An 84,421-nucleotide genomic window follows, 5' to 3' on the forward strand; every position below is an offset into this window, starting at 1 on the left:
ATTAAAAGTGCAGCTTCAGAACAAGAGATTGATTTAGTTACTTCAGATGTAAAATCCACATGACCAGGAGTATCTATTAGATTCAGCTGGTAATTTTCGCCACCATATTTATACCAAAGTCTTACCGCAGAGGCTTTTATCGTTATACCCCTCTCTCTCTCTAGCTCCATATCGTCTAAGATCTGAGCTTTAAATTCACGCTCCGTTATAGCTCCGGTATGCAAGAGCATCCTGTCAGCCAAAGTAGACTTACCGTGATCAATATGCGCTATTATAGAAAAATTTCTTATTAGTCTTTTATCCATCAGGTTTTATTACTTTATCGATAGTGCAAACTTACTGCCGAAATCAAGTAACTCCTTAACTTTTTTAATTGATTTTGCCTCTGAATAAATTCTCAATATCGGCTCAGTACCTGAGAGTCTAAAGATAAGCCAGCTGCCGTCTTTAAGTGTAAACTTAACACCGTCATAATCCTCGCAACCCACAACATCATAACCCGCTATATTCTTAATCTTCTTACGCTTGAACTCTTGAAATAATTTTGGTTTCAAATTTTCCGGATAATGTATATCTATTCTCTGATAATGATATCTCCCAAATTGCTTCTCAACGCTTACGATAATCTCTTCAATGCTTTTATTTTCATAAGCCATCATCTCAATGAGCAGCAGTCCGCTTAAAATACCATCTCTTTCGGGTATATAGTTTTTAAATCCAATTCCGCCTGATTCTTCACCCCCTATAAGAACATCTTCCTTTTGCATTATCTCTGCAATATACTTAAATCCTACCGGAGTCTCATAGAGTTTAAGCTCGTAATGAGCAGCTATATTCTTTATCAGAGAACTATTGGAGAGGGTCTTGACTACTGCGCCGCTCTCTTTTCTATTTTTGACAAAATGTATCAAAAGAAGCGCCATTATCCAGCCTGGCGTTAAAAATTTACCCCCTGGCAAGATTGCTCCTATCCTATCTCCATCTCCATCGGTTACAACAGCAAGATCATGCCTTCTCTTTTTCATCTCTCTTATTGGCAAATCCAGATTCTTAGGTATCGGCTCAGGGCTTATTCCGCAAAAAGAAGGGTTTATCTCACCTCTAATTGTATCTACTGAGAGCTTAGTATTTTTGAACAATTCTTCTATTAAGTTTCCACCAGCCCCATGCATAGAATCATGCATAATTTTAAAAGACTTATTCTTTATCAAGCTAAAGTCTACATAAGACTTAAGATGCCTTAGGTAGTCCTGTTTAAATTCAATCTCTCTTATTTTCTTTACTTTCTTAGCCTCTTCAAAATCAAGCTCCCTTAAAGCTGAAGCTCCGACCAGTCTTTCCACTCTTTTTGTTTCCTCCCTCGAAGCAGGTGCGCCTTTTGCGGTCTTTATCTTTATACCATTGAAATTATAAGGGTTATGACTTGCGGTTATCATGAGTCCCCCTGACAATTTATTGCTTATTATTGCCAAGCAAAGCGAAGGAGAAGGAAGAGCTGTTTTAAACAGATCAACTTTTATTCCGTTTCCAGCCAATACTACTGCAGCTGCCTTTGCAAATTCAGGAGATAGAAACCTGGTGTCAAAACCAACCGCAACCCTTAAACTGCTGCTCTTTTTTGATTTCAAATTATCAGCATATGCCTGCGCCAACCTCTTTACATTTTGAAATGTATACTCATCTCCAATAATAGCACGCCATCCATCGGTACCAAACCTTATCATCTAACTCCTCCTCTATGATTAGATATATTATCCTTAAGTTTAGCTATAGCTTCTCTTCTGTCAACAGCCTTAAGTATATAGTTACCCGCAACTAAGATATTACACCCCGCCTCTAGCGCAAGAGCTGAAGTCTCTGCATTTATGCCGCCATCTATCTGAATATCGCCTTTAAAACCATACTCTTCTCTTAATGTTCTTACCTTATCTAAGACCTGGACTATAAAAGCTTGTCCACCGAAACCTGGATTAACCGACATGATAAGTATAAAATCTAAGTCTATATTAACTAATATCTCTTTAAAATAAGCAACATCTGTAGGCGGGTTAATTGTTAAGCCCTTGCGAACTTCTTTTATTCCACTATATACTTTTACAAGTTTTTTTAAATCCAGTCTATTTTCTTTTAAAAATGCTTCGACATGGAAGTTTATTATATCAGCTCCGGCATCTATAAACTTCGGAATAAAAAACTCAGGATCTTCAATCATAAGATGTACATCCAGTACTAGATCGGTAATATTTCTGATATCTTTAACTACTCCAGGTCCTATTGTTAAGTTTGGGACAAAATGACCATCCATAATATCTATATGAAAAAAATCTGCCCCTTTAGCTTCTAAATCCTTTAAATCCAGTTCTAAATTAGCATAGTCTGCAGACAATATTGAAGGTGCAATCTTAATATCTGGATAGTACAACATTATATTTTACCTCCTGTTCTCTTTTTAGAATAGAGCGTTATATTTTGTTTAAATTTATATTCTAAATCTTAAGTATCCTCAATATCCCTTTCACTTCTGAGCCTTTCCAAGTATGACTGTAAAATTATCTGAGCAGCCACTTTATCGATTTGAGATTTTATATTTCGGCTATTTAAACTCTTTAGAGTATTTTCAGCTTCTTTTGTAGAGTAGCGCTCATCCCAGAGAGTCACCTTTACTTCTCTATTCTCACTAAGAATTTTGGCAAACCTTTTTATCTCCTGAGATAATTTAGAATCCTCGCCTTGACTATTCAGAGGATTACCTATTATAACCTCATCTATCTCATAGCTGTTAAAATATCTGGAGAGCTTGCTTAAAAGGTCTGTCTTACCTCTAATGTAGAGAGTATCTAATCCCTGAGCAAATATTCCCAAAGGGTCAGATATAGCTACTCCGACTCTCTTAGCTCCAAAATCAAGCGCTAATATTCTACTCATCAAGAGCCTTCCTTATTTTTTTGGAAAACAATGCTATCTCTTTTATTGTCCTACTCCTCTCTCCTGTATTTTTATCAATTATTTTAATAATTGCACTACCTATAATAACTCCGTCGGCTATCTTTTTAATCTTTAACACCTGACTCTCTTTTGAGATGCCGAAACCAACGCAGAGCGGATTAGAGACCATTCTCTTTACCTTTCTTATCCTGCTAATGGTATTACTTGAGAATATATCCCTGGTACCGGTAACCCCAACTGAAGATATGTAGTAAATAAAACCGCTGCACTCTCTGTCTATCTTTTTGATTCTATCTATTGACGTAGTAGGTGATATAAAAGATGCTAGAGCAAGATTAGAGCTCTTTGCTTCCTGAGTAAACTGACCTGCTTCCTCTAGCGGAAGATCTGGTATCACAACTCCGCTTAACCCGCAATCCCAAGAAAGCTTAAAGAATCTATCTTTACCCAATGCCAAAATAGGATTATAGTAACTCATAAAGAGAACCGGAATATCTATACTGCTTTTTATCTTGCCTAACTCAAAAAATGCCTTCTGAAGTGAAGCCCCTTTTTTAAGAGATTTAGCAGAAGCATTCTGGATAGTAGGTCCATCTGCAACAGGATCAGAGAATGGTATTCCTATCTCAATTGCATCGGCACCGTTCTCTTGCAATATCTTTAAAAGATCATTAAACAGCGTTAGGTTCGGATAGGCAAATGTTATATAGGGTATAAACAGCTTCTCGCCTCGAGAAACTTTTCCTTTTAATTGCTTTTGAAGATCCGTCATGTTATATACTCCTTTACGATATCTATATCCTTATCTCCTCTTCCTGAGAGAGATATAATTACAATATCTCTAGATCTAAAACGAGCTTTGTTCTGAATAATATAGCCTATTGCATGAGCAGATTCCAAGGCAGGGATAATCCCCTCTAGTTCAGAGAGAGATTTAAATCCTAAGAGCGCTGCTTTGTCGGTTACCGCATGGTATTCTGCACGCTTTATCTCTTTATAGTAAGAATGCTCTGGACCAACACCTGGATAGTCAAGTCCGGCTGATATTGAATGGGCACTCTCTATCTGTCCATTTTTATCTTGGAGAAGATAGCTCTTAGAGCCTTGAAAGACCCCTATCTTCCCTTTACAGAGAGTAGCTCCATGTCTATGCGTATTCAATCCGTCTCCGGCTGCTTCAACACCAATAAACTTCACCTTCTTATTTTTAAAAAAAGGATGGAACAATCCGATGGCATTACTCCCCCCTCCTACACAAGCTATAAGGTAGTCAGGCAATCTCTTCTGGGCTCTCTCTATCTGCACTCTAGTCTCTTCTCCTATTACTGTCTGAAAATCCCTTACAATCATCGGATAAGGGTGGGGGCCCATAACTGAACCTATAACATAGTGGGTATTCTCTATATTGGTAACCCAATCTCTCATAGCTTCGTTTATTGCATCTTTTAAAGTACGGCTACCAGAGACTACCTCTGTGACTCTAGCCCCCAAAAGCTTCATCTTAAAGACATTTAAACTCTGCCTCTCTATGTCTTCCTTCCCCATATAGACAACACAGGGTAAACGGAACAATGCTGCTGTTGTTGCTGTAGCTACACCATGCTGACCTGCTCCTGTCTCTGCTATTATACGTTTTTTGCCCATCATCTTTGCCAAAAGTACCTGAGCAATCGTATTGTTTATCTTATGAGCACCTGTATGCGCAAGGTCTTCTCTCTTAAGGTAGATCTTAAAGCCTAATTTTTTAGAAAGGTTTTGGGCAAAATATAAAGGCGTCGGTCTTCCGGCATAATCTTTAAGATGGAGATCGAGCACACTCTTAAACTTCTTAGTCTTTTTAATTCTCCTGTAACTTTTCTCCAGCTCATCTAAAGCTGCTATTAAAGTCTCAGGGACAAATTTTCCTCCAAAATCCAAAAAGTATCCTCTTTTATCTGGTAGCATCTCTCACCTTCCTATCTGTTTGCGAAATAAAGCTCGTATCTCACCAAAAACACTCTTATATTCAAGGCTCTTATAGTCAGGATATGTCCAAACAAGATCCTGATACTCTCCGCCCTTAAGATATAGAGTAACCTCTCCATATATACCTCTACCCAAATAAAGTCTCTGAAGGCTATCTTTAGTAGAGACTAGAACCACTTTCCCTTCGTTAATATAACCGGGATCCAGATTGATATCCCTACTGTTATTATTTATAAATCTTTTTTCTAGCCTGTTTGTGTAGAGTTTAATCTCTCTTAGTCTAGATGGTGGAACCAACTGCTTAAAACTTATAAACTTTCGCAGCAAATTATCTCCCATCTCATCTCTGTAATAGTCAGTAACATTAAATTCCAGCACTCTGCTGTTATAATCTATTGCACCAAACTTTTTAGCTAAAAGTTCTTCTGCTGTTTCAAGCAAAGCTATCTTATTTGCAAGCATGGCTACTATTAATTTTACAGGTTGGACCTTCCTTACAAGCCCCATTCTTCTTCCCATATTGAAGCTATAAATCTTCCCATCAACTCTTGGTCTTTAACTCCGGGCGACTGCTCAATACCAGAGGAGACATCTACTGCGTAAGGATTCACTCCTCTTAGGGCATCTTTTATATTATCGGGATTAAGCCCGCCTGATAAGACAATAGGTACTCCAAAGCTTCTTGCATCTTTGGCTATCTCCCAATTAAAACTTTCGCCTGTTCCTCCAGCAGCTTTCTCACTAAAAGTGTCAAGCAGTATTGCATCTACAGCATTTTTATATTTCGGGATCTCTTTTAAAACAGCTCTGTTTTTTACTTTTAATGTCTTTATCACCCTGTATTTATCTTTAACTTGAGAACAGAAGAGGCTATCTTCTTCACCGTGCAGCTGAATGATGTCCAGCTTGCATTTAGCAGCTGTACTCTCTAACTCAGATATTTCCGGATTCATAAACACGCCTACTTTCATAATAAAAGGAGAAAGAATATTTGTAATCTCAGCCGCCTTATCAGGGCTAATATAGCGAGGGGTATCTTTTACAAAAATAAAACCTAAAGCATGTATTCCAAGCCTAGAGGCGGCCAATGCATCAGAGCCTCTTCTTATTCCGCAAAACTTAACCCTTACCATAACCCAGCAACTCCCTAATATACTTTGCTCTGTCATCGACCTTTAAAATTGATTCTCCAATTAAAAAACCGTCTACCCCAAGACTCTTAAGATAAAGAATATCGCTATGGCTCTTGATACCGCTCGCAGAGATTTTAAATACCTCTTTCGGTATCCACCCAATAAGCTCCTCTGAGCTGGCAAAACTAACTGCTAGACTCTCTAAGTCTCTGTTATTGACGCCAATAATATCCGGATTTAAACCCATAACTTTATCTAAATCTGAAACATCATGAACCTCAAAAAGCACGTCTAACCCCAAACTCTTAGCTATGTCCGAGAACCTGCTTAACTCCCCAGGTTCTAAAATCCTAGCAATCAATAATATTGCATCTGCCATAAAATATTTACTCTCATAGACTTGATACTCGTCTATTATAAAATCTTTTCTCAGAACAGGAAGGTTTATACTCTCTTTAATCAGCTTTAAATCCCAGAGAGAACCCTTAAAAAACTTCTCTTCACTCAGTACCGAAATACAGCTTACCCCGTTCATGCGGTAGAGTTTAGCCAGTTCAAGTATATCGGCATCAGAGCTTAAAATATCACCCGCTGAAGGAGAAGATCTTTTAATCTCAGCGATAATTTTAATCCCTGGGTCATCATTTTTAAGAGCTTTGAGAAAACGACTGCTAGAGGTAGCTTTATTCTCCACCTCTTCTCTCAGTTCAGCCAACGGCAGTCTTTTTTTAGATTCTCTTATCTGCTCTTTTTTAGCTAATAATATTTCATTCAGTAGAGACATTTCTGTAATAATCCTTTAATTGGTTTAATTTTTCTAAAACTTTCTTGCCCAGAAGCAGATCTTTTGCTTTTTTAAATCCTTCAATACTATCAGCAGCCTCTTCCAGCACATAGAGGGCCCATCCGGTATTTAATGCTACTATATCTAACTCTGGAGAATCCTCTCCACTTATAACCTTCCTTGCCTTGCTCAAGGATTCCTCTAAACTACTGACCTTAAGAACTTCTAAATCTGCCTTTTTAATCCCGTACCTTGATGGCTCAATAGATGATACCCCCTCTGAAATATCCCCCTTTTTTAATTGAGAATAATCACTATTTGCTGAAATTGATATCTCATCCATTCCATCTTGAGCATGAAAAACAAGCGCTCCCCTTAAGCCTAAGGTCTTAAGTGCTTTAATTACAATTGAGATCAGATCCTTACTGTATACTCCCAATATTTGATATTTTGGCTTTGCAGGGTTTGCCAGCGGGCCCAGGATATTAAATATCGTACGAATGCCAAGCTCTTTTCTAACTGGCATAGCAAATTTCATGGCAGGATGAAAGTAAGGCGCAAAAATATAGCCGAATCCTACCTCTTCTATGCCTCGCTCTATAATATTCTTATCTTTAAGGAGCGGGATACCTAGAGCCTCTATTAAATCAGCGCTACCGCAAGAGCTGGAGACAGAACGGTTGCCATGCTTTGCAACTGCTACGCCATAAGCTGAGATCGTAAGTGAAACCAGGGTTGAAATATTAAAAGTCTGTAAATTGTCCCCTCCTGTACCGCAAGTATCAATAAGCTTCTCTACCTTAGGGTTAAGCTGGACTGCCTTCTCTCTCATAACAGAAGCAGCAGAGGATATCTCTAGGTCAGTTTCACCCTTCATTTTTAAGGTTGTTAAAAACGCAGCAATCTGCACAGCAGATGCCTCTCCCTCCATAATCTCACGCAGCACAGCTTCTGTCTGCTTATCGTCCAGATTCTCTCTCTCTGATAGCAATTTTATAGCTTCTTTTATCATAGCTTCTAATTATATTATATATATTATTTCAATACAAGATGAATGCTAAAATCCTATGGTTAGGTTACTTATCAACCAAGGACCTATCTAACCAGTCAAGATAATCCTGACTTGAGGAAACAATGGCGGTAGCTATTATTTCAGGCAGTTCATAAGAATGAACCTCTTTAATAGCTTTTTCTAACTTCTTAAAGAGAGAGCTCTTTGTCTTAATGATGCAAAGATACTCTTTAGACTGTTCTATCTTGCCCTTAAAACGATAACTGCTTTTGATAGGCCCAACTATTTGAATACATCCAGCCAGTCTTTTGCTAAGCAACATCTTGGCTATCTTCTCCGCGTTACCCTTAACAGTTGTAGTGTAAACCTGAATATAGTCTTCCATTTATGCTGCCATCATTTTTAATTTATCAACTATATCTATCATACCTTTGGTATCTAAGCCACAGTATTCTTCTAATGCTGCATAAAGCTTGTCTCGTTCTCTAGTATCTAGGCTATCTTTTAGCGTAGCATTAAAGTACTTAATGCTTGCAACTGCACCATTGGAGATATCTAGATCCTGATAACCTTTACCGGTAATCGCAGGAAGAACGCTCTTAAGCGAGTTGCTTCCCTGCTGTGCTGGGTTGTAGTAGTGATAATTCTTAAACGGTTCATAGAGATCCAAGAAGTTCTCTTCAATACAATTAAACCAGCTTCTATATTCCGGATAAGCCTCAGTAGCTTTATTGAGCACCCTTTTCTCAAAGATTGCAAAATAAGCTACTATTGACCCTTCTGCTGTAATAATCTTACTCAAGTTTTGAAGTATCTCTTTACGGGGGTCTTTCTTAGACTTAGAGAGATAATCAAAGAGCTCAGGCTTGCTATTCTCATCTTTTAAAAGATAGAGTACATACTGAAATGGTATATCTTCATAAGACCTAGAGTTATCATAGATAGGAACCGCAGATTTTATTGTTTCAAAATCAAGAAAGTACGCAGGGTATTTCAAGCTGCCTAAAAAATCAGATAGAGCGTTCTTATCTACGTGGACACTGTTATCTATATGACTTTTAAGTTGGATTTTTTGCTTATCGTTTAATATCTCTTCATCATCTATATCTTTAAGCTCCAAAATTCCTCTTTCAAGAAGTTCAAACCCAAGAGTTCTACCTCTGTTAAAGATAAACACATTGTTTTTAGATGGGATAAACTTCCAGCAAAAACCTTTAAGGCTGCATTCATATGGCGCAAAGCACTGCGGACCTATCTTGATATCAGGCATGCTGCTCTTTGATGCCAATGCAATCATATCCTCTACCCTGCTCTTAATATCAGATAGAGATATCTTGTCTATCTCTTCCGTTACATCCTCAGAGAGCATGAACTTGTAAGGGTCTATCTCTCCCTGTTTTATAAAATCAGGATTGATATGCATTATATATGCCTTTCTGATCTTAAGACCCTTCTTAATAAGGCAATATCTCTGAAAAGCAACGTCTTCATAATGTTCATCTTTGACCTTCATGGAGCTCTTAACCTCTATGATATCCCAACTATCATCTTCGACTGGATTAAGAATATCTATTCTAGAATAGATATTATCAACCATTATCCCGGCTTCAAATATAGTTTGACGCTTCTTTATTGACTGTTGAGTGCGGTTGATATTTAAACTGAAATTAGAGTCACTCAAGTCTACGCCTTCGGGATATATTCTCTTTGCTACATCGCCCACCTCTTTACCTTGGTCAAATCTGAATTGAAGCTCAAGTTCAACAGCAGGTATCTCTTTAGGCATATGCTCTTTGACCCAAAGGTATTTAGGGCATTGTAAACCTGAGATATATTTTGATTTGGTAATCAACATCTTAGATGTGAAAAACTAAAAAATGTTTTAGATTTGAGTATCTCTTAACCCAATTAATCCATAGACTGGAGCGCTTCCTGCATTAAGGGCAGTATGTTCTCCAGTTCCTCTTTGGTTAAACGGCCCATCTTGGCATATCTAAATTCGCCTTGACTGGACATGTTTTCACGAGCAATCTGAAGCTTCTTTACACCTTTGTTGTAAGAATAGACGCTTACTGTCAAACGCTCTAACTCAGATTCCCAAGTTTTTGAAAAAAGACGCTCATCTAAATTCGGGTCATATCCTGGCATTTCATACCTCCTTTATGTTTATAATACTGATATTAATATTAATATTAATATATTCGGCTTAAGAGTTCAAGTTTTATTATTAGGAGGAGCCATAAACTCAGCTCCTATAGGATTAGGGATACACTCCTTAACTATTCTTTCAATGGCTAATCTTACCTCTTGATCTAATTTCCAACCCATCACTTCATTCACTATCTCAAGCTGTTCTGGCTTTCTTGCACCCCAAAGAGCTATGTCAACACCCTTATGATCAAGTACCCACTTAACAGCAATGGACAACACACCTTTGTCATATCTTTCCTGAGTTAGATCATCAAGCTCATTAACCGCCTCAAGATAATTCTCATAGTGAGGCTTCAGAAACTTAGGGTCAATCTTTCTTATATCATCTCCTTGAAACTCCGTATCTATCTTAATCTTGCCGCTCAATAACCCCCTGCAAATGGTACCATAGGTAAGAGTTGTAACACCATGAGTATGGCAATAAGGTAAGACATCCAATGCGGCAGATTGCTCAAACAAATTAAAAGGCGGCTGAGAAGTATGCAAAGGAGCATACTCTCTAAACTTATCCATTTGAAGAGGACTATAGTTACTCACGCCTATAGCTCTTATCTTCTTGCTGTTATAAAGCTCAAGCATTGCTTCTGCACTCTCTCCTATAGGAGTATCTTTATCCGGCCAATGTATTTGATATATATCTATATAATCTGTATTAAGCCTCTTTAGTGAATCGTCTAATTCTTTTAATATTCTTCTCTTAGATGAGTCTCTCTTAACATTATTCTCATCCCAATCAAGCCCAGCCTTAGTCGCAATCACCACATCTTCACGCCTGCCATATATTGAAATAGCTTTCCCTATTAACTCTTCAGATTTTCCATGTCCATAGATGGGGGCGGTATCGATGAGGTTTATACCGCGCTCCAGTGCTGCTAAGATTGTATTTATTGCATCATGTTCTTCTGTGCCGCCCCAAAGCCAACCGCCTATTGCCCAACTCCCCAAACCTATTCTAGAGACAGGTTTAATATCTGTATCTTTGATTTGAATATAATCCATGTTAAGCAATATTATACAAAGAAATTAAAACAAGTAAAAGACTTAAGGAGCATTGGTCACTTGAGCCACAGTCAAGTGCTCTAGGCTATTCTCACTGTGCCTGGAAGGCAAGTTTTTAACAGCTGCAAGCTTTATTCTAAAGAGCTTTCTTCTTGAGACTGTAAAGAAAATGACCTTATAACATCTTCTACCTTTCGCTCTAATCCTCTCTCGATAAAACCAGGGATGGATTCGCGAAGTCTAGCCTTGAACTCAGACTCAAGCCATTTAAAATTGACTGCATCTTTAAGTCCAGAGAGTTGAAAGTCAAACTCTAGATAATCAAGTTCATCTCCCAAGATCTTAAGAAGCGGTCTAAATTTAGCTGACTCTGCAATGACAGATTTAGAGAGCGAGAGCCTAACTTTACTAGATAAAAGATCATCAGAATTGATCTTAAAATAACCCTTTATTCTCACGTCTTCTGAATCAAGATTCATCTCTTTAAAATCAATTGAATTTTTAGTTATACTCATAGATGAATTAATGCTGTTAAACTCTATATCTCTTATTGAAGAGATTACAAAGAAATCTGACAACCAGATGAGGAAATCTAAATCCTCCGTTCTACCATCTTTTATTACCATATTACCTTCTAATTGTGATTCTGGATAATTACTATAATTGAAATTTCCGCTTAGTTTTCCAAAGATATTCGGAAAAAACAGGAAATCAAACCTATTTGAATCTATATCAGTAGGATTAAAATTGATATTGAATCTTAAGGGCAACTCTTCAATAGCCATAAATCCCTCTCCGTTAATAGTACCTCCAAAAAGATTGGATGAAAAATTGAAATGCTTCGCCTCTTTTGCATTATCTATAGCAATAATCATATCATCCAAACGGAGATTGTAATCCTGATCCGTCTTATAAGATATATCTAAATAATCGCTTTTAATTTGAGGATTTCCGTTTTGATCCGAACAACGGTTTAACCCCTTAAACTCCACCACAACACTCTCTCTTTTATCGTCTTTAGGGTCTTCTCTTATAAAATCAATACTACAATCTCCATTAATACCATTCACAGCTAAAGACGCAGTTAACTTCAAGTCTAAAGCCTTAGAATTGTTCACTCTACCAGCAGGCATCTGGTCAGGATAACTACGGAAATTAAAATCAAAAGAAGGTGGTTCTATCAACATTATATTACCATAAACAACTGAAGGAACATCGTTTAAGTTAAAAGTTGCTTTCTTAACCTGGATTAAAGGATAGGATATATCCATCAAGAGATCTATATTCTGAATATTAAGGCTAGACTTAGAAGAACCTACTATACGCATATAGGGTTTGCTTCTAAAAATAAGAGTCTTTAGCTTTATAAACAAATCTGTATAATCAGGATGGGTTTCAAGAAAATCTCCGGCAGTCATATAACCATTAAGATGGAGACTATTATCTAAAAACTCTCCCTGCAGTTTTAAGTAAAGGTTGTCTTTTTTAAGATTTAAATTCTCCACCAAAAAACCATTCTGAGTTAAAGAACCTTTTAAACCATAGCTCAATACTTCAGGATGAGATATCAGCTTACCTCCTTCATGAGAATAAACCTTTAAAAAACCAACAGAACCATTATTAGAAAAAGACATTCCATTAAACTTTAAAGAGCTGTCCAGGATTATACGTCTTTGGATTCCATCTTTACCAGGCATAATAATTGCAGCATTCTCTATACTGCATAGTGCAGGGCTCTGACTAAAAAATAATCTTAGTAATTTTGCGATGTCATGAATCTGGTCTTCTCTTATCTTGCCTCCTCCATAATAGTACACTTTAGACTCTTTTATTTTAATATTTTGAGGAATGATTTTATTTTTAAACAAAGCCTTCTTAATAGAGAAAGAGATTTTTAGCTGGTCTATATACTCTAGATGTAGAGATTTAGAGAGACCTAGAAACTCAACTCTATTTAAAACCAAGCTTGCAGGAGGCAAATAATATATTGAACCCAATTTTAAGTCCTCGCCAATATAATTGGCTAGCCTTAAAGTAATATTACCCAACGAAGACTGAAAGTATATATTCAGAGAAACTACCGCAATGGCTGTTAAAAAAATTAGCACGCCGATTAGAAGGAAGGAAGGCCTAATAATATATTTCTGAAAATAATTTTTCATCTATAAAAAATTCAATTTTATCTATGTAGTAGACTGCTTTATACTCTTTCTCTAAAACAGAGACATAGCTATACTCTTTGAAATCTCTAAATAAGAGGCTTAGCTGCTTAGAAGTAACTATCTCTTTCTTGAGTTTATTTACTTCATCTGAATCACCCCTCTTCTTGGTTATCTCCACAAGATATGCTTTTATGAATATTTTTGCTTTTGATTCCGAATTTATCTTCAAAATTTCGTTAAAGTTTTTTAAAGCATCATGATAAGCTTCAATATTGTAATAATATTCTCCAAGAGCAAAAAGCGAAGACTCATAATGTTTAGATTCCGGATACAAGGCAACCAAAAAGTGTAAGTCTGAAAAAGCAAAGTCTAACCACCCTTTTTTTATGGACTGCTTTGCGCGCATAAACACATCGTCTGCATTATCTGCAAAAACCTGTCCTAAAAACAGGAGGAAAAATAAAGTCAATAAATATAAGAAAGTGTTTCTTTTTTTTAAGAGATTGCTCATTTAAATATACTATCAAAATAACAACTGAAATTGCAACAGCCTCAAAAGAGCAAGGCTTAAAATTTAATCGACTATTAAGTCAGGATTAAGAAACCTAGAGATATCATCGGAAATTGCCTCACCATATCTAATCAGATAAAGCCTCATGCTACTCTCCAAGATTGAAGATACTCTTTATTGCTTGACCTGCTTTCTCTGTTATATCTTTTGCGCTACCACCCAGTGTCTCACCAATTCCAACCCCCTGCTTTACACCGCCCTCAAGCTCTCCTATTGTCATATTGAGCGTATTAGCAGTTAAACCTTGGAGGTTCTTGATTTTAAAACTGGCGATATTTGTATTGATAAGAGCTCTTACTAGAATTAATCTGGCTAATGCCTGCGGATCTGTTATATTATCGTAACTTTCATCAATATTAAGATTATACTCTTTAATGGATGGCTTCGATCCAGAGAAATAATCCTTATATACCACTCGTCCAATCTTTAGCTTAAGGTGATCAATTCTAAACCTTGTCTTCTTCTTTTCTCCAGGCCCATCTTCTTTTACTACAACCTGTTCTTCTTCTGCCGATTTAACAACTTTAAGAGAATCAAAATTTAACCCGCCATCTTTTGTTTTGACAATAATCATTTCACGTAAATTTATTCTCACCTCTTTAAGATGGATATCGTTTTTCAATATCGCAGCCAGATTATAATCAACATAAATCTCAGGCATATCAACCATAATCTTATCTACATATCCTGGAGGATTATAAAGCTGCATACCCTCTATGCTTATAATGGTCTCTGGAATACCTACGTTTAAATTTGCAATATCTAACTTTAAGCCAGTTATCTTCTTTACTCCAGTTGAAACAGCAAGTTTTACTATCCGATTTCTAAATATAAACACAGCTCCAATTAAGACCACAACTAAAATACAGATAACAACTAGTGCTTTAAATAACTTTGCCATATCCAACCTCCTTTTATCAATTTGTAGATTATATTGTATCTAAAGATAGTTTATCAAGCAATAGAAATGACCAATAAAAGGTTGACTAAGTTTAACTATATAGAGTATGTTGAAACAATAACCTTAAAGGAGGAGCCATGTATAGAATATCAAGCTATCTATGTATTACCTTTTTATTGTTATTAAATTTATCTTGCTCCAAAACAGAATCCGAATGGGGAAAATCTATTAAATACAAAGGGAGTGATCTTTACTACACATCGAAAGTAACTGAAAGTGAAACCAAGGAACTGGGAGACTATTTGCTTGAGGCAGGATTTTTCCAAGAAGAATCTAAAAGTAGCTCGCAGATAACAAAAGATAATGGCAAATACCAATTCCGCATAGTTGTTAAAAAAGAGTCTCTTAACGACGAGGATTTTATTAAAAATGCTGCGATGTTTGCTGCTACTATATCAAAAGGTGTTTTTAATGACAACCAGGTTGAAATTCACATCTGCGATAAAAGCTTTAAGACCGTTAATGTCGCTACCTATGTCTATAGCGATAATTAATTATTACTAACTTCTACAATTTGCATAAGTTTTACTGTATCCCATTTTGTAGAAAATACATCAATATTGTAGCTCTAAATCTGAGAGAAAATAAACTTGTAATAATCAATTACCACCTTAAGCGAATGAGCAAAGGCCTTGCCTAAAAAATAACTCAACACAAGAACTATAATTGTAACAATACTTTTACTTCTCCTACTAAATCTAGGATTTAACCATAGTAGAGGTAACGCAAAAGGCCCAACACAGACAAAAGCTACTATTAAATTAGAGGTCTTAAAAAACCAACTCTCTTTAGTTTTTTTACCTAAAAACTCACCACAAAACCGGCATTTTATAGCTTCATCCTGAATCTCTTCAAAACAATAAGGGCATCTCTTCATTGTTCAACCATATAAACCCTGTCATTCTCGTGCACTTTCTTTATAACTTTTATTCCAGCCTCTTCCCCTTTATTAGCCTTAGCAACGCTCTTATGGTCAATCTGCATCGATTTAACGGTCTGCTTAAAATCGTCATGAGCTCCTTTAATATGAATCTTAGCACCTACTTCAAGTGGGGTCTTAAGCTTGATAATTCCAACAGATATTTTACCAAAATAATGTGTTACCCTACCAACCTCTTTTGGTTTTACCTTTTTTACTGGTTTTACTATCTCAGATTTCTTCCTAACAGCTGCTTTTTTTGTCACCTTTTTAACATTAAGTCTAGCTTTTACTAGATCACTCTTTTGGGATACTGCTTTTTTATTGGAAACGATTTTCTTCTTCGTGGGTTTAGCCACTACCTTTTTTATTTTTTCAGATTTTGATTTAAAAATTCCAAATAACGCCACTCAGTCCTCCTCTGCCTATTTTAACTCTTAAGATATACGATATCTCCTTTAGCTGGAATCTGGGGGTTTATATTGAGTTTATTTCTTATATCTGCCCTCAAGCTATCTAGCTGTTCTGCTTCACCATGAACCAGAAAAACCCCTTTAACGTTTTTACTTACCCCTTTAACATAACTCAATAATCCATCTCTGTCTGCGTGAGAACTAAAAGCATTGACTGTTATAACTTCTGCATGAAGTTCATATATCCTGCCGAATATGCGCACTGTTTTAGCTTTTTCAACTATCCGTTTACCCAAGGTATTATTTGCCATAAAACCGATTACTATTATAGCGTTCTTAGGGTTTTCTATATTATTCTTTAAGTGGTGTAATATTCTTCCGTTTTCACACATCCCCGATGCTGAGATTAATATTATAGGTTTTGTTATATCATGAATCTGTTTTGACTTACTAACATCCTTAACATAGGTAACATTATCATAACCAAAAGGGTCACCGCTATTCAAAAACTCTTTAGCAGTCTTTATGTCAAAATAATCTGCGCTCTCTCTAAATACATCGGTCACATTGACAGCCAAAGGTCCATCAACATAGATAGGGATCTTTTTAATCTTCTTCTTTCTCATCAACTGACTTATAAAGAAGACTATCAGCTGAGTTCTCTCTAAAGCAAAAGATGGTATAATAATCTTGCCGCCCCTCTTTATAGTTTTATTTATAGCATTAGCAAGTTCAATCTCTGCATCCTCTATGCTACTATGTTTTCTATTTCCATAAGTACCTTCAATCATAAGATAATCCACTTCACTAGGAACCTCAGGGTTTTTAAGTAACGGCATATCGACCCTGCCCAAATCAACTGCATAGGCTATTCTTAAAGGCCTTCTTCTTGTTTTTACCTCAATCAAAGGTACGGCTGAGCCAAGAATATGACCTGCTTCATAAAAAGTAAGGTTAACATCTTTCGTTAAAGGAAAATTCCTGTGGTAATTAATGGCTCTTAAGTGCTTTAGTGCTTTTCTTGCCTCTCTCTGGGTATACAGCGGCTCCCTAGGAGGTAATCCGCGTCTTTTGTTTATCTTATTAACATACTTAATATCTTCTCCTTGGATATATCCAGAATCTAGGAGCATGAAATGACAGAGTTCCTTTGTAACCGGAGTACAGTAGACTGCCCCCCTATAGCCCTGCTTTATAAGATTTGGAATATTACCGCAATGATCTATATGAGCATGAGAGAGAACGCAGGCATCAATATTATTTAGGTTGAAAGCAAACTTAGAGTTTACCTTGTAATACTCATCTCTCTTTCCATGAAAAAGACCACAGTCAAGGAGTATCTTAGACTTAGAAGTCGATATGAGGTGCATTGAGCCTGTTACAGTCTGAGCTCCACCGCAAAACTTAATAGATACAGCCACTCGCTACCTCCTAAATTTAAAGCAACAAACTCTATATTTGAAATATTATATCAAGAAAAAATTAAATAAGGAAGCGATATGAGTAAAAAGTGGTATCAAAAATCAAGGGTAATAATTTACTGTTGCCTTATACCAAACACCTATACCTGGATATTTAGAATTGAAATTATTCTCTAGCATTACTTGAACATCTTCCATGGGAAAATTAGATGGACTATCGCCAACAGTAGTAATATTAGCATGAAATGCAATCTCGTAAGGAGTAACAACTACTCTTTGAGCCTGCAATGGATCAAAGAGGTCCATGTAATGAAAAGAAAAATCAATAACTTCTATCAATTCTGGAGCTATGCTAGCATAATTTCCATCAATACTATTATTAACCAAATATCGACTAAGTAGATACTCTCGGTATTCAAGAACATCTGCAGTCTCAGAACCTTCTTCCCACCCTGCTATATCTATCGGAACTTGCTCTCTGTTACCAAGAATATTCATAGCTTTTAATAGCATCCCCGAACTTATATCATATAAATCAACATTTATATCCCAGCTTTTTATCCAACTTTGTATCTCAATATCATCGTCAGATATATTCTCACTTGCATAACTATAAAGTCTATCATATATAGCCATTGCAACAGATAGCGCTTCTAATCCCCCTGAAGAACCTACACTTTTAACAGTTATTGTTAGGTCATCATTGGCTATTTTTTGCCTAATAAGACCATCCAAATAAATACTAACTTCGCCTAATCTGAATCTAAATAGTGCAGTTTTAGTAGACATCGTTATAATACAAAAACTAGAACTTCTTAAAACACTAAGCAAAACTCCCAACTCTTCTACGTTGTTTCTTAACGCCTGAGCATACCCTTCAAAACCTACTCCTGCAACCTCTGCCCTCTGCTTGAAATACCCAAGCATAATAATAGCCATATTATTCTTTTCTTCATCAGATTTAACCAACGAACCTCTGTCGTCAAAAGCAATAATTTGATCAAGGATTTGGCTAGAAAGATCCAATTCAGAATTTAAGAGTTCACCCTTTAAGCGCCTTGCAAATCCAGTGCTAGAAAAACAGACTAGTAGAGCAATAATCATACACCAATTGATCTTAAAAATTCTATATTTAAACATATCTACCATCCTTATTTTAAATATACCGTACTTTTTGACTATTTACAAATTTTAATCAAACTTTTTTATAATTTTTAAGAAGTTTATTAACAAACACTTAGCTCTAGGTATATTTTAAGACTTACATCAAAAATAAATTTAATATATAATAAATAAAAGGAGAAAATAATGAAAGAAATGACAGATAGTTTTAATCTTCAAAAATACCAACTCTTAAAAGATAAAAAACTTTCAAAGAGTATCTCTTTTTTACTTCTTTTCACTTTTCTAATAAGCTTTCTCTTTGCATTTAAGCTGACCTTATTTGTAAACAGAGAGCTTCCTGGGCTTGCCTACAAAGCAAAACAGGTCCTTGAGAAAGATCTAACAGGTATCCCTATAATAGAGATTAAAGACGGTGTAACAATAAAGCCGGAGCAGAGATATTATAAAAAATGGAAGGAGTTCTCGCTTGTAATCGCACCCAATGAGAACGACCCTTATAAAATACTTGAGGAATCAGAATCTCTCCTGGGGTTGACTAGAGAAAATTTGATTATAAAATCCAAAATAGAGGAAATTAAATCAGAGATCAAGGTCTATGATTTAAAAAATATCGAAGAACTCCTTATAGCCCCAATTGAAAAAGGAATCAATATCTCTTCTGGAGAATTTAGATTGGACTTGACGCCTGATTTTATAAACCGGCTAAATAAACGCCTTGCAATATTCGCTTTTCCGACACTATTAATACTGCTTTTAACAACTTTCTTCTTTTCTAAATTGATACATATTTTCTCTTTTAGTATCTTTAGTCTAATCTTTAACAGTAGGCTCAACGCAAATCTTAAATATAAACAATTACTAAACATAGGCATATATGCCTTAGTACCGCCTACTGTCCTAACTGTAATCTTGCAGACATTAAACTTAAGGACACCTTTAAGCTGGGCATTGCACAGCACTATTTATATCATGCTGATATATAAAGCAATTAAACTGAATGTTGGTGCTGGAGAAATGGGGTTAGAGGCTGAACCCCGCTTTAAAGAGAGCGGTGATTCTAATTCTGAAAACAGCAATCTTTAAATTAATCTATCGACAGCTATAAAGCTAGAAATTAAGCAAACAGGCTGTAATCAAACCTTACTTAAAAAGATAAACCATAATCCACTTTAACTACAGTGTCACTAATATTTTTGAATAACAAACAAAAAGTGCAGCACCGTTAACGATGCTGCACCTAACTTTAAAGTTTAGAATTTTTAATGCTGTTATTTGATCCAGGGCATCATTTCACGAAGCTTAAAGCCAACCTTCTCTATCTTTTCTCCTTCAGCTTTCTTTCTAGCTGCAAGAAATTTTTTTCTGCCATCTTTATTCTCTTTAATCCACTCTTTAGCAAAAGAGCCTGACTGAATCTCTTTTAAGATTTTTTTCATCTCAGAGCGAACTTTTGCATCTATAACACGCTTACCGCGGGTATAATCTCCATATTCAGCAGTATCTGATATAACATATCTCATCTTTTGGATACCATACTTGTACATCAAATCTACGATGAGTTTTAATTCATGCAGACATTCAAAATATGCAATCTCAGGCTGATAACCTGCAGCAGTCAAAGTATCAAACCCTGCTTTAACTAGCTCTGTTGCTCCACCACAGAGAACAGCTTGCTCGCCAAAGAGATCTGTCTCTGTCTCTTCCTTGAATGTTGTCTCAATAACTCCTGCACGCGTACCGCCTATAGCTTTAGAAAAAGCTAGAGCAAGATTCTTTGCTTTGCCTGTTGCATCCTGATATACCGCTATTAGGTTAGGTACACCCTTTTTCTCTAGATACATATCACGAACAAGAGTTCCAGGGCCTTTAGGTGCAACCATAAAGACATCGACATAATCAGGCGGGACAATCTGTGAGAAATGAATATTAAAACCATGTGAAAAGCTTAACGCATTGCCCTTCTTTAAATATGATTTAATATTATTATATACTGCAGCCTGAATATGATCTTGAGCAAGCATATGTATAATATCAGCTTCTTTCGCTGCTTCAACTGCAGTAACTGGTTTAAAACCATCTTTAACTGCAATCTTATAATTAGGGGATTTCTTTAGCTCTGCTATTATAACCTTAACCCCACTATCACGTAAGTTTAAGGCTTGAGCTCTACCTTGGGCACCATAACCTATAACAGCAACCTTCTTCCTTCTAATCAAAGCCAAGTTTGCATCTTTATCATAATATACTTTAGCCATTTTCAGCCTCCTTAATCTTTTCCTATAGCTACAACTCCTGTCCTCATAACCTCTTTTATACCGTAGGGCTTTAAAAGCTGCAAAGATGTTGCAACTTTCTCCTTATCTCCAACAACTTCAATGCAGATTACTTTAGTACCGACATGTAATATCTTACCTCCAAGCAACTCTATAATCTCTATGATCTGAGAACGGTTCTGAGATGTATACCGCAGCTTTATAAGCAATAGTTCTCTGTCAAAGAAATCTTTTTTTGTAAAATCTTGCACAGACACAACATCTATTAATTTATTGAGCTGTTTTTTTACTTGCTCAAATGTCTTCTCATCAGCATGAACGACCAAAGACATACGTGATACCGACGGAGAATCTGTCTCAGCTACTGCCAAAGAGCGAATATTAAAGCCTCTGGCACTAAAAAGACCTGCTACGCGCGCAAGAACTCCTGCCTTATTTTCAACCAAAACTGATAATACATAATTTTTCATGGTATTATCTCCTTATCCACTGCCCCGCTATTGACAGAATTAAGCCATCCCGCCTATCATTCTATCTATAGCCTCACCTGCAGGAACCATAGGAAAAACGTTTTCAAACCCATCTACCTTAAAATCGATAACTACGGGTTTCTTCTTACTCTTTAAAGCCTTCTTTATCGCAGGGCCAACCTCAGATTGCTTTTTAACTCTTATACCGATTGCTCCGTAAGCCTCGGCTATCTTTACAAAATCAAGGCTATCCAGGCAGGTATAAGAGTACCTCTTTTTGTAGAACAGTTCCTGCCATTGTCTGACCATACCAAGGCAACCATTGTTCAAAATAGCAATTATAACAGGGACCTCATAACTCACAGCTGTTGCAAGCTCCTGCATATTCATCTGGATACTACCATCCCCAGCTATATCTACTACAATTTTATCGGGATTACCTATTTTAGCTCCTATCGCAGCAGGAAAACCATAGCCCATAGTACCTAAACCGCCGGATGAGATATATGTTCTAGGTTTTGTATATTGATACCAATGGGCAGCCCACATCTGATTCTGACCCACCTCTGTTGTTATTATAGCATCGCCCTTTGTCAGCTTATAAATCTGTTCTATGACATATTGAGGCTTCAAGCCAGTTGCGGTCTTTTTGTATTTTAAAGGAGACTCTTTTTTCCAACTCTTGATCTGCTTAACCCAATCAGAAGAATCTGGCTTCTTAACTATTTTATTCAGCTCAATCAATATCTTCTTCGCATCACCGACAATTGGAATATCAACATCTACATTCTTACTTATAGCCGAAGGATCAATATCTATGTGAATAATCTTCGCTTTTGGTGCGAAGGCTTCAATTTTACCTGTGACCCTATCATCAAACCTTGATCCAACCGCAATAAGGAGATCTGAATTCTGTATTGCAAGGTTTGCATAGACAGTTCCATGCATTCCCGGCATACCTAAAGATAACTCTGTGTCTTCAGGGAAACCGCCTAACCCCATAAGTGTAGTTGTTACTGGTATCTGGCATTTATCAGCTAACTTTTTAAGCTCTCTATCTGCCCCAGATATAATAATACCACCGCCTGTATAGAGAACAGGGCGTTTCGATCCCTCTATCATCTCGGCTGCTTTTTTGATCTGCAAAGGATGACCTTTTAAAACAGGCTTATACCCTCTCATCGAAACTTTCTTCTGATACTTGTAATCATACTGCTTTAAGGTTATATCTACAGGTAAATCTATGACAACAGGCCCAGGCCGGCCGGTAGAAGCACAATGGAAAGCCTCTCTTATTATTCTACCAAGATCTTTTATATCTTTAACCAAATAATTATACTTTGTTATCGGTCGCGTTATGCCGGTTGTATCTGCTTCCTGAAAAGCATCGTTTCCTATCAAATAAGTATTAACTTGACCAGTTATGCAGACTATTGGAATAGAATCCATATAAGCAGTTGCTATTCCGGTAATCAGGTTGGTAGCTCCAGGGCCTGAGGTGGCAATGCAGACACCCACGCGGCCAGTGCTTCTTGCATACCCATCAGCAGCATGAACCGCACCCTGCTCGTGACGCGTCAAGACAAAGTTTAGGGGAGCATCATATAGAACATCAAAAAGGGGCAACACAGAACCTCCGGGATAACCAAAGATATCCTTTACACCCTCATGCTTCAAAGCCTCTATTACAATTTTTGCACCGGTCATCTTCATAATCTGATTAATATATCAAAATTATCATTTTAACGCAACCCTATTTAAGCGGATCAATATTCACCTATTATCTCTTCCATTACATCTTCTAATGTTACCATACCAACAACCTCATCTAATGAATTACGTATCCCAACCATATGGATATTCCTCCTAAGCATCTGAACCAAAAGATCATCCAGATATGTGTTGTCATCAACATAGAAGATATCATGAAGAAAATTGTTTAAATCTATCTCCTTATCAATATCCTGAATTAACAGATCCATATAGTTTATGACTCCCACGTACTCTTCTTTATCTTTATTGTAAACAGGTAAACGTGAAAATTCATATCTTTTAAACTCTTCTATGACAACACTTATATCTAAATCGCTTAAAACTGAAACAACTCTCTTCTTAGATATCATTATCTCTTTTACCTGCTTCTCTCCAAGATGAAAAACCCTGTGCAAGATTGTCTTCTCATGTTCCTGAATAACTCCTCTCTCCTCACCCTTAATTATCGCAACTTTAATCTGCTCTTTAGAACCGAGAGAACGTACTCTAGCAGGCGCCTTGCTAAACTTATTAATCAATTTTGAAGGAAAAAAATAAAACAGGTAAGAGAACGGAAAACTAATGTAGTATAGAATTTTAAATATTTTGACTGTTCTAAAAATCAGAGAAGGCTTTGCCCTAAAAATACTTTTTGGCACTATCTCTGAAAAGACAATACTTAGTGGCACAAGCAGAGTAATTGTAATCATCTCAGCTTGCAATTCAGTAAAAAACCTCACGATTGCAGAGAGCAGGACTATCGTGCTTGCGCTTAGAGCAAAGTTTGTCATAACAAGTGTTATAGAGACAAGTTTTTCAAGGTTCTGCATCTTATCTATTAACCAGAGATCCGATTTTCTGCTTAAACCTCGCTTCTTCTCGACCATAGAGACTGGGATAGATATCAATCCTGTCTCATAGCCAGAAGAGAATCCGGCAATCAACAGAAAAAAAGCAATTATTATAATCAATGTTAAAACGCTCATCTGCTTATTTTTATAGTTACCTTCTTAATTCTATTTCTACTTACCTCATCAATGAAGAACTTTAGATCCTTATATTCAATAGACTGCCCGCTGGAAGGAACTTTCTGAAAGAGATTGAGCAATAATCCTCCTAAAGAAGATATTCCAGGAGTTTTTAAATCTACATCTAATTCATCGCTAAGATCAGATAGCGATACATTTGCCATAACAGTGTAAGTGTCTAAGTCAATCTTCTTTATCTTGTTTTTATCTCTTTTATATTCATTCTCTATTTCTCCAACAAGCTCTTCTAAGATATCCTCTAAAGTAACTATTCCGGCTGTACCGCCATACTCATCAACAATTAAGGCAATCTCTTCATTCCTCTCTTTAAATTGAATTAAGAGCTCATCTATATCCATAGAGTCAGGTACAGTTAAAACGGGACGGACCAAGTCATTCCAAATACTAAATTTCGAAAAAAGAAAATCCCTGGAATATATGACACCTGCAACAGAATCCAAGCTCTCCCTGTAAATTATATACCTCGTATGTTTTGTCTCTCTTATTAATTCTTTTAATTCATCTAGTGAGCTTTTTTCTTCTAAGGCTTCCATATCAATTCTAGGTGTCATAATCTCTCTTGCCCAGCTCTTACCTAAATCAAGGACTCTTTCAGCTAGAACTCTCTCCTCTTTGTCTAGCAGCCCTCTCTCTTCTCCTGACTTTACCATCGCATATATTTCAGACAATGCAGGTTTATCTTCAAGAGCTCCAACGTTTTCTGAAAAAAATAACAGTGATACTTTTATAGCTGCTCTACTAAAAAAACTCTCTAAAGGAAATATTACCTTAGAGATTAAAGTAAGAAAATACACTGAGAAAAAGGAAAAGCTAGATGCAAACCTTAAAGCTAATAACTTTGGAACAACCTCGCCAAAAAAAAGTATTATCGAAGTTACGATAAAGATAGAAAGAATAACGGAGATCTGAGGAAAGAAATAATAGAGTAATACCCCCATAATACTTGTAGCTACAATATTTACTATTGTATTACCGGTTATAATCAAAGATATAGTCTTAGTGGAATCCTTTAAAAAAGAAGATAGTCTCTGATAAGCACTAAGATGTCTAGATTTAAACTTTGACCTCTCATATTCAGTAAGAGAAAAAATAGCGCTTTCTGAAGAAGAGAATAGCGCTGATAAAATTAAGAACAGCAACAAAAAAAAGAAGTGTATAGTAAGATTCATCTATAGAGCCTGAAGTTCACAATATAATCCCTAACCTTATCAGGCGTAAGATAACGTAATGAAAGACCGCTCTTTACTCTATCCCTGAGAGAAGATGAAGATATTGCTATCTGAGGAATTAGGAGCTTCTTATACTTAGCTCCTTTAATATTTTTAACTTTTGTCCCCGGTCTAACAGCTACTATAAAGCGTGCTATCCTGACTAAGCTCTTGTAATTCTTCCAGCTTTCAAGTTCAGAAAAAGCATCGGAACCTATCAAAAAATATATCTCATCTTGAGGTTCTTTCTTTTTTAAAGCTTTCAAAGTCTCATAACTAAAAGAGAGCCCTCCCCTCTTGATCTCTACGCTAGAGACAGATAGAGAAGGATTATCTATGGTTGCCAATCTAAGCATATTTAATCTATCCCGAGAAGATGCTTGAGGAGGTTCTTTAGAAGCAGATATATTATAAGGCAAGAATACCACCCTATCTAACCCAAGCTCACCTAGGGCACACTCCGCTAATAGAAGATGTCCCATATGTATAGGATCAAAGGCTCCGCCTAAGATGCCTATTTTTTTTGATTTTTTACGATTAAACTCTGATTTGACCATTACCAAAAACTATATATTTATATGTTGTTAATTCCTCAAGCGCCATAGGACCTCTAGCATGTATCTTATCTGTAGATATACCCATCTCAGCCCCCATTCCAAATTGAAAACCATCAGTAAAACGAGTAGAAGCATTAAGATAAACACATGCAGAATCAACCTCTCTCAAAAATCTATAAGCATTCTCATGGTCATCCGTTACGATTGCATCAGAGTGACTGCTGCCGTATTTATTTATATGAGAGACGGCTTCACTTAGGCTGTCAACTATTTTCAGATTAAGAATCAAATCGAGATACTCTTTATAATAATCTTTCTCTCTGACCTTCTTTACCCAAGGAAGAACAGTCTTACTCTTAGCGCAACCTCTAAGCTCAACCCCGGCATCTTTTAGTTTTTCTCCAAGAAGCGGAAGGAGCTTTTTAGCTATATCTTTATGGATTATGAGTGTCTCCATGGCATTGCATACGCCAGGTCTTTGCGCTTTGGCATTAAAGGCAATATCTATTGCCATATTTATCTTTGCAGATTTGTCAATAAATACATGGCAAACCCCTTTATAATGCTTTATTACAGGCATAGTAGCATGCTCTGTCACATACCTTATTAGCGATTCACCGCCTCTAGGTATTAGAAGGTCTATTTCATCGCTAAGTCTCAGAAGATAGTCCAATGCCTCTCTATCCTTCGTTGGAATTAGCTTTATGGTATTCTTAGGTATTATATGAGAGACTGCATCTGTTAAAACTTGATATATGGCGCGGTTAGAGTTGTAAGCCTCGCTCCCGCCTCTTAAAATCACAGAGTTGCCACTTTTAAGGCAGAGCCCTATGCAGTCACTTGTAACATTGGGACGCGATTCATATATAATCGCAATCACACCTATTGGAACACGAACCTTGCCTATTTTAAGTCCATTGGGTCTATCCCAAAGACTGGTAATCTCGCCCAAAGGATCCTTAAGCCTTGCAATCTCTCTTAACGATATTGACATCTCTTTCATTCTCTTAGAGCTAAGATAGAGCCTGTCAATCATCGCAGAGCTAAGCTTATCTCTTTTGGCTCTCTTTAGGTCTTTCTCATTCTCAGAACTAATATAGCTTGAGCTCTTACCTATAGCAGCTGCCATAGCTCTTAAAGCTTTGTTCTTGCTGCTGCTTGAGAGTGTTGCAAGCTTAAAAGAAGCATCTTTAGCCTCTATTGCTATTCTTTTAATTCTTTTATCTAGATTCATTTTTAACCTCAAAGAGCACCAGATTATCTCTATGCACAGCCTCATCTTGCCTCTTAAGCCCTAGGACCGCTGCTATCTCTTTACTCTTATGTCCTTTTATCTTTTCTATCTCTAGAGAAGAGTACCCGGAGATACCCTTTGCAATCTCTATTCCAATTTTATTTTTTACAGTGATCAAATCTCCGACACCAAAGTGACCATTTACGCTTAGGATACCCATAGGCAAAATACTCTTACCTTTCTCAACAACTGCCTTCTCTGCGCCAGCATCAACTGTAATCGCACCTTTAGACTTTGAAAGATAAGCAATCCAATGTTTTTTAGCAGAGAGCTTCTTCTCTGCCTCAATAAAAGTACCGCTCTCTAACGCGATACCCTTTTTAATCCCGTCCTTATCTTTACCGTTAGTTATAACAGAAGGTATGCCTAAAGATGCTGCAACTTCAACAGCCTCAAGCTTGGTAATCATACCGCCTACACAATGAGCTTTATCAGTATCAAAGCAGTATTTTTTTACATCTTTAACATTAGTTACTCTCTTTATAATTCTGCCTTCTCCATCATATATCCCATCTATATCTGAAAGAATTAACAGGAGGTCTGCAGATATAAGAGAGGCGACCATAGCTGAAAGCTTATCATTATCCCCAAATTTTATCTCTTCAACTGCTAAAGCATCGTTCTCATTTATTACAGGAACAATTTTTAGTTTAATCAGCTGTTCTATTGTATCTTTTGCGTTTAAATACCTCTTTCTATCTGAAAAATCATCCCAGCTAAGAAGAACCTGACCTATCTCTATTTTATGCTTAGAGAAAGAGTTTTGATAAGTCTTCATGAGTTCTATTTGACCTAAAGAAGCCAGAGCCTGGAGATATGATATCGCTTGAGGCCGAGACTTAAGGCCCAGCTTACCCATGCCGGATGCAATAGCACCTGATGAAACAAGAACAATATTCCTGTTTTTATCCATAAGAGAGGATACTTCTTTTGCAATATTTTTAAACTTGACTAGATCAAGAGAACCGTCGTTTTTACGTAGAATACTGGAACCAATTTTAATGACTATCTTCTTATACATTATTTATTATTGTAATATATTTTTTCTATTCTGCAATCAGTTAAAGTAGCTGCCTATCTTGGTTTCTACTTTATCGAGCCCTGCTTTATCTAAAAGCGAGATAGACAATATATCTTCGGTCTTTAGGCTTTTCTTTAAGTCTTTTAACTTAGAAGCTGCTTCAGGCAAATCCATCTTATTTGCAATTAAAATATACTCTCTTTCTAAGAGAGTAGGGTCAAACTCTCTTAGTTCAGTTCTTAGCTTCTCAAGAGCTTCTTTAGGGTTTATATCGGTGTCGGATAATCCTAGAATAAATATTAATACCTGTGTCCTCTGAATATGCTTTAAAAACAAATCTCCAAGGCCTCTGCCTTTATGTGCATCCTCTATCAAGCCTGGTATATCTGCTATCTTTATCGGTTTATCCTGATGCCAGATCACACCAAGATGAGGCTCTAAGGTTGTAAAAGGATACGGTGCAATCTTACCTCTTGTTTTACAGAGCGTATTGATAAAAGTAGTCTTACCTGCATTGGGAAAACCAACCAGACCAATATTAGCAAGCAACTTTAGCTCTAAGAGTAATGTCTTCTCTTCGCCTTCTTTATGTAGGATAAGTTCGGACTTAGTAAATGCATTACCTCGCCCTCCATCTCCACCGTTTGCAGCAATTACAGACTCATCCTTAGCTGTCATATCACGAATCAAAAACCCGCTCTCTAAGTCCCTAACAACTGTCCCTAGCGGAACAGATATCACTCTATCCTTACCTCTGCCGCCCTTTTTATTATTACTGCTGGCATGCTTCCCCTTGTCAGCTTTGTGGTGTTTTTGAAACTTAAGATGGGTCAGATCCCAGAGATTAGTATCTGTCTTTATAACAATATCTCCACCTCTACCGCCATCTCCACCATTAGGGATTCTTCTTGAACTGAGCTTGTGAAAATAGAAGCTGAGACAACCTTGGCCGCCGTCTCCTGCTTTAACGTAAATTTTAACTTTATCTACAAAACTCAACTTAAGGAAGGATTGTTAGGATTGTTCAGAAATAACATCAACCATTCTTTGAGAACGGAACTTTACAACGCCATCCTTCAAAGCAAAGAGCGTATCGTCTCTGCCTTTGCCTACGTTCCAGCCGGGCTTAAACTTAGTACCACGCTGCCTTATAATTATAGATCCAGCAGATACGCGTTCTCCGCCAAAATTCTTAATACCGAGGCGCTGAGAATTGGAATCACGACCATTTCTAGTACTTCCGCCACCTTTTTTATGTGCCATATTAAGCCTCCGGAATAGACCCTATCTTAACTTTAGATAAAATCTGTCTATGCCCTCTTTTAGATTGTGAACTCTTACGCCTTCTGTACTTCAAGATTGTAATCTTATCAGCCTTTTTATTCTCTATTAACTCTGCAGCAACTTTAGCATTTTCTACATAAGGCCTACCTACAGTTAATTTAGAACCGTCAGATAAAGCTAATACTTTATCAAATTCGACCTTATTATCCGTAGCTTCAACAAGCTCCACCTTAATGGTGTCGCCCTCTTTGACTTTATACTGTTTTCCGCCTGTCTCTATTATTGCGTATTTCATAGTCTTAAGAATATGCCATAAATGGATTAATTTGTCAAGGGGTATAGAAGAAAGTGTCTGGTTTAAAAACGGAGCGTGATAATATGTTTCAGTTATATGAGGTATAGAGCGAAGTGTAGAATAAAAAATATATAAAAAGCCCGCCAAATTTGGCGAGCTAAATATACTTACTTAACTTGTATTACTCGTCTAAATTCTAATTTTATATAGCTTCCGGAGGAACACTGGAGCTTAAGACAAAATCCAATGTTTGCAAACCAGTTACACTACTAATAAGCGAAGCAAGAGAAACTTCGACTTGAACAAAACGCCCAAAAGATCCTTGGACCTTATAACCATTACCTGCTAGAGCAGACAGATTCTCCTCGGTAACCAAATCTCTTGTAGTAAGGAGAAGCCTTACCATAGGTATTTCGTCACAAAGTAAAATATCTTTTGCTGTTGTAATGACTGCAGTTGGTACCTTGAAATAGGCAGCTACACCACCATCTAATACCTGAGGCAATACTTCTATGCCTTGCTCTAAATATCCTTCTCTAACAACCTCAGCGGCTGCGTCTAGTGCTCCTACAATACCCAACTTTTGAAAAGTTTCCATATGTTTGGATACTATCTCACCTGAAATTTTGATCATAATAGTCTCTGAGCCTGTTTGAACATTCGGGAGCATCGGAAGTAAGCTATCTGTGAATATAAGGTCTTTTGATTGGGCTACCGCCGTCAAGCTAGTCATTCCAATAACTACACATACTGCTACTACAAGCAATGCTAACTTCTTCATCTTGCTACCTCCTGCTTATTGTTACTGTTTCTATCTTCATCTATCTTAAGCTCCCCTTGGAGCTATATAATATTTATAACACGTATCTTGCATTTGTCAAATCTTATTAAAAGTTTTTATTATATAGTATAAAAAGTTATTTTTCTCTCATTCACTTATAACATATTGCATAATTACAACTCCTAAATCCATGCAACTTATACACCCATTAGACGAGTTTGAACTAATAAGCATAGTAAGCTTATTAGAGTCTGACTCTCTTTTCTGATACATTAATTTATCTTCTAACTTCATGAGGGCAAATCCTATATAGGCAACGCCTTTCTCATCTAATATCTCTATCTCTGTTATTTCGGCATCATAGAGAGCCTCACTAAAGAAAACCTCGGCTCCAGGATAATTAGCAACAATATCGTTAAAACTATCATAATCATCCTTAGAAGCGTCATCGAGAAAGTTGCGCATAATTTTAAAATCTCTGCTTTTTTCTACATCCTCTCTGCTAACCTTTTCGCTTATTACAGAATCTATATTAAAATCGCCACGGTAGACATAGTCAGCAGCATAAGAGTAGAGAGTTATTGATAAGTTGGATATCAGAAGCAGCCAAACAAATCTTCTCATAACATTATCTCCTTACAAGATAAGTAAAGTAAGCCGGAAACGTTTTAAGTAAAGCAAATTGAATATTACGGCTTTGCATAAAGTTCTCCCAGATAAACTCAGAGAAATAATTCTCAACCATCAGGGCTGGAAAGATCACATCCATTCCGACTATCCAGTTAGAGCTTACTTCCGGTACACCATTATGATCCAAGGAACCTGCATCCATTGATTCAACCAAAAGGCCCGACTTATCAAAGGCTTTATCGCGTATCTCGTAGAACATCAAGAATGCGGGGTTATCCAGAATAGCGTATTCCTGAAAAAATGGTATCGAACCTATCGCTGCATAAGGAGCAACCGGTTTAATTCCATTCTTTGAGTTATAGAATCTTTCAGCCTCCCCAGCTCCTGAGAGCGCTCCACCAACCCTATCTCTATATTCCATAGCACTTGAACCTTTAGAGACCTTAGACCAGCATGCACTTATGCCAAAGATATTTTCTGGATAGTTGTTGTCGGAACACCATCTAAGGTCAGCTAACACAGCATTTTTTGTATTTTTCCACCAGTCAACATTATGCAGAAGATCGTTATCTAGTCTTCTAAAATCAATAAAAGTATGGGCAAAGAGATAAGTAAAGAGCGAGCCGTACCAGGAATAGACATACTTGTAATCTTCATAGGCACCCTCTTTCACTGCAATATTTCCAAAAGAGTCCCTAATGTCTACCCTGTTATCTACAACAGGTGAACCCTGAGCGAGAATTAATATCAAAAGTATCTCATCGGTATAAAAATCCCAAAAACCAAAGAACCCGTTGTTCCAGCCCATATGAAACTGCTTCCTGCCGCCATTAAAAAACTCTCTCCATTCTATGTTAGAATAGAATTCATTCGCTTTGTCTCTGCACTCAGAATAACCCTGGGATGCTAAGTATTCAGATGCTGTTATCATACCTGCTAAAAGGATTGCTGTATCTATTATCGAAACCTCAACTCCAGACTTATGCACTAAGCTCTTTCCTGATACATCAGGAACATAAAAATGATAGAGAAAACCGGAAAAATTCTGGCCTTGATTATTCTGAAGATTTAAACAGCTTTCAACGGTCTCTAAAAACATCTCTCTTGCTCCTTCCTTAGAGATTAAACCTTTCTGAGCAGATAGAGCTAAGCCTGCAAGAGCAAAGCCTGAAGCAGCTATATCAACTTCTTTGACGTGGGGTGAGCTTTTATAAAGCCCGTTTATTCTAAAAAACTTTTGATAACAGTAGTTTAGCTGCTGAGCCTGGAAATCCTTTAACATATCTACTGCCTGATAAACCTCTAGATCTAAAGCTGAAACAACCTTAACCTGAACTGCTAACACTAGAACAACTGCTATCTTTTTCAATATCTTCATCTTAACCCATAGATAGCAATATACATGCCAAAAGATTAATAATAGAGATTGTTACCGCAAGTAGCTGCAAATAAAGGTTTTAAATAAAAAACAAGCTTAATACCACAAAAGATTTATCGCGTAATAATGTAATATTTTTTTACCTAACTTAATAAATATTTAATAAATGTACTTAAGACTAAATTCTTTAAAGCTTTAAAAACAAAAGAGTTAAGAGTAGCTTTTGTTGCAGATAATGAATAGAGGCAGGCCCGTAAGCCGAATTCTGTTTTAGACAGCCATTTGTCTACTATCTGAATTGCTTCAGATATTTAGCGGTTAACCCACCCGCTTAGCCGGGCCAGCTTTAAGCGCGGGCTATTTAACCTTAACTCGTGTAGAGATTGCCTCGTTTCACCTCTCCCAAATGGGAGAACTCGTCTCTGTGGCTCTTATCCTAACAGGTCTAAGAAACCTGCGTTCCGACGTTATCGGAATACACTCACCCTCTGAGTTCGGACTTTCCTCTCCTTCAAAAGAAAGAGCGGCTATCCAGCCTGCCTCTTTAAAATAAAACATCCTTGGATTCTGTGGCAGAATAAGCAAGCTTATCCGCCTCTTTATTCTTTTCCCGTAGAATATGATTAAACTCTATACTTTTAAAATTATTCAGTAAATACTTTATATTTACAAGAAGAGGCTTTAAGTGCTCTTTCTTTGTCTTGTACTCTCCCTTAACCTGTTTAACTAGTAATTCGCTATCTAAAAATACTTTTAAATCATCTATTCCTAGAAGCAATGCCTCGGTAAGACCGACGACAAGAGCCAAATATTCAGCAACATTATTAGTGCTGGGACCAATAGCCAGAGAGACTTCTTTTAAAATAACTCCATGAGGATCCTTGATAACAACACCAACCCCGGCTGGACCAGGATTACCTCTAGAAGAACCGTCTGAATAAAGCTTGAAGCTACTCATCTAGATAGAATATTCTAGAGCAACGCTCACAAGTAATAATGCCGTCTGCTCTCTTTATCTCATTGATAGTTTGAGGGCGAAGGCTTAAATGACAACCACCGCAGGCACCATCAATGACTGGAACAATAGCCAAACCATCCTTGCTTTCAATTAGTCTTTCATAGATAGAGAGAGTCTCGGGGTCTACTTTTTGAGCAATCTTACCTCTCTCTGTTTTTTGAGATTTAATCTCCTGTTCAACTACAGCCATATCCTGCTTGACTTTATCTTCTTCCTGCTGAAACTCTCCCTCAAGCTTCTTAAGCTCGTCTTTCTCTTTGTTAAGACTTAAGCCTATCTCATCCATGCTGTCCATTAGCTTCAATATCTCATCTTCAATACATGAATTATCAGCCTTCTTGCCTTCTATCTCGCTTAAAAGAGCCTTATATTCCTTATTTGTCTTTATCTGAAGAAGCTGTTGTTGAAACTTTTGAATTCCCCCTTCAGCAGTCTGGAGCTCTAACTCTTTATCTTTTATCTTAATCTGCAGATCTTTGACTTCCTCTTCAACTCTATCAATATCTTCTTTTTTTTGATCCAACCCAAACCTAAAATCCTGAAGTTTTTTAGGCATATCCTCTTTGCGAAAATTCAAATCACGGAGCTCCAAATCATACCCCTGGAGCTCTTTTAAAAGTTCTATCTGTTTTTTAAAATCTTCTACTTTCATATAAACTTATTAAATGGGCGATAGAGGACTTGAACCTCCGACATCCACGATGTGAACGTGGCGCTCTAGCCAACTGAGCTAACCGCCCGCTCAACTCTTTTTGACTATACTACTAAATGGTCCCGCCAGGACTTGAACCTGGAACCAACTGATTATGAGTCAGCTGCTCTGCCAATTGAGCTACGGGACCAATCAATCGGCGAATATCAATTTTAACATATCAAGTTAAAAAAGCAATACAACTTTATCAAGCTGTCAAGACTTCTCCTGCTTAAGAACAAAACCGCTTAAGTTTAACCCTTAACAAGCTTGTCTTTTAAAGATATTATTCTTAACATCTCTTGGTGCAACAATCCGTTAGAAGAGACTATGTTTGGATAGAAAGGACTGAAAACTTCTCCATCCATTTGCGTAACCTTACCTCCAGCTTCTTCAATAAGGAGAATGCCGGCTGCAGTATCCCAGGGGTTTAAACCCAGCTCCCAGAAGCCGTCTAATCTACCAGATGCAACATAAGCAAGGTCTAGAGCTGCAGCGCCGCAGCGCCGCACCCCTTGAGTGTGGTATATAAAATTAGAGCAGTGTTCTATGTTGGTATCTGCCTGATCTTTAAACTCATAATGGAATCCCGTTGCAACTAAGCTGCGGCTTATCTGGTCTATTTTTGAGACCGAAATTCTCTTACCATTTAGATAAGCACCGTCTTTTGATATCGCCGAAAAGACCTCTTTCCGCGTTGGGTCATAGATAACTCCAAGAACAGGTTTTTTGTCTTTTAATAATGCTATTGAAACACAAAAAACTGGAAAAGTATGAGAAAAATTGTTGGTACCATCTATGGGGTCAACCAGCCAGCAGTACTCACTATCAGCATCTCCTCCGGACTCTTCACCTACAAAATTAAAATCAGGATACTTCTTTAAGAGATAGCTCTTTATTATCTCCTCAGACTTCCTATCTACTTCGGTGACCAGGTTTCGCTCGCCTTTAAACTCAATATTTTTTACTCTGCCAAGATTAGATAGAACATAATCTCCTGCATTTAGAGCAACGCGCTGAGAAGACTTGAGTATCTTCTTTAGATTCAAACCTATTTTTCCTTCTTAACTTTATTGGGCTTGCCAGACATCCTCTTTCTTCTGCGTCTACCCTTAAGCCCTCTTGTCAGTTTCTTACTCATCACTGCCTCCTTTTCTTAAAAACATAGAACAATCTAACAACTAAAGGTTAAAAAATCAACAAGAGTTTTAAAAAAGACTACTATTAATCAATTGAAATCTAACTTAAGGGGCTCTTGCTTATATCCCTGGAAACCCTCTCTATCTTTAGTTCGCCTCTAGGCTTATTTATGTCATTTGGAATTACAATCTTATTATTTACAAGAGATGCTCCTATAACACTCTCCATCGATTGATGGAACAACCAGCCAGCAGCACCAGTATATCCATTCCAGATCATACGTCCAACTTCGAAATTAGTAAGAATATCGGCTGGCTGCTTATTAGGCTGACCACCATAGATCTCTATCTTCTCCCCTACAACATGACTAATAGGTGTTATCTTACGCCAGAGCCTATAGCTAATAGCTCTATACTTATCGGCTTTCTTGTGGTCACCCAATTTATCAAAACGCTCTACAAGAACTCTGGAAGCTCTTATAAGCCACTGCACACCATGACAATACATTCCATTTTCACGTACCCCTTCAGGATACCTAGAACTCCTCCCAAGGTAAGGCTTGGTATCCTCATGCAATGCCGGCCAACCAAGCAAAACAACATCTTCTTTCTCAAGCACTTCTAATGCAGTATGGAACACTATTAACGACCTTTCTAAATTTACGCCCGACTTAACAGCCCAGGCAGCCGTTAGAGCATCTATCTCCCATACACCGCTATCTTTTATTCCAATCTCTGTACCGTCATCATGAATAGCACGTAAATATCTATCCTCTCTCCAGGTACCTTCAAGAGCGTCCTCAAGTTTCTGCATTTTTTTAAGATAGTGTTCTTTGCGATCATGACCCTCTATTTTTTTAATTATAGGAAGCATGTGTCTTAGGATATAGTAGAGGAAAAACCCAAGCCATACACTCTCGCCCCGTCCTTCGCTTCCTATTTCATCCAGACCGTCATTCCAATCTCCAGTTCTTATTAACGGTATTCCATGTTCTCCCAATCGTTTTTCTAAAATAAGATCTATAGATCTTAAAGCATGCTTATAAACAGATTCTGCTTTTGTTGAACGATGATAGATGTGGCCCCAACCTGTTTTATTGTGCGGCAAATCGGCAAACGGAAACTCTGACCATACATATGATGCCGTCTCATCTAATAACGAGTAATCACCGGTAGTCCTAACATACTCCACGATAGCCCAAGAGAGCCAGAGCGGGTTGTCTGAAGCATGGGAACGACAAGCAAAAGCAGTCCTACCATCAAGCTGAGTAAAGAACCAGTGGTATACATCTCCTTCAAAGAATTGATGAGAAGCATGGATAATAATCTGCTTTCTAGCTAACGCAGGGTCTACCCAGATAAGATTCACAGAGTCTTGAAGCTGATCCCTAAAACCAAAGGCTCCGCTTGTCTGATAAAAACCTCTCCGAGCCCAGATTCTCTCTGCTAAGGCCTGATATTTAAGCCAGTTTTGGTAGTGATCAAACTCGGTTTGATTTGTCTTAACTTCTACCGTTCCTACAAAATTCAACCACCAGTTACGTGTATTATCAAGGCTCTTATTAACATAATCCAAGCTTTTGTATTTTTTGGCTAACCTAAGCGCCTCCTCTCTCTCATCTGTCTGACCAAGGACAAATGCAATCGTACAATCTCCGCCTGCAGGAATATCCAAGGTACTTAAAAAAGCGGCTATCTGCCTATCGTCGCAAAGCTGAGTATTATCAGCTGTACCCTTCTCTACCATAAATGGACGGGTTACACCTCTACCCGAACCAAAAAACCTTCCTCTCTTTGTCTCCACACTCTCAGAAGAGATTGAACTTGAAACAAAAGCCCAGCCTTTACGGAACATATTACGCGGGTTATGGAATAGGAGAACATTATTATCTTTATCATGATTTACCAATAACTCACCTGAGCGTTCAGGCATAAATTCAAGCACCATCTGGAAATAAGGAGCAATACGAAATCTCTTTCTACGGCCACTGTTGTTTTTTATTTTTAAAAGATATACACCTAGAGGGTCATCTGGCGGCACAAATACAGTAAGCTCGGTTGAAATATTCTTTCCTTTCATATGAAACACCGCGCTACCGTCAACGCTGAACTCAGATGTGTTCTTAACACTATTATCGTTAAGCGGAAAATAGGTTGGAGAGTACCAGCTGTCTTCATCTATATCATACAGGTATATTGCCTCTCCAGGAATCTCTCTTGTAACCGTATCAGGCCAGTCTGGAGTCAGGCGGTTCTGTTGAGAGTTGCCGTTACACGATGTATGAAGACCGCGATTTGTGACCATTACAGAATGCCCCACAGAGTTAGACATAGCATGATCATAAGGCCTGGGAGTATAAGGAGTGCGGACTAAAATTTTGTTTCCATTATCCACATATTCAGAATAAGGCTGTGGTGTTCCGGGAAGAATCTCGCCGTGACCGATAAGCAGCTTCTTCTCTCTCTTGGGTTCATAATTTACAGCAGTCTGCTTAGGTTTCAACAATCTCTTCACTAGATCAAGAGCGCCACTGCGGCTCTCCTCATATCCAATCATAAGATGTATAGTTTTAGAAGAGTTGGGATCAAGTTCCACATTAAGCATAAGGCTCCCAATTGGATCAAATGTCGGATAGCAGTCAGTATTCTCGGCTTTCATAAAATCTAAAGTCTCAAGCACTCTTGGATGCCAGATGCTCTGAGCACGACCGATAAAATCCATTCTGGAAAATAGAATACCTTCAGGAGAAACATCTGTTGCTAAAATACCCATAGAGTTAGTACATTTTTGCCAGGATAAAAGCGTGTTAAATCCGCTAATATACTCCATCTGAGGAAATAACCGCGCATACTGAGTATGAAACCTATCATGCAATCCTCCGTTAAGAACCCACTCTAAGTAGGGAACAACTTTCAAACTGCGCTTACTATCTTTAAGATTTTTAATATTTATCTTCCAGATTTCTGCCCTGCTCTCCTGATCAGGTAAAGTTATATCAACAGTTGTTTCAATACCATTTGAAGAATTGACAACTTTAAGAGAATCTAGGTTAGTTTTAATCTTAGAAGGCTTAAACTTATCTTCTGGGAAATTACCTACTACAGGCCAATAGCGCTGTGTGGCATCAGTAGAGTCATCAACTAAATACAGGATCCTACCGCAGGGATCTATGAGATCATAGGACCGCCTGGTAATATCATATTCCGGAGGATAGACGCTGCTCTTTTTGTGGTCAACCTGACTATATATCTCCCCATTCTCCTTAAGAAATGTCCTATATCCAATCTTATTAGCCAGATGATAAGTTTTTACAAATTTCTTTCTTGAACGCCGCCTGAAAGAACGAATTAAAAACGATATTCCGCTAAAAATAAAAATGGCAATAAAGAACATCAGCAGTACTTGAAACAAAGCAATATTTTCTAAGAAAGCAAAGAAATTACCTCCAGCAGAATCACGCATAGCTATTGATTTACTCCAAGCATAATTCCACTCCTGGCCTCTTGGAATATAAAACGGAATTAAAAGAGGCCCCCAAGTACAAAACCTTTTGACCGCTTCTGGGATATAGCGCTGAGCTGTATCCATTTTAATAAACCGCGCAACTTTATCATCGAGCTTATCTAACCCTATAAAACTTAAGTTGACCAACGTTGCAACACGCAGCCCCATATGATCCATCCAGATAAGAACTCGAAAGAAATCAAAAGCAAGTACATATACAAAAAGATTGAGACTCCACTGCCTAAACGCCTGATCTGACATCGTTAAATTGTGGTATATAGCAGAGAGTGTGCGTATAGCTCCATCTTGGTTATACCATGTTGGGTCCGGCATCATCCGCAAGAAGGTAAATATAATTGGCGACATCCATAAACCCCAACGCAGAACATATATCATATGCTCTACAAGCTGAGAGAGACCTTCTCTTGAGAAGAAAAACTTAATCGGCGCTTTATGTTTTTCAAAAAAAGCAAGGAGGAAGACCTTATTGATCGCAAACAACCAAGCGGCTACAGCCCAGTTTATAACTCCGGCAAGCGATTCATCAAACAGCAGCCTAACTCCGCCGCTATAGCTTCCCAAATCTATCCGCCCCCACTTATTGACTAAAGGATATGTAATATATTCAGCGGCTTTAAACCCTGAGCTTGTATATAACTTAAACTTCTCTATAACAACAGGGACCTGTAAAGCATCGAGATAAAAAGCTAACGCACTACCGATAAAAGCACCTAGGATAGCATCGACAAAATACCGTCTCCAGGATTGAATTCGCCCCTGAGATTTAAACTTATAGGAAACATCCCTTAAAATGCTTATCCCTGCAGAGCAGAAAACACCGAGAACTGCACCGAATAGAACCCTATTTGACATATCCCAGTCAATGAAATCATTGCTTAAAGCATAGGCAACTCCTGCTCCTAGAATAACTCCTCTGGCATAAAGCACATGGTCACGATAGTTATAGCGTGCTCTCTGGAAAAAAGGCAGGCTACCATCAAAGGTCTCTATAATGGTTTTAAATAGCGGTAGAGTCAGAGCCCCGATAAAAATCCCTAAAAGAAGAGGGATCTTTTCTGCCGCTAGTTGTAATAAATTAAAATCCAGGAGCAGATAAACTGAATATATAAACCCCATTAGAAGAGCGCTGTAAGCCATGCCCTTTTTTACGCCTGTCTTTACATGTTCAGTCACGCTTTCCCATGAAGGAGCTATCCTGCGTCCATAATCAAGAGCCATTCCCGTTAAGAAATAGATTACTCCCCAGAGTCCTGCAAAAGAAAACATACTAGTCAATATAATCACAGGGATCTTAACCGCTTCAGGTAGAGACCCGACTTTAGCAGTAGAGCCTAAGTTCGCAATTATAGGTGCAATAACAACGCCGATAGAGATAAACAAAATGAAAATATGGAGCTTACGTTTTTTAAGCAGCTCTCTCTTTATAACCAGACTAAAACCATTGGCAGCAGCCTCATTAAATCCAAACACAATAACGACCCTGCCTAAGTATTCTAAAAACACTTCAAATGAAGACAAAATACCCAAGGTGAAAATATCACCTAACTGCCTAAGAAGTATTGGTGTCTGCAAAACCATTAACCAGTTAAGAAGATAGGGCGTTAAGATGATAGAGAATCCTGTAAGAGCCCTGACATGCTTGCCATTAATCGTTAAAGAACGCGCATTGGATACCTGATAAATCAAAAAGATAATAACTGCAATATATTTATTCAGCATCAAAATCTGACCAAAATTAGAAGGGGCAAATAAAATACCGAGCCTGCTCGAAGAAGCAGCCAAAAGCCCAACAATTAAAACATTCTTAAATGCCTGGAGAGGAGTAAGATGCCTGCCTGTAATTGTAAATTTAAGTAGCCCTGCAATAACTGCACCCGCTAAACCCAGACAGAGAAACTCCCAGCTAAAACCCTTGTTCAATGGGCATATTGTACCAAGGTAACATATCCCAAAAGCAACAGCAGTTATTAATGTAAATGTTAATCCATAAAGCAAATCTCTTTTTAACCTAGTAAGAATAGAGACGCTTAAAAGATCGGCCTTAATCTTAGACCCTGCATGCTTCTCTTTAGACCTCCTCCTCAAAAGCTTAATTGCTAAATTAGTAAAAAAACCTATAAAGATACTTAGTAGGAGAACTAAAGCTAACCTAAAGAAAATATAATTTTTATGCAAAAAGCTCTGCTTATAAAACTCAACATCGAAGTATAAAAACCCTTCTAAGGCTTTATCCTCTGAAGCACCTTCGGAGAGAACAGCTTCTTCTGAACTAGAGATAGTGGTTATAACAAAACATACTTCCTTAAGATCGCCTATTGTATTCCAAGCAACCTCCGCCCGAAAACAGTTCCAATCATTCTCAAGATCAAGAGGTATCGACTGCATAGCCCTAGAGCCCTTAATCTCCATCTTTACAGAGACCTCTTCCAGCTGTTTTTTATTAGGCGCCTTAAGGGAGACTCTAACGGCATCTACACTATTCTTGTTTAAGCTGACAGGGTAATCTTTTGTCCATAATCCTACGATAGACCCTTGAGGTAGCCAGTATTTAAACCTTAAGATGTCTTTGCCTAAGGCTTCGTCAAATACTCTATCTGTTGAACCCAGAGCAATGCCGATATTGAACGTTCCTTTTTGATTCGAATCTAGAATACTAAAAGAGTTGTCAACGCTGGAAAATGCTGGCAGAGAGAAGAAGAGTGTTGTTAAAAAAACTGCGATTATTTTTGGACAATAATTACGTTTTCTAAAAATCATCTTTTTTACCATTATAACCCTAAATATCTCAAACAATTAAAACAATCGGATTCCCGGCAACCCTACGCCCCTATTTTAATCAAAGTTTTATGTAGAGTGCAAATTATATAATATGCTTTTAAAAAATGCAACTATAAATACCTGCTTGTCAAGCCAAAGTTAAAATATCCCTTTCTTAGGAAAATCGATTATATCTTTAAGAAGCAAAGGGTGGGAGAAAGTCTGACATTAACATCTGCTGTTTTAATTAAAGACGGGGACGACGGGAATCGAACCCGCGATCACCAGATCGACAGTCTGGGGTCTTAGGCCAGGCTAGACGACGTCCCCGTAAATGAGGTACGAATGCAAATAATAATAGATTTTTTTATATCTGTCAACATCTAACTATTTCAGATTATCCAATATCTGATCTAAGTTTTCAAGTTCCAGCGAAACTTCCTGACCTCTTTTTCTAAGCTCGAACTTGCCTTCTTTTATATAATTAGAACCTACTACTATTTGATATGGAATGCCTATTAAATCTGCATCATTAAATTTATTTCCTGCTCGAATGGTTCTATCATCAAAGATAACCTCTAAGCCAGATTCCTTGAGAAACTTATATATCTCTTTAGATTTCCGAAATATCTCCTCATCATCTATATTTGTAGCTATAATAATCACCTTATAAGGAGCTAGAGCAGAATTCCATATAATGCCTTTAGCATCATTGTTTTGCTCAATAAAAGAAGCTGCTATTCTGTTGATTCCTATCCCATAGCAACCCATGATAATTTCACTGCTCTTCCCTTTACCATCGACAAAGAGAGCCTCAAGAGGTTTACTATAACGATTCCCGAGTTTAAATATATGTCCTATCTCAATCGCGCTCTGAATCTTTAAGGCCTTACCGCATTCAGGACATAAGTCAGACTCTTTAACATTTCTGATATCACAAAATTCATCTATTTTAAAATCCTTACCTTCCGATAAGTTTATTAGATGATAATCTTTTTTGTTTGCTCCTGCAGCAGCACCCGAGATACCTCTAACATCAAAATCAGCAATAATTCTTAACTTTAAGCCTAAAGGACCTGAAAACCCCATATCTGCTCCGGTCTCACTCTTTATCTCAGAAGCTGTTGCCATTCTAAGCTCACTAGATTTAAGTTTTTTACGCAGTTTAGCCTCATTAACATCACTCTCACCTCTCACAACAACAGCAATGAAACCAGTGTCATATCTATATATTATGGTTTTTAACAGCTTTCCAATAGAAACTCCTAGAGCCCTAGAGACATCAGCAATAGAACTAATGCCCGGAGTATAGACCTCTTTAATGGAATCTTCTCGGATCTCTTCTTTTCTAACTACACCCTCTTTTCTCCTTGCAACATCCAGGCTTGCTGCATAATTACAGCCAGAGCACAGCACAACCCTATCCTCTCCGTATTCAGAAGGAGCCATAAATTCATGAGAGACATCTCCCCCCATTATGCCAGGGTCCGCTTCAACGCTAAGATAATTAAGGCCGCATCTTTCAAATATATTACAGTAGGCCTGATAGATCTTTTTATAACTATCATCTAAAGACTCCCAGCTAGCATTAAAACTGTAAGCATCTTTCATAATAAACTCACAAGTTCTTATTACACCGAATCTAGGCCTAGGTTCATCTCTGAATTTAGTTTGGATCTGGTAAAGTATTAAGGGCAGCTGTCTATAAGACTCAACCTCTCCTGAGACCAGCCAGGTTATAACCTCTTCATGAGTAGGACCCAGTATCATATTCTTTCCAGCCCTGTTTTTAAACTGAATCATATCTTCACCTAACGTAGAGAGTCTACCGGTTTTCTGCCAAAGTTCCTCAGGATGTATAGCCGGAAGCAGCAGCTCCTGAGCTCCGGATTTGTCCATCTCCTCTCTCACTATAGCTATAACCTTAAGTAAAGTTTTAAAACCTAAAGGAAGGTAAGAGTAGAGCCCTGAAGCTAAGCGTCTTATCATGCCTGACTTAAGCATCAGCTGATGCGATATAGCCTCCGCATCCTTAGGCACCTCTCTAATTGTCGGCAAAAAACATTCTGAAAATTTCATATCATTTCCCTTACTTCCTGAACCAGAACAGTTATCAAATCAGCTTTATCCAATCTTTTGATCTGCTTCCCTTTTTTAAATAGAATAGCACAGTTTACTCCTCCTGCAATACCTATATCAGCACCCTTAGCTTCGCCTGGGCCATTGACTTCACAGCCCATAACAGCAACTTTTAGCCCCTTCTCTGTCTTTATCTTGATCAGCTCTTCTTTTGCCTTATTAGCCAAATCCAATATATCAATTTGAGCCCTTCCGCACCCAGGACAAGATATAACTTCAATCCCAAACTTACGAAGCCCTAAAGCAGAGAGTATCTCTTTTGCGATTTCAACTTCACGAAAAGTTGAATCAGTAAGAGAGACCCTAATGGTGTCGCCTACTCCTTGCATAAGAAGAGCCCCGATGCCAATACTAGATTTAACAATCGCAGATACTCCCGCCCCTGTTGCAGTAACACCAATATGCAGCGGGTAATCAAACAGAGAGGCCGTCTTCAAATTAGCCAGGTAAGTCTCCATGGCAGTATCAGCTTTAAGGGATAGAAAGATGTCTTTAAAATTTAAACCTTCCATATATTCTAAATACTCCTTAAGCAGCTCTAGCATTGAGTCAACAGAATTATATTTTTTTCTATAAGCTTCTGGGACTGAACCGATATTAATTCCCACTCGAATTGGAATATTATTCCTTTTAGCCGACAATACAACTTCTTCTAAGCCCTCTTTTGAGATATTACCTGGATTAATCCTCACTGCATCTGCTCCCAGCTCTATAGCTGAAAGAGCAAGCTTAAAATCAAAATGGATATCCATCTCAACAGGAAGAAGGCTCCCCTTGATAATCTTCTCTATGAACCCAGCCTCGCCTTCTTCTCTGTATGCAACCCTTATAATCTCAGAGCCCGCTTCTTTTAATTGGGCTATCTCATCTATTATCTGAGAATACTTATCAGGACTCTTTTTGATCATGGTCTGTATAGAGACTGGATTATCTCCTCCAATCTCAATATTGCCAACCCTGACCACCCTTCTTTTTCTCATTTAAAAAATACTCGCATTAAATCAAAATAAGTAAGGTATAAAAAGAGAGAAAGCAATAAACCCATTCCTATCTGAGTAAACCTCTCTTGGACAATAATGGAGACCGGCTTACGGCGAATCTTCTCCATCAGGATAAAGAGAAGATGACCTCCATCTAAGACTGGGATGGGCAACAGGTTAAATATTGCAAGACTAACATTTATTAATGCCATCAGGGAAAGTAAGTAACTGATGCCCATATCGGCCATCTTAGAAGATATATGAACGATACCCACTGGACCTGTGACTGAATCTTTAAGAGATAGCCTGCCAATAACAATATTCAAAATAGCTCTTAGAGTATTAGCAGAGACATTAAAAACAGTTACCGCTGACTCTCTAAGTGACTCATAAGGCCCGTATTTCTTTATAAATACATCTCTATCGTCTGGTAATATACCTAATAATCCTATTACTTTTTTCTGACCGTTTAAATCTAATATCTCATTATCTTTAGTTTTAACTGTATAGCTAAATTCATACTGATCACGCTTTACAGTTATCTTTAGGTCCTGATTCGGCCTTGGATGCACTTCTGCTATTAAATCCTCCCAATTTTTAACCTCCTCACTATCAACAGATATTATCTTATCACCAATCTTTAAACCCGAACTTTGAGCAGGATAACCCTCTTTAAAATCACCTATAGTAGTGCCTGCTGTAGGAAGACCGCTGCTATAAAGTATGAAGAAGAGTATAAAGGCTAGAATATAATTACCGAGAGGTCCGCCTAATACGATCAAGCTTCTCCTGCCAGGAGGTTGAGAAAGAAATTCATTCTTCTCGCCTTTTAGATCCTCTCTAGGGTTTTCACCGGCCATCTTCACATAGCCTCCAAGAGGAATAAGTGAAATCTTATACTCTGTTCCAGATCTTTTAAAAGAGAAAATCTTAGGCCCAAACCCGATCGAAAAAACCTCAACAGTAACGCCCATTCTCTTAGCAACAATAAAATGTGATGCCTCATGCACAAATACAAGAAAACCAAAAGCAATAATAACTAGAATCATATCTTACCAACCTCCTTTATAATATTAGCGGATATCTCTTCTGCATCCCTAAAAACCTCTTCGATATCCCCAAGTGAGCCTAGGTCAAAAACATTATGCCTCTTTACAGCCTCTTCAATAGAAGGAATTATATCCTTGAAGGCTATCTTGGAGCTCAAAAACTCATTGACTATGATCTCATCGACCTTAACAATAAAAGCGGGCAAGCTTCCGCCTTGCTTTAACGCATCATAAGCTATTCTTAAGGCTGGATAACTATCTCTAGCTACCGCTTTAAAGCTCATCTTCTCTAAGCTTCCCCAATCAATTCTCAAGCCTGAATCAAGCCTGTTAGGATGACCCAAAGCATGCGCTATAGGGATTCTCATATCAGGTACAGCCATCTCAGCAAACGTTGTTCCGTCTTTTAGCTCTACCATGGCATGGATAATTGCTTCTGGATGAATTATCACATCTATAACGTCTAAGGAGAGACCGAAGAGATAGCAAGCCTCTATTATCTCAAAGCCTTTATTCATTAAGGTAGCTGAATCTATTGTAATCTTATTCCCCATCTCCCAGCGGGGATGTGAGAGAGCCATATCCAAAGATACGTTCTCTAGCTCTTTATCTGAAAAATCCAAAAACGGCCCCCCAGAACAAGTTAAAAAAACCTTAGATATTTCGCTTTTATCAACCCCCTTAAGAAGCTGATATATCGCATTATGCTCACTATCTAAAGGAATGATTTTAGAGCTGCTCTTTGCTCTTATACTGCTAATAACAGATCCTGCAGCTATTATCGCTTCTTTATTTGCAATGGCCAAATTAATATCGTTCTCCAGAGCGAACATTAACGGCCTTATTGCATCTGTACCGGAAAGAGCCAAAACTAAAAGATCTACCTTTTGATCTGCTGCAAAATTTAAAAAATCATTCTGAGATTTAAAAAACTTAAGAGGAGATCTGCCGATATTTTCAGCTCTGTTTAAAAAAACATTATCTACCTGGAACTCTCGTGCCTGCTGAGTAAGAAGCTCTATATTGCTGTCAGCGCCCAAAGCAACCACATTAAAAAACCCGCCGCTTTTAGCAACTATACTAAGAGTCTGCTTACCAACACTGCCTGTTGATCCTAAAATAGCAATCTTCTTCATTTAATTATAAAATTATGCATATAAATATAATAAAACGGTAGAGCTATCAGGATGCTATCTGCTAAATCCAGCACACCGCCTAGGCCTGGAATAGTCTTACCAGAGTCTTTAACTCCGGCATCGCGCTTAAGAACAGATTCTGATAGGTCACCAAATTGAGCGCATACACCTAGAATAAAACCTATGGCGAGAGCATGATAAAAAGACATTATCCCTAAATAAATAGAGGCTCCATAGGAAACCATCATTGCAAAAACAATGCCGCCAATAAAACCCTCTACAGATTTTTTAGGGCTTACCTTGGGAATTAAAGGATGTCTTCCAAACTTTACGCCAATCAGATAAGCACCTACATCCGTTGCTTTGATTACACAGATATAATATATCACCAGAGCAGTCCCGCTTTGGAGCATTCTAATCTTTATTAAAAATATTGCTGGTATCGTTATATATATTAACCCCAGCATAGTAAGCCCCAAACATAAAGCCGCATCTTTATTGGTCTTTCTTATCATCTGATAAAGGAAGAGCAGTATTAATGCAAAGGAAAGCGGATATATAAGATATTCAAGACCTAGGTTCTCTTTTAAGGATATCGCAAAGAGCAAATATGAGACTATAAAGCCAATGCCGGGATATATGCTGCCGTATTTCTTTGCAACAATTCTATAAAACTCCCAAAGTGCAACCGTAGCCAGCACTATAATTAAGGAGGCAAATATGAAAAATTTGGCAAACATTATAACCCAGAATATAAACAGGAGTATTACTATGCTGCTGATAATTCTTTTCACTAAATTACTATCAAAGAGATCCATATTTTCTCCTACGTTTGTTATAACTTTTTATAGCTCTTATTAAATCTGACTTTCTAAAATCAGGCCATAATCTTGTTGTGGTATAGAGCTCTGCATAGGCTATCTGCCAAAGCAAATAATTGCTAACACGATACTCTCCTGCAGTACGAATCAAGAAATCAGGATCGGGCAAATCAAAAGTATAAAGATAGCTGCTTAGTAAAGATTCGTTAAGCGCTGCAAGTTTAATCTTGTCAGATTTAAAATCACTGGCAACCCTGATTACTGCACTGACAATCTCTTCTCGAGCACCATAGTTGATAGCTAAAGTCAGATTGAGCCTGTTGAAACCCTCTGTATTGTGCATAATCTTCTCTATCTTATGAGGAAGCTCGCCAGGTAGAGCCTTCCAATTTCCGATAACACGCATTCTTATATTCTTCTCCTCTGTAAGTCTAGTTAAATCATTGTCTATTTTTTCCTCCAATAGCTTCATTAGCGCATCAACCTCTTTTTTAGGTCTCTTCCAATTTTCTGTTGAAAAAGTATAGAGAGTCAAATATTCTACCCCTAATTCCAGGCAGTAATCAATTGTTCTTCGAACAGACTTTACCCCCCTACTATGTCCATATCTGCGAGGAAGACCCTTCTTAACAGCCCAGCGACCATTTCCATCCATTATAATCGCTATATGTTTTGGAACATCAGTAATAGAAGTCATGAACGGTTATTAAAAAATCTTATCGCTGAACATCTGACACAGTTGGACCCTGAATACCAGCTAGCAACTCTTCTAGTTTGCCCAATTTGCCTCTAAGCTTATTTATGCTCTCTATGGCTTTATTAAGTTTTATTTCAAGTGAATCTATGTACTCTTCTTTTGATTTGTTAACCTCAAACAATTCATCTTTTCTGATAACAACGTTATCAAGTTTTTCCTGAAAACTCTGGATCTTATCCTCCAGATAAGTACTATTTGTAACAACTGCATGATAGCTTGATTCTAATTTATGGAACTGCCTTGCAATCTCAACCCTCTCTTTCCTCTCCAACAGAGCCCAAGCAAGAACAAGCACTAAAACAAGGATAAGACCGGTATAAACCTTTCTCATTTAAGACCCTCCTGTATTATTTTGCATACTCTTTAATTCTTCTCTGGCGATCCTCTAACGCTTTACCAAGTTCCTCTAAAAATTCGGCCCGAACCTTGGTAAGCTTTTTGGGGAGCACAACTATCTCAACACGTCTGTTCTTCTGTCGACCCTCTTTGGTTTCACTTGAATCAATAGATTGATACTCACCATAACCAGTAGCCTGCACGCGATCGGAGTCTAAACCTTTTTTATCAGTAAAGTAATGCAGCACACTCAACGCTCTGGCTGCGGATAACTCCCAGTTGGATTTCCAAGGTGAATATTTTATAGGAACATTGTCGGTATGACCTTCTATTGAAATCCTTCTATCGGGTACATCTTTTTCAAGGAATACCGCAACCTTATCAAGCATCGCATCTGCCTCAGGCCGCAATTCAGCCTTACCGGAATCAAAGAATACCTCAGCAACAAACCTTAAGACCAAACCTTTCTCTTCTAAAGACAGTTTTACGTCTCTATTGTCTATCTCTTCCCTAAACCTGCTCTCTAAGCTCTCTTTTGCCAACTCTAATTCTCTTATCTCTTGATTTTTTTCAGATTTTAACCTTTCAATCTCAATCCTCAGACGCTGTAGCTCTTTTCTCATAACCTGAACCTTTTCAATCTCACCTGGCGGTGTTTTCTTAAAGGTAAGAGCGCACCCTGAAATTAAAAAACTAACGGCCAATAAAACAACCCAACTCTTTTTAAACATATGACACCTCCTAAGGTTATCTTAAAATTATTACTTTTAAATATTAACACTACTGTTTTTGGTCGTCAAGGAAGTAAGGTTTTATTAAGAATAAGCGCAGCAAATACAATAGACGCCATAGACATTATTTTAATAAGAATATTTATAGACGGGCCGGCGGTATCCTTACAAGGGTCACCCACTGTATCGCCAGCTACAACTGCCTTATGGGCGTCAGAACCCTTGCCTCCAAGGTTGCCCTCTTCAATATATTTCTTTGCATTGTCCCAGCTAGCTCCAGAATTAGACAGCATAATAGCAAGAACAAAGCCGGATACAAGCGACGCGATAAGCAGCCCTATGTTGGCCTCGACTCCAAATAGTATTCCTACCAAAACAGGAGAGAGCAATGCTATGGCAGCTGGCAAGATCATCTGCTTCTGTGACGCTAGAGTCACAATCTCAACGCAACGCGCATAATCAGGCTTGGCTTCACCTTCCATCAAACCTTTTATCTCCCTAAACTGCCTTCTAACTTCAATAACTACTTTTGAAGCAGCACTGCCAACAGCCCTCATCATCAAAGACGAGAACAGAAAAGGAAGCATGCCTCCTATAAATAGGCCTACTATAATTTTGGGGTTTAGCAGTGAAAGATTTAGCTCTGCACCCAAAAACTCAAGTTTATCCTTATAAGTCACAATAAGAGCCAGTGCGGTTAAGGCAGCGGATCCTATCGCAAAACCCTTACCTGTTGCAGCAGTAGTATTACCTAAAGAGTCTAACACATCTGTTCTCTCTCTAACTTCCGGAGGAAGTCCAGCCATCTGAGCATTACCGCCAGCATTATCAGCAACAGGCCCATAAGCATCTGTTGCTAGAGTAATCCCCAGAGTGCTCAACATACCTACTGCAGATATTCCTATACCATATAGTCCAAGATTGAAGTTAGAAAAACCACCTGAAAAATAAAAACTCAAAAGTATAGCTACGGCAACAGTAATTATCGGAATAAGAGTGGAGACCATTCCAACAGAGAGTCCCGAAATTATAACAGTTGCTGGCCCAGTCAAAGCTGATTTAGCTACTGAACGTGTTGGAGAATACCTATGTGAGGTATAAAATTCGGTCGAAAGCCCTATCAAAATACCAGCCAAAAGCCCTGTGATCACCGAATAATAGATACCTAAATACTCAAGCCCTAAAACTCGGGTAATTAAAAAATACCCCATAATTGCAATTAAAATGGCTGAAAGAAAAGTGCTTTTTCTTAAAGCCCAAAGCAATGCAGACTGAGTAGAATTCTCCTTGCTTCTTACGGTGACTATTCCTACTATTGAGGCAATAACGCCCAAAGCAGCTATAGTCATCGGTATTGTAACCCCAGCTACACCCAGTCCAGCTGTAACAGCAAGAGCCATCGTAGCTACAATTGATCCCACATAAGACTCATATAGATCTGCCCCCATACCAGCAACGTCACCAACATTGTCACCTACATTATCTGCTATAACCGCTGGATTTCTAGGGTCATCCTCCGGAATCCCTACTTCTACCTTACCTACTAAATCCGCGCCCACATCTGCTGCCTTAGTATATATCCCCCCGCCAACTCTTGCAAATAACGCATAACAAGATGCACCCATTGCAGAACATAAGAGAGTAGAAGTAATTATCGAAAGCCTCTGTGCAGAATCTATAATAGCTGAAGAAGAAGAATAGAACCAGCTGAGTATAGAATACCAGGCAACCAAATAAAACAACCCTAAACCAACAACTGTAAGCCCCATTACAGAGCCCGATAAAAATGCTACTTTTAGTGCCGAATTTAAACTAGAGCGAGCTGCATTTGCCGTGCGAGCGCTAGAGTTTGTCGCTACTTTCATACCTATAAAGCCGGCCAAACCTGAAAAGAAACCTCCGCTTACAAATGCATAAGGCACAAAAATTCCTATATAACCTTGCTTGACCATCAGCATTAAAAAAGCAAAGGCCAAGAGAAAAAATATTGCTACCGTAGTATATTGCCTCTTTAAATAGGCTCTGGCTCCCTCTCGAACCGCACTAGCAATTTCAATCATCTTTTCGGTTCCTTCATCTTTTCTTAAAATCCAGATTACAATAGCTCCAGAGAAGAGAAGCGCTAAAATAGAACCGAGCGGAGCTAGCCAAAACAACTCTTTCATAATTCCCCCTTAATATTTGAAATAATAATAATTTTACCCCTATTTTTTAAGATAGAACGTCTGAGCTCTCTTAGAGCCCACAGATATAATGGATATTTCAGACTCTATAAGCTCTGATATCCTACCAATATATTTTACTGTATTGACAGGTAATTCGGATAGAGATCGAGCTGCGCTTGTATCCTCGCACCAACCTTCAACCTCTTCGTAAACAGGGATAGCCTCCTGCCAGAAATTAAAATCAGCAAGAGGGTATTGACACGTCTTACCGTTATATCTGTACCCAATACATATCTTTATCTTTTCCATGCTGTCTAAGACATCTAATTTTGTCAAAGCAATCTCATCTATTCCATTTATTTTGACTGCATAATGGACCATGCTAGCATCAAACCAGCCGCACCTTCTAGGCCTTCCAGTAGTAGCACCGAATTCATTGCCTTTAGACCTGATCTTTTCCATTAAATCATCCTCAAACTGAGATGGAAAAGGACCCTCTCCTACACGCGTAGTATAGGCCTTTGCAACCCCGACAACTCTGTCTATCTTGGTAGGACCAACACCGCTGCCTATACAAGCCCCGCCTGAAAGAGTCGAAGACGATGTAACAAAAGGGTAGGTGCCGAAGTCAATATCCAAAAAAGTTCCCTGAGCACCCTCAAAGAGCACGCTCTTACCAGACCTAAAAGCCTCATCAATATAGAGAGCACAGTCTCTTACAAACGGTGCTAATGTCTTTGCATAACCAAGATAATCCTGATAAATTTCATCCAGATCAAAATCTTGATAATTGAAGACTTTTGTCAAAATATTGTTTTTAATTTCAAGATTTATCTTTAATTTTTTACGCAGGGTACCCTCATTTAAAAGATCTATCATTCTGATGCCTAAACGATCAAACTTATCAACATAAGAAGGGCCTATCCCTTTACCAGTAGTACCTATCTTTAAATCACCAAGCTGATTCTCTTTAAGCTTATCCCAAACCCTATGATATGGGAAAACAACATGCGCCCTATCACTTATAATGAGATTTTCCGGTTCAACTTTATAACCTTTAGAGACTATTCCTTCCATCTCCTCTATTAAAACTTTGGGGTCTATAACCACTCCATTGCCTATAACGCAAACTTTATCCCGATGCAATATCCCTGAAGGAATAAGATGAAAGACATATTTATCATCTCCCACAACTACTGTATGACCAGCATTGTTTCCCCCTTGATACCTTACGATCAGATCAACATCCTCGCTTAGCCAGTCTATTATCTTGCCCTTCCCTTCATCTCCCCATTGCGTACCAATCAATATTTTATTCATAGCTCTCCTGTGGTTTAAAAATTTTTAAAGCTGGTAAAATAGGACCTAGAGTTTAATCCCTTTTACGGCACGTATATATTTAAAATCGAGCAGCTCTTTTACAACAGCAGCATCAACAGCTATATCAAGATTCAAAACCATTAAAGCATTACCGCCAAGCTCCTCTCTACCAAACGTCATTCCGGATATATTAACATTATTATTACCAAAGATATTACCTATATGACCTATGACACCAGGCTTATCTTCGTTATATATAACAAGTATATTTCCTACTGGAGGCGCCTCAAGGTAATAACCATCAATATTAACTATTTTGGGATTATTATCACTAAACAGCGTCCCGGCAACCTCTTTTATCTCTTTATTGGTCTGGACAATAACCTGAATTAAATTACTGAAATTATGAACTTTTGAAGATTTAACCTCTTCAATGCTGATCTGCCTCTCTTTTGCAATTATAAGAGCATTCACATAATTTACGGATTCAGCAAGCATTGGAGAAAAGAAACCTTTAAGTATTGCCGAAGAAAGAGAAGTAATATCATATTCCAAAATATCTCCGCTATATTTTATCTCAATCTTCTTAACGTTACCCTCTATGAGCTGACCAAGCAATGAGCCTAATTTTTCAGAAAGATTAAAATAAGGCTTTAAAATCTCAGCCGTCTCAGGCTCAATAAAAGGCATGTTTACAGCATTTCTGACAACATTGTTTATCAATACATCCCGAACCTGCTCTGCAACCTCAACAGCCACATTGAGCTGCGCCTCTTCAGTAGATGCCCCTAAATGAGGAGTGAGAACGACGTTGTCTAACTCAAAAAGCGGACTGCTTTCGGGAGGTTCATTCTCGTAAACATCCAAAGCAGCACCTGCAATATTTTTCTCTGAAAGAGCTTTACATAGAGCCTCTTCATCCACGATACCGCCGCGAGAACAGTTGATAATATATGCTGTATTTTTTACCATCTTCAGCTCTTTATCAGAAAGCATATGATAAGTATTATCAGATAAAGGAATATGAAACGTAATATAGTCCGATCTTTTCAGAAGCTCATCGTACTTAACTAACTCAACCTCAATCTTAGAGGCTATATCTTCAGAGATATAAGGATCAAATGTAAGAACTTTCATTCCAAACCCAATAGCTCGTTTGGCCACCTCTCTCCCTATTCTCCCTAAACCCACAACACCTATAATCTTACCGTGCAGCTCTTTACCCATAAACTTTTTACGTTCCCATTTATTCTCTCTCATCGATAAGCTGGCTTGAGAAATATTTCGAGCCAAAGCTAAGATAAGAGCCATGGTATGCTCTGCAGTCGATATGGTATTACCTAAAGGGGTATTCATCACAATGATTCCCTTTTTAGTCGCAGCATCAACGTCTACATTATCCAATCCAACTCCAGCGCGACCTATAACTTTAAGACTGTCTGCAGCCTCTATAATAGAAGATTTAATCTTTGTTCCGCTGCGGATTACAATACCATCATAACCTTTAATCTCTCTTATAAGTTCATCTTCGCTTAAACCTGTTTTCTTTATAACTTCAATACCTGATTCAGTTAAAATATCAATACCATCCTGAGCTATATTATCACTAACTAAAACCTTAACCACCTTAGGCCTCATCCTTGCAGCTTTTAAGAAACTCTTCTTCTAGTTTTAAAATTCCTGCACCAAGCTTAAACTTGTATCCAAAATGATGCAGCCCAAATTCAATAGCTGCAATACCTGATAGAACATCAAAAAGATTTATATAACCCAGGTGTGCAACCCTGATTATCTTACCCTTTAACTCTGCCTGACCGCCGGCTATACTTATGCCGAACTCTGCACGGATAAACTTGACCATCTCCTCAGAGTCTAAGCTCTCTGGAATTAAAACACTAGTGAGAGTACTGGAGGGACGCTGAGCAAAGACTTTAAGCCCTAAAGACGCAACTGCCTCACGTGTCATAGCAGCAAGATTAGCATGCCTCTTCCAGACATTCTCAATACCCTCATCAAGTATCATCTTAAGGGCTGTCCGTAAAGCTACGATCATATTCACAGCAGGAGTCCAAGGAGTATCAAACTTAGATGCTGACTTACCAGCTTTGATTAAGTCAAAATAATATTTAGGAGAGCTGGAACTCTCTATTAAAGATTGTGCGTCTTTAGATAAACTTATAAAGGCAAGTCCAGGAGGAAGCATCAGACCTTTCTGGGATCCACTAACCACAATATCTAAACCCCAATCATCCATTCTCAGCTCATCAGCCCCTAAACCACTTATAGCATCAACTACAATTAAAGCATTGAACTCTTTGGCTAAGCTAGCCATGCTCCTAATATCATAGTTTACACCTGTAGAGGTTTCACATAGTGTAGTCAAAATAACTTTACGGCTATCGCCTACTTTTAATTTCTCTCTTAGATCATCTAGGTTTAAGGTAACTCCCCATTCTAAATCTAAAACATCATACTCTGCGCCATAGGCCTTAGTTATCTCGGCCCATCTTTCACCAAACTTTCCTCCTACAACAGGTATAAACCTAACGCCGTCCTGCATTAGATTGGCTACTGCAGCCTCCATAACGCCGGTGCCCGAAGAAGAGACAATTAAAACCTGATTTTTGGTTTGAAATATAGTCTTTAAGTCCTCCGAAACCTCTTTAAGTATGGAACGAAATTCATCTGTTCTATGATGAATCGTAGACTCCGCCTGCGAAAGCAAAACTTCCTCGGGAACAGGAGTTGGTCCTGGAGTTAGAAGACTTTTTTTGTAAGGCCTAATCATCTCAAGACCTCTTCTTAGGATTTCTTCTTTTTAGTATAGATAACATTATCTATTATGCCGTAATCCTTTGCTTCTTCTGCGCTCATAAAATAATCTCTATCAGTATCTTTCTTAACTTTATCTATTGATTGAGAAGTATGGAGCGAAATTAACTTATTTATCTCATCTCTTAAGCGAAGTATCTCTTGAGCCTGAATATGAATATCTTCCGCAGCTCCCTGGACACCGCCCCAAGGCTGATGAATCATTATCCTGGAATGCGGCAAAGAGAACCTCTTTCCCTTAGCACCTGCCATAAGCAATAATGCCCCCATGCTGGCCGCCTGCCCTACGCAGTAAGTAGAGATATCGGGCTTTACAAATTGCATTGTATCATAGATTGCCAGTCCGCTCGTAACAGAGCCTCCAGGCGAGTTAATATAAACACTTATATCTTTATCTGCATCCTCAGACTGTAAAAAAAGAACCTGAGCAATGATAAGATTAGCTACATTATCATCGATAGGAGTACCTATAAAAATTATCCTATCTTTTAACAGTCGAGAGTAAATGTCAAATGCACGCTCACCTCTTCCAGTCTTCTCAACTACCATGGGAACAAGGGTCTGAAACTTAGCAGGCATTATTCACCTCCATTTTTAATATTAACTATCTCAGCATGCTGCTTTAAGAATTCTATAACTTTTTTCCTTAATAAGCTAGCTTTTATATTCTCCAACCCATCGTCTTTTTTAAGATTGGATTCCAATTCCTCCAGAGTACTATTTTGACGCTTAGCTAGGGCCTCTAAATGCTCCCTTAACTCTTGATCTGAGATCACTATGCCTTCTTTCTGAGCAATCTCCTTTAAAATAAAATAGACCTTCAGCTCTCTCTGAGCCTCCCTCTGAGCTTCTTTCAATATCATCTCTTTCTGGGTCTCTATATCTTTCTTAGGAAACCCTCTATAGAGCAATCTCATTGCTATATCTTCAGCCGAAACATCCACCTGACGGCTTAGAAGCTGAGGCGGCAACTCCATTTTGGAATTTTCGATAAGCTCAGATATAAGATTTTCCTCTAAGTCGACTTCAGCCTCTCTAGTGCGATGGTTTTGCAGCTCCTCTCTTATAACCTTCTTTAAATCATCGATATTACTATGATTACCGAACTCTTTTGCAAAATCATCATTAAGCTCTGGTTCTTTTTTCTCCTTAACCCCTTTTACATTGATCTTAAAATCGCACTCCTTTCCAGCAATCTTTTTATCTCTATAATCATCAGGCACATTGAGCTTAAACTCTTTGATCTCGCCAGAACTTAACCCTTTAAGATTATCCAGAAGCTCAGGAAAGAGATTCTCTTCATTAAGGTATAACGAAAGGGCCTCTTTTTTATCTAAATCACTATCTTTTGGCTTCATCTCTACGTCTGCTACGACAACATCTTCGAGAGCAGACGGCCTTTGAACATCCAGCCACTGAGTCTTCTCTCTCTTAATATCATCTAAAACCTTATTAATATCTTTGTCCTCTACGCTTGTATCTTTTTTATTCAATTTTATATTCTTATATTTCGACAACTTAACTTTTGGAGCCTCTTCTATCTTCAGCGTAAACTTATACTCACCCTTCTTTCCCTGTTCAACGCTAAGCAATGCTGGGGCCGATATTGGATTCACCCCTGAAGCCTCCATAGCCTTTCTATAAAAAAGAGAGACTACGCTCTCTTCGATATCTTTTTCAATCTCAACGCTATGCTTGGCCAGCACCATCTCTAGCGGAGCCTTACCTTTTCTATAACCAGGAATTGCAACTTTATTTTGCCAGTCAGATTCTACTCTCTTTCTTAAAGCCCCAACTTCTTTAGGATCCAAGTAGACCTCTAAATCGCTCTCAACCGTAGTAATTCTTTTAATCTTTATCTTCATTTTTAAAATCCTTATCCTTATGCCTATGCATTTTTATTCTATCTTCATACCTTAAGACCTGCTGTTTTAAAACATCAAACGATTCATCAACAGCTAAATACATGTCTTCATTTTTTTCCTTAACCTTAAAGTGGGCCTTCTTGAGATCCATATTGACCTCGACAGCAGAGAGATGCTTTTCAATCTCTAATACCACGTGGACATTTATTATATCATCAACATATTTATCTAAATAGTCGATCTTGCCCTCAATGTAAGACCTTAAAGCATCAGTTATATCAAAATGTCTACCTGTTATTGTTGTTTTCAAACTATACCCCCTTTAATTTTTTACATCTTAAACCTTTCTCCAAGGTAGACTTTTTTTGCTTTATCATCGTTAATCAAATGATCTGCATCACCTGAAAGGAGAACACTGCCTTCAGAGACTATGTAAGCCCTGTCCGTTATCGCTAAAGTCTCTCTTACATTGTGGTCGGTCAGTAATATTCCAATACCTTTACTCTTAAGATCTAAAATTATATCCTGACATTCAGCAACAGCTATAGGATCTATTCCGCTAAAAGGTTCGTCTAAGAGCAAGAACAATGGATTTATAGCCAAGGCTCTTGTAATCTCTAGCCGCCTCCTTTCACCGCCAGATAAAGTATAGGCCTTGCTCTTAGCTAAATATGATATCCTTAACTCTTCTAACAACATCTCAAGTCTCAGCTTTCTCTCCTGCGGATGGATGCTTAAAGTCTCCAGCACCGCCATTATATTATCCTTAACACTTAAGTTTCCAAATATAGCCGGCTCCTGTGAAAGATAACCTATCCCTAAGCTTGCTCTTTTATGCATAGGCAGCTTTGTTATATCAACATCTTTAAAGTATACGCTCCCCTTATTAGGAGCAATTAAACCTACGATCATATAAAAAGTTGTGGTCTTACCAGCTCCGTTAGGACCTAGCAGCCCGACTATCTCAGAGCCGGCTACATCAAGTGAGATACCATTTACCACTCTTCTGTTCTTGTACTCTTTTATTAAACCTTTGACCTTTAGCATGTTTTACTCAGGATATATCTCAAGCTTAGGGCGCCCAAGAAGATTAACCTTTCCCTCTTTTAAGTCATATATCGCCTCAGAAGAATAGGTTAGTGAATTGCCGCGTCTAAGTTTAACATTGCCTTTGGCATGAGCCCTGCTAATACCCTTCTCGTCTTTATTGAAATAGATGATCAGCTTATCGCAGAATAGCTCTCCTCTCCTATCTAAAACGTGAACGTTATCGCTGAAAACAGCTATATTTTCGGTGTAATCTATATCTAAAGGACCGTCAGATTTAATTATAATCTGAGGCACAGTTTTAAATTTAACATCTTTTTTAATAACCGCTTTAGTTAATTTTGTATCAACCTCACCGCCTTCACCTGATATCTCGCTATCGTTTTTCACTATTCTCAACCTATCTTCTGTCCAGATAACATCTCTATCCTGATCCCATCGTAATATATCTGTAAAAAGTGTATCTCCTTCTAAGTTTTTTACAACAACACTGCCTGTCAATACTACCTGCCTATTCACTTTATTCAAAAAACCTTTGTCTGCCCGCATATCTACGGGGCCGTTATCGCTATAAAGCCTTGCCTTAATCGACTCCAGAGCTACATCATCCTTGCTTAACTGTGCACTCTCTCCTTCCACTTCCCATTTTTTGTTATTCTGCTTGTCATAGCCTGCTAGAGTAAAATCATTTAAGCTCTCCTCTAACGCATAGGAGCTCCTAGTAAAAAATACCAACAATAAGACTGCAGTTTTTATTAACATTTTAAACCCGCCTATCCTAGCATGGCAACAGGGCCAAGTCAAGCTGGAGATAGATATCCAACATTAAACAATACAATAGAACCAACTAATCCAATATCAGATTGGTAATTGTCTTAGTAATACCATTTATTGCACGCAGCTCTGTTACAACGAACCTCATCAGCTCTTCGTAATTAGAAGCTTTGATCTGGGCTATAACATCCTGCTCGCCAGAGGTTAGGTCTACATCGACTACGTTTTCAAAAGACTTCATTTTTTGGATAACTTCTTTTTCTTCACCCGGCTCTACGTTAATTTTCAAATAAGCTCTGGCCATCTCTCTCTCCTTTTTTAGTTCAAGCTAATCTCTTCTCAATTTAAAGACCCTGTCATGCAAACGAACCCGCTCTTTAACTCCTAGGCCTACAATCTGCCCCGGCAAGATCTCACTGACAATCTGATGTTCAACCTGCATAGAGTTCACATCCATCTCAAAATCGGTTGTATGACCTTTTATTTTAATCCTATCACCAGACTTCAAGCTTTTAGCTGTAATCTCTATAATAGCAGCAGAAGGTTTTGCATAAAAATTTGTAATGATACCTATCTCGATCCATTCTTCAGGCATAAGCTCACCTCCTTAAAAGATACTTTTTCAAAGATAGCTAAGACCTTCACTAAGAGCAGAGGTTATTAAAGCTTTATCTACTAGAGAAGATACTGCCACCAAACCTATGGAACTTGGCAATACAAATCTTAAGGTTCCAAATTTAGCTTTTTTATCATAAAGAATGCTACTCAAAATTTTTTCCTGCTCCATCTTTCTGTTCATCTTGGGCAAAGTCTTAAACTTCAAGATTAAATTTATTATTCTCTTTAAATCATTTTCTTTCAAAACCCCAAGCTTATTAGCAATCAAACTCTCAACAACGAGACCAAAAGATACCGCCTCCCCATGAGATACTCTCTTATACTCAGAGACTGTCTCTATAGCATGGGCTATTGTATGGCCTAAGTTTAAGGCTATCCTTATATCCTCACTGTCATACTCGTCTCTTTCGACAAACGACGTCTTTATTCTGCTGCATCTTAAAACTATCTCACCCCATAAGCCCAGCGAGAAAGAAGATGGGTCTTCATTGCTAGACTCTAATAATTCAAAGAGCTCTACATCTCCCAAGATTCCATATTTTATAATCTCGGATAACCCATTGGAGAATTCTTTAAGAGGCAGGCTCTTTAAGAAATTCAAATCGGATACAACCAGTTTAGGCTGGTAGAAAGCTCCCAGCAGATTCTTACCCCATTTTAAATCTATCGCAACTTTCCCGCCAATACTCGAATCGACTTGAGCAAGAAGAGTAGTCGGGATCTGGATGAAAGGCACGCCTCTCTTGTAAATAGCCGCTAAAAATCCTACCAGGTCACCAACAACTCCTCCTCCAAAAGCTATAAAGAGTACGCTCTCAGCCTTAGAAAACTCAACCGTTGATCTTAGAAGGTCAAAAAGAACCTGCCAAGACTTACTCTTCTCAGAGTCCGCAACTTCCAAGAAAAGGCTCTCTTTGAATACCTCTAAATAAGGCTCTAAGTAACCCTTATAAAGAGAGTATATATTTCTATTGGATACCACAACTGCTAAGTGCTTCTCTAGGTTTAACCTTACAATTTCATCTTTCAGAGATGAGAGCGCTCCCTCTGAAATCAGAATATCATAAGACCTACCCTGTAAATCTAGGTTTATTCTCTCCATTAAAAATATAGACCCGTTTAAGACTTTTCTTTAACAGAACCATCTGCAGGATTATCAGTCTTGCCTTCTGCTGCCTGACCTGCACCCTCAAGTTCTTCTTTCTTAGGCTCTTTCTTAAGAGCCTTCAACCTCGTTCTTTTGTACTTAGGCAGCTTAAATACTTCTAACCCTTCTTCTCCGGACTTCTTTAAAAACATAGCTATCCTCTCAAACCTTTTGAGTACATTTCTATGCTGTAAATCCGAATCTTTAATCTTTAAGCTTGGATGTCTTGACATTACCTACCTCCTTTTAATCCTTTCATAAAAGCATCTTTATATGTTTTCCTTAATTCTACCAACACATTCTGAGCTTTACCCTGCTCGCTGTAATCCCCAACAAAGACAATCTTATACTTACCCTGTTCACGAATGTAAGAAGGAAAGCCCATCTTCTTAAGCTTATCTCTCTCAGCCTCAGCATAGGACATATTTTTGTATGTTACAACCTGTAAAGCAAATATCAGACCCGACAACTCTCTCTTCTTGTCCAACCCATTATCTCTAGGCTCGAAAACAACAGGGCTGGAGTCAGTAGAATCATTTTCGACTGCCTCCTCTTTATCTTCCACCGTTATACTGGAAAGAAGAACATCGGCTTCTTCCTTTGCGCTACTAACTGTTATACCTTTTTTATAACCACCGACATAACTGCCGACCATCAAAAAAAGAAAAACTATAACAGCTGCGCATATCTTCTCTTCGTTTATTCGAATATGCCTCTCCGTTATCAGCTTTAACCTTTTTCTTTTTTTCCGCCTGACAACATTCTTATCAATATCGGAAAATAGATTCTCTTTATAATTTTCCATAGACTAAACTATTCGTGCTTAAAATCGAATTTAAAATCGACCCTTCCTAAGGCCTCATCATTTACATCAAAAGAAGTCTTTATATTAGACATGATCAACTTTACATCTTCGGCTTTTGAGTTGGGCTTAAGAAAACAGAGGTAGCCATCATAGGTAACACCAGGATAGACATAGCCGCCGCTTAGCTCTATAGATTTAAGCAGGGCAAATCTTTTCTTCAAACCCCTGCCGGCCAAACTCTTAGCCATATCCAAAGGGGCTCCATATACCCCAGAAGCTAAAGATGATGTCGATTTCGTAAAATTATACACTGAGCTCTTAGCTTCATAGACCTCTCTGATTCTCTCTGGGCTTATATAGAGATACTGAGTGCCAAGCTCATCCAGCAATACAAAGTCATCGGGATTTATAAATATCCTGGATTCGGATTTATTTTCAATTCTTACTCTCACAACTATCATACCGTCCGGATATGGATTCTTTCCCGCGTAGGATCCATATATTTTTTTATCAAGAAATATATTTTTCAAGTTCTCCTCAGGCAGATACTCTACTGATATCCGTATACCATCCTCTTCCTGCTGCTGCTGAACAGGAGTGAGACCATAAGCCGCCTTCTCAATCTCTTCTACAGGCTCAAGCCTACCTTTAGTCTTCTTCCCGTAGACATAGCCGCCGGCACAGCCTGATATGGCTAAACATAAAAAAATAAGAATAAATCTTTTAATCACGCCCCTCTCCCTCCATAAACTCTTTAACTGCTGCAATAATATGCTTATCTTGCGTATAAGAGTAGACTACCATAGCATAGCTCTTATCTTTGTTTAAAATATTCTTTTCCATAAGATATTCCAGCTGCTTAGCAATGAGGCTCTCTTCCTCGCCTATCCATTTAGCAATACTCTCAGCTGTATCAATAGAGCCGGGGTTGTTGTAATAAAATTTTAGTACTTTTTTCAAGACTGAATCTCTATTGATTGTTTTAAAAAATTTCTTCATCTCTTTTTCTTGACCTCTTCCATCATACGCTGAGATATTCTTTTAATCTTTCCTTTATTAGCGCAAGCGATAAAAGCATCTACAACACCAGGGTCAAACTGCTTGCCTCTCTGTTTCAATATCTCATCCATAGCGGAGCTATAATTCTTAATCTTCTTATAAGGCCTGTGGCAGATCATTGCTTCAAAAGAATCAGCAACAGCTAATATCCTTGCCCCAAGTGGAATCTTATTACCCTTTAGACCTTTGGGGTAGCCCTTTCCATCAAACCTTTCATGGTGATGCAGTATTATAGGCACAGCAGGCTTCAAAGCCTTAACCTTCTTGATTATCTCAGCACCTTTAATTGGATGCTCCTGAACGGAACTATACTCTCTCTCCGTTAAAAGATCAGCCTTCTTAAGTATGTTCTCTGGAACAGCAATCTTTCCGGCATCCAAAAGCAAGGTTGCATATTTTATATACTCCCTCTCTTCTTGGGAAACTCCATATTCATCAGCAATAGCAAGCACTAAATCAATGAAACTCTTTGGGTGAGTGTGGATCTCAGGCGACTTTGCCTCCAAAACATTTGATAGAGACTGTAAACTCTCTATTAAAATCTTATTTTGAGTCTCATATAGTCTAGCATTTTTAATAGCAACAACAGCCTGCTCTGATAAAACAGATAGAATCTCTTTATCATTTAAGTCAAACGGCCTTCCGTTCTGCTTCGACTTTAATCCAATTGCTCCGATAAGATCTTCTTCAATAAGAGGCACCCAGAGCGCATTCTTGCTAAGAACAATGGTTCCAGCCTCTAAAGCTTTACCAATCTTAGAATTAAAAAGATCTATCTTATGAGGTTTCTCTGAAGAATCAACGGAAGCAGCAGTCTTAGGCTTCAAATAGTTTCCGAATCTCAAATATATAGCACAGCTTTTAGCCCGTGTTACCTGAAGACACAACCTTGCAAGACGAGGTAAAAGTTCATCCATATTAAGAGTTGAAGATATTAAGCGATGAACAGTGTGGACCGAAGAGAGAGCAATAGCACGAGGCCGCAGAGTACCATGAACCTTGATCAGCTCCAGCTCTTTTAAGGCTTTCTCTAGAGAGATGGCCAAATAATCCTCAATAAAATCAAGCACTTTCTTGGATAGCTTCCCATTCTCTATAATAAGACAAATATAACCATAATTAGCTCCCCCATGAACAAGGGGGTAGACCCAGATACTCTCCTTAAACTTAGATTTCACCTCTTCAAAACAGCCGCTTCTAGATGCCTGCTGCATCTTGTCTTTTATTCTCTCTACGACTATTTTTTCAATCTTAGTTTTTAGACCATATCCTTTTACTATCTTTTTAAGCTTCTTTAGCAGCTCCTGAATCGGACTCTTCGACTCCGATCTGGAAAAAAGGATCAATGCTGCATTAGAATCTGAAAACTTATCCAGATGGAATTTAAGTCTTTCCAGGTCCCCTCCCTTATCTAGGGCCTCAATAACATTTTTCTCTAAAACTATCTCGCTCATATGCAGTTATTCTACAACAAGAAGCGATCTTTTTCAACAATGGATAAAGCATTTAGAGCACTAAAGAATGGGATATATTTATTTAATAGCTGTATAGATTAAATCAAACCATTTCCAGAGGATCAAACAGCTTGCGATATTCATCTGCAGCAAAACTATCGGTCATAGAGGCTATATAGTCGGATATGGTGCGCTTAAGCCCTTCTTTTTTTATCCTACGCTGAATATCGTCGGGCAACTGAGCAGGTTTTTTATAATAAACATTGAATAACTCTGTTAGAATCCTCCTGGCTTTATCAGACATCCTAACAACCCGATAATGGTGATATAGGTTCTGATAGAGGAAATCTCTTAATGGTTTTCTTCTCTTCTGCATAGTAATGCTAAAAGCTATAAGTCTTTTAGCTGCCCCTCTCACATCTTCTACAGAACGGATTGATTCTAGATTCCTAAATGAATTTTTAATTAAATCCTTAACATCCATATCTATCAGGGACCTGATCACCTGATGCTTTTTAAATCTTGTAGATATATTTGAGTAACGCTTCTTAACTCTCTTCTCCGCCTCTCTCCATAACTCCAGCTTTTTCAAATCCGAAATAGCAATTAAACCTGAAGTTATCCCATCGTCTAAATCGTGACTATCATATGCAATTTCATCCGCAATATTTACAACTTGAGCTTCAAGTGTAGGCTGCTCCTGATTGCAAAACTCGCTTAGGTTTAACTTGTCATATTTTTTAAAGCTCTGAGGGTTTAAATTCTTATACCCGTTATCATAGCGCGTGCTATGTTTTAGAAACCCCTCTCTGACCTCCCAAGTAAGATTTAACCCGTTAAAATCCGGATACCTTAACTCCAAATAATCCACTATCCTCAACCCCTGAAGATTATGATCAAAGCCCCCGACGTCAGCAACTAAGCAATTCAAAGTCTCTTCTCCTGAATGTCCAAAAGGAGTATGGCCAATATCGTGACCTAAGGCGATCGCTTCGACAAGATCTGTATTTAATGATAGAACCCGGGCAACAGAACGTGCAATCTGAGCAACCTCAAGACTATGAGTCAGGCGAGTTCTATAGTAATCGCCTTCATGTATCAAGAAAACCTGAGTTTTATACTCTAAACGCCTAAAAGCAGTAGAATGTATAACCCTATCTCTATCCCTCTGAAAACAAGTTCTATAATCATCTTCGGCTTCGCTATGTTTTCTACCCCTACTAAGCGAGCTTTTAAAAGCATAGGATGCTAATATTTTATTCTCTAAGTTTTGGTACTCTTTTCTATTCATCTCATTTTAGCAGCTGGTATAAATCGTTTAAAGATTGAGATAAAACGTTGGTATCGGATAGAATTGACATAAAGCTTGTATCTCCAACCCAGCGAGGCACAATATGAAAATGGATATGATTTTTTATTCCAGCTCCTGCTGCTGCACCGATATTCAACCCGATATTAAAACCTTCAGGATTTAATCTTTCTTGCAGCCTCTCCTTAAAATCCTTGATCAACTTAAAAATCTCACTCAATTCAGAATCATCCAAATCGCTAAGATCTGAAACATGCCTACGAGGAGCAATCATCAGATGGCCGTTGTTGTAGGGATATATATTAAGCAAGACAAAGGAGTGCTTACCTCTTGATAAAACATAATTAACTTCATCGTCCCTGCTCTTTAATTTTTTGCAAAATATACAATCTTTATCCTTATCAGGATTTAAAATATATTCCATCCTCCATGGAGCCCAAATATTCTTCATAGTTAGAATATTATTATTAACGGAACTACCAATAAAAGCAACAGCATTAACTCGTAAGCTCTGTTCAGCTTTCTGAACCTAAGCAGGACAAATAGCACCACTGTTACTATCTCTACAGCTACAAGTGTATAGAGATGGGAGGATGACATCTTTGAAAAAATAGGTACCTTGAAAGAGACTATCTCCAAGATAGGTATGATGGCTATATCTAAAGCATTGCTTCCTATTATATTTCCTATAGCCATAGCATGAGACCTGTTCATGAGAGCTGAAACTGTTACAACAAGCTCTGGTAAAGATGTAATGACACCTAAAAAAAGTGTTCCAAAAAAAACATAGTTCAACATAGACCTCTCAACAATAATCTTAGATTGAATAACTGTAAGCTGAGCAAAAAACGCCATTGCAATCAAAGCAATTATAAATACAGCCCATTCTTTCAAACAACCTTTGTCATTACTGGGCTTAGAAGAAACAATATCAGCCTGGCCGTCTCTAATCTCACCTTTAAGAAAAATTAAGTATAGAATTACTATAAAAATATTTTCTAATCCAAAGCTGAAAATATCCAGATCAAAGCCTGCAAAACTCCTTAGGATGATCGAAACCGCAATCAAAGCCTGCAATATTAAGATTATAAATATTCCCTTAAAATTTTTACTTTTCCTTAAAAACCCGCCCTTAGACACGCAAAGATCCAGCAGTATTAAAATAAAAAGATTGCTCAGAAGAGACCCAAATATATTTCCTAAAGCTAAATCAAAAATCTTACTTTTAACAGCAATTACAGAAGTAAGCAGCTCTGGAGCAGATGTGGCCAAAGCAAGAAAGAAGACACCCATAAAACCTTCGGATATTCGACTCTTCTTTGCTATTAGAGACCCATACTTACAAGATATATAGCCAGACAGAAAGATGGCGATAGAGTATAGCGCGAACTTAAGCCAGGCTATCAACATTATTCTTCCCGGTTACAGAATAGAACTCACAGAGCTTAGTTAGAAATTCCATATCCCAAATCCAAAACCCCTTGGTCTTTAGTATCAAATTTACATTATTATCCTCTAGCTGATTAGGAACAATTGCTATCTTCTGATTAAATCTTACCTGACTATCTTTAAGTCTCTCTATAATGGCATAGCTATCCTGCTCCTTAAATCCTGGGGAAACTACAAGGAAGAGCCAGTGTCCAGCACCCTCCCTCTTTGCGCAAAAGAGAACATAGTTTTGACCTTGAGACTCTTTTTCAAGAGATAAGATTTTAGGCAACTGTTTCCTTTTCCCGGATAAGTCTATAAACTCATTGTCAAATTTCAAGATAAGCTCTTTTACGACAGCCTCTATCTCTAGCATCGGTTTATCGCTATGAAAGAGATTGGAGCCAAAGTTAACGCAGTCCAGTTCTTTCTCCAGCATCTCCATGCGAGCCTTAAAACCTATTCCCAGCCCCATGAGATCTGCACTATAAGCATAGAGAAGCCATATTCTAAAAAGCGGATCCTTTATCCGGAAAAAACTACCATTCTTCTCTAGGAAACCGTTCATAGAATAACCGGAATCTGCATAAGAGAGGTCCAGCTTCTTAAGGCTCTTTTTCTTTGTATTACCTCTTGCAATCTCAATAATAAAAGGCAAAAATTCCTGAAACTTCTCAACCCCGGGATAATTTTTCAATTTTTCACCAAAGAACCTATAAAGAAAACCTTTGTTATTGATCAGATTTTCTCTGATTACCAGAATGAGACTTTCAGAGTCAAATCTATCTACATTCTCTTGAACCCAAGATGTTAATATATCAAGATAGAGAGGTACGCCCGCGGTTAAAGTTATTAGTCTATCTATAGCAACATCATTCATCTCTCTTATTTTTCCCATTCTGGACTCTATAAACCCTCTAGACTCCTGATATGAGAATTTATCTAACTCCATAATCTCAAAATTGCCAAACAACAGAGAGAGCTCTGAATTTAAAACAGATTTAGACCTATCCTGATCTGAACTCATTAATATAAATAAAGCATGTTCATCCAGCATGATATGCTCTCTCAATATCTGCATCCAATAATTCAGCTTAAGCTTACTCAAGCCAAAAAATTCATCTATAACGAAGAGGGAGTTCTTCTTGAACTCTTTCTTGATCAGGAGCGGAAGGCGCAATATCGAGCTCATTAAAAGCTCATAATTGTTATTCTTAAGACCTAACTCTATGTTTCTTACAATAGAACTAAAAGCTGGATAATCCCTATCGATAACCCTCCCGCTCTCAGCTGCACTATCTATAAAAAAATTACTATCTACTAAGGAGAACCTACGCAGAGAATGGAGTAAAAACCCTAAAAAACTCTCTTTCAAAAACCCTTCTTCAAGATTGAGGTAGATAGGAAAAAGGTCTTCTCCTAAATCATCGTGTATAAATTTAAGAATGAGTGATGTCTTACCGATACTCCAAGGACCCAGAATAGCAAGATTTCTCCTATAGCCATCAAGATAATCATTCTTTATCTTCTTTAATCTTTCTACCTCTTTCTCTCTTGAGGAAAACTCTTCTTTTGCTACAGGGCCTATTTTTATCATTGAATAAAAATTATTTTAAAAATTTTAATGGATCTAAAGGATTGTTCTCTCTCCTTACCTCAAAGTGCAATACCCCGTTCTCTTTATCAACGCGGGATATGGAATCACCCTGCTTAACATAATCACCTTTTTTAACTAAAAGAACATCGTTGTAAGCATAGAGCGAATAGAGCCCTCCCCCGTGATCAATCATTACAACCTTATCATAGCCTTTTATATCTTCACCAGAATAGCAGACCTCACCCGAAGCCGCAGCAATTACTCTCTGAGATGAAGATAGTTTTATATCTATACCCTTATTAATCCCACTGGAAGTTGAATCTTTAAAGTAGGATATAACCTTGCCTTTAACAGGCCAAATAAAATCAGAGCTGGACAGACTCTGTTTTACAGCTCTACTTGGAATATACAATAATTGACCCTCCTTTATCCTGGAAGGGTCGTCTAAATTATTAGCAGCTATCAGATCTTTCAGCTCTACTTCGTAAGAAGAGCATATCTTATAGAGAGTCTCTCCGCTCCTAACCTTATGATATAGGCCTTTAGCTTTACTCCATGAAGGCTCCGCATAAACCTTAGATGCAGGTAAGTACTCAATGCTGCTTCTACTGTTGGTCGATCTACAACCCCACAATAACAGCATGGCAAGAAAAATTATCATCTTCATATTACAAACCCCAAAAGACTCCTATTGCTGGAGCGAGTGAGGGGACTCGAACCCCCGACATCCAGCTTGGGAAGCTGACGTTCTACCACTGAACTACACTCGCTTATTATTTGACTAAAGACCAAGCAGTAGCCAAAACAATTAAATTAAGCCGTAAGTTTTTTATTTAAATATTTCTCTACAATTTTCATAGAACAAAAATTACTGCACATAGAACAGGTGTCCTTTATCTCAGGCGGAATCTTATTGCGATACTCCAACGCTTTTTCACTATCTAAGAAAAACTTCATCTGCTCGTCCCAGTCTCTCTCTTTGCGTGCTCTATTAACCTTTAATTCTCTCTGGACGACTCTATTCTTACCACGGCAAAAGTTTACTGCCTGGGCGGCTATCTTAAAAGCCATAATACCATCTCTAACATCATCGATATCAGGAAGAGATAAGTGCTCTGCAGGTGTTAGGTAACATAAGAAATCGGCTCCAGCATGAGCCGCTATAGACGCTCCGATTGCAGCATTTATATGATCATATCCAGCAGCAGAATCTATTACTAAAGGTCCTAAGATATAGAGAGGAGCTCCTCCTATTATCTCCTTTATAGCCTTGATCTCATGTTCAATTTTATCTAACGGAACATGGCCGGGGCCCTCGACCATAGTCTGAACACCATAATCTTTGGCTCTCCTCACAAGGTCTGAGACTACAAATGTCTCGTGGTACTGCAATGAATCTCCGGCATCAAATATAGATCCTGGCCTTAATGCGTCTCCAAGACTTATAGTAACACCGTACTTTTTGGTAATCTCAAGCACTCTGTCAAAATGCTCATAAAAAGGATTCTCTCTCTCGTTTATTATCATCCATTCCAGCATTAAAGCCCCGCCCCTGCTTACTATATCCAGCATCCTGTCAGACCTTTTTAACTTACCAATACAGTCAGCTGTAATACCCGCATGGATTGTAAAAAAATCTACCCCTTCACGAGCCTGGCCTTCTAAAACTTCAAAAAAGTCTTCAGTTGAAGCAGTCGCAAAAGACCCCTCTTTATCAGAGCATCTTGCCGCAACTTCATAAAGAGGTACAGTGCCAAAAGGAAGCAGAGTCTTAGATATTAAATCTCTCCTTATCTTTACAATATCTCCCCCAACAGATAGATCCATAATTGTATCAGCCTCAAGGCGCTCTGAGAGTTCAATCTTTCTGATTTCAAGATCCAAATCAACCTTGTCTAGGGAAGTACCTATATTGACATTTATTTTGACATTCATCCCTTCACCAATAGCAACTCTACGCTTATTAGAATGGGCCTCGTTGTCAGGTATTACTACTCTGCCTTTTAATATTTTATCTAATAAAAAATCTTCGGTAACTTCTTCGAAGTCCGAAACTTCTTTAATAAAGATGGGTATATCGCCTTTCTTAATTTTATCTATAAGTGTCATCGGTTATCACCTTTCTTATTTCATTTACATATCTCTTCTTATCCCTTGCAGTCTTGAGCGAGGAGACAACAGCCACGTTAGAAAAACCATAACCTCTAACCTTGCTTATATTCTCCAAATTGATCCCTCCTATTGCCACCTGAGAAAACTTGATATTCTCCACTATCAATTCTATTTCATTCTCACCTATTGTTTCAAGATTTTTTTTAGTATTACTCTTAAAAATCGGACCGACACTGATGTAGTCTAAATCTAAATCTTTAACATCTAAAGCATCCTGATAACTATGGCAGCTATAACCTAAGACCTTATCTCTGCCTAATATAGACCTAACCTCTCTAGGCGGCAGATCCTCATCTCCTATATGAACACCGTCTGCATCTACAAGAAGAGCGATGTCAAGCCTATCATTAATTATGAACGGCTTTCTAAAGTCAGCTGCTGTTTTCTTAAGAGCAACCGCAACATTATAAAATTCCCTATCAGAAAGATCTTTATCTCTTAACTGAATAACATCTATACCGGAAATCAAAAGCTCTTTAAGGTACTCTGTATGGTCAAATCCCGTATCAGATACTCCGTAAATAATAGAGTCTTCAAATATTTTCATATAGCAGCAAAAGAGCTCTTCTCAATATCATAGACCTTAAAACGCAGCCTCATAAACTGCTGCTTTAACTCAGGTCTTAAAATCTGAGAAACCTCTTCTAATACTCTTAATGCTTCTGTAACTCTTTGAAAGTTAAATCGCAATATATCATCATACTTATATTTAGAACCCTTAGCATACCTAAACTTACCCTTATCCGCCTCTAAATCTCTTCTCTTTAGGAGCTCCTCCCTGCTTAATTGCGCCACTATAAGAGATAACGACTTCCTTGTCTTTTTCAATTTAAGGGCAGAATCAGACTCACTATAGATGAAGCGCATTATATCCTCACAGACTCTCAAGCCCTCCCTTGCCCTATTAAAATTAGCATCTACTATGCGGTAGGATTCTTTCTGCATATCTTCCTTAAAATAGATGTTGTACTATAGCCCTTAAGGTAAGATAGCAGCTTAACCTTTCCTCCGTATCCCCTTAGAATATCTCTTCCCACTACAATTTTATTCCTCCAGTCTGCACCCTTAAAAAGATAGTCCGGCTTTATCAGGGAGATAATATCATATGGTGTCGGCTCATCAAAGACGACTATATGATCAACATCCTCTAGGGCCGACAAGACTTTGGCTCTAGAATCCTGGTTATTTATCGGCCTACTCTTACCTTTAATAGCTCTAACTGAACTATCAGAGTTTAAGCCTAGCACCAAAAAATCGACATGCTTTTTAGCTTTGGATATAAAGTCAACATGGCCGGGATGGAGAATATCAAAGCAGCCATTAGTAAATCCTATCACTTTTCCATCTCCCTTGAGGCTTTTAATTTTTTTCAGTAAAAGAGTAGTTGAGAGAACTTTATTTTTCATATTTAAATTCAGAATATAAGCTAAAACAAACCTTCTTCTATTAAAAGACAGAGCAGGTGCGCCAAAGTTATATGGACCTCTTGAACAATTGAGGTTTTCGTGGACGGAACAATTAAATTTAGATCTGAAAGTTTTTTCATCTCACCGCCATCTCCACCCGTAAAAGATATCACATAACCATTATTATGTCTCAAAAACTCCAGGGCCTCTACCACATTAAGCGAGCTGCCGCTTGTTGAAATAGCGATTACTACATCACCCTGCTCATAAAAAGCTTCGAGCTGTCTCTTAAATACATATTTATAGCCGTAATCATTTGCCAGAGCTGTAAGGGAAGCAGTATTGCTGGCCAGCGAGATAACAGGGAGAGCCTTACGATCTTTTCTGAACCTTCCTATGAGCTCAGCAGTAATATGCTGACTATCAGAGGCACTGCCGCCATTGCCAAATATGATCAATTTTTTTCTGTCTTTAAAAGCATTGATTAATTTTTCGGCAGCCTCTTCTATTTTATCAATATTATCCCTAAAAAAACTCTCCTTAACCTCTATGCTCTCCTTAAAATAGCTCTCGATTAGATCTTTCATTAGCCAAAAAAGGTAGCTGCAATACTATAGATTTTTTCATCTACAGTCTTTAGCGTACCCAATACCTCTTCAATAGGTATATCAACTATCTCATTGCCTTTTAATGCTACAACGCGTCCAAACTTACTATCATTAATCAACTCAATGGCTTTGATTCCATACCTTGTACCTAGAACTCTATCATAAGCTGTCGGTGATCCGCCTCTCTGAATGTGGCCTAAAACAGTTACTCTAGTCTCATAACCTGTCTTCTCCTCCAACTTATCTGCTAACTGCTGTCCTATGCCTCCTAACTTAACATGACCAAAAGAGTCTAATTCATCATCTTGAATCACATCAGTCCCCTCTTTAAACTTCGCACCTTCGGCAACTACTACAACAGAGAAGTCTTTACCTCTTGAATGACGCTGTTTTATCAAAGAACATACATGATCCATATCTATCGGTTTTTCAGGTATCAAAATAGCATCGGCACCTCCAGCAAGACCAGCGTAAAGTGCAATCCAGCCCGCATGTCTACCCATAACCTCAACAACCATAACTCTATTATGAGATTCGGCTGTAGTGTGAAGTCTATCGATACATTCCATTGCAATATTAACAGCTGTATCAAAACCAAAAGTAAAATCTGTACCCGAGATATCATTATCTATCGTCTTTGGAACCCCGACTACAGGAAGCTTAAAATCGCGATATAGCTTTGCAGCTACGCCCAGAGTATCCTCACCGCCTATTGGTATTAAAGCATCAATCTCAAGAGATTTGAAGTTCTCCACAACCTTCTGAATATCCCCATCACTCTTATAGGGGTTTGTTCTAGAGGTCCTCAAAATAGTTCCGCCCCGATGCAAAATCCCCGATACAGAGTCTATATCAAGATTAATAACATCTTTGCCTAACAAGCCTTTCCATCCATTCCTTATGCCTAATATTTTATAATTTTCAATTAGACCTTTTCTCACAATAGCCCTGATCACCGGATTCAAACCGGGACAATCGCCCCCGCCGGTTAAGATACCAATACTTTTCATCTCTTACTCCTTTCTTTTTTTAAAACTCTCTGTAAGGAGGGACGACTTCCTGAGTCTCATCCCCCTGTTTAAGTTTCTTTTTTCTCTCTTTTTCACCTATTTTGGATATAAAGACTTTGATGATAACAGGCTCTTCCATGCCCAGCATCTCCTGAACTTTTCTTCTCAATTCAGACTGCATCTTCTCAGTTACAGAGGGGATGTTAATCTCAGATAACATCACAGCTCTAAGGGAGATAACCAACCCGCGTTTCCTGACCGTTACTTTACTGCGCAGGTCCCTCACGTCGGGGTCATCTCTCATTATTTTTCTAACATAATCCTCAACAGCAGAAAGAGAGACTAATACCTCTCCATATTCTGTTTTAAAAGCTATGTTTTTTTCTGCAGCCACACCTGACCATACAAAGTTAAGCAATGCAACGACAAGCACGATAAGCACTGCCCCAACAAGTCCTGCAAGAAGATCAAGTGGAATGAGCTGCTCAGATTCAGCCAAAATAAAACTTAAATCCTGCTGAGAAACAAAATCCAGAGCATAGAGAACCATGAAGACGCCTATCATAAGGTAGAATAATCCAAACACCAAAAGAACAAACTTAGCCCTCAACTTCATCTTTATCCTCCTTTGATAACTTTTTATCAACTTTTATCTTCTCTATTACTCCATGGATAGATCTGTCTTCGACTTTATCTACTTCAACATTTATTTTCTCGGGAATAATACCTGTCATCTGATCAAGCATCGCCTTAATGTTAGATTGGACCCTGTTTACAATGTCAGGAATATTAACACCTAAAGCAACAACTATTGCTATTGAAACCTTTAGCTCTCCATCTTTTGATTCATCAATAGTTACTCCGCGTGAAAACTTTTTGCGACCCAAAAAAGAGAGCAGACCCTTTTTAAAACCACTGGCAATATTCTCTACACCTTCAACTTCAAGCGCAGCCTTACGTACAATAACAGTTATAACCTCATTATGTATCTTTATATCTCCATCATTACTCTTCTTAAACTCCATATATCTAATTCTCCTCTTTCTGCAAGAACTTGTTTACAAAATCAGTATAGTAGTCACCTCGACAAAATCTCTCATCCTGAATTATCTCTCTCAAAAAAGGAGTCGTGGTCTTAATCGGTCTGACTAAAAGTTCATCTAAAGCACGTTTCATATTTATTAAAGCATCATCTCTAGTCTTCCCGTAGGCTATAACCTTGGCAATCAAAGAGTCATAAAAAGGCGGGATCTTGTAGCCCGAATAAACATGGGTATCAACCCTTAATCCAAACCCTCCAGGAAAATATAGCTCTTCTATCTTACCAGGAGAAGGCAGAAACCCATCGTAAGGATCCTCAGCATTTATCCTGCATTCAATAGCATGGCCCTCCATCTTAATCTTAGACTGCGAAAGTCCAAGCTTCTCACCTGCGGCACTCTTAATCTGTTCTTTAAGGATGTCGATTCCTGTTACAGCTTCAGTAACCGGGTGTTCAACTTGTATTCTTGTATTCATCTCAAGGAAATAGAACTTATCATTTTCATCAAGTACAAATTCAACCGTTCCGACATTATCATAATTAATAGCCTTCACAAGCTTGAGAGCTGTATCTCCGAGCTTCTTTCTGAGCTTGCTATTTACCCTAGGAGATGGACTCTCTTCAATCAGCTTCTGAAACCTTCTCTGAACCGTACAGTCTCTCTCTCCGAGATGAACCGCATTGCCGTGCTTATCAGCTAATACCTGCACCTCAACATGTCTAACATTTGAAACAAATTTCTCGATATATACATTTTTATTACCGAAAGCTCCCTCGGCCTCTCTCTGAGCAGTAATATAGGCTGAAACTAATCTGACATCATTATGACAGACACGCATTCCCTTGCCTCCGCCTCCAGCAACAGCTTTTATCACCACGGGGTAGCCGATACGGTTAGCAACTGCAACCGCCTCCTCTTCGTTGGTAACAGGACCATCAGACCCTGGTATAACCGGAACATTGGCTCTAATTGCAGTCTCTCTAGCTCTAAGCTTATCACCCATTAATTGCAAGTTCTTAGGGCTTGGACCTATAAAAGAGATCTTACAGGATTTACAGACTTCGGCAAAATGGTAATCTTCTGCTAGAAATCCATAGCCCGGATGTATTGCCTCAACATCTGTAATCTCTGCAGCGCTTATTATAGCTGGAATATTAAGGTAGCTATCTTTTGATGGGGCAGGACCGATACATAGAGCCTCATCGGCAAATTTAACATGGAGACACTCTTCGTCCGCCTCAGAGTAAACAGCGACTGTCTTAATCCCCAAATCCTTGCAAGCGCGTATTACGCGCAATGCTATCTCACCCCTGTTTGCTATTAATATCTTTTCAAACATATCTTTTATTCAGGTATAATCCTAAAGAGAGGCTGTCCAAAATCTACCGGATCACCATTCTCAACAAGGACCTCTACAACCTTACCTTTATATTCAGACTTAATCTCATTCATCAGCTTCATAGCTTCGACAATACATACGGTATCTCCCACCTCTACTTTCTTATTTGTATCGGTGTAAGGAGCAGCATCCGGAGTAGGGGTCCTGTAAAAAGTCCCAACCATAGGAGACTTGATGTAACATGAATCCTCTTCTATTCTGGCTGCATCCTTAACTTGCTCCTGAGGCTGAACTTGAACAGGTATAGGCTGAGTCTCTCTAATTATCTGCTCTTCTTTTTTACGCAGCTTTATACGCTTACCCTCTTCCTCTAGTTCAACTTCAGCAAGACCTTCTCTGTTCATAAGCTCAATTATCTCTTTAATCTTTTTTATATCCATATTTATACCCTCTCTACATATCCAGCGGTTCTTGTATCAATTTTTATAACATCGCCTTTATCTATAAAAAGAGGGACTTGCACTGTAGCGCCAGTCTCAAGCTTTGCCGGCTTTGTCCCTGTTTTGACTGTATCACCCTTAAAACCAGGGTCGGTCTCAACTACCTCTAACTCAACAAATAGAGGTAGAGATAAGGCGACTATCTTACCCTCATAGACCGTTGCATTAATATGAGAATTCTCCTTAAGAAAATCTTTCATGTCCTCAAGATCATCCGCTACTATAGTAGTATCCTCGTAAGTCTCATCGTCCATAAAATGATACCCTTGAGAATCCTTGTAAACATAGTTCATCCGTTTCTCTTCAACGTAAGCATTGTCAACCTTCTCATCTGTGGAGATAGTACGCTCTAACGTCTGTCCGCTTGATATATCTTTAAACCTTATCTTTAAATAAGCTCCGCCTTTACCAGGCTTTGTATGTGAAAAATTGACAACAGCAAAGAGTTTTCCTTCTAATTTAATAACCATGCCTGTCTTTATCTGATTAGCAGAAATCATTATAATACCTTAAGCCCTTTCTTTTTAACCACAACTACATCTTCTACTCTAACACCGCCAATCCCCGGAAAATATAGCCCCGGCTCAACAGTCAAGACCATATTCTCTCTAAATATCTCTTTTGAACTCTTATTAAAAAATGGCTTCTCATGCACTTCAATGCCTATCCCATGCCCTAAACTATGTTTTATGGCAGACTTAAACCCTCTTCTCTCAATTAACTTCTCAGCTCTAGCTGCAACATCTCCAACTACAGCACCTTCAAATATAGAAGAGAATACTAAATCCCTTACCTCTTCAATTACCCCATAAGACTTCTTAACTATCTTGGGAATTTTATCCCAAAAAATGACGCGTGTCAAGTCAGCACAGTAACCGTTAAAAACTGCCCCGCAATCAATGAGAACAAATCCGTCTTTTTTTCTTATCTTTTCAGCTATTGCTTTTGCATGCGGTGAAGCACTTCTAGCACCAGCAGCAACTATAGAAGGAAAGGCAGAACTTTCCGCACCTCTCTTTCTAAACTCAAGCTCAAGCAATCCTTGAACCTCAAGCTCAGTTATTCCGCTCTTAATACTCTCACTCAAAGAGCCCAGCGAATCTTCTGTTATTTCAACCGCCTTAGATATCTTCTCTATCTCACTTCTATCCTTGATCTCTCTCAATTCAGTTATTAAATCTGAGCCTATAAATTTATGCCTGGTCAGGCTATTCTTAAGCTTAATGTAATTTGAAAAAGGCATACTATTTTCAAGAGCAACTCTGCGGGATCTCTTCTTTGTTTTTAACGCTTTTATCAACTCATCTACATAGGAACCCTCTCTTATAATCTTTTTAAAACCCGGAGCTTTTATTCTGTTAAGCTCCTCTTTATATCTTGAGTCAGATATAATCAGATCATCAGATCCAGATTGAGATATAAAGAGAGCTGCCTCTATATCAGAATTTAAAAGATAGTACACATTGTTGCGATTTAATAAAAAAATAGAATCAAATCCAGACAATGAGATACTGCTTCTTAACTTTGAGATTCTTTTCTGATTTAAAGACATCTTTAGGAAAGGTTTAAGATCTTAAGAGCTGCCTCAAGTGCAAGTATATAACTATCCTTACCAAACCCTGAAATCTGCCCGCAGCAGACCGGAGCTATAAGCGATTTGCTTCTAAATTCCTCTCTGGCATAGATATTTGAAAGATGGACCTCGATAGCAGGTAAGCTGGATGCTTCTATTGCATCTCTTATTGCTACAGAAGTATGAGTATAGCCTGCAGGGTTTATGATTATAATATCAATAACATCTTTAGCTCTGCCTATCTTTGATACTATATCTCCCTCTGAGTCAGACTGAAAGAATTCAATATCAACATTATTGCCGCTGGCAATATATTTTAACTCCGAGTTTACCTCCTCTAGTGTAAAAGTCCCATAAATATCAGGCTCTCTCTCACCTAATAGACCTAAATTAGGACCATGAATAATTAATATCTTAGCCATCAGCATCCTCTCTCTGATTCTCATCATAAGGAAGAGCCTCATCAATAAGCATTACAGGTATGCCATCTTTTATAGGATAGAGCAGCGCACAAGACTTGCATAACAAACCACTCTCTCCAATAAGCCCTATGTCGCCCTTACACTTAGGGCAGGCTAAAATATCAAGCAGCTCCTTATTTATCATCTTCTCTCTCCGTTTTATCTTCTTCTGCTGCATCTGGACTACTACCATCTTCTACTTTACCTAAATCCTGTTCTTTATCTTTAGGCTCTTCTTTCTCTCTCTCTTTCTCTTTCTCTTTCTTGCCGATCTCACTTTGAATCTCTACGTAGACCATCTTAAGATAAGAAGAGAGCTCGTTTATCATCTTCTGTTCATCATCTTTAAGATTGCCCTCTGTCTTCTCTTTAAGCATATCCAGAGTATCTATTATGTAGCGAACCTGCTTAGGATTTACCTCTTTTTGCTTTGTAAGGGGATTTTCAATCTTGCCTAACCCCACCAAGCATTCTAGGCCTAAACCGTTTACAAAGTTGATAAAATTTACTTCCCAGGCCTTTTCTTTAGTATTTTCTTCCATGTTTTAAATTTTACACCTCTTTAAGTTTTTTTTCTACTCTTTTTCAATCTTGCCTACCCTAATAATAGCCGCTTTCATAGGGTCAATATAAATCTCTAAGAACTTAACGATGTCTTCTTTACTAACCGCCTCTATCTTCTCTAGATATTCATCTATCTCTTTATAGTCTATCCCTAAAATCTCATGCACGGCTATCCGAAAAGAGACTGAAGAGTTGGTAATTATATCTCTTAAATAACGGCTCCTTAACATCTCCTTGGCATCTACTATCTCATTAGCAGCTATATCTCCGCTCCTAATCTCATCTAATATCAAAAGCATCTTCTCTAAAACTTGACTCTCTTTATCCGGAGTTGTTGCAACATAGAAACTCATGATCCCAGGGTCAGGGCCTAAGAACAACATCCCGCCTAAAGCATAAGCACCGCCCAGATCTCTTCTAATCCTGTTAAAGAATAGCGAGCCCTGGCCTGTAACCATCATCTGTATTAAATCCATAACATACCTATCATTTGAAGATATCTCTGGAACCATAAAGCCGATCTCAACCAATACCTCTCTTTGAGGTATAAACTTATCTACTCTCTCTTGCTTCTCTGGATAGAGGTCTCTTACTTTTGAGAGCTCCGGTTTAGCACCTTTCCACTCTCCCAGCTCTCTCTTTAAAACCTTTTCAATGCTATCCTTATCCAGACCACCTGCAATCGATATCACACAGTTAGCAGGGGTAAATATCCTATCTTTGAAGCTGTATATATCCTCTATCTCTAATGCCCCTACTGACTCCGGGGTTCCATTAGACATCATCCTGTAAGGCTGTTCTTTAAATATAGCTTCACGCATAACCTTAGATGCCTGATAGAAAAGATCTATCTCAGAGTCTTTTATCTTTCCAATCTGAATATTTTTAATAACCTCTAAATCGTCTTTCTTGAATTCGGGGTTCTTAAGAAGCTCTGCCATTAGACTCAATGTTTCAGATATCTCCATCTCCGGCGTCTGAATCGAAAATCCAATGCTATTATTTCCGGATATCGGACTAATAACAGCACCTAAGTCAAGAAATTTATGCTCTAACTCAGATGTTATGAGCAGATTTGGCAAGATTTTAGAGATACCGTTTATATCTTTACTCTCAGCCCTTAAGCCGCCTTCAAAAATAACTGTGATTACAGTAATAGGTGAGACATCAGAATCAGAGAGAATAACCTTAAGCCCGTTATCATACTCTATCTTCTGAAAGCTCCTCTTCTTAAACTCAACCCCTTCTTGCTCTTCTTTTTCTACTTCAGGGAGAAGTCTTACCTCAACTGCTCTCTCTAGGTTTAAATATTCATCGGCTACCCTGCTTAGATTTTTCTTATCCACAGACAAGAACCTATTTAGATATTTTAATTCATACTTATAATCTGATGTTAAGCTCTCACTTCTTGATAAACTCTGTGCAATATCAATAGGAGTCTCCTGCTCTTTTAAGAACTCAAACGAGACTTTCTTTTTAAGGCGCTGAATCCTCTTCTCGTCAAAACCACCTTTTTTTATCTCAGAAAGAAACTCTTTAAACTCTTTCTTGAACTCCTCAATATTCTTATCTTCAAGAACCGCAAAGAACCCAAATAAACCTTGAGAGTAAGGCGTATAGCTAACTGCATCCATTGAATAGCATATTCCTTTTTCTAAGAAACGCTTGTAAATAGGGGCATCTTTACCCCAGCTTAGATACTCAGACAAGAAATCCAGCTCCTCAAGATCCGAATGAAACATGGAGACACCGGGAAAGGATATAAAGATATAACTGACCTTACCTGGGTAATGCTCCGTATATTCTAAAGGATGGCTTCTCTCCTCATCAGGGAAAGACTCTTTTCTAACACAGCCAGACCTAAGCCCGGATATTAAACCCTCTAAGTGCTTATCAACCTCTTTATAATCTAAATCGCCTGCAATAGATATAACGGCATTATTAGGGACATAATTTTTGCTGTGAAACTTTATTAAATCATCTAGGGTGACTTTTTTTATAAGTTGGGTCTCACCTATTATCGGATAACCATAAGGATGGTCTCTGTAGGATTTCTTAAAAGCAATCTTAGAGAGTCGGGATGCTGGGTTATCGTCTCTAAACTTAGCCTCTTTTAAGACAACCTCTTTCTCTCTAGAGAAAACCTCCTCAGTTATCTCAGGGCTGAATATAGCAGGAATAAAGATCTCAAGAGTCTTATTTAGATTCTTCTTAGGTACTTCAAAATAATATAGCGTATGATCAAATGTAGTATAGGCATTAGATGATGCCCCATACGCTCTCATCTTATCCTCTAAATCTTTCCTGCCTTCAAAGACAAGATGCTCTGTGATATGAGCTAATCCTGAGCCTAAGAACTCAGCCTCATCAGAACTTCCAGTAGCAAAACATATCGATACCGCAACTATATCAGATGGAAAATTCTTATAGAGAAACTTGAGGCCGTTGTCATACTCTTTTGAGCTAACGCTGCTATAAAAGCTGTCCATATTCTTCATAACCCACTCCTTGAAGTGATTTAGATTATCTTTAAACAACGGAATAGCAAAAAGAAAAAACAGAAGAGATAAAAACTTTATATATTTTCTGTAGATTCCGGTAAACACTTAAAGTATAAGAAAAGAGTCTATTTGCTCTTGCGCTTTTTCTTCACCATCTTTCTGCGCTTGATCTCAGAAGGCTTCTCGTAATGCCTAATAGCTCTTAAGACTTTCATTAGGCCTTCTTGCTCAACCTTTCTTTTAAAACGCCGTAATGCCTGATCCAGACTTTCGTTAGATCTAACTTCTACTTTTGCCACTAATTATCACATCCTTTTCGTTGAATTTTCTAAATTATAATTATTGCGTCAGGAAAAGTCAAGATGAAAGGCTTGATATAAAGGGTTTTAAGTTTTTAAAATTAAGCGGGGTATCAAAATGAAATTACTATAATATTGAAATCTATAGAGATTTAATCACAAAATATCATTTTTACTTCTAAGTCAAAGATTGCTCTATATTCTGCAAGTCTTGAAGAATAAGGTCTAACACCCCTATCACATTCTCTACTGACCATGAAGGAACCCCTGTCACATCATCTACTGACAATGGGGCAATCGAACCATTTAAAACAGCTCCTTTTATCATTAGAGATGCTTGCTCCTGAAGCTCTTCAAAATCACCTGCAATAGAGTTCAATGTTTTATCAAATTCCATATCATTAATGGCTTGGGTAATCACAGTCATTACCTCTCTTGTCTTCTTTAAATTAGCATTCATAATATAGTCAATTGTCCAGTCTGTAAATCCCATGCTTATAGTCGTTAAAAAATCCTCTAGCGACAATTCCACTATGTTTATAATCTCTTCTTCTGTAAATTCACCGTGTAAGCTTAAAAAATATCCCTGACCATCAGCTATGGTTATATTAAACACACCATCTAGCTGCTCATCACTCAACAAGCCTAAAGTAGCAAGGTACGCTCGGGCTACATCTTCTCCTCCAGCATCAAGCTCTGACTTATAAGCACTGATCTGATCTTCGCTTAATCCATAACTTGACAACTTACTTCCCCTATTTTGTAGAATTTGCAATCTATTGTCTGCAAGATATGTCTCATCTATAGCCCTATATTCTTCTGCATGCTCATTTGAAATTTTTCCTGCTTCTTCAGTCCAATCCATAACTGTATCAATTGCCGCAAATGCATATCGCTGCAATTCTCCTCTTACTTCATCCACTGTTGGAGGAATAGCACCAGGATGGGTTCCAGGATCTGAAAGGCCACCCGTACTATCCGTACTAGGTCGATTGTCGCTCGGGTTAGCTTGGGCGGCAGAATCGGTAGCAAGCAGATTTCCTTCTACATCGTAGTAATTTCTATCAATTAGGTCACCACTTGCAGGATCAAAAAATAGGTCTACGGAAGCAACGGTATCACCCGCCTTAGTTGCCGTAATATTATTCCATTCACCATCAAACCATCTTAATCCTATTCTAGACTCTAGCCTCCATGTTTGCTCTCCACTTACCTGTGTAACAAGAACATCTTTTTGAGTTTCTATAGTGGCAACCTCCAAACCATCAGCATCATCTGTCACATCAAAAAATTGCCCCTCTCTTGTAGTTTCGTTATAAGAATCCTCGGTAAATAGCCAATACTCGTATGTCCCTTTAACTAGAATTGGGACTTCCCCTTCTTCTTTTACCTTAGTGTCTTCTCCTGATCTTTTCATAAAAATCGGTTCTAAGCTACCATTGATTTCTCGTAAAACAGCATAAGTCTCATTAGTAGTTGTTACACCAGTATCAACATCAGTATCAACATGAGTAACAGTAATAAGAATATCTTCATCAGTGAAATCAGAGAGACTTTCCGATTTTATTCCACCAGCAATTAATGGTGGATACTCAGAAATCTGTTTTTTCCAACCATCACTACTAGTCTCTGCAAACGTAGTGCTGCTAAAACGCTCTACTGTGTTGGAAGTAGCATTAGCCATATCTATGCCATTTCGTTGAGCTGCAGCCAAAACAAGATTCATTATAGGATCATCTTCTGCCACATCGACAAATTCATCTTCTTCTGATGCCACTGCTGCAGCTGCTCTTTCTGCTTCAAATGCTGCTTGTACTTCAGCTGCTGTTGC

The 84,421-nt window shown here is 38.1% G+C and carries 89 protein-coding genes, 4 tRNA genes and 1 other RNA gene; 2 read left to right on the forward strand and 92 right to left on the reverse strand.

Annotated features, from left to right (window positions below; genetic code table 11):
• The 17 genes from P9X27_01250 to P9X27_01330 all read right to left on the reverse strand — a co-directional run.
• Positions 1-305, reverse strand: a 305-nt coding sequence (locus P9X27_01250) for a GTP-binding protein (protein ID MDP8253011.1), incomplete at its 3' end; no start/stop codon positions are given.
• Positions 306-314: 9 nt separating this feature from the next.
• Complete coding sequence (locus tag P9X27_01255) at positions 315-1,724, reverse strand: phosphoglucomutase/phosphomannomutase family protein (protein MDP8253012.1); 1,410 nt, start codon at positions 1,722-1,724, stop codon at positions 315-317.
• Positions 1,721-2,425, reverse strand: coding sequence for a ribulose-phosphate 3-epimerase (rpe, locus tag P9X27_01260; protein ID MDP8253013.1), 705 nt, complete (start codon positions 2,423-2,425; stop codon positions 1,721-1,723). Before rpe ends, P9X27_01255 begins: the two co-directional genes overlap by 4 nt.
• A gap of 68 nt (positions 2,426-2,493) precedes the next feature.
• Positions 2,494-2,925 carry a Holliday junction resolvase RuvX gene (gene ruvX / locus P9X27_01265; protein ID MDP8253014.1) on the reverse strand — a complete coding sequence of 144 codons (432 nt, stop codon included), beginning with the start codon at positions 2,923-2,925 and terminating at the stop codon, positions 2,494-2,496.
• Positions 2,918-3,718 (reverse strand): tryptophan synthase subunit alpha, encoded by an 801-nt coding sequence (gene trpA / locus P9X27_01270; GenBank protein ID MDP8253015.1) that lies wholly within the window; start codon positions 3,716-3,718, stop codon positions 2,918-2,920. Before trpA ends, ruvX begins: the two co-directional genes overlap by 8 nt.
• Positions 3,715-4,890: a tryptophan synthase subunit beta gene (gene trpB / locus P9X27_01275; protein MDP8253016.1), complete on the reverse strand. Its 1,176-nt coding sequence runs from the start codon at positions 4,888-4,890 to the stop codon at positions 3,715-3,717. The genes trpA and trpB overlap by 4 nt, the downstream gene beginning before the upstream one ends.
• A gap of 3 nt (positions 4,891-4,893) precedes the next feature.
• Complete coding sequence (locus P9X27_01280; GenBank protein MDP8253017.1) at positions 4,894-5,430, reverse strand: DUF4416 family protein; 537 nt, start codon at positions 5,428-5,430, stop codon at positions 4,894-4,896.
• Positions 5,406-6,044, reverse strand: coding sequence for a phosphoribosylanthranilate isomerase (locus P9X27_01285; GenBank protein ID MDP8253018.1), 639 nt, complete (start codon positions 6,042-6,044; stop codon positions 5,406-5,408). Before P9X27_01285 ends, P9X27_01280 begins: the two co-directional genes overlap by 25 nt.
• Positions 6,031-6,828, reverse strand: coding sequence for an indole-3-glycerol phosphate synthase TrpC (gene trpC, locus P9X27_01290; GenBank protein MDP8253019.1), 798 nt, complete (start codon positions 6,826-6,828; stop codon positions 6,031-6,033). The genes P9X27_01285 and trpC overlap by 14 nt, the downstream gene beginning before the upstream one ends.
• A complete protein-coding gene (trpD, locus tag P9X27_01295; protein MDP8253020.1) occupies positions 6,812-7,840 on the reverse strand; it encodes an anthranilate phosphoribosyltransferase in 1,029 nt (342 codons plus the stop codon). Before trpD ends, trpC begins: the two co-directional genes overlap by 17 nt.
• 64 nt (positions 7,841-7,904) lie before the next feature.
• A complete protein-coding gene (gene cutA, locus P9X27_01300; GenBank protein MDP8253021.1) occupies positions 7,905-8,225 on the reverse strand; it encodes a divalent-cation tolerance protein CutA in 321 nt (106 codons plus the stop codon).
• Complete coding sequence (locus P9X27_01305) at positions 8,226-9,695, reverse strand: DUF2779 domain-containing protein (GenBank protein MDP8253022.1); 1,470 nt, start codon at positions 9,693-9,695, stop codon at positions 8,226-8,228.
• Positions 9,696-9,748: 53 nt separating this feature from the next.
• Positions 9,749-9,988: a hypothetical protein gene (locus tag P9X27_01310; GenBank protein MDP8253023.1), complete on the reverse strand. Its 240-nt coding sequence runs from the start codon at positions 9,986-9,988 to the stop codon at positions 9,749-9,751.
• A gap of 66 nt (positions 9,989-10,054) precedes the next feature.
• Positions 10,055-11,050 carry an aldo/keto reductase gene (locus P9X27_01315; GenBank protein ID MDP8253024.1) on the reverse strand — a complete coding sequence of 332 codons (996 nt, stop codon included), beginning with the start codon at positions 11,048-11,050 and terminating at the stop codon, positions 10,055-10,057.
• Positions 11,051-11,181: 131 nt separating this feature from the next.
• Entirely contained in the window at positions 11,182-13,212 is a 2,031-nt protein-coding gene (locus tag P9X27_01320; GenBank protein MDP8253025.1) for a hypothetical protein, read from the reverse strand.
• The gene (locus tag P9X27_01325) at positions 13,181-13,618 is read right to left on the reverse strand and encodes a hypothetical protein (GenBank protein MDP8253026.1); all 438 of its coding nucleotides are present in this window, start codon (positions 13,616-13,618) and stop codon (positions 13,181-13,183) included. The genes P9X27_01320 and P9X27_01325 overlap by 32 nt, the downstream gene beginning before the upstream one ends.
• Positions 13,619-13,871: 253 nt before the next feature.
• Complete coding sequence (locus P9X27_01330; GenBank protein ID MDP8253027.1) at positions 13,872-14,684, reverse strand: AsmA family protein; 813 nt, start codon at positions 14,682-14,684, stop codon at positions 13,872-13,874.
• A 137-nt stretch (positions 14,685-14,821) separates the two neighbouring features.
• On the opposite strand from P9X27_01330, the gene P9X27_01335 reads away from it, so the two are divergent.
• The gene (locus P9X27_01335; GenBank protein ID MDP8253028.1) at positions 14,822-15,238 is read left to right on the forward strand and encodes a hypothetical protein; all 417 of its coding nucleotides are present in this window, start codon (positions 14,822-14,824) and stop codon (positions 15,236-15,238) included.
• A 74-nt stretch (positions 15,239-15,312) separates the two neighbouring features.
• On the opposite strand, the gene P9X27_01340 is transcribed toward P9X27_01335, so the two are convergent.
• The 4 genes from P9X27_01340 to P9X27_01355 all read right to left on the reverse strand — a co-directional run bounded on the left by P9X27_01340 (position 15,313) and on the right by P9X27_01355 (position 18,637).
• Positions 15,313-15,621, reverse strand: coding sequence for a zinc ribbon domain-containing protein (locus P9X27_01340; GenBank protein ID MDP8253029.1), 309 nt, complete (start codon positions 15,619-15,621; stop codon positions 15,313-15,315).
• Positions 15,618-16,073: a hypothetical protein gene (locus P9X27_01345; protein ID MDP8253030.1), complete on the reverse strand. Its 456-nt coding sequence runs from the start codon at positions 16,071-16,073 to the stop codon at positions 15,618-15,620. The genes P9X27_01340 and P9X27_01345 overlap by 4 nt, the downstream gene beginning before the upstream one ends.
• A gap of 20 nt (positions 16,074-16,093) precedes the next feature.
• On the reverse strand, positions 16,094-17,497 hold the full coding sequence (locus tag P9X27_01350; protein ID MDP8253031.1) for an MBL fold metallo-hydrolase: 1,404 nt from the start codon (positions 17,495-17,497) through the stop codon (positions 16,094-16,096).
• Between the two features lie 102 nt (positions 17,498-17,599).
• Positions 17,600-18,637, reverse strand: a complete 1,038-nt coding sequence (locus tag P9X27_01355) for a hypothetical protein (GenBank protein MDP8253032.1) — start codon at positions 18,635-18,637, stop codon at positions 17,600-17,602.
• 168 nt (positions 18,638-18,805) lie between these two features.
• Here P9X27_01355 and P9X27_01360 point away from each other — a divergent pair, with 168 nt between their 5' ends.
• A complete protein-coding gene (locus P9X27_01360; protein ID MDP8253033.1) occupies positions 18,806-19,705 on the forward strand; it encodes a DUF1189 family protein in 900 nt (299 codons plus the stop codon).
• Between the two features lie 185 nt (positions 19,706-19,890).
• Here the strand turns inward: P9X27_01360 and ilvC are convergent, their stop codons facing one another.
• From ilvC to P9X27_01715, 71 genes are all read right to left on the reverse strand, one after another.
• Positions 19,891-20,877: a ketol-acid reductoisomerase gene (ilvC, locus tag P9X27_01365; protein MDP8253034.1), complete on the reverse strand. Its 987-nt coding sequence runs from the start codon at positions 20,875-20,877 to the stop codon at positions 19,891-19,893.
• 11 nt (positions 20,878-20,888) lie between these two features.
• The gene (ilvN, locus tag P9X27_01370; GenBank protein MDP8253035.1) at positions 20,889-21,365 is read right to left on the reverse strand and encodes an acetolactate synthase small subunit; all 477 of its coding nucleotides are present in this window, start codon (positions 21,363-21,365) and stop codon (positions 20,889-20,891) included.
• Between the two features lie 39 nt (positions 21,366-21,404).
• Positions 21,405-23,078 carry a biosynthetic-type acetolactate synthase large subunit gene (gene ilvB / locus P9X27_01375; GenBank protein ID MDP8253036.1) on the reverse strand — a complete coding sequence of 558 codons (1,674 nt, stop codon included), beginning with the start codon at positions 23,076-23,078 and terminating at the stop codon, positions 21,405-21,407.
• A 53-nt stretch (positions 23,079-23,131) separates the two neighbouring features.
• On the reverse strand, positions 23,132-24,103 hold the full coding sequence (locus P9X27_01380; protein ID MDP8253037.1) for a CNNM domain-containing protein: 972 nt from the start codon (positions 24,101-24,103) through the stop codon (positions 23,132-23,134).
• Complete coding sequence (locus P9X27_01385) at positions 24,100-25,335, reverse strand: hemolysin family protein (GenBank protein ID MDP8253038.1); 1,236 nt, start codon at positions 25,333-25,335, stop codon at positions 24,100-24,102. Before P9X27_01385 ends, P9X27_01380 begins: the two co-directional genes overlap by 4 nt.
• Positions 25,332-25,931 carry a nicotinate-nucleotide adenylyltransferase gene (gene nadD, locus P9X27_01390; protein ID MDP8253039.1) on the reverse strand — a complete coding sequence of 200 codons (600 nt, stop codon included), beginning with the start codon at positions 25,929-25,931 and terminating at the stop codon, positions 25,332-25,334. The genes P9X27_01385 and nadD overlap by 4 nt, the downstream gene beginning before the upstream one ends.
• Positions 25,912-27,165: a glutamate-5-semialdehyde dehydrogenase gene (locus tag P9X27_01395; protein ID MDP8253040.1), complete on the reverse strand. Its 1,254-nt coding sequence runs from the start codon at positions 27,163-27,165 to the stop codon at positions 25,912-25,914. Before P9X27_01395 ends, nadD begins: the two co-directional genes overlap by 20 nt.
• Positions 27,152-28,246 (reverse strand): glutamate 5-kinase, encoded by a 1,095-nt coding sequence (gene proB / locus P9X27_01400; protein MDP8253041.1) that lies wholly within the window; start codon positions 28,244-28,246, stop codon positions 27,152-27,154. The genes P9X27_01395 and proB overlap by 14 nt, the downstream gene beginning before the upstream one ends.
• Before the next feature lie 36 nt (positions 28,247-28,282).
• Positions 28,283-29,245 carry a GTPase ObgE gene (gene obgE / locus P9X27_01405; protein ID MDP8253042.1) on the reverse strand — a complete coding sequence of 321 codons (963 nt, stop codon included), beginning with the start codon at positions 29,243-29,245 and terminating at the stop codon, positions 28,283-28,285.
• 15 nt (positions 29,246-29,260) lie between these two features.
• On the reverse strand, positions 29,261-29,509 hold the full coding sequence (gene rpmA / locus P9X27_01410; protein MDP8253043.1) for a 50S ribosomal protein L27: 249 nt from the start codon (positions 29,507-29,509) through the stop codon (positions 29,261-29,263).
• 1 nt (position 29,510) lies between these two features.
• On the reverse strand, positions 29,511-29,825 hold the full coding sequence (gene rplU / locus P9X27_01415; protein ID MDP8253044.1) for a 50S ribosomal protein L21: 315 nt from the start codon (positions 29,823-29,825) through the stop codon (positions 29,511-29,513).
• A gap of 202 nt (positions 29,826-30,027) precedes the next feature.
• Complete coding sequence (locus P9X27_01420) at positions 30,028-30,606, reverse strand: hypothetical protein (GenBank protein ID MDP8253045.1); 579 nt, start codon at positions 30,604-30,606, stop codon at positions 30,028-30,030.
• A gap of 147 nt (positions 30,607-30,753) precedes the next feature.
• Positions 30,754-31,230 (reverse strand): hypothetical protein, encoded by a 477-nt coding sequence (locus tag P9X27_01425; GenBank protein ID MDP8253046.1) that lies wholly within the window; start codon positions 31,228-31,230, stop codon positions 30,754-30,756.
• Between the two features lie 4 nt (positions 31,231-31,234).
• Positions 31,235-32,614, reverse strand: coding sequence for a glucoamylase family protein (locus P9X27_01430; protein MDP8253047.1), 1,380 nt, complete (start codon positions 32,612-32,614; stop codon positions 31,235-31,237).
• Positions 32,615-32,852: 238 nt separating this feature from the next.
• Positions 32,853-33,157: RNase P RNA component class A (gene rnpB, locus P9X27_01435), an RNA gene on the reverse strand.
• A 1-nt stretch (position 33,158) separates the two neighbouring features.
• Positions 33,159-33,572 carry a ribonuclease HI family protein gene (locus tag P9X27_01440; protein ID MDP8253048.1) on the reverse strand — a complete coding sequence of 138 codons (414 nt, stop codon included), beginning with the start codon at positions 33,570-33,572 and terminating at the stop codon, positions 33,159-33,161.
• Positions 33,565-34,284: a C4-type zinc ribbon domain-containing protein gene (locus P9X27_01445; protein MDP8253049.1), complete on the reverse strand. Its 720-nt coding sequence runs from the start codon at positions 34,282-34,284 to the stop codon at positions 33,565-33,567. The genes P9X27_01440 and P9X27_01445 overlap by 8 nt, the downstream gene beginning before the upstream one ends.
• Before the next feature lie 14 nt (positions 34,285-34,298).
• Positions 34,299-34,372 (reverse strand) — tRNA-Val (locus P9X27_01450).
• A 29-nt stretch (positions 34,373-34,401) separates the two neighbouring features.
• Positions 34,402-34,474 (reverse strand) — tRNA-Ile (locus P9X27_01455).
• A gap of 103 nt (positions 34,475-34,577) precedes the next feature.
• Positions 34,578-35,372, reverse strand: coding sequence for an inositol monophosphatase family protein (locus P9X27_01460; protein MDP8253050.1), 795 nt, complete (start codon positions 35,370-35,372; stop codon positions 34,578-34,580).
• 190 nt (positions 35,373-35,562) lie between these two features.
• Positions 35,563-41,757, reverse strand: a complete 6,195-nt coding sequence (locus tag P9X27_01465) for a hypothetical protein (GenBank protein MDP8253051.1) — start codon at positions 41,755-41,757, stop codon at positions 35,563-35,565.
• Between the two features lie 242 nt (positions 41,758-41,999).
• Positions 42,000-42,075: transfer RNA gene (locus P9X27_01470), tRNA-Asp, on the reverse strand.
• Positions 42,076-42,132: 57 nt separating this feature from the next.
• A complete protein-coding gene (locus tag P9X27_01475) occupies positions 42,133-43,824 on the reverse strand; it encodes a proline--tRNA ligase (GenBank protein ID MDP8253052.1) in 1,692 nt (563 codons plus the stop codon).
• On the reverse strand, positions 43,821-44,864 hold the full coding sequence (ispG, locus tag P9X27_01480) for a flavodoxin-dependent (E)-4-hydroxy-3-methylbut-2-enyl-diphosphate synthase (protein MDP8253053.1): 1,044 nt from the start codon (positions 44,862-44,864) through the stop codon (positions 43,821-43,823). The genes P9X27_01475 and ispG overlap by 4 nt, the downstream gene beginning before the upstream one ends.
• Entirely contained in the window at positions 44,861-45,913 is a 1,053-nt protein-coding gene (rseP, locus tag P9X27_01485) for an RIP metalloprotease RseP (protein ID MDP8253054.1), read from the reverse strand. Before rseP ends, ispG begins: the two co-directional genes overlap by 4 nt.
• Entirely contained in the window at positions 45,910-47,049 is a 1,140-nt protein-coding gene (gene dxr / locus P9X27_01490) for a 1-deoxy-D-xylulose-5-phosphate reductoisomerase (GenBank protein ID MDP8253055.1), read from the reverse strand. Before dxr ends, rseP begins: the two co-directional genes overlap by 4 nt.
• Positions 47,046-47,867, reverse strand: coding sequence for a phosphatidate cytidylyltransferase (locus tag P9X27_01495; GenBank protein ID MDP8253056.1), 822 nt, complete (start codon positions 47,865-47,867; stop codon positions 47,046-47,048). The genes dxr and P9X27_01495 overlap by 4 nt, the downstream gene beginning before the upstream one ends.
• On the reverse strand, positions 47,854-48,567 hold the full coding sequence (locus P9X27_01500) for an isoprenyl transferase (GenBank protein ID MDP8253057.1): 714 nt from the start codon (positions 48,565-48,567) through the stop codon (positions 47,854-47,856). The genes P9X27_01495 and P9X27_01500 overlap by 14 nt, the downstream gene beginning before the upstream one ends.
• 19 nt (positions 48,568-48,586) lie before the next feature.
• Positions 48,587-48,958 (reverse strand): hypothetical protein, encoded by a 372-nt coding sequence (locus tag P9X27_01505; GenBank protein ID MDP8253058.1) that lies wholly within the window; start codon positions 48,956-48,958, stop codon positions 48,587-48,589.
• A 16-nt stretch (positions 48,959-48,974) separates the two neighbouring features.
• Positions 48,975-49,694: a flagellar motor protein MotB gene (locus P9X27_01510; GenBank protein MDP8253059.1), complete on the reverse strand. Its 720-nt coding sequence runs from the start codon at positions 49,692-49,694 to the stop codon at positions 48,975-48,977.
• A 65-nt stretch (positions 49,695-49,759) separates the two neighbouring features.
• On the reverse strand, positions 49,760-51,859 hold the full coding sequence (locus tag P9X27_01515; protein MDP8253060.1) for a sodium-translocating pyrophosphatase: 2,100 nt from the start codon (positions 51,857-51,859) through the stop codon (positions 49,760-49,762).
• Between the two features lie 39 nt (positions 51,860-51,898).
• A complete protein-coding gene (locus tag P9X27_01520; GenBank protein MDP8253061.1) occupies positions 51,899-53,179 on the reverse strand; it encodes an adenylosuccinate synthase in 1,281 nt (426 codons plus the stop codon).
• Positions 53,180-53,224: 45 nt separating this feature from the next.
• Positions 53,225-54,805: a phosphoglycerate dehydrogenase gene (gene serA / locus P9X27_01525; protein MDP8253062.1), complete on the reverse strand. Its 1,581-nt coding sequence runs from the start codon at positions 54,803-54,805 to the stop codon at positions 53,225-53,227.
• A 1-nt stretch (position 54,806) separates the two neighbouring features.
• On the reverse strand, positions 54,807-55,967 hold the full coding sequence (locus tag P9X27_01530; GenBank protein ID MDP8253063.1) for an alanine--glyoxylate aminotransferase family protein: 1,161 nt from the start codon (positions 55,965-55,967) through the stop codon (positions 54,807-54,809).
• Positions 55,968-55,981: 14 nt separating this feature from the next.
• On the reverse strand, positions 55,982-56,590 hold the full coding sequence (clpP, locus tag P9X27_01535; protein MDP8253064.1) for an ATP-dependent Clp endopeptidase proteolytic subunit ClpP: 609 nt from the start codon (positions 56,588-56,590) through the stop codon (positions 55,982-55,984).
• Entirely contained in the window at positions 56,590-57,876 is a 1,287-nt protein-coding gene (gene tig, locus P9X27_01540) for a trigger factor (protein MDP8253065.1), read from the reverse strand. The genes clpP and tig overlap by 1 nt, the downstream gene beginning before the upstream one ends.
• A complete protein-coding gene (raiA, locus tag P9X27_01545; GenBank protein ID MDP8253066.1) occupies positions 57,860-58,186 on the reverse strand; it encodes a ribosome-associated translation inhibitor RaiA in 327 nt (108 codons plus the stop codon). The genes tig and raiA overlap by 17 nt, the downstream gene beginning before the upstream one ends.
• A 20-nt stretch (positions 58,187-58,206) precedes the next feature.
• Positions 58,207-58,923 carry an LPS export ABC transporter ATP-binding protein gene (gene lptB / locus P9X27_01550; protein MDP8253067.1) on the reverse strand — a complete coding sequence of 239 codons (717 nt, stop codon included), beginning with the start codon at positions 58,921-58,923 and terminating at the stop codon, positions 58,207-58,209.
• 3 nt (positions 58,924-58,926) lie between these two features.
• Positions 58,927-59,685, reverse strand: a complete 759-nt coding sequence (gene lptC / locus P9X27_01555; protein ID MDP8253068.1) for an LPS export ABC transporter periplasmic protein LptC — start codon at positions 59,683-59,685, stop codon at positions 58,927-58,929.
• Between the two features lie 85 nt (positions 59,686-59,770).
• Complete coding sequence (locus P9X27_01560) at positions 59,771-60,001, reverse strand: Lrp/AsnC ligand binding domain-containing protein (protein MDP8253069.1); 231 nt, start codon at positions 59,999-60,001, stop codon at positions 59,771-59,773.
• A 24-nt stretch (positions 60,002-60,025) separates the two neighbouring features.
• Positions 60,026-60,292, reverse strand: coding sequence for a translation elongation factor-like protein (locus P9X27_01565; protein MDP8253070.1), 267 nt, complete (start codon positions 60,290-60,292; stop codon positions 60,026-60,028).
• A 27-nt stretch (positions 60,293-60,319) separates the two neighbouring features.
• Positions 60,320-61,417, reverse strand: coding sequence for a 3-dehydroquinate synthase (gene aroB, locus P9X27_01570; GenBank protein ID MDP8253071.1), 1,098 nt, complete (start codon positions 61,415-61,417; stop codon positions 60,320-60,322).
• 17 nt (positions 61,418-61,434) lie between these two features.
• Complete coding sequence (locus P9X27_01575; protein MDP8253072.1) at positions 61,435-61,695, reverse strand: hypothetical protein; 261 nt, start codon at positions 61,693-61,695, stop codon at positions 61,435-61,437.
• On the reverse strand, positions 61,695-62,267 hold the full coding sequence (locus P9X27_01580; GenBank protein MDP8253073.1) for an SPOR domain-containing protein: 573 nt from the start codon (positions 62,265-62,267) through the stop codon (positions 61,695-61,697). The genes P9X27_01575 and P9X27_01580 overlap by 1 nt, the downstream gene beginning before the upstream one ends.
• A gap of 8 nt (positions 62,268-62,275) precedes the next feature.
• Positions 62,276-62,998: a hypothetical protein gene (locus tag P9X27_01585; GenBank protein MDP8253074.1), complete on the reverse strand. Its 723-nt coding sequence runs from the start codon at positions 62,996-62,998 to the stop codon at positions 62,276-62,278.
• A complete protein-coding gene (locus P9X27_01590; GenBank protein MDP8253075.1) occupies positions 62,991-63,266 on the reverse strand; it encodes a hypothetical protein in 276 nt (91 codons plus the stop codon). The genes P9X27_01585 and P9X27_01590 overlap by 8 nt, the downstream gene beginning before the upstream one ends.
• On the reverse strand, positions 63,263-64,780 hold the full coding sequence (locus P9X27_01595) for an HD domain-containing phosphohydrolase (protein MDP8253076.1): 1,518 nt from the start codon (positions 64,778-64,780) through the stop codon (positions 63,263-63,265). The genes P9X27_01590 and P9X27_01595 overlap by 4 nt, the downstream gene beginning before the upstream one ends.
• A 103-nt stretch (positions 64,781-64,883) precedes the next feature.
• Entirely contained in the window at positions 64,884-66,071 is a 1,188-nt protein-coding gene (locus P9X27_01600) for a deoxyguanosinetriphosphate triphosphohydrolase (protein MDP8253077.1), read from the reverse strand.
• Between the two features lies 1 nt (position 66,072).
• On the reverse strand, positions 66,073-66,540 hold the full coding sequence (locus P9X27_01605) for an HIT domain-containing protein (protein ID MDP8253078.1): 468 nt from the start codon (positions 66,538-66,540) through the stop codon (positions 66,073-66,075).
• A gap of 2 nt (positions 66,541-66,542) precedes the next feature.
• Entirely contained in the window at positions 66,543-67,499 is a 957-nt protein-coding gene (locus P9X27_01610) for a hypothetical protein (protein ID MDP8253079.1), read from the reverse strand.
• On the reverse strand, positions 67,480-69,114 hold the full coding sequence (locus tag P9X27_01615) for an ATP-binding protein (GenBank protein MDP8253080.1): 1,635 nt from the start codon (positions 69,112-69,114) through the stop codon (positions 67,480-67,482). The genes P9X27_01610 and P9X27_01615 overlap by 20 nt, the downstream gene beginning before the upstream one ends.
• A gap of 10 nt (positions 69,115-69,124) precedes the next feature.
• A complete protein-coding gene (locus tag P9X27_01620) occupies positions 69,125-69,781 on the reverse strand; it encodes a LysM peptidoglycan-binding domain-containing M23 family metallopeptidase (GenBank protein ID MDP8253081.1) in 657 nt (218 codons plus the stop codon).
• Between the two features lie 28 nt (positions 69,782-69,809).
• A tRNA-Gly gene (locus P9X27_01625) sits at positions 69,810-69,884 on the reverse strand.
• Positions 69,885-69,927: 43 nt separating this feature from the next.
• Positions 69,928-71,223, reverse strand: a complete 1,296-nt coding sequence (gene thiC, locus P9X27_01630) for a phosphomethylpyrimidine synthase ThiC (GenBank protein MDP8253082.1) — start codon at positions 71,221-71,223, stop codon at positions 69,928-69,930.
• A complete protein-coding gene (thiE, locus tag P9X27_01635) occupies positions 71,207-71,833 on the reverse strand; it encodes a thiamine phosphate synthase (protein MDP8253083.1) in 627 nt (208 codons plus the stop codon). The genes thiC and thiE overlap by 17 nt, the downstream gene beginning before the upstream one ends.
• Positions 71,830-72,231 (reverse strand): thiamine-phosphate pyrophosphorylase, encoded by a 402-nt coding sequence (locus P9X27_01640; GenBank protein ID MDP8253084.1) that lies wholly within the window; start codon positions 72,229-72,231, stop codon positions 71,830-71,832. The genes thiE and P9X27_01640 overlap by 4 nt, the downstream gene beginning before the upstream one ends.
• On the reverse strand, positions 72,207-72,692 hold the full coding sequence (locus tag P9X27_01645; protein MDP8253085.1) for an adenylyltransferase/cytidyltransferase family protein: 486 nt from the start codon (positions 72,690-72,692) through the stop codon (positions 72,207-72,209). Before P9X27_01645 ends, P9X27_01640 begins: the two co-directional genes overlap by 25 nt.
• A 20-nt stretch (positions 72,693-72,712) precedes the next feature.
• Complete coding sequence (locus P9X27_01650; protein ID MDP8253086.1) at positions 72,713-73,279, reverse strand: D-sedoheptulose 7-phosphate isomerase; 567 nt, start codon at positions 73,277-73,279, stop codon at positions 72,713-72,715.
• Positions 73,279-74,310: a 6-phosphofructokinase gene (locus P9X27_01655; protein ID MDP8253087.1), complete on the reverse strand. Its 1,032-nt coding sequence runs from the start codon at positions 74,308-74,310 to the stop codon at positions 73,279-73,281. Before P9X27_01655 ends, P9X27_01650 begins: the two co-directional genes overlap by 1 nt.
• A gap of 19 nt (positions 74,311-74,329) precedes the next feature.
• The gene (gene amaP / locus P9X27_01660) at positions 74,330-74,926 is read right to left on the reverse strand and encodes an alkaline shock response membrane anchor protein AmaP (protein MDP8253088.1); all 597 of its coding nucleotides are present in this window, start codon (positions 74,924-74,926) and stop codon (positions 74,330-74,332) included.
• Positions 74,910-75,335: an Asp23/Gls24 family envelope stress response protein gene (locus P9X27_01665; GenBank protein ID MDP8253089.1), complete on the reverse strand. Its 426-nt coding sequence runs from the start codon at positions 75,333-75,335 to the stop codon at positions 74,910-74,912. The genes amaP and P9X27_01665 overlap by 17 nt, the downstream gene beginning before the upstream one ends.
• 4 nt (positions 75,336-75,339) lie before the next feature.
• The gene (gene accC / locus P9X27_01670; protein MDP8253090.1) at positions 75,340-76,692 is read right to left on the reverse strand and encodes an acetyl-CoA carboxylase biotin carboxylase subunit; all 1,353 of its coding nucleotides are present in this window, start codon (positions 76,690-76,692) and stop codon (positions 75,340-75,342) included.
• Positions 76,693-76,697: 5 nt separating this feature from the next.
• Complete coding sequence (gene accB / locus P9X27_01675) at positions 76,698-77,132, reverse strand: acetyl-CoA carboxylase biotin carboxyl carrier protein (protein ID MDP8253091.1); 435 nt, start codon at positions 77,130-77,132, stop codon at positions 76,698-76,700.
• A gap of 2 nt (positions 77,133-77,134) precedes the next feature.
• Positions 77,135-77,692, reverse strand: coding sequence for an elongation factor P (efp, locus tag P9X27_01680; GenBank protein ID MDP8253092.1), 558 nt, complete (start codon positions 77,690-77,692; stop codon positions 77,135-77,137).
• Positions 77,692-78,744, reverse strand: coding sequence for a Xaa-Pro peptidase family protein (locus P9X27_01685; GenBank protein ID MDP8253093.1), 1,053 nt, complete (start codon positions 78,742-78,744; stop codon positions 77,692-77,694). Before P9X27_01685 ends, efp begins: the two co-directional genes overlap by 1 nt.
• A 2-nt stretch (positions 78,745-78,746) precedes the next feature.
• A complete protein-coding gene (gene aroQ, locus P9X27_01690; GenBank protein MDP8253094.1) occupies positions 78,747-79,187 on the reverse strand; it encodes a type II 3-dehydroquinate dehydratase in 441 nt (146 codons plus the stop codon).
• Positions 79,180-79,371 (reverse strand): Trm112 family protein, encoded by a 192-nt coding sequence (locus P9X27_01695; GenBank protein ID MDP8253095.1) that lies wholly within the window; start codon positions 79,369-79,371, stop codon positions 79,180-79,182. Before P9X27_01695 ends, aroQ begins: the two co-directional genes overlap by 8 nt.
• On the reverse strand, positions 79,361-79,768 hold the full coding sequence (locus P9X27_01700) for a DUF1844 domain-containing protein (protein ID MDP8253096.1): 408 nt from the start codon (positions 79,766-79,768) through the stop codon (positions 79,361-79,363). The genes P9X27_01695 and P9X27_01700 overlap by 11 nt, the downstream gene beginning before the upstream one ends.
• A 33-nt stretch (positions 79,769-79,801) precedes the next feature.
• The gene (locus P9X27_01705; GenBank protein MDP8253097.1) at positions 79,802-82,288 is read right to left on the reverse strand and encodes a pitrilysin family protein; all 2,487 of its coding nucleotides are present in this window, start codon (positions 82,286-82,288) and stop codon (positions 79,802-79,804) included.
• Between the two features lie 128 nt (positions 82,289-82,416).
• Complete coding sequence (gene rpsU, locus P9X27_01710) at positions 82,417-82,590, reverse strand: 30S ribosomal protein S21 (GenBank protein ID MDP8253098.1); 174 nt, start codon at positions 82,588-82,590, stop codon at positions 82,417-82,419.
• A gap of 178 nt (positions 82,591-82,768) precedes the next feature.
• A partial coding sequence (locus tag P9X27_01715) for a hypothetical protein (GenBank protein MDP8253099.1) occupies positions 82,769-84,421 on the reverse strand: 1,653 nt, incomplete at its 5' end.

Origin of the sequence: Candidatus Kaelpia aquatica (genome assembly GCA_030765335.1) — a bacterium.
GTDB lineage: Bacteria > Omnitrophota > Gorgyraeia > Kaelpiales > Kaelpiaceae > Kaelpia > Kaelpia aquatica.

Excerpts from the sequence above, each read along its gene's own strand:
- P9X27_01255 (MDP8253012.1), bottom strand. The coding sequence starts at position 1,724 with ATGATAAGGTTTGGTACCGATGGATGGCGTGCTATTATTGGAGATGAG.
- rpe (MDP8253013.1), bottom strand. The coding sequence starts at position 2,425 with ATGTTGTACTATCCAGATATTAAGATTGCACCTTCAATATTGTCTGCA.
- ruvX (MDP8253014.1), bottom strand. The coding sequence starts at position 2,925 with ATGAGTAGAATATTAGCGCTTGATTTTGGAGCTAAGAGAGTCGGAGTA.
- trpA (MDP8253015.1), bottom strand. The coding sequence starts at position 3,718 with ATGACGGATCTTCAAAAGCAATTAAAAGGAAAAGTTTCTCGAGGCGAG.
- trpB (MDP8253016.1), bottom strand. The coding sequence starts at position 4,890 with ATGCTACCAGATAAAAGAGGATACTTTTTGGATTTTGGAGGAAAATTT.
- P9X27_01280 (MDP8253017.1), bottom strand. The coding sequence starts at position 5,430 with ATGGGAAGAAGAATGGGGCTTGTAAGGAAGGTCCAACCTGTAAAATTA.
- P9X27_01285 (MDP8253018.1), bottom strand. The coding sequence starts at position 6,044 with ATGGTAAGGGTTAAGTTTTGCGGAATAAGAAGAGGCTCTGATGCATTG.
- trpC (MDP8253019.1), bottom strand. The coding sequence starts at position 6,828 with ATGTCTCTACTGAATGAAATATTATTAGCTAAAAAAGAGCAGATAAGA.
- trpD (MDP8253020.1), bottom strand. The coding sequence starts at position 7,840 with ATGATAAAAGAAGCTATAAAATTGCTATCAGAGAGAGAGAATCTGGAC.
- cutA (MDP8253021.1), bottom strand. The coding sequence starts at position 8,225 with ATGGAAGACTATATTCAGGTTTACACTACAACTGTTAAGGGTAACGCG.
- P9X27_01305 (MDP8253022.1), bottom strand. The coding sequence starts at position 9,695 with ATGTTGATTACCAAATCAAAATATATCTCAGGTTTACAATGCCCTAAA.
- P9X27_01310 (MDP8253023.1), bottom strand. The coding sequence starts at position 9,988 with ATGCCAGGATATGACCCGAATTTAGATGAGCGTCTTTTTTCAAAAACT.
- P9X27_01315 (MDP8253024.1), bottom strand. The coding sequence starts at position 11,050 with ATGGATTATATTCAAATCAAAGATACAGATATTAAACCTGTCTCTAGA.
- P9X27_01320 (MDP8253025.1), bottom strand. The coding sequence starts at position 13,212 with ATGAAAAATTATTTTCAGAAATATATTATTAGGCCTTCCTTCCTTCTA.
- P9X27_01325 (MDP8253026.1), bottom strand. The coding sequence starts at position 13,618 with ATGCGCGCAAAGCAGTCCATAAAAAAAGGGTGGTTAGACTTTGCTTTT.
- P9X27_01330 (MDP8253027.1), bottom strand. The coding sequence starts at position 14,684 with ATGGCAAAGTTATTTAAAGCACTAGTTGTTATCTGTATTTTAGTTGTG.
- P9X27_01335 (MDP8253028.1), top strand. The coding sequence starts at position 14,822 with ATGTATAGAATATCAAGCTATCTATGTATTACCTTTTTATTGTTATTA.
- P9X27_01340 (MDP8253029.1), bottom strand. The coding sequence starts at position 15,621 with ATGAAGAGATGCCCTTATTGTTTTGAAGAGATTCAGGATGAAGCTATA.
- P9X27_01355 (MDP8253032.1), bottom strand. The coding sequence starts at position 18,637 with ATGTTTAAATATAGAATTTTTAAGATCAATTGGTGTATGATTATTGCT.
- P9X27_01360 (MDP8253033.1), top strand. The coding sequence starts at position 18,806 with ATGAAAGAAATGACAGATAGTTTTAATCTTCAAAAATACCAACTCTTA.
- ilvC (MDP8253034.1), bottom strand. The coding sequence starts at position 20,877 with ATGGCTAAAGTATATTATGATAAAGATGCAAACTTGGCTTTGATTAGA.
- ilvN (MDP8253035.1), bottom strand. The coding sequence starts at position 21,365 with ATGAAAAATTATGTATTATCAGTTTTGGTTGAAAATAAGGCAGGAGTT.
- ilvB (MDP8253036.1), bottom strand. The coding sequence starts at position 23,078 with ATGAAGATGACCGGTGCAAAAATTGTAATAGAGGCTTTGAAGCATGAG.
- P9X27_01380 (MDP8253037.1), bottom strand. The coding sequence starts at position 24,103 with ATGAGCGTTTTAACATTGATTATAATAATTGCTTTTTTTCTGTTGATT.
- P9X27_01385 (MDP8253038.1), bottom strand. The coding sequence starts at position 25,335 with ATGAATCTTACTATACACTTCTTTTTTTTGTTGCTGTTCTTAATTTTA.
- nadD (MDP8253039.1), bottom strand. The coding sequence starts at position 25,931 with ATGGTCAAATCAGAGTTTAATCGTAAAAAATCAAAAAAAATAGGCATC.
- P9X27_01395 (MDP8253040.1), bottom strand. The coding sequence starts at position 27,165 with ATGAATCTAGATAAAAGAATTAAAAGAATAGCAATAGAGGCTAAAGAT.
- proB (MDP8253041.1), bottom strand. The coding sequence starts at position 28,246 with ATGTATAAGAAGATAGTCATTAAAATTGGTTCCAGTATTCTACGTAAA.
- rpmA (MDP8253043.1), bottom strand. The coding sequence starts at position 29,509 with ATGGCACATAAAAAAGGTGGCGGAAGTACTAGAAATGGTCGTGATTCC.
- rplU (MDP8253044.1), bottom strand. The coding sequence starts at position 29,825 with ATGAAATACGCAATAATAGAGACAGGCGGAAAACAGTATAAAGTCAAA.
- P9X27_01420 (MDP8253045.1), bottom strand. The coding sequence starts at position 30,606 with ATGAAGAAGTTAGCATTGCTTGTAGTAGCAGTATGTGTAGTTATTGGA.
- P9X27_01425 (MDP8253046.1), bottom strand. The coding sequence starts at position 31,230 with ATGAGAAGATTTGTTTGGCTGCTTCTGATATCCAACTTATCAATAACT.
- P9X27_01430 (MDP8253047.1), bottom strand. The coding sequence starts at position 32,614 with ATGAAGATATTGAAAAAGATAGCAGTTGTTCTAGTGTTAGCAGTTCAG.
- P9X27_01440 (MDP8253048.1), bottom strand. The coding sequence starts at position 33,572 with ATGAGTAGCTTCAAGCTTTATTCAGACGGTTCTTCTAGAGGTAATCCT.
- P9X27_01445 (MDP8253049.1), bottom strand. The coding sequence starts at position 34,284 with ATGAAAGTAGAAGATTTTAAAAAACAGATAGAACTTTTAAAAGAGCTC.
- P9X27_01465 (MDP8253051.1), bottom strand. The coding sequence starts at position 41,757 with ATGGTAAAAAAGATGATTTTTAGAAAACGTAATTATTGTCCAAAAATA.
- P9X27_01475 (MDP8253052.1), bottom strand. The coding sequence starts at position 43,824 with ATGAAATTTTCAGAATGTTTTTTGCCGACAATTAGAGAGGTGCCTAAG.
- ispG (MDP8253053.1), bottom strand. The coding sequence starts at position 44,864 with ATGAGAAAAAGAAGGGTGGTCAGGGTTGGCAATATTGAGATTGGAGGA.
- rseP (MDP8253054.1), bottom strand. The coding sequence starts at position 45,913 with ATGATTCTAGTTATTATTGCTTTTGGTTTTCTTGTATTTGTGCATGAG.
- dxr (MDP8253055.1), bottom strand. The coding sequence starts at position 47,049 with ATGAAGAAGATTGCTATTTTAGGATCAACAGGCAGTGTTGGTAAGCAG.
- P9X27_01495 (MDP8253056.1), bottom strand. The coding sequence starts at position 47,867 with ATGGATCTCTTTGATAGTAATTTAGTGAAAAGAATTATCAGCAGCATA.
- P9X27_01500 (MDP8253057.1), bottom strand. The coding sequence starts at position 48,567 with ATGACTTCTATTACTGATGTTCCAAAACATATAGCGATTATAATGGAT.
- P9X27_01505 (MDP8253058.1), bottom strand. The coding sequence starts at position 48,958 with ATGAGAAAGGTTTATACCGGTCTTATCCTTGTTTTAGTGCTTGTTCTT.
- P9X27_01510 (MDP8253059.1), bottom strand. The coding sequence starts at position 49,694 with ATGTTTAAAAAGAGTTGGGTTGTTTTATTGGCCGTTAGTTTTTTAATT.
- P9X27_01515 (MDP8253060.1), bottom strand. The coding sequence starts at position 51,859 with ATGAAAGAGTTGTTTTGGCTAGCTCCGCTCGGTTCTATTTTAGCGCTT.
- P9X27_01520 (MDP8253061.1), bottom strand. The coding sequence starts at position 53,179 with ATGAATAAAATATTGATTGGTACGCAATGGGGAGATGAAGGGAAGGGC.
- P9X27_01530 (MDP8253063.1), bottom strand. The coding sequence starts at position 55,967 with ATGATTAGGCCTTACAAAAAAAGTCTTCTAACTCCAGGACCAACTCCT.
- clpP (MDP8253064.1), bottom strand. The coding sequence starts at position 56,590 with ATGCCTGCTAAGTTTCAGACCCTTGTTCCCATGGTAGTTGAGAAGACT.
- tig (MDP8253065.1), bottom strand. The coding sequence starts at position 57,876 with ATGAAGATAAAGATTAAAAGAATTACTACGGTTGAGAGCGATTTAGAG.
- lptB (MDP8253067.1), bottom strand. The coding sequence starts at position 58,923 with ATGCTAAAGGTCAAAGGTTTAATAAAAGAGTACAAGAACAGAAGAGTG.
- lptC (MDP8253068.1), bottom strand. The coding sequence starts at position 59,685 with ATGTTAATAAAAACTGCAGTCTTATTGTTGGTATTTTTTACTAGGAGC.
- P9X27_01560 (MDP8253069.1), bottom strand. The coding sequence starts at position 60,001 with ATGGCCAGAGCTTATTTGAAAATTAACGTAGAGCCGGGTGAAGAAAAA.
- P9X27_01565 (MDP8253070.1), bottom strand. The coding sequence starts at position 60,292 with ATGCCTGAAGAATGGATCGAGATAGGTATCATTACAAATTTTTATGCA.
- aroB (MDP8253071.1), bottom strand. The coding sequence starts at position 61,417 with ATGGAGAGAATAAACCTAGATTTACAGGGTAGGTCTTATGATATTCTG.
- P9X27_01575 (MDP8253072.1), bottom strand. The coding sequence starts at position 61,695 with ATGTCAAGACATCCAAGCTTAAAGATTAAAGATTCGGATTTACAGCAT.
- P9X27_01580 (MDP8253073.1), bottom strand. The coding sequence starts at position 62,267 with ATGGAAAATTATAAAGAGAATCTATTTTCCGATATTGATAAGAATGTT.
- P9X27_01590 (MDP8253075.1), bottom strand. The coding sequence starts at position 63,266 with ATGAAGAAATTTTTTAAAACAATCAATAGAGATTCAGTCTTGAAAAAA.
- P9X27_01595 (MDP8253076.1), bottom strand. The coding sequence starts at position 64,780 with ATGAGCGAGATAGTTTTAGAGAAAAATGTTATTGAGGCCCTAGATAAG.
- P9X27_01600 (MDP8253077.1), bottom strand. The coding sequence starts at position 66,071 with ATGAATAGAAAAGAGTACCAAAACTTAGAGAATAAAATATTAGCATCC.
- P9X27_01605 (MDP8253078.1), bottom strand. The coding sequence starts at position 66,540 with ATGAAGAATATTTGGGCTCCATGGAGGATGGAATATATTTTAAATCCT.
- P9X27_01610 (MDP8253079.1), bottom strand. The coding sequence starts at position 67,499 with ATGTTGATAGCCTGGCTTAAGTTCGCGCTATACTCTATCGCCATCTTT.
- P9X27_01615 (MDP8253080.1), bottom strand. The coding sequence starts at position 69,114 with ATGATAAAAATAGGCCCTGTAGCAAAAGAAGAGTTTTCCTCAAGAGAG.
- P9X27_01620 (MDP8253081.1), bottom strand. The coding sequence starts at position 69,781 with ATGAAGATGATAATTTTTCTTGCCATGCTGTTATTGTGGGGTTGTAGA.
- thiC (MDP8253082.1), bottom strand. The coding sequence starts at position 71,223 with ATGACACTTATAGATAAAATTAAGAAAGGCGATATACCCATCTTTATT.
- thiE (MDP8253083.1), bottom strand. The coding sequence starts at position 71,833 with ATGAAAATATTTGAAGACTCTATTATTTACGGAGTATCTGATACGGGA.
- P9X27_01640 (MDP8253084.1), bottom strand. The coding sequence starts at position 72,231 with ATGCAGAAAGAATCCTACCGCATAGTAGATGCTAATTTTAATAGGGCA.
- P9X27_01645 (MDP8253085.1), bottom strand. The coding sequence starts at position 72,692 with ATGAAAAATAAAGTTCTCTCAACTACTCTTTTACTGAAAAAAATTAAA.
- P9X27_01650 (MDP8253086.1), bottom strand. The coding sequence starts at position 73,279 with ATGAAAGATCTAATCGAGAGCTATTTTAAGGAGAGCATAGAGGTTAAG.
- P9X27_01655 (MDP8253087.1), bottom strand. The coding sequence starts at position 74,310 with ATGAAAAGTATTGGTATCTTAACCGGCGGGGGCGATTGTCCCGGTTTG.
- amaP (MDP8253088.1), bottom strand. The coding sequence starts at position 74,926 with ATGAAGTTGAGGGCTAAGTTTGTTCTTTTGGTGTTTGGATTATTCTAC.
- P9X27_01665 (MDP8253089.1), bottom strand. The coding sequence starts at position 75,335 with ATGGAGTTTAAGAAGAGTAATGATGGAGATATAAAGATACATAATGAG.
- accC (MDP8253090.1), bottom strand. The coding sequence starts at position 76,692 with ATGTTTGAAAAGATATTAATAGCAAACAGGGGTGAGATAGCATTGCGC.
- accB (MDP8253091.1), bottom strand. The coding sequence starts at position 77,132 with ATGGATATAAAAAAGATTAAAGAGATAATTGAGCTTATGAACAGAGAA.
- efp (MDP8253092.1), bottom strand. The coding sequence starts at position 77,692 with ATGATTTCTGCTAATCAGATAAAGACAGGCATGGTTATTAAATTAGAA.
- P9X27_01685 (MDP8253093.1), bottom strand. The coding sequence starts at position 78,744 with ATGTCTTTAAATCAGAAAAGAATCTCAAAGTTAAGAAGCAGTATCTCA.
- aroQ (MDP8253094.1), bottom strand. The coding sequence starts at position 79,187 with ATGGCTAAGATATTAATTATTCATGGTCCTAATTTAGGTCTATTAGGT.
- P9X27_01695 (MDP8253095.1), bottom strand. The coding sequence starts at position 79,371 with ATGATAAATAAGGAGCTGCTTGATATTTTAGCCTGCCCTAAGTGTAAG.
- P9X27_01700 (MDP8253096.1), bottom strand. The coding sequence starts at position 79,768 with ATGGAAGAAAATACTAAAGAAAAGGCCTGGGAAGTAAATTTTATCAAC.
- P9X27_01705 (MDP8253097.1), bottom strand. The coding sequence starts at position 82,288 with ATGAAGAATATGGACAGCTTTTATAGCAGCGTTAGCTCAAAAGAGTAT.